Source organism: Pseudomonas sp. HY7a-MNA-CIBAN-0227, from assembly GCF_040310325.1.
Classification (GTDB): Bacteria; Pseudomonadota; Gammaproteobacteria; order Pseudomonadales; family Pseudomonadaceae; genus Aquipseudomonas.
Genome location: NZ_JBEOPT010000012.1, coordinates 1 through 113,426, shown reverse-complemented (window position 1 = coordinate 113,426; position 113,426 = coordinate 1). Strand labels below are relative to the sequence as shown.

The following is a 113,426-nucleotide window of genomic DNA, read 5'->3' as shown; positions in this document are numbered from 1 at the left end:
CGGGGCATATGGCTGACCCACAAACAATAAAAGAGGTGCATATGGCAGGTTTCGATAAACGCGTGGCGTCCTATGAGGAAGCGCTGGCAGGTCTTGAAGACGGCATGACCGTACTCTCCGGCGGTTTCGGCCTGTGCGGCATCCCGGAAAACCTCATCGCCGAGATCAAGCGCAAAGGCACCCGCGACCTGACTGTGGTCTCCAACAACTGTGGCGTCGATGGTTTCGGCCTGGGCGTGCTGCTGGAAGGCAAGCAGATCAGCAAGGTCGTCGCCTCCTACGTCGGTGAAAATGCCCTGTTCGAGAAGCAACTGCTCAGCGGCGAAATCGAAGTAGTGCTCACTCCCCAAGGCACCCTGGCGGAAAAGCTGCGTGCAGGCGGCGCCGGCATCCCGGCCTTCTTCACTGCAACCGGCGTCGGCACCCCGGTTGCCGAAGGCAAGGAAATCCGCAAATTCAATGGTCGCCCTTACCTGATGGAAGAATCCATCACCGGCGACTTCGCCATCGTCAAAGGCTGGAAGGCCGACCACTTCGGTAACGTGATCTACCGCCACACGGCGCAGAACTTCAACCCGCTGGCCGCCACCGCCGGCAAGATCACCGTGGTCGAAGTCGAGGAAATCGTCGAACCGGGCGAGCTGGACCCGGCGCAGATCCACACCCCTGGCATCTACGTCGACAGGATCATTTGCGGCACCTTCGAGAAGCGCATCGAACAGCGCACCGTGCGCAAGTGACCTTTATCCAGCCCAAATAATAAGGAGACAACACATGGCTCTTACCCGCGAACAAATGGCTCAACGCGTCGCCCGCGAAATGCAGGACGGCTTTTACGTGAACCTGGGCATCGGCATCCCGACCCTGGTGGCCAACTACATCCCCGAAGGCATGGAAGTGATGCTGCAGTCGGAAAACGGCCTGCTTGGCATGGGCGCGTTTCCTACTGAAGAAACCATCGATGCCGACATGATCAACGCTGGTAAACAAACCGTCACCGCCCGTATCGGCGCTTCGATTTTTTCCTCGGCCGAGTCCTTCGCGATGATTCGCGGTGGCCATATCGACCTGACGGTATTGGGCGCCTTTGAGGTCGACGTCGAAGGAAACATCGCCTCCTGGATGATCCCCGGCAAGCTGGTCAAGGGCATGGGCGGCGCCATGGACCTGGTGGCCGGTGCAGAAAACATCATCGTCACCATGACCCACGCCTCCAAGGACGGAGAGTCGAAACTGCTGAGCCGTTGCAGCCTGCCGCTGACCGGTGCCAATTGCATCAAGCGCGTGCTGACGGACCTGGCCTACCTGGAAATCGAAAATGGCGCATTTGTCCTCAAGGAACGCGCACCTGGCGTCAGCGTTGAAGAGATTGTCAGCAAGACCGCCGGTAAACTGATCGTCCCGGACCATGTTCCAGAAATGCAGTTCGCTGCGCAGTGAGGAAAGATTCCATGCAAGACGTCGTCATTGTTGCTGCCACACGCACCGCCGTGGGTAGTTTCCAGGGCTCGCTGGCCAACATCCCAGCGCCGGAACTGGGGGCTGCGGTGATCCGCCGCCTGCTGGAGCAGACCGGCCTGGACCCCGCGCTGGTGGATGAAGTGATCCTCGGTCAGGTGCTGACCGCAGGCGGCGGCCAGAACCCGGCACGCCAGGCCTCGATCCTCGCCGGCCTGCCCCACGCCGTACCCGCGCTGACCTTGAACAAGGTCTGCGGCTCGGGCCTCAAGGCCCTGCATCTTGGCGCGCAGGCCATTCGCTGCGGTGACGCCGAGGTGATCATCGCTGGCGGCATGGAAAACATGAGCCTGGCGCCCTACGTCCTGCCAGCCGCCCGCACCGGCCTGCGCATGGGCCACGCCAAGATGATCGACAGCATGATCACCGACGGCCTGTGGGATGCGTTCAACGACTACCACATGGGCGTCACCGCCGAGAACCTGGTGGACAAGTACGGCATCAGCCGTGAAGCCCAGGACGCTTTCGCCGCCGCCTCCCAGCAAAAAGCCACTGCCGCCATCGAAGCTGGGCGATTTGTTGATGAGATCACGCCGATCCTGATTCCCCAGCGCAAGGGCGACCCGGTTGCCTTCGCCGTGGACGAGCAGCCTCGCGCCGGTACCACCGCCGAATCCCTGGGCAAGCTCAAGCCGGCCTTCAAGAAAGACGGCAGCGTTACCGCTGGTAACTCCTCCAGCCTCAACGACGGCGCTGCTGCCGTACTGCTGATGAGTGCCGACAAGGCCAAAGCCCTCGGCTTGCCGGTGCTGGCGCGTATTGCCAGCTACGCCAATGCCGGCGTCGACCCGGCGATCATGGGCATTGGCCCGGTTTCGGCCACCCGTCGCTGCCTGGACAAAGCCGGCTGGCAGTTGAGCGACCTGGACCTGATCGAAGCCAACGAAGCCTTCGCCGCCCAGTCGCTGGCGGTGGGCAAAGAGCTGGAATGGGATACAGCAAAGGTCAACGTCAACGGCGGCGCAATTGCCATCGGCCACCCGATTGGTGCGTCAGGCTGCCGAGTGCTGGTGACCTTGCTACACGAAATGATCAAGCGTGATGCCAAGAAAGGTCTGGCGACCCTGTGCATCGGCGGTGGCCAAGGCGTAGCACTGGCCCTCGAACGCAGCTGATTCAAAGAGCACCATGGAACAGGCCCGGCTCCACGAAAAGCCGGGCCTTTTCTTTGCCTGGATTTACCCGGAACTTGCCACACGTCGCGTGCCCTGCGCTATTCACATAGCTGTCGAGCTTTAGCGAGGCGGTGTCAGGGGCAACTTGGTACCTGCGGCACCGCAAACACCGCACTGGCCCGCACCACCACCTTCTCCCCTACCTGCAAGCTCACTGTGGCAAAGGCCATCTGCCGACCGCGCTTGTGGTGTTCCAGTCGGACCTCGATCCACTCCCCCACCTGTACCGAACCCAGGTAGTCCAGGGTCATGCTGGCAGTGATCAGTGGCAATGGTGGCTCACTGGAAAACGCCATCGCGTAGCCCATGCCGACATCCGCCAGGGTTGCCAATACGCCGCCGTGGACGGTGCCGCGCCCGTTGGCGTGGCGGTTGTCGGCGCGCAGGCCGAGTTCCAGTTGCAGGCCTTCGCCGCGACAGTACACCGGACCCAACAAATCCAGGAGAGGGCTGCTGCGCGATAAGGGGATAAATCCTTCGGGGACACGGGTCATGGCAGGTTCGTCCTAGAGTGAGACTTGAGGTGTAACCCGGCCCATCCGCCGAGACCAGCAAGATCAGCGCGGCAAATCCCGGGCGATGCTTTGCGTTAATCCTGCAGACCCGCTTTAATCGCCCTCGACCTTATCTTGCACACTCAAAGGAACTGCAATGCACCACCTGGAAGGCAGATTCACCGCGCTGATGTTGTTGACGACCCTGGCCCTCACCGGCGGCTCACCCAAGGATCACCCAAGGATCACTCCGAAGCCACGGTGATCAATGGCGAACAAGGCCGCGCAGATGCGCAATTGGCCTATGAACATGAATTGAGCCTGTCCTTGCCCGTCGCCGTGCTGGTACCGCGCATGCAGGCCACCCGCGAAGCCTGCGAATCGGCACGTTTCGGTGCCTGCAATATCCTGCGTATTGAAGAGAACAGCGACGGCGGCACGATTGTGCTGCGTATCGCCCCCACCGGGGTCGAGCCGATGGTGGCCATGGCCGCCGAAGGTGGGCAACGCGGGCAACGGATCACCAGCGCCGAGGACTTGGCCGATGCCGTAGCTAACAACCGCCGCGGCCAGGAACGCTTGCAGGCACAGCAACAGCGCCTTGATGCATTGGCTGCGCGCAAGGACATCACCGTGGGCGACCTGATTGCCTTGACCAAAGAGCAGGCAAACATCGAGAACGCATTGCAGGAACTGGCCCAGGTCGCCGCCGGCCACCAGCGGCGGCTGGACACCAACCGCGTGACCCTGAACTTCCGGCCATCCGATGGCACGCAACAACAGTCGCGCTTGAGCCGGATGTTCAGCAACCTGGGGGACAACCTGGTGGACGGCACCGCCGATGCCCTGGAACGGTCGAGCTACGTACTGCCGTTCGTGATCCTGGCGTTCCCGGTGTTGTGGCTATGGGTCTGGTTGTGGCGCAAGCTCGTGAAGCGTCGTCACTGAGCGTCGTCGTAGCCAGTTGGGCTGGGCCGTGTCAGCGCTTCATGCAGCGCTGGTAGCGATCATCCACCCGCTTGGCAAACCAGGCCGTGGTCAGGTTGCGGGTGATCTTCGGGCTTTTCAGCACGATGCCCGGCAAAATCGCCCGAGGCAGCGGTTTGCCTTCGGCCTTCTCGGCCAGGGCAAACACGCGTTGATACAGGGTGGTGTCTTCGAAATCCAGTCGGTCACCCTGCTCCAACTGGCTGCGAATACTCGGGTTTCGCATGTCCAGGGCCTTGCCCAGGGAGCGCACCGCCAATTCCGTGGTGCCCGGCAGGATCGAGCCATAGCGGATCAAATCCCCATCCAGTGCCAGACTCTTTCCCGAAGCGCGACTGACCGCCGCCTGGAACGCGGCGTTGCGGCTGGCATACCAACCGGCGTTGAAATCGGCGAAGCGGTACAGCGGCTGATCGTAGCTCACCGGGTAGCCCAGCAAATGGGCGATGCCAAAATACATACCGCCGCGACGGGTGAACACTTCCCGGCGAATAGTGCCATCCACCGTGTAGGGATAACCCCGAGCCTGCTTCTCGGCGAAGGCAATGCTCACCTGCATCGGGCCTGCGGTGTGCACCGGATTGAAACTGCCAAACAGCGTGCGCCCCAAGGGTACGACACTGATGAAATCATCAAAGATCGCGCTCAGGTCCTTTTCCGTGCGCGCAGCACTCAAGCGTTCGGCATAGGATTTGCCCGTCGGCGAGCGCAATTGCAGTGCACCACGCACCAGCACAGCGGGCATATGCACCTTGGCCGCACGCCGCAGAATTTCATCCTGGGCAATCTTGCCCATGCCCGGCACTGGCGGGTCGACCTGATAAGTTGACTCCTGTTCGGTCACCGCCAATACCGCGCAGATATTCTCGGTGCTGGGGTAGATTTTCTGGGTATCGAACGCGGTATAGATGTCCTGGGCCCAGCCGGTGCGGTCCGGGACTTTCGCCGGCAGCAACCGCACGATCTGCGCCTTGACCTCGGCTTCGCTCCGCTCAGGCTGTTGCGCGGTACGTTGGCTGGAGCAGCCGGCCAGCACCAGCAATGTGGTCAGGCAGAGGATCAGGCGGTGGGAATGCATGGGGCTTCCTTGGGCAGCGACAGTCCAGTCATGGCAGATATCGACAGGCAAGTTTAACGCGGGTTCTATCGTATGGCTGCGGGATACATCCCTACTCGCCGATGGAAACGAAACGTGAAAGGATTGGATTCCCCTCGTTCCAACAAGGAGTTTGAATGCCATGCTCAGCCTGAACTTCCTCATTACCTGCCTGATTGTCGTGCTGATCCCCGGCACCGGCGTGATTTTCACTATTTCCACAGGCCTGACGGCCGGTAAGCGTGCCAGCATCTTTGCGGCGCTGGGCTGCACCGCTGGAATCGTCCCGCACCTCCTGGCATCGGTATTGGGGCTGTCCGCCCTGCTGCACACCAGTGCATTGGCATTCGAGGCGTTGAAGTTCGCCGGAGCGGCTTATCTGTTGTACCTGGCCTACGCGACGTGGCGCGATCGCTCGGCGTTTGCCATGAACGACACACCAACGGTTTCCAGCGCCCGCAGCCTGATGGTCAGAGGCTGCCTGCTGAATATCCTCAACCCGAAGCTGACCATTTTTTTCCTGGCCTTCCTGCCTCAATTCGTCAGCCCAGGCAGCACCGCACCGGCCGTGCAAATGCTGATGTTGAGCAGTGTGTTCATGGCAATGACGCTTGCGGTGTTTGTGATTTATGGCCTGCTGGCCAATGTTTTCCGCCGTGGCGTGATCGAATCGCCACGGGTGCAGAATTGGCTGCGCCGCAGCTTTGCCGCGACGTTTGCGGGGTTGGGGTTGAATCTGGCGTTTGCGCAGCGGTAAGGCTACTTCCTCTGTACAAGGAGCGAGCTTGCTCCTACAGAGGATTGGGCTTGGATCAAATCCCGGCCAACGCCAGGTCCATCGCAAAGTAGGTAAAGATCAAATCCGCACCGGCCCGTTTGATCGAGCCCAGGGTTTCCCTAACGATCCGCGCTTCATCAATGGCTCCAGCCTGGGCGCCGAACTTGATCATCGCGTATTCGCCGCTGACCTGATACGCCGCCACCGGCAAGCGCGAGGCTTCGCGGATGTCGCGGATGATGTCCAAGTATGCGCCGGCCGGCTTGACCATCAGTGCGTCGGCGCCTTCCTGTTCGTCCAGCAGGGATTCGCGCACGGCTTCGCGGCGGTTCATCGGGTTCATCTGGTAGCTTTTACGATCGCCCTTGAGCGCGCTGCCGCCGGCTTCGCGGAACGGGCCGTAAAGCGCCGAGGCAAATTTGGTGGAATAGGCCATGATCGGGATATGGCTGAAACCAGCCTCATCCAGGGCACGGCGAATGGCCTGGACCTGACCGTCCATGGCCGCCGAGGGCGCGATTACATCGGCACCGGCGCGGGCGGCTGCCACGGCTTGCTTGCCAAGGTTGACCAGGGTGCGGTCGTTGTCCACTTCACTGCCGTGCATCACGCCGCAGTGGCCGTGATCGGTGTATTCACAGAAGCAGGTATCGGACATGACGATCATTTCCGGCACCGCATCCTTGGCGATAGCGGACATGCGCGAGACCAGGCCGCGCTCGTTCCAGGTGTCGCTGCCACTGGCATCCAGGTGATGGGAGACGCCGAAGGTCATCACCGATTTGATCCCGGCACGGGCGTAACGCTCGATTTCGCCCGCCAGTTTCGATTCAGGGATGCGCATCACGCCGGGCATGCTGGTGATGGGCACGAAATCGTCGATTTCTTCTTCGACGAAAATTGGCAGCACCAAGTCGTTAAGGGTGAATTCGGTTTCCTGGAACAGGCTGCGCAACTCAGGGGAACGGCGCAGGCGACGGGGACGGGCTTCGGGGAACTGGCTAGACATTGGTTTTCCTACAATTTTCTACAAAAAGGGCCAACGCATGTGGCGAGGCAGATAGCTTAATAGGGCGAAAGCTTATGCCCGGATTGACCGAAAACACAAACACCGCATCCATAACGGTGCCTTTGCGTTTGCGTGATAATGGCTTTTGCGACTATGCCCGGAACAAACAAAAGGCACGCTGGCGGCGAATAATCGTTAAAGGGTCAACCTCCCCTCAATACACACCGAGACCGCGCCTCCAATCCATATCTCGTCGTCTTGTTGTTCCACGCGGATTCGCCCGGCGCGGCCCATGGCCGTGCCCTGGCTGACCACATAGCGGCTCGGCGCCAGGCCTTCACCCAACAGCCATTGGGCGACGCCGGCGTTGAGGCTGCCGGTTGCCGGGTCTTCCGGGGCGCCGTCGCCAGCAATGAAGGCGCGGACTTCGAACTGCGCTTCGTCGCCGTCCCGATCCAGGTTCCACGGGGCGATCACGCCTACCGCCAGCCCCTGCAGTTGCGAATAGTCCGGACGCAAGCCCAACACCTCCTCACGATCAGCCAACATTACCGCCAGCCAGCCTGCACCGTTGTCGGCCCACTGGGTACGCACGATGGCACCCGGTTCAAGGCTCAAGGCCAGGCGAACACGCTCCACCAACTCGGCCTCGATCGGACCGGATCGCAACAGCGGTGGTGCAATAAACGCCAGTTCGTCACCTTGACGACGGATACGCACCAGGCCGATTTCGCACTCCTGGATGATCTCCTCACCCATAGGCTTGCCACCGGCATGCAGCCAGGCATGACAACTGCCCAGGGTTGGGTGCCCGGCGAAGGGCAATTCCTGCAGCGTGGTGAAAATTCGCACACGATAGTCGGCACGTGGGTCACGGGGTTTGAGCAGGAAGGTGGTTTCGCTGAGGTTGGTCCACTTGGCGAAGTCGGCCATCTGCTGGTCGCTGAGGCTGTCGGCGCCCAGCACCACGGCCAGTGGGTTGCCTTTGAGGGGCTGGGAACTGAAAACGTCCAGTTGCTTGAAATCGAAGGAAGGCATCGGGCTGCACTCAAATGGAGATTAGGCTGTTGGAATATTCAGGCCGCGGATCACCGCCGGCCGCGCGACAAACCCGTCCAGCGCCCGCAGCACGTTAGGAAAGTCGGTAATCCCCACCAGGTCGCCTGACTCATAGAAACCAATCAGGTTGCGTATCCAGGGAAAGGTGGCGATATCGGCGATACTGTAGTCATCACCCATGATCCAGGTGCGGCCCAACAGGCGCTTTTCCAGCACATCCAGCAAGCGCCTGGCTTCGGCGACGTAACGGTCGCGGGGGCGCTTGTCTTCGTAGGCCTTGCCGGCGAATTTGTTGAAAAAACCGACCTGACCGAACATTGGACCAATACCGGCCATCTGAAACATCAGCCATTGAAGCGTCTCGTAACGCGCCGCCGGGTCAGTGGACAGGAACTTGCCGCCCTTCTCTGCCAGGTAGATCAGGATCGCACCGGACTCGAACAGCGCCAGCGGTTTACCACCTGGGCCATTGGGGTCAATGATCGCCGGGATCTTGTTGTTCGGGTTCAAAGAAAGGAACTCGGGCGAGAACTGGTCCTGAGTCTCGAAGCTGACCCGGTGCGGCTCGTACGCCAGGCCTAGCTCTTCCAGCATGATCGACACTTTGACCCCGTTGGGGGTCGGCAACGAGTACAGTTGCAGGCGCTCGGGATGTTGGGCTGGCCATTTGGCAGTGATCGGGAAGGCAGAAAGTGAATTCATCAGAGACCCCAAGGCAAGAAGTGCCAATGATAGTCATCTGGCGGGCAACCTGCACCGGTCTTCAATTCGCAACATCTGCTGACTATTATCCCTTGGAACCGAACGAAAACGCGTGAGTACACTCTTAAGTGCGCTCAACCGACTGAAGGGAGGCGCGCCCCCACACCGACACGAAACACCGCACGACGCTGGATGCGTCGTTGGGGCCTGGCTTGTACGCCTTAATCCGACGCACTGAAGACTCGAACCATAATGAAGATCAAGCCTCTGTGCCTTGCCAAACGCCTTAACCGATATTCATACACCATGTTGCCGCTGCTACTGGTAGGCGGAGCGCTGGTGCTGACCCTGGAAGCCCGGGAAAGCCGTGCCCAGCAAGTGGACGGCGTGCAGACCCTGGTGTTCCTGCGCCACGGCGAAAAACCCGCCGGCGGCCTGGGCCAGCTCAATTGCCAGGGCCTCAACCGCGCCATGAACCTAGCCACCGTGCTACCGGAAAAATTCGGCAAGGCCAACTTTGTGTTCGCCGCCAACCCGACGCGCAATGTCGAGGAAGGCGAACTAGACAACTCCTACAGCTACATTCGCCCGCTGATGACCATCAGCCCCAGCGCCATCAAGCTCGGCCTGCCAGTGAACATCAAGTTCTCGGCCAACGACACCAGCGCCCTGGCCGATGAACTGGTGGAAGACAAGTACCACAACTCGATCATCTACACTGCCTGGTCCCACGGCTATCTGCCGGAGTTGATCAACAAGGTGGCGAGCGAAGCGGTCGGTGAAAAGCACACCATCACCGATGACTGGTCCGGCAGCGATTTCGATACCCTGTATGTGCTGACCCTGACTTGGCACAACGGCAAGGCCACCTTGCTCAGTCGCAACTACAAGCAGGGCCTGGATAATGGCCTGGAAACTTGCCCGGATGCGACGCAGGTCAGCGCCGATACCTGAATGCACTGAATCTGTGGCGAGCGGGCTTGCTTGCTCGCCACAAGAGCCACACGGAGTATGATGCGCCGCTATCGACTCATCTGCGGAATCCCAACATGTCCAACCTCACCTCTACCAGCCTCGCCCGGGGCTGGTCCTTCTGGTGGAAGCCTGCGCTTTTTCTGCTGGTGGCCTGTGTCGGCCTCTACTACGTAAAGTGGTCGCCCTACTACTTCAAGGCGTTTGTGGCTGCGGATAACCACAGCATCGGCGCCTCGATTCTCAACGACGAGCAAAGTGCACCACTGGCGGCAGCGCTGGCCTATGCCAAGGTGTATTTCCTGGCCATCTGGAAAGCTGCTGTCCTGGCCGTGATTCTCGGCTCATTGCTGCAAGTGCTGATCCCCCGGGACTGGCTGTTGCGCCTGTTCGGCCGTGCCGGGCTGGGTTCAACCCTGCGCGGTGGGCTGTTCGCCTTGCCGGGGATGATGTGCAGTTGCTGCGCCGCACCGGTAGCCGCAGGCATGCGTCGACAACAAGTGTCAGTGGGCGCCGCACTGGCGTTCTGGATTGCCAACCCGGTGCTTAACCCGGCGACCCTGGTGTTCATGGGCTTCGTTTTGGGTTGGGGGTTTACTGCCTTGCGACTGGTGGCGGGGATTGTGCTGGTGGTCGGAGTGTCCCTGGTGGCGCAGCGTATCGCCCGTCCTGATCAGGTACCCGAAGCGGCGCTGGACGCCGTGGCCGAAGTCAGCACCACCGACAGCCAACCGTTCCTGACCCGCTGGCTGCGCACCTTGTGGCAGCTGTTCTGGAGCACCATTCCGGTCTATATCCTGGCGGTATTGCTGCTGGGCGCGGCGCGGGTCTGGCTGTTTCCCCACGTCGACGGGACGATGGCTGACAGCCTGTGGTGGCTGGTGCCACTGGCGATTGTCGGCACGCTGTTCGTAATCCCCACGGCGGCGGAAATCCCTATCGTCCAGACCATGATGACCCTTGGGATGGGCACCGGCCCTGCAGTGGCATTGCTGATGACCCTGCCGAGCGTGAGCCTGCCGTCGCTGTTGATGCTGCGCAAGGATTTCGATGCGCGGGTGCTGGTGACGGTGGCAGGGCTGACCATGCTCATGGGCGTGCTGTGTGGCTTGGTCGGGGCCTTCATTCTCTAAACTGACCGAGCAGCCCGCTCGCGCAAATACTCCAATACGGCCACCTGTTCCCCGGAGAACTCGATTCGTACGCCTTTGCTTTCACGTTGGAAGGCGTACATCGGGTCGTAATACTCTCGCAACAAGCCTTCGATCCAGCCCCGATGCAGGTCTATGGCACCGCTGCGCGCCTGTTCCGCCAGGGCGTCCTGCATGATCGCCTGCAATCGTTGAAATCGCTCGCCGCCCAAGCGTTTATGGATGTTACCCAAGCTTTGGGTTAGACGCTCGGCGAATAGCCGGTAACCCGTTTCGCCAAATACCTCGATAAATTCAGCACACAAGTCGATCACATAATCGCGCAGGATTCGTTCGACCCGGCCTTCAACGCTGTCTTCCAGCCACACCAAGGGAAAGGCCTGCATACCTTTATGCAATGGCAATGGCAGGGCACAACTGCCGATCATGCGGCTTTCGTCCTCTACCACGAACTGTTCGATGCCAAGCGCACGTTTTTTCAGCAGGTCGACCGCCAGGCGATTCTCAAAATCGATGTTGGAGGGCTGCGTTGTGGCGCGCTTGCCAAAGCTGGAACCACGGTGATTGGCGTGGCCCTCAAGGTCCAGGGCATTGTTCAATTGACCGAGCACTTCGGTTTTGCCGGTGCCAGTCATGCCACCCAGCAACACGAAATCACACTGGGCGGTGGCCTGCTCGACGGTGTCGAGCAGGAACGTGCGCATAGCCTTGTAGCCACCCCCGATCCGGGGATAATCGACTCCCGCCTCGCTTTTCAACCATTGCTGGACGATCTGCGAGCGCAGTCCGCCGCGAAAGCAGTACAGATAACCGTCAGGGTTGGCGCGTGCGAACTGCGCCCACTGCTCGATACGTTCGACCTTGATCGTCCCGGACACCAACTCATGCCCGAGCACAATCGCCGCCTGCTGGCCCTGCTGTTTGTAACAAGTGCCCACGCGCTGACGTTCATCGTCGTTCATCAGCGGCAGGTTGATTACCCCAGGGAACGCGCCCTTGACGAACTCCACCGGCGCACGGGTATCCATCATTGGCCGGTCGTTGAGAAAGATGTCGCAGTAATCGGTGATGTCGATGGGCATCAAAACACCTCTACCGCGTTGGTCTGTCGCTCAACCAGTTGACCAATCGGCTCCAGGTTCAACCCCAACTCAGCCGCCACTGCCAGGAACTCGGCATCGCCCTCGGGCGTAACCGCTACCAACAGGCCGCCGCTGGTTTGCGGGTCGCACAACACACGCTTGTGCAATTCAGTCATGCGCCCCAGTTTGCTGGCGTAGCTGTCGAAGTTGCGCAAGGTACCGCCGGGCACGCAGCCCTGCTCCAGGTAGTACTCGACCCCTGGCAGGCGTGGGACTTTTTCGTACTCGATGCGCGCGGTCACACCGCTGCCGTCGGCCATTTCCACCAGGTGGCCCAACAGGCCGAAACCGGTGACATCAGTCATTGCTGTGACGCCGGACAACTTGCCAAAACGGCTGCCAGGTTTATTGAGGGTGCACATCCAATCCCGCGCCAGGCCGATGTCGTTTTCCCGCAGTTTGCCCTTTTTTTCCGCCGTGGTGAGGATGCCGATGCCCAAGGGCTTGGTCAGGTACAACTGGCAGCCGGCGGTGGCGGTGTCGTTGCGCTTCATATGGCGTTTTTCCACTAGCCCGGTAACGGCGAGACCGAATATCGGCTCCGGGGAGTCTATGGAGTGACCTCCGGCCAGGGGAATGCCTGCAGCGTCACACACCGAGCGGCCACCGCGAATCACCTCACGGGCAATCTCCGGGGCCAGCACGTTGACCGGCCAGCCGAGAATGGCGATGGCCATCAACGGGTCGCCGCCCATGGCGTAGATATCGCTGATAGCGTTGGTGGCGGCGATGCGGCCGAAGTCGAAGGGATCATCGACAATCGGCATAAAGAAATCAGTGGTGGAGACCACGCCACGTTCGTCGTCGATGGCGTAAACCGCCGCGTCGTCGCGGGAGGCGTTGCCTACCCAGAGCTTGGGATCAAGGTTCTGCGCGCCGCTGCCGGCAAGAATCACTTCCAGTACCTGGGGGGAAATTTTGCAACCACAACCCGCACCATGGCTGTACTGGGTCAGGCGAATCGGCTCGTTCATGGTTTACCTCCGGACATCAAGGTGACGGATTCTAACAGAGCCGTCCGGCAAACCTGTGTTCTTGGTGTCAGACAGCAAAAAGGCCAGCCGCGCTGATCAGAGCGCGGCCGGCCTTTGTTGTTTCAGCCCTTAGTGTTTTTCAGCAAGCCGTCTATGCCGGGTACGTCGTGCAATATTCAGGCACTCGATCACCGCCGAGAACGCCATGGCCGCGTAGACGTAGCCTTTTGGAACATGAGCGCCGAAGCCTTCGGCAATCAGGGTCATGCCGATCATGATGAGGAAGCCCAGGGCCAGCATCACCACCGTCGGGTTGTCGTTGATGAACTTGGCCAAAGGTTCGGCCGCCACCAGCATTACGATTACCGAGACCACCACGGCAATGATCATGATCGGCAAGTGCTCGGTCATGCCCACGGCGGTGACGATGCTGTCGATGGAAAACACCAGGTCCAGCAGCAGGATCTGGCCGATGGCCGAGGCAAAGCCCAGGGACACGCTCGGCGAATTACTTCCAACCTTTTCCGGCTCTGGGTCCATGCTGTGGTGGATTTCGGTAGTCGCCTTCCACAGCAGGAACAGGCCACCGGCGATCAGGATCATGTCTTTCCAGGAGAACGCATTCCCCAGGATTTCAATGACTGGCTCAGTCAGTTGCACGATAAACGCGATGGTGCTCAACAGGCCCAGACGCAAAATCAGCGCCATGCTGATACCGATGCGCCGTGCCTTGGCCCGGTGTTGTACGGGCAATTTGTTGGTGAGAATCGAGATGAAGATCAGGTTGTCGATCCCCAACACGATTTCCATGACGATCAAGGTCGCCAGGGCCACCCAGGCGGTAGGGCTCGCGGCCAGTTGTACAAGGTAGTCCATAGGTCAGTCCTGACTCGGTGTGCTGGGGTTAGGTTTCCTGCGAGGAAGCTTCACGCGTCTCGCTGTCGGATTGCTCTTCGGCGTTTTTCTCTTTGGGGCTGATCAACCCTTGGGTCGCCTCGCTCAACGCCTGCTCGGCCGCCTGATGAGTATCGTCGATGACTTGCTTGGCCGACTCGCTCGCTTTGCCCAGCAGTTGCTGCGCACTTTTCTCGGCCTGATCACAACCACTGATCATCACCAATGAAAGCGCAAGCAACGACGCCGCGCCCAGAGAATTGAGTTTCATGATGCGTTCCTCGTTAGAACCGTTGGACCCAAGCATTGAGCCCGCGATAGCGAGGCATTCTAAGGAAGCAAACAGTTCAGGAAAATTCGTATTTTTTCCGCTTATACTTCGATTTACACGAAGTAACACTCTCCCTTAAGGCGGCCCATGCTCAATTACCGACAATTGCACTACTTCTGGGTGGTCGCCAAGACCGGCAGTATCGTGCGCGCCTGTGAGCAATTGAACCTCACGCCGCAGACTATCAGTGGGCAAATCAGCCTGCTGGAGCAGACTTTCGGCGTGGCGCTGTTTCAGAGGGTGGGGCGCAAGTTGGAGTTGACTGAGGCCGGACGGCAGGCGCTGCCTTATGCCGAACAAATGTTCCAGATGGGTAATGAATTGGAAGCCATGCTGCGGGCCCAGCCCAATGAGCAGCAGATTCTGTTTCGTGTCGGCGTCGCTGATGTGGTGCCCAAGTCGATCGTCTACCGGCTGATCGCGCCCATCATGGAATTGAGCGAGCCGATCCGCATTACCTGCCGCGAAGACAAACTCGAACGCTTACTGGCGGACCTGGCGATCCAGCGGCTGGACCTGGTGATCTCCGACAGCCCGATGCCCTCGCACCTGGATATCAAGGGCTACAGCCAAAAACTGGGGGAATGCGGCATCAGTTTCTTTGCCACCCAGGCATTGGCTGACCGGCATGGCGGCGAGTTTCCACAGTGCCTGCAGGGCGCTCCGCTGCTGATTCCGGGGGTGGAAACGGTGGTACGTAGTCGTTTGTTACGCTGGTTTGCCGAGCAGCAGATCCAGCCACGGATTGTCGGTGAGTTTGACGACAGCGCCCTGATGCAGGCCTTCGGCCAATCCGGCAGCGGCATTTTCATCGCCCCCAGCGTCATCGCCGATGAGGTCAAGCACCAGTACAGCGTGGCCCTGATCGGCCAGACCGACGCGGTGACTGAATCGTTCTACGCTATCTCGGTGGAGCGCAAGATCAAGCACCCCGGCATCGTGGCGATTACCGAAGGTGCCCGGCGAGAACTGTTTACCTCACTGCCCGGCTAGACGCAGACTTCGCGGGCCTTGGCGGTCATCAGCCAAAACGCCAGGAGGATCGACAGCAGGATAAAACCGGCGGCGGCAAAGCCAAGGCTACCCAGCCCGAGGGTATCGATCACCCGCCCACCGACCATCGCCCCCAGGCCAATGCCCAGGTTGGCACCGGCGATGTTCAGCGAAGCGGCAAACGCCGGAGCATGAGGCGCCACTTTCATCAGTCGTACATGGCTGACCAGGAACAGCGCCGCCTGGGTCACGCCCCAGATGCCCATCGCCGCCGCCAGGCCCAGGGTGGAATGGATAGCCGGCACCAGCGCCACCATACCGGTGATCATAAAACCGCAGAACACCATCGAAGCCATCAGCGGATGGCGGTCGACCATGCGTCCGCCCAATGAGTTGCCGATCAGGCCAACGGCGCCAAAGCCCATCAGGCACCAGCCCACCAGTGTGCCGTCGAAGCCGGCCAAGCGCTCCAAAATGTCCGCCAGGTAGGTATAAACGGTGAACATGCCGCTAAAGACCAGAATCGACAGCAGAACGTGGCCTTGCATCAAAGGGCTGCGCAGGATTTTGAACTGCGAACGCAAGGTCACCGCTTCTTTCTTCACCGTGGTGGCAGGCAGGTAGATAAATAGCAACAAGGCCTTGGCAAGCGCCACCACGGCGAGAATGCCGAAGGCTGTGCGCCAGCCGAACATATCGGAGATCAATGTGCCCACCGGAATGCCGAACACCGTGGCACAGACGATGCCGAAGCCGATCTTGGCAATGGCCCGGCCCGCGTACTCCGGCCCGACGATGTCCACGGCGGTTTCACTGGCCAGGGCCCAGAACACGGGTAGCCCAAGCGCCGGAATTAGCCGCGCCACGGACATGACCCAGATATTGGGCGCCAGGGCCGCCAGGGTATTGGCCAGGCTGAACATGATCAGGATCGTGATAAACAGGCGCTTGCGCTCAAAGCGGGCGAAATAGGCGGTAAGGAACGGGCCGAAGGCCGCTACGGTGAAGGCAAACAGGGTCACCAGCAAACCGGCCTGGGACACACTGACATCCAGGTCGCGGGCGATGGAAGGCAGCAGGCCGACGATGACGAACTCCGTGGTCAGCACGGTAAAACCGGCTGCCGAGAGCAGCAGGATGGGCAACAACATGAATAACTCCAGAAACAGCGACGCCAACGACAGCCCGAGGGCCCGCTGACAGGTATGGAATAAAAAGGATATTGAATGTTAGCAGAGTGTGTCGATCTTGGGGACCGGTAAGGTTGAATGGTCTGATCTCTGAGCGACCTAATGCCGCACGCTGGGCGGGACACGTCCTACAGCATGTTAAACTTCGTCGATTGCACCAGGCGCATTCGGCTACCGTGTGCCCTCATCAAAACTTTCCAGCGTTTTACTCTCTGGCAGCCTGCCCGGCTTCTGCTGCCTTGGTTGCACGCACCGCCGCACACACTAAAAAAACTAGAGACGCCCTTATGACTGCTGTCCCGCCCCTCTTTCGTCGACTCATGCGCGTCAGCCTGGTCACGCAAATTATCATCGGCCTAGTGGCCGGTATTCTGCTGGCTCTACTTTTGCCCGGTGTCGCCCAATCCACGGGGTTTATCGGCAAGGTGTTTGTCTCGGCCCTCAAGGCAGTCGCGCCGATCCTGGTATTTGTACTGGTCATGGCCTCAATCGCCAACCACAAGCACGGCCAGGAAACCCATATTCGGCCGATCCTGTTCCTGTACCTGCTGGGCACCTTTGCCGCTGCCGCCGTTGCGGTGATTGCCAGTATGCTATTCCCTTCCCCCCTGGTGCTCGTGACCCACGATGTGGCCGTGAGTGCCCCCGGCGGCATCGGCGAAGTGCTGCAAAGCCTGTTACTCAGCGTGGTGGACAACCCGGTCAGCGCGCTGATGAACGCCAACTTCATCGGTATCCTGGCCTGGGCCATCGGCATGGGCGTCGCTATCCGCCATGCCGGCGAAACCACGCGCACCGTGCTGAATGACCTGTCCAACGGGGTCACGTTGATCGTACGCATGGTGATTCGCTTTGCGCCGCTTGGGATCTTCGGCCTGGTGGCCTCGACACTGGCCACCTCCGGTTTCGGCGCGCTGCTGGGCTACGCACACCTGCTGCTGGTGCTGATCGGTTGCATGCTGTTTGTAGCGTTGGTGGTCAACCCGGCCATCGTCTTCTGGAAACTGCGCCGCAACCCTTACCCGCTGGTGCTGATGTGCCTGCGGGAAAGTGGCATCACGGCGTTTTTCACCCGCAGCTCAGCAGCCAATATTCCGGTCAACCTGGCGTTGAGCAAGCGCATGGGACTGCATGAGGACACCTATTCAGTGTCGATCCCGCTGGGGGCAACCATCAACATGGCCGGCGCCGCCATCACCATTACCGTATTGACCCTTGCCGCCGTGCATACCTTGGGCATTGCCGTCGACTTGCCAACCGCCATACTGCTCAGCGTAGTGGCAGCGGTCTGTGCCTGTGGTGCGTCGGGAGTTGCCGGTGGCTCGCTGCTGCTAATCCCCCTGGCGTGCAGCCTGTTCGGTATTCCCAGTGAAATCGCCATGCAAGTGGTCGCCGTGGGCTTCATCATTGGCGTGCTGCAGGACTCGGCGGAAACCGCACTGAACTCATCTACCGACGTGCTGTTCACTGCCGCTGCATGTCTGGGTCAGGATGCAAAAACTGCGGCATAAACCGTCAGCTACAAAAAAAGCCCGGGCCAACTCACTGCGAGCTGGCCCGGGCTTTTTTATGTCGCTGGGTTTAGAACGCGCCCATGTAATCGCGCTTGCCCACTTCCACTCCGTTATGACGCAGCAAGGCGTAGGCGGTGGTGACGTGGAAGAAGAATTGCGGCAGGCCGTAGGTCAGCAGGTAGGCCTGGCCGCTGAAGCGCTTCTCTTTAGGTGTGCCTGGACGGGTGACGATTTCGATGCCTTCCTTACCGTCGACTTGGGCTGGGGTGATGGTGTCAATAAAGGCCAGGACCTTGGCGATCAGTGCTTGCAGGTCGGCGAAGGTGACTTCGGTGTCTTCATATTTCGGCACTTCGATCTCAGCCAGGCGCGCGGAAACACCCTTGGCGAAGTCGACAGCAATCTGCACCTGACGCACCAGCGGGAACATGTCCGGGGACAGGCGCGCTTGCAGCAAGGCGTTCGGGTCGATGTTCTTGGCGGTGGCGTGGGCTTGGGCCTTGTTCAGCACATCGCTCAGGGCGTTGAGCATTTGCTTGAAGACCGGGAGGGAAGCGGCGTACAGGGAAATAGTCATGACAGTCTCGACAGTTGTGGCAGGGTTCGGATCAGGCACGATTATAGCCATGCAGGCTGCCAGTGCCGCTTGTCTTTTATTTTTTCGAGATTAGGCTAGTGGGCTCACAGCATAGGGAAAGCGCGATGACCAGCGAGCACGACACCACCTCCTCAGAGCCACGCCTCAACAGCACGGAAATCCGCGTTTTGGGTTGCCTGATCGAAAAACAGGCCACCAATCCTGAAACCTACCCGCTGACGCTTAACGCCCTAGTGATCGCCTGCAACCAGAAAACCAGCCGGGAACCGGTGATGAACCTCAGCCAGGGCCAGGTCGGCCAGAGCCTGCGTGCCCTGGAAGGTCGCGGCTTTACCAAGCTGGTGATGGGCAGCCGTGCCGACCGCTGGGAGCACCGTGTGGACAAGGCCCTGGAGCTGGTGCCCGCCCAGGTGATTCTCACCGGCCTGCTGTTCCTGCGCGGCCCGCAGACGGTCAACGAACTGCTGACCCGCAGCGGGCGCATGCACGACTTTGAAGATGCTGAGCAAGTGGTGCATCAGCTGGAACGCCTGATCGCTCGCGACCTGGCATTGCTGGTGCCTCGTCAGGCGGGGCAGCGCGAAGATCGCTATATGCATTCCCTGGGGGACCCGGCGGATATCGAGGTGATCCTTGCCGCCCGCGGCAATCCGCAGGAACGTGGTGCTGGCGGCGGTGTTTCCCTGGAGCGCATTGAAGAACTGGAAGCGCGAATTGCAGCGCTGGAAGAGCGCCTTACCCGCCTGGAATAAAACCCTCTGTGGCGAGCGGGCTTGCCCGCTCGCCACAGGTGTAGTGGTCACAGGTACAGTGTTCACCCTTAACTGCTTGCCACATTACCCCCTAGCAAACGCCACCGCCGCCTGAAACTGCTCATCCGTCGGCCGCACGCCGGTGTACAGCACAAACTGCTCCAGCGCCTGGATCGCGATCACTTCCAGACCGGTAATCACCCGTTTGCCCTGAGCACGACCGCGCAGGATCAATGGGGTTTGCGCGGGAATCGCCACTACATCGAACACAGTGTCAGCAGCATCGATGGCATCGGCGTCAAAGGCCAACTGCTCAGCTTGCGGGCCACCGGTCATGCCGATGGGCGTCACATTGATCAGCATCTGCGGGCGCAGGTCGCCCAGTTGCGCCTGCCACTCATACCCCAGACTTTGCGCCAATGCCCTGCCGGCGGCTTCGTTGCGCGCAACAATCACGCCCTTGGTGTAGCCGCCATCGCGCAATGCGCTGGCCACGGCCTTGGCCATGCCGCCGCTGCCGTGCAGGGCGAAGGTCGAATCCTTGGGCACCGCATGTTTTTTCAGCAATTGTTCAATGGCGATGTAGTCGGTGTTGTAGGCCTTGAGGTGCCCGGCGGTGTTGACGATGGTATTGATCGAAGCGATAGCCCTGGCCGAATCGTCCAACTCGTCCACCAGGGCAATGCAGGCTTCCTTGAACGGCATGGACACACCGCAACCGCGAATGCCCAGAGCGCGGATACCGGCCACGGCGCCGGGCAAATCCTGACTACTGAAGGCCTTGTAGTAAAAATTCAGACCCAATTGTTCATACAGGTGGTTGTGAAAGCGCAGGCCAAAATTCCCGGGGCGCCCCGACAGTGACATGCACAGTTGGGTGTCCTTGTTGGGGTTCATCAGCATGAGTAACTCCTTGAGTAAGCAAATCGGTACAGACCTTACACAACCTTTACCTACCGGCTGTGCTGTTTTTCAGAAATACGCTGTCTTAAAAGTATCCCCGCGACAATCCTTGAGTCTATTGATTGCAGACCACAAGCGCAGGGACCAACCGAGGAATGACCATGATTCGTAAAATCCCCAAGATCGCGTTGCTGATCGGTGCACTTGCTGTGGCAGGCCAAGCCTCTGCCCACGGTGGTGGCTGGGGTGGCCCGGCCGTAATCGGCGCCGTCGTCGGTGCAGCCGTAGTGGGTTCGGTGATCGCCAACCAATCCCGGCCGGTCTATGTAGAGCAACCGGTGTATGTCCAGCCGCAGCCGGTATACGCGGCTCCACCGCCGGTCTACTACCAGCCACAACCGGTCTACGTGCAACAGCCGGTTTATTACCGCCCTGCCCCGGTCTACTACGGGCCACCACGAGGTTATTACGGCCCACCTCGCGGCTACTACGGCCCGCCCCACGGCTATTATGGCCGCGGCTGGTAACTTGTTTGACTGAGACACCTGAACAGGCCTCGCAGCAGCTGCGGGGCCTTTTTTATGGCTCATACGGCCTGAATAAATCTTGCCGAGGTCATTGTGAGGACAATGGCTGCGGTTAAATCCGACATCATTGAGTCAATGTGCACTTGCCCAAACCGGGTTCGTGCTGTCATGTTTTCGTCATGTCACGCTTTCACTATCAAAACTGTCCACCCCTGACAACTCATAACAACAAGGACGCCCCAGCATGCCCACACAGAACCCGCACCGCACTGCCGGCCTCTGCACTTCCAGCAAGGTCTATAGCGCCTTGACCGAACTCAAGCACCTGGAAGGCCATCGCAGCGCCAAGTTCCTCTCGCTGCTAACGGAAAACCTGGTCCGCAAGGGCCTGCTCAGCGAACAGGAAGTGGTGAGCATGCTCGATCAGGTGGTTGACTGATCGCAGCATGCCGCGCTTGTCTCGATGACAGTGATGTCGACTATCGAGCAGGGTGATTTCTCCCCAAGGCGTATGAACCGTAAGGTGAGCGCCATAGAGAAATGGAGGTAGATATGCCCACTATTAAAATCATGTCCGTCATCGGCAGCGCCGTTCCCGCCCCACTCCGGGATCTGGGTTTACTCGCCTGCTGGTACCTGGTACGGGACGGCGAGGCCATCAGCGGCCCGCTCACCTCATTGCCCGACGCCCAGGCCCTGTCACGCAAGATGGCTCACTGTTTCCAAGCCTAAGGCAATCGTACCCGTGGCTTGGTTTCGACGAACAGCGCCCAGCTCGACATGAACAACGCAGCGATCAACGGCCCGATGACAAACCCATTGAGACCGAAGATCGACAGGCCGCCCAAGGTCGAGATCAGAATCAGGTAATCGGGCATCTTGGTGTCCTTGCCTACCAGGATCGGCCGCAGCACGTTGTCCACCAGGCCGATCACAAAAATGCCGAACAGCGCCAGCACCACCCCTTGCCAGATCGAACCGCTGAGCAGGAAGTATGCCGCCACCGGGGCCCAGACAATCCCCGCGCCCACTGCCGGTAGCAGTGACAGAAACGCCATCAATACCGCCCACAGCAATGCACTGGGAATATCCAGAAACCAGAAGATCAAACCGCCCAGCGCGCCCTGGGTCACGGCCACCAGTAAGTTGCCCTTGACGGTAGCGCGCACCACCCGGTTGAACTTCAGTTGCAAGCGACGCTTCTGTGGTTCGGCCAGCGGCACCGCCGTGCGCACCTTGCGTACCAGTTCAGGGCCGTCGCGCAGCAGGAAAAACAGCAAGTACAGCATGATGAAAAAACTGACAAGGAAATCAAAGGTGCCCTGGCCAAAGCTGAACGCCTGGCTGGCGAAGAACTGGCTGCCTTGCATGGCGCCCTTGACGATTTTTTCCCGCAGCCCTTCCAGGTTGCCCATGCCGAAGCGATCCAGAAGGTGCTGGAAATACGGCGGCAGAAGGGTCTTGAATTGCTCGATATAGCCGGCAATGTCCAGTTTGCCGCTTTCAATATTTTTGTACAGCGTCGCGCCTTCCTGCACCAGCAAGGCACTGGTGATGATCACCGGCAAAATCGCGATTACCAGGCAGACCAGCAGGGTAGAGAGTGACGTCAGGTTTCTATTCCAGCCAAACCGCAGCTGCAGGCGCTGCTGCAGGGGCGCAAAGACGATCCCCAGAATAATCGCCCAGAACACTGCGCCGTAGAACGGCAGCAGTATCCAGAGAAACGCACTGGTCACCAGGGCCAGCAGCAACAGCAGGGTTTTGAATTGCAAATTCGTTTGGTTCATGTCCAATCCATGCCAGAAAAACACAGAGCGCCCAGCGCGCCCTGTTGCTTAGTCCGCCGCAAATCCTGCGAGTGCCATCTTTGTCCCTACAGAATAGACGCAGATCAATAAAGCCCAGGCCGGGTTCGATTACCCTGCCACCCTTTTGCGATCGAAGTCCTCATGTTCCCTGCCCTCGCCCCCGAATTGCTAGCTCCCGCCGGCACCCTGAAAAACATGCGCTACGCCTTCGCCTACGGCGCCGATGCGGTGTACGCCGGGCAACCGCGCTACAGTCTGCGGGTGCGCAATAACGAGTTCGACCATGCCAACCTGGCCCTCGGCATCGAGGAGGCCCATGCCCAGGGCAAGCGTTTCTACGTGGTGGTCAACATCGCGCCCCACAACGCCAAGCTAAAAACCTTCCTCAAGGACATGGCGCCTGTGATCGCCATGGGGCCGGACGCGTTGATCATGTCCGATCCGGGCTTGATCATGCTGGTGCGCCGACACTTCCCGCAGATGCCGATTCACCTGTCGGTGCAGGCCAATACGGTGAACTGGGCGAGCGTCGAGTTCTGGCAGCAGCAAGGGATCTGCCGGATCATCCTGTCCAGGGAACTGTCCCTGGAAGAGATCGCTGAAATCCGCCAGCAGGTGCCAGCCATGGAGCTGGAAATCTTTGTCCATGGTGCGCTGTGCATGGCCTACTCCGGACGCTGCCTGCTGTCGGGTTACATGAACAAGCGTGACGCCAACCAGGGCACTTGCACCAATGCCTGCCGCTGGAAGTACCAGGCGACGCCTGCGGTGGAAAACGCCGCCGGCGATATCGTCCAGGAATATCAACCCGAGCCGACCCTGGGCCTTGGCGCCCCCACCGACCAGGTATTCCTGCTCCAGGAAGCCAATCGCCCGGACGAACAGATGCCAGTGTTCGAAGACGAGCACGGCACCTACATCATGAACGCCAAGGATTTGCGGGCGGTGCAGCACGTCGAGCGCCTGACCCGGATGGGCGTGCATTCGCTGAAGATCGAAGGCCGGACCAAATCACATTTCTATTGCGCACGCACCACCCAGGTCTACCGCCAGGCCATTGATGACGCGGTCGCCGGACGGGAGTTTGACCGTGGCCTGATGACCAATCTGGAGTCCCTGGCCCAGCGCGGCTACACCGAAGGCTTCCTGCGTCGGCATGTGCATGACGAGTATCAGAACTATCAGAACGGCAGCTCAGTGTCGGAGCGCCAGCAGTTTGTCGGTGAGTTGACAGGTGAACGGCGTGGGGAGTTGGCCGAGGTCAAGGTGAAGAATCGCTTTGCCGTGGGCAATCATCTGGAGTTGATGACGCCGGCGGGAAATTTTCATTTTGATCTAGGGATGATGCAGAACGGTAAAGGCGAGGCAATCGAGGTAGCACCGGGGGATGGGCATACCGTGTATGTGCCGATACCCATGGAGATGGATCTGCGGTTTGGGCTTTTGATGCGTGATGTTTAAGGGAAATTGAGGGTGCCTGTTCCGGCCTCATCGCAGGCTTGCCCGCGATGAGGCCCGTATAGGCGCCTCATCGCCTGAATCAGATTCTGAACTGCCCCACCAACTTGCCCAGCCGCTGCCCCAGATCAGCAAGGCTACGGGACGTCTGCGCGCCCAGCTGAGTCTCATCCGCCACGCTGTCCACCGCCACGGCAATCTGATGCACGCTGCGGTTGATCTCTTCGGCTACGGCAGTCTGCTCTTCGGCGGCGCTGGCGATCTGCGCGTTCATTGAGTTAATGGTGCCGATCAACTGGGCCATGGCGTCCAGAGACGCACCGGCTTCGTTGGCCTGGGCCGAGGTGCCATCGCCAGCATCGCTGGAGCGGCGCATGGCTTCCACGGCCGCCTCGGTGCCCTTTTGCAGGCGGTCGATCATGCCCTGGATTTCCTGGGTGCTTTGCTGGGTGCGGCTGGCCAAGGCCCGCACCTCATCGGCCACCACCGCAAAACCACGACCGGCTTCACCCGCGCGGGCCGCTTCGATGGCGGCGTTGAGGGCCAGCAGATTGGTCTGATCGGCAATCGAGCGAATCACCCCGAGCACGCTGACAATCGACGAAACGTCCTGCTGCAGGCTGTCCAGGGACACGCCGCTGCTGCGGATGTCATTCACCAGCGCATGGATCTGCGCAATGCTGCCGTCCACCACACGCTTGGCAGCCTGGCCTTCGGCGTCGGTCTGTTGCGCCGCTACTGCCGCACCCTGGGCACTGCGGGCCACCTCATGGGCCGCCGAGGACATTTCATTGATAGCCGTCGCCACTTGGTCAGTCTCGTGACGTTGACGCTCCATCGCCTGTTCCGAGCGATGAGCCTGATCGGAGACCTGGCTGACAAGGCCAGTGAGTTGCGAGGTCATTTCGGTGATCTGGCGCACCAGACCGTGGATCTTGTCGACAAAACAGTTGAACGAACCCGCCAACTCTCCAAGCTCATCCTGGCTGGTGATTTCCAGGCGACGGGTCAAGTCACCTTCGCCGGCGGCGATGTCGTCAAGGTTGACTTTCATCAGGTGTAGCGGCCGCAGGATGGTATTGGCCACCAGCATGCCGACAGCAGCGATCACCAACAGCACCACCACGGCGATGCCGATGATGCTCATCAGTACGCCTTCCATGCGCTCATGAACCTTGACCTCGACCTCGGCGACCTGAGCCTCGATGCCATCCAGATTGACCGCGGTACCGATGACCATGTCCCACTTGGGCAAGTATTCGGTGTAGCCGAGTTTGGGCACCAAGGCCGTTTGCCCAGGCTGCGTCGAACTGTATTGCAGGTAATGCGTGCCATCCTTGCCCACTTTTACCAGGTCACGATTGACGTAGACGCCGTTGGGGTCCCGGTTGTCCTTGAAGCTTTTGCCAACGCCCTCAGGGCTGTTTCCCTTGAACAGGCGAATGGTTTCGGAGTCGTAGCCAAAGAAGTAGCCATCCTTGCCGTAGCGGGTGTTCGACAGCAGCTTGACCACCTGCGCCCGCGCGGCCGTGTCGCCTGGGGCGGCGGCATCGTAGAGCGGTTTGATGGTAGTCATTGCCACCTCGACATAACTCTGCAGGGTGACCTTGGCGTCATTGAGTAAGTTCTGACGGGTTTCTTCGACCTCGTTACGGGCTTGCTCCTGGAGAATCCACACCGTGGTCAGGCTGATGACCACGGCAAACAACAGAACGGGCAGTACTGCGAGGGACAGTACTTTGGCCTTCAGGCTAAGGCGCATGGCTTTTCTCTCTCGTATAGGGGCGACGTAAGAGGGTTAACGGCCTGAGGGGATAAAACTGTAGGCGCGAGCTTGTTGTGGCGAGCGGGCTTGTCGGATCGCCACAAGACAATTCAACGTCACAAGGTCATCGCGGCAAACCAGCCAAACGCCAGCAACGGCAGGTTGTAGTGCAGGAACGTCGGCACCACGGTGTCCCAGATATGGTGATGCTGGCCGTCGATGTTCAAGCCCGAGGTCGGGCCCAGTGTCGAGTCTGAGGCTGGCGAACCGGCATCGCCCAGGGCGCCGGCCGTACCGACGATGCAAACGATCGCCAGCGGGCTGAACCCCAGCTGCACACACAGCGGCACGAAAATCGCAGCAAGGATCGGCACCGTGGAGAACGACGAGCCGATGCCCATGGTCACCAGCAGCCCGACCAGCAACATCAGTAAGGCGCCCACACCACGACTATTGCCGATGAAGGCGGCGGACGCTTGCACCAGGGTCTGCACTTCGCCGGTGGCCTTGAGCACTTCGGCAAAACCCGACGCGGCGATCATGATGAAGCCGATCATCGCCATCATCTTCATGCCTTCGGTGAACAGATCGTCAGTGTCACGCCAGCGCACGATGCCCGACACCGAGAAGATCAGGAACCCGGCCAGGGCGCCGATGATCATCGAATCCAGCCACAACTGGATAATGAACGCAGAGGCAATCGCCAGGCCGGCCACCAATAGAGTCAACGGGTTGTATTGCACGACGACCTGCTCGACCCGCTCGATTTTCTCCAGGTCGTACACGCGTTTCTTGCGGTAGCTGATAAACACCGCCACCAGCAGCCCGAACACCATGCCCAGTGCCGGAATACCCATGGCGTGGGTGACGTTGACCTGACTGATGTCCACCCCGCTCTTGGCAACGTTGGCCAGCAGGATCTGGTTGAGGAAGATATTGCCGAAACCCACGGGCAGGAACATATAGGGGGTGATCAGACCGAAGGTCATGACGCAGGCAATCAGGCGGCGGTCCAGTTGCAGCTTGGTCAGCACATATAGAAGCGGCGGCACCAGCAGCGGGATAAAGGCGATATGAATCGGCAGGATGTTCTGCGAGGCGATGGCCACCGCCCAGAGCAGGCCGATCAGTACCCATTTGACGTGGTTGCCACCGTTGGCTTCCTGGCGATCCACCAGCAGCAGGGCCTTGTCCGCCAAGGCGTGGGCCAGGCCAGACTTGGCAATCGCCACCGCGAAAGCACCGAGCAAGGCGTAGGACAACGCCACCGTGGCGCCGCCGCCCAGGCCGCTGTTGAACGCCTTCAGCGTCGCATCGATACCCAGCCCACCGGTCAAGCCGCCCACCAGGGCGCCGACAATGATCGCGATGACCACATGCACACGGGACAGGCTGAGCACCAGCATGGTGCCGACCGCGGCAATGACTGCATTTATCATGGTTACCTCAAGACAGAAAACATAAAAAACAGCAACAAACGGCACACATCCGCCCTGGCTACCGTCGAGAACGGCTGCCGGAAGGGAAGCAAAAAGGGAGTTTTATTAGAGGGCGCGCACTTTGCAGCAGGTGGAGCAGCATGTCAAAGAGCGACGTCGCTGGCAGCGATTCAATTGGGCGTATGAATAAAGAAAAAACCCGAGCCGCCGATACAGTTAATCATCTCTGCCGTAACGAAGGTTAAGGATCTCCATGTCGCTCAGACAGCTGTCCATTCAATGGAAAATCACCCTCCTGGCCGGCCTTTGCCTGCTGGGGATCGTGACCCTGCTGGTGGGTCTTTCGCTGTATCGCATGGAGCAGAGTTCCCAGCGGGTCAAAGCCTCCAGCATGGAGATGCTCGACGTCGCGGCCCAGGCCCGTATCGAGGCCCAGGGTGAAGTGCAGGCGCTGGGCATTCGCCAGCAATTCATGGACGCCTATCAGTACGGTCACGGGTTTTCCCGTCAGGTACTGTTCCTGCGCGAACAAGCCGAGAAGCGCTTCCTGGATGCCTTCGACCTGCGCGAAGACCTGACCCGCCAGGTCAAGGCGGCGCTGCAAGCCAACCCGGACCTGCTGGGCCTGTCCCTGGTGTTCGAGGCCAATGCGCTGGATGGCAAGGACGAACTGTTTACCGGCCAGAAAGATCTGGGCAGCAACGAAAAAGGTCGATTCGCCCTCTACTGGTCACAGCCAACACCCGGCACATTGACCTCCATGCCGCTTCCCGAAAGCGACATGTCCGACACCAGTGTCGGACCCAGCGGCGAAAAGGCCAACGCCTGGTTCACCTGCCCACGCAACACCCTCAAGCCGTGTGTAATCGAGCCCTACTTCTATGTGATCGATGGGCAAAACGTGCTGATGACCAGCATCGTCTTCCCGTTGATGGTGGACGGCAAAGTCATCGCCTCGCTGTCGGTAGATATCAACCTCAACAGCCTGCAGACAATCAGCCAACGCGCCAGCCAGAAGCTTTATAACGGCCAGACCAACGTCAGCATCATCAGCCCGGTGGGCCTGCTGGCCGGCTACAGCCCGGACGCCAGCAAACTCAGCCAGCGCCTGGACAGCGTTGACACCGCCAGCGGCGCGCAACTGATCAGCGCACTGGCCGCCGGCGCCCAGACACATAGCCTGCGCACCGACCATCAACTCAAGGTGCTGGCGCCCTTCCAACCGATTCCCGACGGCAAGCCCTGGGGCGTGTTGCTGAACGTGCCGGAAAAAGTTCTGATCGGTCCCGCCGAAGCCCTAAAGGCCGAACTGGACGCTGATAACACCAAGGGCACCCTGCTGGAACTGGGCCTGGGCCTCTTGGCAGCGGTGGTCGGCCTGTTGCTGGTGTGGCTGATGGCCCGCAGCGTGACCCGGCCAATCCTTGGCGTGGCGCGCATGCTGGAAGACATTGCCAGCGGCGAAGGCGACCTTACCCGGCGCCTGGCCTACGACAAGCGGGATGAACTCGGTGAGCTGGCCGGCTGGTTCAACCGTTTCCTCGACAAACTTCAACCGATCATCGCCGAGGTCAAGCGTTCGGTGCAGGACGCACGCGGCACCGCCGACCAGTCCGCCGCCATTGCCACCCAGACCAGCGCCGGCATGGAGCAGCAATACCGCCAGGTCGATCAGGTGGCCACCGCCTCCCACGAGATGAGCGCCACCGCCCAGGACGTCGCCCGCAGCGCCGCCCAGGCAGCACAGGCCGCCCGCGATGCCGATAAGGCCACCCGCGAAGGCTTGACCGTGATTGACCGTACCACCACCAGCATCGGGCATCTGGCCGCCGACATGAGCACGGCGATGGCTCAAGTCGAGGGCCTGGCCGCCAACAGCGAGAAGATCGGTTCGGTGCTGGAAGTGATCCGCGCCATCGCCGAACAGACCAACCTGCTGGCGCTCAACGCGGCCATCGAAGCCGCACGTGCCGGTGAGGCAGGTCGTGGTTTTGCGGTGGTTGCCGATGAAGTGCGCAACTTAGCCCGGCGTACCCAGGAGTCGGTGGAGGAAACTCGCCTGGTGATTGAGCAATTGCAGAACGGTACCCAAGAGGTGGTTGGCTCCATGAGCAACAGCCATCGCCAGGCCCAGGGCAGTGTCGAACAGGTAGGCCAGGCGGTCACGGCCTTACGCCAGATCGGCGAGGCGGTGACGGTGATCAGCGATATGAACCTGCAGATTGCCAGCGCCGCCGAGGAGCAAAGTGCCGTGGCCGAGGAGATCAACAGCAACGTGGCGACTATTCGCGATGTGACCGAGTCGTTGTCCGAGCAGGCCAACGAGTCGGCGCGGGTTAGCCAGGCGTTGAACAGCCTGGCCAATCAGCAGCAGGGGTTGATGGATCAGTTCAAGGTTTGAGGCACTGGCGTCATCGCCCGTTCGATGACAATCCAGTGTGGTTTGTCTGCGATAGCTATGGGTAGCTGCACATTGTTGCAGGCCTTCAGACATGACGGCGGGGCAATTCGATCACCACCTTCAACCCGCCCAACGCGCTCTCCTGCAACTGCAATGTCCCATCCCACACCTCGACGATATCCCGCACGATCCCCAGGCCCAGCCCGTGGCCGGCGGTCTGCTCATCCAGTCGCGTGCCACGGCTGAAGACCTGATCACGCTGGGCCTCGGGAATGCCAGGCCCATCATCCTCGACGCTCAGACTAAAGCCTTGCGCAGTTTCAACGATGCTCAAGCGTATCTCGACATCCGCCCATTTGCAGGCGTTGTCCAGCAGGTTGCCAAGCAGCTCCAGCAAGTCCTCGCGGTCCCACGGCAATTGCAGACCAGGACGAACGTGATAGCTCAAGTCCAGATGCTCGCCGTGGATCATATTCAGGGTCGCCAGCAATCCCGGCAATTCTCCATCGCAATCAAACAACGCGCCCGGCAAGGTCTCCCCGGCCAGCCGCGCGCGATTGAGTTCGCGGTTGAGCCGTTGCTGCACCTGCTCCAGCTGCTCACGCAACAGCTTGCTCAACTGTGGATGGTCCTTGAGCTGTTCGCTGGAGGCCACACTCAGCAGTACCGCCAGAGGGGTTTTCAAGGCATGACCTAGATTGCCCAGGGCATTGCGTGAACGTTTGAGGCTGTCTTCGGTGTGGGCCAGCAGATGGTTGATCTGTGCCACCAGCGGCTCCAGTTCCACCGGCACCTGTGTGTCCAGTTGCGAGCGCTGGCCTTGTTGCAGTTGGGCGATCTGTTCGCGGGCGGTTTCCAGTGGGCGCAAGGCCCGGCGCACGGTGACCCGTTGCAGGATCAGGATCAGCAGCAACGCCGCCAATCCCAGCACCAGGCCGACCTGGCGCATTAAGCGAAAGCTTTCCCTGACCGGTGTGTAGTCCTGGGCCACGCTGATGGAAATCGACTGGCCAAAACGCTTGTAGTCCGAACGCAACACCAGCAGTTGCTGACCTTCTGGCCCCAGTTGCAGGTTGCCCTTGAGACCGGCCTGGGGCAGTTGCGGCAACTCCTGATCCCACAGTGAGCGAGAGCGCCAATGAGTGTTACTAAAGTCGATACGGAAATAGTGCCCGGAAAACGGCCGCTGATAGGCCGCAGACAAGCGCTGCTCATCCAGCTGTACGCCGTTGGGTCCGCGGACCAGTGCCACCAACAGGTTCTCACTGTCGTTGCGCAGCCCTGATTCGAGGTAACGCTGCAAACCCACTTCGAACAGCCACAGACTGGTCTGCGCCAGCACCAGGCCTACGATCACCATCACGCTGATCAGTCCCAGGCTCAACCGCCGCTGGATGGATTTCACGTTGGGGCGGCGCCAAAACGGTAGCCCTGGCCGCGCCGGGTTTCGATCACGCTGCGGCCCAGCTTGCGGCGCAGATGGTTGACGTGGACTTCCAGCACGTTGGAATCGCGTTCGGTCTCACCGTCGTACAGATGCTCGGCCAGGTGGCTTTTCGAAAGAATCTGTTCGGGGTGCAACATGAAATAGCGCAATAACCGGAACTCGGCGGCGGTCAGTTGAATCTCTTCACCGTCGCGGATGACGCACTGACGGCCTTCGTCCAGGTGCAAGCCGGCCGCCTGCAAGGTCGGCTGGTTAGGCTGGCCATGGGAGCGGCGCAGCAGGGCCTGGATGCGCAGGTACAACTCTTCAGGGTGGAATGGTTTGCTCAAATAGTCATCGGCGCCGGCCTTGAGCCCTTCGATGCGTTCGGCCCAGGAGTCACGAGCGGTAAGGATCAGCACCGGGGTGGCCAGCGCGGCGGCGCGCCATTGGGCCAACACTTCAAGCCCGGGCAAACCCGGCAGGCCGAGGTCGAGGATGATCAGGTCGTAAGGTTCGCTACGGCCCTGATAGACCGCATCGCGCCCGTCCGCCAGCCAGTCCACCGCATAGCCTTGGCGGTTGAGCCCTGCCATCAGTTCATCGGCCAGCGGGACGTGGTCTTCCACCAGAAGCAGGCGCATCAGTCATCTTCCTTGTCTTTAAGCACTTGACCGGTGTTGGCGTCGAGTTCGATCTCGCGCACCACACCGTCGACGGTCAACAGTTCGATTTCATAGATATAGCGCACCGAGCGATCCTTGTGCTCCTCCAGCTCCGCATCCAGCAGCTTGGCACCCGGATAGCGCGCCATGGCTGGCCCCAACAGGTGCTCAAGGGGTGCGATTTCGCCCTTCTGGCGCAGGTGCAGCGCTTCGTCCTGGCCCAGGTCCCGGGCAGCTACCACCGAGCAAAAAGCCAGGAGCACCAGTGCCACTCGACTGCTGGTGCGTAGATTTACCTTCATTACGTATCCTGATGATCCTTGAGAACAACCCCAGTGACGGCGTCCAATTCCAGATCCCACTCAATGCCCTGGGCATCGCGCAGTTCAACCTGATAAAGGTACTTGCCGTACTCCTCTTCAAGCTCGGTTTCGGTCACCGTCGCTCCGGGATGCTTGGCCAGTGCCGTGGCATTGAGCTTCTCGAAAGACACAATGGTACCAGCGTCGCGCAGTTTCAACGCCTCATCCGGCCCCAGGTCGCGGGCCTGGGCCAGGCTAGCGGTGAGAGCGATGATACTGGTGGCAACTAAAGCTGTGAGTTTTTTCATGGTGCGTCTCCGTTTCAGGATATTTTTCCTACGACGCTCACGGTAACGCCTGCAACTTAACTGAAACTGAATTGCCACCATGGCAATTATCCTAAACACCTTGCCCTCAAGCGTGCGAGATTTTCTATACTGCCCTGCTCGCGTCAAAAGAGAACGGTATGACCGCTATTCACATCAAGTTTCCAGCCCTCACGCTCAAGGCCGGCAAGCGCGCCTTTTCGCGCATTCGTGAACAAGGTTTTAAGCCGATTGATGTCGGCATTCTCCCCGGCGCGGCGGGTGGCCCGAAAGCCCTGGGCATCCAGGGCCTGGACCTGGCGCTGTTCGGTGACTGGCTGGCACGGGAACCCCGGGAGCGCTCACTGATCGGCGCGTCCATCGGCTCCTGGCGCTTTGCCAGCGCCTGCCTGCCTGACCCGGTGCAAGGCCTGCTTGACCTTGGCCGCTTGTACAACGAACAGCGTTTTGCCAAGGGCGTGACCATGGCCGAGGTCAGCCAGAGCTGCCAGCGCATGCTCGATGATCTGCTGGCCGGGCGCGATGCAACGCTGCTGACCAACCCCCTCTATCGCCTGAACATCGTCGTGGTCAAAAGCCATGGCTTGCTGGCCGACGATCACCGTGGCCGCCTGGGCCTCGGGTTGTCATCGGTGATTGCCGACAACCTGCGAGGCCGTGCACGGCTGTCACGACACTTTGAGCGGCTGATCATCCACGACCCCCGCCAGGCGCCGCCGCTGCACCCGCTCAAGGATTTCCCCTCGCGTTTTCTCGACCTGGACACGGGCAACCTGCGCCAGGCGCTGCTGGCGTCCGGCTCGATCCCGATGGTCATGCAAGGGGTGCGCGACCTGCCGGGGGCCGGTGCCGGAACCTACCGCGACGGCGGCCTGCTGGACTACCACCTCGACCTGCCCTACCAGGGCGATGACATCGTGCTGTACCCGCACTTCACCGACCGGGTCATCCCCGGCTGGTTCGACAAGGGCCTGCCTTGGCGACGTGGCAGTCAACAGGGTCTACAGAATGTATTGCTACTGTCGCCGTCGAGGGAATACCTGGCCCGCTTGCCCCACGGCAAACTGCCAGACCGTAGCGACTTCAAGCGTTTCATGGGCGATGACGCGAGCCGCAACAAATACTGGCAAGCGGCAATGAGCGAAAGCCGTCGATTGGGCGATGAGTTTCTGGCGTTGGCCGATAGCGGACAATTGGGTGAACGCCTGACGCCCCTCTGATCAGCCGGTGTGCCCTGCGCCGGATCAAGCTGTTAAACTCGCCGCCTGCCAGACACCTGACCGAGCTGAAAAACACTGTGGAAATTTTTAAAGAATTTACCTTCGAGTCCGCCCACCGCCTGCCTCACGTGCCCGAAGGCCACAAATGCGGGCGCCTGCACGGCCACTCGTTCAAGGTGGCCATCCACCTGAGCGGCGACCTCGACCCGCATACCGGCTGGATCCGCGACTTCTCGGAGATCAAGGCGATTTTCAAGCCTCTCTACGAGCGCCTCGACCACAACTACCTCAACGACATTCCAGGCCTCGAAAACCCAACCAGTGAAGTGCTGGCCAAGTGGATCTGGAATGAGTTGAAACCGTTGCTGCCGGAACTTAGCGCGATTCGGATTCATGAAACATGCACCAGTGGCTGCATCTATCACGGCGAATAAGCCAGCGTTGTGAAAAACCACCTTTATAGGTGGTTTTTTTATGCCTGCTGGCCTTGCTCCACAGGCCAGCAGTGATTAAAACGGGACTTCCCCGCATTCAAGGACCCCACCATGGAAAACACCTGGCTGGCTCAGGCCAAACGCCTGCAAGCATTGGCCTCAACAGGGTTGCACTTTTGCAAGGATGACTTCGAGCGTGAGCGCCTGGAAGAAATCGCTCATATTGCCCACAGCATGCTGGCGCAACTGGGTAACTTGCCGCTAGAGCGCATCACCGGGCTGGTCTCGGACTTCGCCCAGCGCTATTCAACGCCGATGATCGATGTGCGTGGTGCGGTGATCGAGGGCGACCGTATCCTGCTGGTGCGGGAACTGACCGACGGCTGCTGGGCATTGCCCGGTGGCTATGCCGATATCGGTTTGTCGGCCGCTGAAAACGTCATCAAGGAAATCCGTGAAGAGGCTGGCTTGACCGTCACCGTACGGTCGCTGTACAGCGTTACCCATAAAGCCAAAGGCTTGTACCGGCCCGATGTGCGGGACTTCTACAAGCTGTACTTTCTCTGTGAGCGAATCGATCAGGCCGCACCGATGGCCGGTTTCGAGACCACGGATGTCGGCTTCTTCAGTCTGGATGACCTGCCGCCACTGTCACGGGGCAGGACCATTGAAAGTGATCTTGAGGCAGCGTTTGCGTTTCATCGCGGAGAGACGACTCACACCCTCTTCGATTGAGGCAACTAGCGGTGATCCAATTTGTATCACCGACGCACCGCTTTCGCGCCTGAACGGGCAGAAAGAACAACTGTTCCCGCCGATTCCCCCTGCCCGTCTATAAATACTGTGCAACCTGCACATCACCCACCGCGCGCCTCTCACTGCAGCGCAATTGGCACGACCGGTGCAACAGGCCTGCGTCACTCACTCAGGGGAAAGGCACATGACGCAGAAAGAACCGGGCAACGATTACCCTCTCAGCGAAGTGCCCATGCACGCGCGCAAAGGCCTTGCCTCCACGGCCATGGTGCTGCTGGGTTTCACCTTTTTTACCGCGACCATGTTCGCCGGCGGCAAGCTGGGAGTGGCCTTCAGTTTTACCCAGATGCTCGGCGTCGTGGCCCTGGGTAACCTGCTGTTGGGCATCTACGCCGCAGGCTTGGGTTACATCGCCTTCAAGAGCGGTTTGAACTCGGTGCTGATGGGGCGCTTCTGCTTCGGCGAAGTGGGCAGCAAGTTGAGTGACCTGATCCTCGGCTTCACCCAAATCGGCTGGTACGCCTGGGGCACCGCCACCGCCGCCGTGGTGCTGGGAAAATATTTCGAATTGAGCCAGGGCAGCGTACTGGCATTGATGGTGCTATTGGGCATGGTGTTCTGCGCCACCGCCTACGTGGGGTATCGCGGGCTGGAGATTCTGTCGTATATCGCGGTACCGGCCATGTGCATCCTGCTGTTTCTGTCGATGTGGGTCGCCACGGTGAAAGTCGGCGGGCTCGACGGACTACTGGCAGTGGTGCCCACAGGCGAGTTGGGCCTATCCACGGCCATTACCCTGGTGTTCGGCACCTTTGTCAGCGGCGCAACCCAGGCCACCAATTGGACCCGATTTTCCCGCTCGGCCAAGGTCGCGGTGCTGGCCAGCCTGATTGGCTTCTTTGTCGGCAACGGTCTGATGGTGCTGATTGGCGCCTATGGTGCCATCGTCTATCAGCAACCAGACGTGGTGGAAGTGTTGCTGCTGCAAGGTTTTGCCCTGGCGGCAATGGCCATGCTGCTGCTCAATATCTGGAGCACCCAGGACAACACCATCTACAACTTCGCCGTCGCCGGTTGTAACCTGCTGCGCACCCGACGCCGCAAGACCGTGACCCTGATCGGCGCGGTGATCGGTACGCTACTGGCGCTGCTGGGCATGTACGACATGCTGGTGCCTTACCTGATTCTGCTGGGCACGGTGATTCCGCCGATTGGCGGGGTGATCATGGCCGACTTTTTCTACCGTTATCGTGGCCACTATCCGCGCTTGGCCGAGGCCCGCCTGCCGGCGTTCAACTGGCCTGGGCTGACGGCCTACGCGGTTGGTACCGTGCTGGCATTCAACTCACCATGGGTGGCGCCGCTGGTGGGGATTGCCGCCGCGTCCGCAACCTATATCGTGCTGACCGCCCTGCTGCGAGTACGCGCACCGTTGGCTGACGCCCAGGTATGAGTCTGACCCTGGCGGCTGTCGCCTGATTGTTTTTTGCCAAAGAGGAACTTGCCCATGCACATCATCAACGCTCGCCTGCGCAACCGTGAAGGCCTGCATGATCTGCACCTGGAACATGGCCGGATCACCAGCATCACCCCACAAGGTGCCGCACCAACACTGGGGGCGGACGACCTGGATGCCGGCGGCAACCTGGTGGTGCCACCCTTCGTCGAGCCGCATATCCACCTCGATGCCACCCTCACCGCTGGTGAGCCGCGCTGGAACATGAGTGGCACACTGTTTGAAGGCATCGAGTGCTGGGGCGAACGCAAGGCCACCATCACCCAGGAAGACACCAAGACTCGTGCCAAAAAAACTATCCAGACCCTGGCCGCCCATGGCATCCAGCATGTGCGCACTCACATCGACGTCACCGACCCGGACCTGACCGCGCTGAAGGCCATGTTGGAAGTGCGCCAGGAAAGCACGCACTTGATCGACCTGCAGATCGTCGCCTTTCCCCAGGAAGGTATCGAGTCCTACCGCAACGGCCGCGAACTGATGGAAGAAGCCATTCGCCTCGGCGCCGATGTGGTCGGCGGTATCCCGCACTTTGAATACACCCGCGACCAAGGCGTCAACTCGGTGAAATTCCTGATGGACCTGGCCGAGCGCACCGGTTGCCTGGTGGACGTGCATTGCGACGAAACCGACGACCCACATTCGCGCTTTCTTGAAGTACTGGCCGAAGAGGCCCGCAGCCGAGACATGGGCAGCCGGGTTACCGCCAGCCATACGACGGCGATGGGCTCCTACGACAATGCCTACTGCGCCAAGTTGTTTCGCCTGCTAGGGCATTCGGGTATCAGTTTCGTCTCCTGCCCCACCGAAAGCATTCACTTGCAAGGGCGCTTCGACAACTTCCCGAAACGCCGAGGCGTAACCCGAGTCAACGAATTGCTGGAAGCCGGCATGAATGTCTGCTTCGGCCAGGACTCCATAGTCGATCCCTGGTATCCACTGGGTAACGGCAACATCCTGCGGGTGCTCGAAGCCGGGCTGCACATCTGCCATATGCTCGGCTACCGTAACCTGCAAAGCGCCCTGGACCTGGTCACCGACAACAGCGCCCAGGCCATGGCACTGGGGGATCGTTACGGGCTGGAACCGGGGCGTCCGGCCAACCTGCTGATCCTTTCTGCCGACAGCGACTACGAAGTGATTCGCAGCCAGGGATTGCCGTTGTACTCGATTCGCGGGGGCAAGGTGTTGATGAAGCGCCAGCCCGCCCAGGTGGAGTTTTTGTAGCTTTACACGATCGAATCGATATCCAGGGTTTGCGCCCTTCCCAGTCCCCAGTCGTCAGCCGGTTACGGCGGGATACTTGCTACTTGCGACAGCTCACGGTTCTCCTGATGGGTAAACCAGCGTACCGTGGGTGTCCAGGGTTTGTTGCCAGCGACGCAGGGTGGCCCAGGCTGCCGGGATGTAGCTGGCGACCATAAAGTGCTGGCTGGACTGGACGGTTGGCTCGGTCAGGCATGTCTGCGTTGAGTTGCAAGGCGCGTTTGCAGGCTGCCTCCTCGATGGATTCGCAGCCGGGGGTCCACAAGACAGAGGACTGAGTGCCGTCAGGCAAGATGAGCGGCATGATTCAACCGCCCCGCGTACTGATGCCCGGCGCTATCCTGAAGATGGTAAGGCAAACCGCCATATGCCTTGCCATCCCCCATCTCGTCGACTACACAGAAGCTTGCCCAATGCCCTCGCAATGGACAGGCAGGCATCTTGTTGCTGAAAAATGGTTGCTTCCATGCATCCTGTTTCATGAGGCCGCTCCTATTCTTTACACGTCGGATAGGTGGTGCACATGCGCCCATCCGGCATTTTGAAGAGTTTGAAATCTGTAGTATTGCCACGGCAGTACGCATACACAAACTTTCCCCCATGCAACGTTTCTAGCCCCCTGGGACGGCTACCCAATTGTCGTCGACAGCGGGCTGCTCCTGATCAGTCAATCCCAAGGCCATCCTTAACGTTCTTCCTCGCAACGGCTCCCTTTGCACGACGCCACCGGCACGCCCCATACGCAATTGCCCGCTCGCGTCCAACGAGTTGCATTTCATAATCTTCCTGATCGCGTGTAACGGCCCTAACGTCCGAAACAACCACTGACACTGCGCCGCCAGCTCTTGAACACCAGACGCAGGCATTGCGGGCATATCAGACTCCAACCGATCCAGTACATGGATATAGGCATAATCCCCACCAACCGCTGACCAGTGCTCGCCCCACTTGCCATAAATATCGAACGTAATACTGCCCAATACCAACGGGCAGCCATTCACCTGCTCCGTCAACGGCACGTCAAAGCTGACCCGATTAGCTACCGGTTTGCCAGCCGTATCGAAAACCTTGAACTCCGGCCGCTTGCCCCGACGTTTGGGCAACGTGCAGGTCTCGCCTGTCGCGGGACGATAAACCGCGTCGCCTCTGAATCTAAAATTCGCCGGCAGATCGACCTCCAGATTGAAGCTGTCAGCAGGCTTCAATGCACATCCCGATATAGCAAACACAGTACTGACGAGCAGCATCCGTCTTACGATCAACGTGATCCGTTCACCCATGACATTTCTCTCTCTGCGACCGACGCCACTGCTCAACCACCCGCTGAAAATGATCCACGGCCACCTCCCCCGGCATCGACTGCCAGCGAATTACCGCTGTTCCAACTGCCTCAGCCAGACGTTGAACCACCAGAAACTCCAGCTGTTCCGGGCTTTGCCACTGCCAGGCACGTGCCTGTTCCAGCACGTTGTTCAACCAGACTTTCGGGTCTTGGTGTTCTGCCAAACGAGAGAGGTCCTCACTGTGTTCAGCCAACAGGTATCGCAAAATATTGGTCTGCAAAATCGTCATGGCCTGAGGGTTCGGCACGTTGAGCCAAAGCGCTGGATCAGGCACCGGATACTCACCTGGCATCGGGTTGTCGGCACTACACCAATGCTCACCCTGCCAATAACACACGCTGATAAGTGGCCCGAGAAAGGCGGGCCATTGCTGGGTTGGCAGGTGGGCCAAGGCTCGCGCCAAGGTACGATTATCATGAAAACGGTACAGTGCCTGGCTTCCCGCTGGCCCCACCAACAACCGTTCACGCCAATGCCGGATAACGGCGCCCAAGTCATCATCGGCCAGACTGCCCAACCACCCCCAATGGGTTTGCGGGGTTTGCAGCAAGGTGAGCAGCGCCGCTACATCACCCGGCGCCAACGGAGTTGCCGACCGCGTAGCGTCAGGCGTTCCCCCCAAGGTAATGGGTCGGCTGCTAAAAATGCCCCCCGCCTGAATCAGCAAATGCTCACCGCCCGCCTTTAAGCTCAACTGCGCACCGGCATCGATCACCAGGCGGCTGTCGTTGCCGATGACCTGTTCCATATCCCGTTGAGCCCGCAGGTAGACAAGCTCCTCGCCACGGCGATCTTCCAGATGCAATTCATTGGCGCCACCGGGCGGGGAACTGCGAGTGCGCAAGACACTTCGGGTCTTGTGTTGCGGCAACGGATAAGGCGTGGCTTGCCAGGCGTTGGGCAGGCAGCCATTGATCAGCGGCTGGTCCGGGTCGCCCTCCAGAAAGGTCACCAGCACTTGCATCCCCACCCGCGGGATCATCACGGCGCCAAAGCCGTCGCCCGCCCAACCTGAAGCCACCCGAACCCAGCAACTACTCTTGTCGTCATCCTTGCCGGCCCGACCCCAGTGGAAGCGAATCTTCACCCGACCATGCTGGTCGCAATGCACATCCTCACCCGCGGGACCTGTGACGGTGGCAGTCTGGCTCCCGCTGATACGCGGCTTGGGGTGTTTGAGCGGTGGACGCAAAGGCGCACGCCAAGGCGTCGCGGTGAATCGGTTGCGGTAGCCGTGGAAAGCGCCGGTGTCCACGGTCGCCTCCTCCAGCACTTGGGGTTGGTAGCCTTCATGGCGTACGCCGGTCACCAGCCACAGGTCGTTACACGACGCCTGTGGATGATCCTGCAATTGGAGAAAGTGCCCGCTGCGCAACGCCGACTGATCGCTCTTGCCCAATGCCCGATGTCGGTCCCGCTGATGCCGCACCAGCCCGCGTCGAGCCAGTTGCGCACCGCGCTGATGGCCGGTGAAGCCCGCCGGGCAATAAAAGTCCTCAAGAACCTCACTGGATAATGGCCCGGCCTGATCCTGCAGGCGCAGGGACGGGTGCTCGAAATCGTAGTCCCGCCGCACCACCTGGCGACTACGGGTCGAGAGACGCACATCAAACCGCTGGATCACCCGTTGCTCGGCCACCAGCCCGCCCCTGGGCCGATAACGCTGCGCCGCCAGCCGGCGGAACACCGTCTGGTCATCACCGAACACCAGCATATGGCCGTCCGGGCTATGACGCAGGTGGTAATGAATACCCTCCTCTTCACACAACCGATGGATGAAATACAGGTCGGTTTCGCCGTACTGCACACAAAGTATTCGCGGCGGGTAGACCACGGGGCCCAGCTCGAACGTATACGCATCCGCCAGGATGCCGTGCTGCTCCAGCACCGCCGCAATGATTTGCGGCACGCTGCGCTGTTGGAAAATCCGTTGGTCGCGGCGATGGGTGAGATACGCCAGGCGCGGTGCCAGCGTCAGGTGATAACGGGTTAACCGCTCACCCGTTTCATCCCGGCCAATGGCGTAGATCTGCCCGTGAAGGCCTTCACCAGGGTCCCCGAAATCCAGGTAAGCGGGCTGGTGCAGGAAGCTTTCCAGGTCCAGAGAGGGGTTTTCGCTGACCAACTGTACATGGATGGAAAAAGGTTGATTGATGGATTCACTGCCCTTGAAGGCAAGTACCTGAAAGTCATTGGCCAGCCCCGCAACGATCAGTTTGAAACGTGGTGCAACAAACGCGTTAAACATCCATTGTTACCCGCCATTAATTACAAAACCAAAATAACGCCTCCTATACAACCGCGCACAATGCTGTTTAAACATTGAAATTAACGGATGATAAAAAGCGTCTGGACGGCGTTAATCATAGCTATTTCAGGCGAAATTCGGCCTCTGCAAAATAAAACAGAAGTTTCGTACGTCGATGATGGAAGTATCTTTTATTAAACAGAGAAATGCAGTCAAGTAGCCAGCATTAAACAACAGGAAAAGTCTTACGCCGTTATTCACACTGGAAACTTAACTATTAGGAATTAACTGAGCGCACTCATTAAATCGGAAATAACCTATACAACGTCCAGCCCTCAAAAACCCTGGCGCCGCGCCGTTCCAAACAGGCTGACACTGCTCAACTCACCCTCATGCTCCTCAAGCCGAACAGGTGCCGTGCCACCCGGCATGACCACCTCCACCGCTCCTGCCGCAACCCAGCCCACATGCCAAGCCGCACAGGCCACCGCGCTGGCGCTGGTGCCGGAAGACGCTGTGGGCCCTTCACCACGCTCGAATACCCTGGCCATCAGGCGATTGTCAGACTCGCGAGCCACCCATTGCAGGTTGACCCCGGCCGGACAAGGTCGTCCCACGCCAGCGGGAGGTGCGAAGGCGACAGCCAGCAACGGCTCAAATAGCCCCGATTGCAGCATCTGCTGATTGCTCGGCAGCGCCGAAGCATCAGGCACGAAGGTCACGCAATGGGGATTGCCCACCCGTACAAACTGACTGCGATTCCACAGAGGGTTGAGCCTAGAAAGCCCTGGAACATGGCTCGGTCCGCTGCTGTTGAGCGCCAGCGACGGCGCACCCACTGCCAACGGCCCGAACTCAGGCCGCCCCAGCGCCAGCCAGAAACCCTGGACCTCTTCGAGAAGTGCAGGCTCGACCCCTGTCACCACCGGCGACAATGCATCCGCCTTATCGTGATGGACTCGCAACTCACACGCCCCGGACATCAACCCCTCATCAGTCAGCGCCTGGGCAAATATCGTCAAGCCATTGCCACTGCGTTCGGCCAAGGTGCCGTCGGTGTTGACGATCAACAGGTCAAATGGCGGCGCGGCCTGAAACGGCCCCACCAACAGGCCGTCACAACGATGGGCCTTGGCGTCCGGCGGGCGCGGCAACGAGCCCCAGCCGCACTCGGATGCGATGGCCGCCAGCGCCCAGGCCAGTCGAGAGCCGGCGGCCAGGTCGGCGGTGGCCGGCAACTCTATGCCCAGCTCACGCAGCACGGCCGGGCTGACCACCCCATAGATATTGCCGCGCGCATCGTAAAACCGGGTCATTGCGCCGTCCGCATAAAGATCCGTACCACTTCCTCCAGATGCTTGCGCATGGCCTGGCGGGCGCCTTCGGCATCCCGTTGTTCCAGGGCGTCGAGGATGCGGCGGTGCTCGTCTTCGGAGCGATGGGGCATGTCGTCAGATGTGTAGTGGGCCTGCAAACGCTGGAACATGCTGCCGTAGCGATGTCCCAGCAGGTGCGCGATCATCAGTGCATAAGCCGGGTTGCCCGATGCCTGGGCGATGCGGATATGGAACAGGCGATCGCCGGGATGTGTGTGGGAACCGTCACGGTTGTCCTGGGCGTTGCGCTCGAACGCCTCGCGGATGCCCGCCAGTTCTTCGTTGGTAGCCTGCTTGGCCGCCAAGGCGGCGGTTTCCGGCTCGATCAGGCGACGGGCCTGGAGCAGGGAGAACGGCGGGATCTCAGCGTTGAAGTCGACGTGCAGGTTCAGCTCCGGATCAAATTCCTTCCATTGGTCACGGGTGGCCTGGGCCATCACCGGTTCCTGGCTGATTTTCGGTTGCGCCGGTTCACAAACCAACACGCCGTTGCCGACCCGCACGTCCACCAGGCCGATGACCTCCAAAGCAATCATCGCCTCCCGCACCGAGGCGCGACTCACCCCCAGCAATTTGGCCAATTCCCGCTCCGCCGGTAGACGGCTGCCAGGAGGAAATTCGCCGCTGTCGATCAAGGCCCGCAACTGGTCGGCAATCTGACGATAAAGACGTTGGTTATCAATAACTTGAAATGGCATCTAGGCTCAGCTCGGTTCACGCACAGCACGCCGACTGGGTTCAACTTGCAAAAAAGCCGCTTGTTGACCGAGAAGTCCCGTGCTAAAAATTGGACCAATGGCCTGACCATTGGATCGTTTCCAGTGCAGTGATCATAGCAAACCCGCAAGGATTGGCTATGGGCTACGTCGAGGCTAGCTACGCCCTTAATGGCCTGACCATTGAGCCAATAATAACAATCAAGGGAGTCTGTCATGGACCTCACCGGTAAACGCGTGCTGATCACCGCCGCCGCCCAGGGCATTGGCCGCGCTAGCGTCGAAGCCTATCTGGCTGCTGGCGCCGAGGTATTTGCCGCCGACATCAATCAACAGACACTCGCGGACCTGCCTGGCGCACGTACCGTGCTGCTGGATGTAACCGATGCAGCCGCCATCCAACGCATCGCTGAACAGTTGGGCCCGCTGGATGTGCTGTTCAACTGCGCCGGGGTGGTCCACGCCGGCAATATCCTCGAATGCCCGGAAAGTGACTGGGCGTTTGCCATGGACCTCAACGTCACCGCCATGTACCGCATGATCCGCGCCTTCCTGCCCGACATGTTGGCCGCAGGTGGCGGATCGATCATCAATATGTCGTCGGTAGCCTCCAGCATCAAAGGCGTTCCCAACCGATTCGCCTACTGCGCCAGCAAGGCTGCAGTGATCGGCCTGACCCGCTCGGTGGCCGCCGATTTCGTCACCCAACGCATTCGCTGCAACGCCATCTGCCCCGGCACCGTTGAATCGCCGTCACTGCATCAACGCATCGCCGAACAGGCCACTCGCGAAGGGCGGCAACAGGATGAGGTATACGCCGCATTCACCGCCCGCCAGCCAATGGGCCGCCTGGGCACGCCGCAGGAAGTTGCCCAACTGGCGCTGTACCTCGGCTCTGACGCCAGCGCATTTACCACTGGCACCACGCAGATTATCGACGGCGGCTGGAGCAACTGACCGCCCCACCTTTATAAGAGGATTGCCCATGAAGTTGTTGCGCTATGGCGAAAAAGGCCAGGAACGCCCGGCCCTGCTGGATGCGGATGGCCAGTTGCGAGACTTGTCAGCCCATATCAGCGATATCGCAGGTGACACCCTGCTGCCGCACACTCTCGCCCGCCTGCAAGACCTTGACCCCGCCAGCCTGCCGTTGGTGCCCGGCAACCCGCGCCTGGGTGCCTGTGTCGGGCAAGTAGGGAAATTCATCTGCATCGGCCTGAACTACGCAGATCACGCAGCGGAAACCGGCGCGCCAATCCCCGATGAGCCGATCCTTTTCAACAAGTGGACCAGCGCCATCGTCGGCCCCAACGACAATATCGAAATCCCCCGCCACTCACGCAAGACCGACTGGGAAGTGGAACTGGGCGTGGTGATCGGCCAAGGCGGGCGCTACATCGACGAAAGCCAAGCCATGGAACACGTGGCTGGCTACTGCGTGATCAACGATGTGTCCGAACGTGAATTCCAACTGGAACGCGGCGGCACCTGGGACAAGGGCAAGGGCTGCGACACCTTCGGTCCACTCGGGCCGTGGCTGGTGAGCCGCGATGAAATCGCCGACCCCCATCAACTGGCGATCTGGCTGGAAGTCGACGGGCATCGCTATCAGAACGGCAACACCCGCACCATGATTTTCCAGATCCCCAAGTTGATCAGCTACCTGAGCCAGTTCATGAGCCTGCAACCCGGAGACGTGATTTCCACCGGCACGCCACCCGGCGTCGGCCTGGGGATCAAGCCCATGCCGGTGTACCTCAAGGCCGGGCAAAAAATCCGCCTGGGCATCGAAGGCCTCGGCGAACAGAACCAGATCACCGTCGACGCCTGACAAGAGCCAAGGAGCCGTTCATGACCACCCTTACCGCGATTCGCGTCGAAGATATCCGCTTTCCCACGTCCCAGTCCCTGGACGGTTCCGACGCCATGAACCCGGACCCGGACTACTCGGCCGCCTACGTGATACTGCAGACCGATAACCCGGGCCTTGAAGGCCACGGCCTGACCTTCACCATCGGCCGGGGCAACGAGATTTGCTGCGCAGCGATCAAGGCCATGGAAAACCTGCTGGTGGGCCTGACCCTGGAATGGATCACCGCAGACATGGGCCGCTTCTGGCGCCATGTCACCAGTGACAGCCAGTTGCGCTGGATCGGTCCGGACAAGGGTGCGATCCATCTGGCCACCGGCGCAATCGTCAACGCGGCATGGGATTTGTGGGCCAAGGCTGAAGGAAAACCCCTGTGGCGCCTGGTCGCCGACATGGGCCCGGAGCAGTTGGTGCGTTGCATCGATTTTCGCTACATCACTGACTGCATCACACCCGCCGAAGCCCTGGCCTTGCTGCGCCAGCGCGCCGAAGGCAAGGCCGAGCGCATGGCCGACCTGCAAGCCAATGGCTACCCCTGCTACACCACCTCGGCGGGCTGGCTCGGCTATGGCGATGAAAAGCTGCGACGCCTGTGCCAGGAAGCAGTGGACGCCGGTTTCAACCACGTCAAGCTCAAGGTCGGCCACGACTTGCAGGATGATCTGCGCCGCGTGCGCATTGCCCGTGAAGTGCTGGGGCCAGACCGGCAACTGATGATCGACGCCAACCAGGTGTGGGAAATTGACACCGCCATCGACTGGGTGCGGGAATTGGCGTTTGCCAAACCCTGGTTTATCGAAGAGCCCACCAGCCCCGACGATATCGAAGGCCATCGCAAGATTCGCCTGGCCGTCGCACCGGTCAAGGTGGCGACGGGCGAGATGTGCCAGAACCGCATCATTTTCAAGCAACTGATCATGCGTGAAGCCATTGATGTGGTACAGATCGACGCCTGCCGCCTGGGCGGGGTCAACGAGGTGTTGGCGGTGATGCTGATGGCCGCCAAGTATGGCTTACCGGTGTGCCCACATGCCGGTGGCGTCGGGCTTTGCGAATATGTGCAGCACCTGTCGATGATCGATTATCTGTGCATTGCCGGCACCCATGAAGGGCGAGTCATCGAATTTGTCGATCACCTGCACGAACATTTCGAAGAGCCTTGCGTCGTTCGTGGTGCGGCCTATATGCCGCCCCAGGCGCCGGGTTTTTCGATCCAGATGAAAGCCGCGTCCCGGGAGCAATTCCGCCACCGGCCGTGACCTGAACCGCACTTTGAATGGACGGAGCACAATAATAATGTCGTCCCCATCACCGCTCAGGCTCGATGCGCACCAGCATTTCTGGCGCTACCGGGCCGCTGATTATCCGTGGATCGGCGAGCGCGAAGCCGACCTTCGCCGGGACTTTATCCCACTGGATTTAAAGCCCTTGCTCGACGCAGCTGGCCTGGATGGCTGCATCGCCGTGCAAGCCCGTGCCGGTGAGCAGGAAACCAACGCGCTGCTGGAAATGGCGCGACAACACCCGTGGATATTCGGCGTGGTGGGTTGGGTCGACCTGTGCGACCCAGCCCTTGAACAGCACCTGCATCAGTGGCGCGACCAACCCCAACTCAAAGGCTTTCGTCATCAGATCCAGGATGAGCCCAGACCGGCGACGCTCATGGCTCATCCAGCCTTTTCCCGAGGCCTGCAGCAGTTGCAACAGCGGGGCTACGTTTATGAAGTGCTGATCCGCTGCGCCGACCTAAGCGCCGCCACTGCCCTGTGCCAGCGCCACGACCAGCATCATCTGGTGCTCGACCACCTGGGCAAGCCGGACATCGCCAAAGGCCCCGGCGCCTGGGCCGATCACCTGGCACCCTTGGCCGCCCTGCCGCACGTCAGTTGCAAACTGTCGGGCCTGCTGACCGAAGCCGGCCCCGGTCAACGTAATGCCCAGGCGCTGCGGCCGTTTATCGAACTGGCCCTGGAGTTGTTTGGCGCCGAGCGCCTGATGTTCGGCTCCGACTGGCCGGTGTGCCTGCTGGCCGACGAATACGAAGGCACCTGCCAAGTGCTGGAGCAGACCCTCGGCCAGTTGTCCCCCAGTGAACACCAGGCTATCTGGGGCGGCACCGCCCAACGGGTCTATCAACTTGAAGGAAGCTGCCCATGAATCTGCACTTGCAGGACCGCGTTGTGATCGTCACCGGCGGTGGCTCGGGGATTGGCGCGGCTATTTCCCTGGGGCTGATCGCCGAAGGGGCGATCCCGGTGATTTTCGGCCATCAGCCTTTATCCTCCGCGTTTTGCGCACAGCTTGAAGAGCAAGGCCAAAGTCATTTCGTGCGGGTCGAGTTGCGCGATGAAGAGGCTTGCCATGGGGCCGTCAATGAAGTGCTGCAGCGCTTCGGGCGGATCGACGGGCTGGTCAATAACGCCGGAGTGAATGATGGCGTGGGCCTGGAAGCGGGCCGCGCGGCCTTCGTCGAGTCCCTGGAAAAGAACCTGATTCACTACTACTTGATGACCCACCTGTGCCTCGATGCGCTCAAGACCAGTCGCGGAGCCATCGTCAATATCAGCTCCAAGACCGCCCTCACCGGCCAGGGCGGCACCAGCGGTTACACCGCCGCCAAGGGCGCGCAATTGTCCCTGACTCGGGAATGGGCGGCATCGTTGCTGGAGCACGGCATTCGGGTCAATGCGGTGGTACCCGCCGAAGTGCTGACGCCGTTGTATCAGCGTTGGATCGACGGCTTCGACAACCCCGAGGACAAGCTGGCCGCCATCGTCGAAAAAATCCCGTTGGGCAAGCGGATGACCACGCCGGAGGAAATCGCCGACAGCGTGTTGTTCCTGCTCTCACCCCGCGCCTCCCACACCACCGGGCAATGGCTGGTGGTGGACGGCGGCTACACCCATCTGGACCGGGCGCTGACGTGAGCGGCCAACGCTACTGCCGGGCCCTGGACCTAATCGATGACCCGGTCTTGATCGCCGAATACCAACAGTTGCATCAACGCATCTGGCCAGCCGTGGCCGAGCATCTGCGCAGCCAACAGGTACTGGACATGCAGATCTGGCGCCTGGGTACGCGGCTGTTCATGGTCATGGACACCGGGCCCGATTTCAGCTGCGACGGGATGGACAGCGCCGCCCGCCACAACCCCGAGGTGCAAGCCTGGGAAACCCTGATGTGGCGTTTCCAGACGCCCACGCCATGGACCGCTGCCGGCGGAAAATGGCAGCCCTTGGAGCAGATCTTCAGCCTGATGGAACAACCGTAACCCCGCTGCATCGCACGCCTTGATCCAATAAAAACAACAGGAGAAGCGTCATGTTAAGCAAAGAGACACAAGTGGCAGACGGCGCCCGCGCCGTGCCGACCTATCGCTGGGCGCTGATACTGGTAACCAGTCTGTTCTTCCTTTGGGGCTTGTCCTACGGGTTGCTGGATGTGTTGAACAAGCACTTCCAGGAAACCCTGCACGTCAGCAAAGCCCAGTCTGGGCTGTTGCAGAGCGCCTACTTCGGCGCCTATTTCCTGATCGCTCTGCCGGCGGGCCTGTTGATGGACCGCCATGGCTACAAGGCCGGGATTCTTCTGGGCTTATGCCTCTATGCAGCCGGGGCGCTGCTGTCCATGCCGGCAGCGGCGGCGGCCAGTTTTCCGTTTTTCCTGCTGGCGCTGTTCGTCATCGCCTGCGGCCTGGGCTGCCTGGAAACTGCGGCCAATCCTTACGCCACGGTGCTGGGCGAACCCGAGGGTGCCGAGCGGCGGCTGAACCTGGCGCAATCGTTCAACGGCCTCGGCCAGTTCTTCGGGCCGCTGATTGGCGGTGCAATGTTTTTCAGTTCTGGCAGCACACCCGCCTCAGACATGAGTTCGCTGCAAACCACCTACGTGGTGATCGCAATTCTGGTGTTGCTAGTGGCGGTGCTGATTGCCCGCACGCCACTGCCGGACTTGCGCGCCCAGGAGCAGGCGCTGCAACCGGCTGCCGGCAAGGGACTGTGGCAGCATCGGGAGTTTGTTGGCGGCGTTATCACGCAGTTTTTCTACGTCGCGGCCCAGGTCGGTGTCGGTGCGTTTTTCATCAACTATGTCACTGAGCATTGGACGCAAATGAGCAGTCAGCAGGCCGCGTATCTGCTGTCGATTGCCATGCTGGCCTTTATGTTTGGGCGCTTCTTCAGCACTTGGTTGATGGGCCGGGTCAGTGCCCAGCGGTTGCTGCTGATTTATGCGCTGATCAATATCGTCCTGTGCGCATTGGTGGTGATGGGGCTGGACGGTGTGTCAGTGATTGCGCTGATCGCGGTGTTCTTTTTCATGTCGATCATGTTCCCGACGCTGTTTGCCATGGGCGTGAAAAATCTCGGTCCTCATACCAAGCGTGGCAGTTCGTTCATGATCATGGCGATTGTCGGTGGCGCGCTGATGCCTTACCTGATGGGCAAGGTGGCCGATCACAGTTCGGTGGCCATGGCATACCTGTTGCCGCTGGGCTGTTTTGTGATTGTTGCGGTGTATGCCCGCAGCCGGTTGCGTCAGGGATAACGCCGAGGGTTCATCTGGAAGGTGGTAATCCACTGCAAGAAGCCCGGGGTTCACCAGTTCCCACACGGATTACGCACCTTCCAGATAACCTCATACAACAAGCGGGCAAGTGCCATACAGATCAGTGATACATAAGTGGCTGGGAAGCTGAATAGTGTTCCAGCCTTATAAAAATAAAGATCCAGTGCCCCCTGCCCCGGCAAACCAGGGGAACCCTGCTCGCTCGATACGGCCTGATATGCAAGGATGTTGTGCTGCACATCGTCGTTGAACGCAAAGCCAAGGATTTTCATGACTGCCATCAGCACCCCAGCACCCGTGCTCCCCGGGCGGTTGGAACAAATGTCGACCCGCATCGCCTTTTTCATCGCAGGATTCAGCATTGCCACCTGGGCGCCGCTGGTGCCTTACGCCAAGGCCCGCGCCCAGCTCGATGAAGGCACCCTCGGTTTATTACTCCTGTGTCTGGGGGTAGGCTCAATCATCGCCATGCCGGCCGCAGGTGCCCTGGCGTCACGGTTCGGTTGCCGGCGAGTGTTGATTGGCGGGACGATTTTGATCTGCCTGGCCCTGCCACTGCTGGCCACAGTCAGTTCGATCCCACTGCTGATGGCTTCGCTGTTTCTGTTTGGCGCCGGCCTTGGCACCGTGGATTCCACGGTCAACCTGCAAGCTGTGATCGTCGAGCGGGCCAGTGGCAAAACCATGATGTCAGGCTTCCACGGGCTGTTCAGCCTGGGCGGTATTGTCGGTGCAGCGGGTGTGAGCGGATTGCTGGGATTGGGCTTATCACCGCTGCAGGCAATCCTGGTGGTCATCGTGATCATGGTGGTAGCGCTGCTCAAGGCGGCGCCACACTTGTTGCCCTACGGCAGTGAAAGCTCGGGGCCGGCCTTTGCCATTCCCCATGGCGTAGTGCTATTTATCGGTTGCCTGTGTTTTATCGTGTTTCTCGCCGAAGGCGCCGTGCTGGATTGGAGCGCGGTATTCCTCAGCGCCGAACGCGGTCTGGACGAGGCTTATGCGGGGCTCGGTTATGCCGCATTCGCTTTGACCATGACTGCGGGGCGCCTGATGGGAGATGCCATCGTCCGTCGTCTGGGCGCCACCAAGGTCATCATTCTTGGCGGGGCTCTTGCGGCGCTCGGCATGCTTCTTGCCACCTTTTCCTCCGACTGGGCAATGGCATTGCTCGGCTATGCGCTGGTAGGGGCAGGAGCCTCCAATATCGTGCCGGTGTTATACACCGCCATCGGCAAGCAGAATGTCATGCCTGAACATATCGCCGTGCCGGCCATCACCACGCTGGGTTACGCGGGCATTCTCGCCGGGCCGGCATTGATCGGGTTTGTCGCTCATGGCAGTAGCTTGAGCACGGCGTTTCTGATAGTCGCGCTGTTGCTGATGGGTGTGGCAGTCAGCGGAAAAGTCCTGCGGGTATAAGCTCAGCGCTTGAGATGCTTCGAGGCGTCTCAAGCACCGATGAGAGGATGTGTTACATGCCCTTTTCTTTCTTGTCGTTCTTCAGCCAGCGATCAATGCTGTAGTTCTTTAGCCAGCCATCGTCATTGTGGCTGCCAAAAATATTGGTACCGTTGGCTTTGGTGCTGTCCAACGAGGCCAGCAAGCCAGGACGTTCAACCAGGTTCTTTGCCATATAAACCTGTTGTTCGCTGTATTTTTTCTTGGGCAACCCATTCGCTGGATCGAGGACCACATTCGCGCTCTTGTCGACTTCGTCAGGGTCCTTGCTCATCTCGATGAGCTTGTCTTTATTCACGTAACGGTGTTTTTCGAAAAAGAATGACCGGTCTTCTGATTTGTCCCTCAAATCATCAAATACGCCTCTAAATGTCTTGACGAGTTGGGCGTTGCTCATTGAATGAAACGGATCAGCGCTCTGCGTATTAGGGTCGGTGTTGCCCACCAGGCTGTCAGCCGCCTCGGCAAGGCTTTTTTCGGTGATTTTGCCACCATTGCCGATGATCGCTTCGTTCAAGCGCGGACGATTGAGGATCGCCTTGGCCAGCATGATATTGCGGTCCTGCCCTTCACTCTCGCCCATTTTTTCAGCAGCGATTTTCTGCAGGGAGGACTGGGTCAATTTGCCATCTTTTTTAAATTTATCCAGCTCTGAAAAGTTGTTCTTGAATGCGGTCGCCAACAGGCTGTCCGACGAGCTGACGTAGGGATTTCCAGAAGTCTGCATCCCGCCATGGATGTTCTGAAAGTCCACGTGCCGGGTCTGGGGGGCAGGCATGCCTGGAAACTGCAAAGGGGCGGCATAAGCAGTGACCTGACCAGGTGCACCAAGCGCTCGGACATCCATTCCCGGACGAGTGTAACCCGTACCACCGGATGCCACGGGGGCTGCGCGCTGCTCCAAACCAAGTATTGCCTTAATATGCGGCGGTACGAAAGGTTGTGTGCCGCCGGGATTGATACCGTTGATAGTCATGATTCACTCCACATATTTGAATTGTGATGCCTTGGCCCTGACAACCGTAATATCCGAGAACAGGCCGTCTATTAATGCGGAACAAGCAAAACCTGTGTGGTGCTACAGCCGTAATGGTTCCGGGAAAAACCCTTGATAACGTTGCCAGGAGCCAGGAAAGTTTGATTTTTTTTAACTGTCGGCTCTGCCAACCAGGGATCGGGCCAGCCTACTGCGGGCTGGCCGAGCCAAACAGCCTGGCCCATAGGTGACTCATGCAGAAGAACATGGCTGCCCATATTGGCGAAGACGGTTTCACGTCCTGAAGCGTGTGCGATTCGCTGGGCAAGGTGCCTCTATTAAAATCTTCGGCAGTAGGCGCCTGAAAGACGCGTTGACGCGCAACCGACCCGGGCGGCGAGGAAGAGCAGTTGGGACCGTGCTGCGCAGGAGTTCCTGGTAGCACCGCGCCAACACTCATGATGAGAAGCGCAGCGTTGCTGACACCTTGTAAAAGCCCACTCTGGTAACCTGCAGGCATCTGTTCTGAAACAGCGATGGACGGCCGATTACAAGGATCATTGCGAAGGGAACTGTGGGATTCAAGCGACGTTGAATTCATGGTCAAAACCTGGTCCAGTGTGTAAGAGCCCAACCACTCAAGAGCCGGCCGGCATGCCCTGTGTGGCAAACCAGCGAAAATGATTCCTGCACATTGAGCAAAGCTGACAAGACACCTCAAGTTTATCCAGATGCCGTTGTCAGCGGCTCAAGGCAGGTTATTACGACTTCAATATCTATGAATAGTGTGGCCAGAAAACTATCGGACTCTAGCCTGGCAAAGACGACGCTGTTACTCCATCACCGTAATAAGGGTTGCTATTACCCTTGGACTTTTCTACTGCAATCTGTAGATTTTTTCGATCAATAAGCCCGTCATAATTTCCGGTTTCAGAGTGTTTATCTGAAAGCCCGAGAAGATTGGGACGCATCAAGTACTCTTGAGCCAGCAGAGTGTCACGATCCTGCGAGAAGTTACCGGAAGGATATGGACGATCAGCAATCGCCTTGAGTGATTTTTCAGAGATATATCCACGCTCCTTTGGATCTTCGAACGTGCCAAAGCTGTTTTGCAGTGCTTGGGCAAGACTCGCATCAGACTGCCGGGAAAACTCATTCCTGGGAGGTTGCCCGTAGGATGGCGGCGGGCAATACCCCGGATCCGGCAAAGGCTGCGGGAAAATTCCGGGCCCACAGCCATTCCCCGGCTGGCCGGGTATGCCGCCACCCCAACCTGGGCCGCCCCCACCCACAGGAGGTTGACCCATCACTTGCATGAAAAAATTCATCATATTCATATAGAACCGCTGGATCGGGTTCATATAGGAAGCCTGTGCCTGGCCATAAGAGGGCGCCGCGTTATTGCCCGGCGCCTGGAATGAGTTCGAACGTGTAAAGTCCCTCATGTTCGGGGAGCCAAAAACCTGGTTCTGGCGCTGCAATTCAAAAAATTGAAGCCCTTGCGGCGCACCCCCTCCGTTGAATACAAACGGAGCCTGTGTCGATTGAGACCCTGAATACTGTCGCGGGCAACAGGTGCTTTGCATGCCGGACGTCGCCTGTTGAGGATCAGGCTTTTGACCGGCAGAAATAGACACAGTCACTCCGTTACTACTGCGAAACTCAGTTTGTGCGTATGTCATGTGAAACCCTCTGCTCAGTTTGTGAAAGCACACCACCTGCCGACGTCCGGGCGCCAGCAAGTACACGTTATGTGGCAAGCCAGCAGAGTTGGTTCCTCGATATGATTTTTATGCGTTATTGGCTGAGGGAAAAATCCGACATTAACCTGTTAACAGTACTTATTGCGCCGTCAGATAATAATCAGCCAATACTCATTGGCAGGAATAGTCCTACCCACTTGAATCACGTAGTCATCACGCCGACTCAATGTCGAGTATTGAACCGATTGGAAAGGCCCAACGTCCTCTATCAAGCTAAATAGACTCCCACAGACTTGCATTGCGCATTCTGTAAGAGTCTGCTTGAGCGGGTACTTAGAAACCTACGCTGGCCTGCACAAAGAACGTGCGCGGTTCGCCCAGGTAAATCCCGGCATTGTTATCACTGGAACGGGTGTAGTGCTGCTGGTCGAAGACGTTTTTCACACCGACGCCCAGTTTCAGGTTCGACAGTTGCGCACCGAAGTCGTAACCGCTGCGCACGTTGACCGACACGTAGCCTGGGATATCACCGTACTGACCGTCAGCGGTGGGCTGGGTGACGTAGGTGCTGGTAGTACCCGGCGCACGCTGGCCGGACTGGGCGTAGACGTCGAGGTTGTGGGTCCAGTGGTTGACGTCGTAACGCAGCCCCAGGGTCGCCACTTCTCGGGAGTACAGCGGCAGGTCACGGCCCTTGAACGGCACGTCGCCCTCGGAGGTGGCCTTGGTGTAGGTGACGCCGGCATTGGCGGTCAGGCCTTCCAGGCGCGGGTCCAGGTTCGCCAGGTCGTAATGGGCCGAGGCCTCGATACCGGTGTGCTTGGTGGCGCCGAGGTTGGTCCAGCCCACGTCGTTGCTGACGTATTGCAGCTCATCGGAGAAGTCGATGTAGAACAGCGTCACTTCGCCGCCCCAGACGTTGTCGTTGTAGCGCGTACCGATCTCGTAGGTCTTGGCTTTTTCCGGTTGCAGGCCGTTGGCGGTCTGGTCGCCGTTACCGCCCTGGCCGAGCTGAAAGTATTGCAGGCTGCCAAAAGACGTTTCGTAGTTGGCGAACAGTTTCCAGGCATCGGAGAGGTGGTACATCACGCTCAGTGCCGGCAGCGGCTCATTGTTTTTGATCTGGCGACGTTTCTCCTGGACCGTGGTGCCGTTCAACGCCACCACCGGGCGGTCATGCCATTCGGTGCGAATACTTTCGAAGCGAATGCCCGGCGTGATGGTCCACTTGCCCACGTCGATCTTGTCATCGATATAAAATGAGTTGGCCTCGGTGCCACCGGTGCGGTCCTGGTAAACATGGCCGTCATTCTGGCCGACCGGCGTGGGCTGGTTGTTGACCAGCGCCAGGCTGGTGGCCTGCTCGTGCATGCCTTCTTTCAAGTAGCGATAACCGATGCTGGCTTCCTGGGTAGTCGGGCCCAGATCAAAGACATGGGACACCCGTGGCTCGATGCCGAAGGTGTAGTAGGTGCGTGGGTAGGAACTGAGGGCTTTCAGGTCGCGGTTGGCGATGTTGCTGCCACGGAAACTGTCCGAGTAATAGGTCAGCACTTCGGCCTGGGTGCGGTCGTCGATCTGCCGGATGTATTTGAAGGACACATCCTTGCGCCGGCCACTGAAGTTGTCCCAGTCACGCACCGATTGATACGGGTTGGCGTCGAACTGCTTCTGGGTCAGGCCGCCGGGCATGTCGGCACTGGCATCGTAGTAGTGGAAATTCAGCGAGAAGTCGTCTTGATCGGTCGGCGCCCAGTGGGTCTTGAAGATCACATCGTCGATGTCGTTGGCGTTGTTGCTGTTGCGATAACCGTTGCCGTTGACTCCGGAATACAGCAGCGCCGCACCGATGCCGTTGTCGGCCGTGCCACCGATAAAGGCATTTTCCACATGCTTCCAGCCGCCGTGAGCGGAGGTTTGCAGGGTGGTGCCGACTTCACCGGAGAACTTCTCGGGGATCGCGCGGGTCACGAAGTTGATCACGCCGCCGACGTTCTGTGGCCCATAACGTACGGAACCGGCGCCGCGCACCACGTCGATGCTGTCCAGGTTGCCGGCGGAAATCGGCGCCATCGACAGCTGAGGCTGACCATACGGGGCAAAGGCCGCCGGTACGCCGTCGATCAGCACCGTGGAACGTGGCGACAGGCGCGACGTCAGGCCGCGCACTCCGACGTTGAGGGAAATATCGCTGCCACCGGTACCGTTGGACTCCTGCACCTGCACACCCGGCACGCGCCGCAGCACGTCACCGACGTTCATCGCGCCCTGCTCCACCATGGCTTCGCGGCGAATCACCGTTCGCGCGCCGGGGTGGTTTTGCACCACTTCGGCATTGGCATCGCCCAGCCAGTCGCCGACCACCTTGATGTCGGTGGCACCCAGCTCCAGGGGCGAACCGGCTTCACCGGTGCCACTGGACAACGGGCGCAGCGTCACCGACCCAGAATCAATCTGGTAGTCCAGGCCGCTGCCTTGCAGCAATTGGCGCAAGGCTTGTTCTGGCGACAGGTTGCCGTCCACCGCAGGCGCTTGCTTGCCGGCCACCATGTCTGGGCTGAAAAACACTTGCAGGGAAGTTTGCTGCCCCAGCTGGCTCAGCGCCGAACTCAAGGGTTGAGCCTGGATATGAATGGCGTCGTCAGCGTAGGCCGCCGGGATCGCGGCACTGACCGCAAGAGCCAGGGCCAGTGGAACCCAACGGGATAATTTATTGTTTTTCACGGCGAGTTTTTTCACGTCGAACCTAGTCCTGTGATCGCAAGAGAGTGCGCCCGTTAATGAAAACCAGTTGCAGTTGGACAAGAAGACGAAGAACTCGGAAAAAACCTGAATCTAGCGTGAAATTATTTCCTGGCTGCCGTCGGGAAGTGTGCGCAGGGCCACCGGCAATATGTGCGGCAAGGCCTTGAGCAACGCGTCGGTGTCATTGGATTTGAACACGCTGGTCAGGCGCAGAGTGCTCGCCGCCGTGCTGACCCGTAGCGGTTGCTCGCGGTAGCGGGAAACTTCCCGGGCCACTTCACCGAGGGTCGCGTTGTTGAACACCAGCTTGCCGGTGCGCCAGGCTGTGAGTTCTTCTGGATTAACGGCGTAAGCCGTCGCCACCAGCCCCTGGCCATCAATCGCCGTGCCCCGGCCTGCCGTCAGCGTGACGAGATGCTCCGGGGATCGGCCCTGCACCTTGACCGTACCGGCCTCGACCACCACGCGGGTCTGATCCTCATCTCGGCGCACGTCGAAACGGGTACCGGTGACCGTCACCTGCCCTGCTCCGGCCTTGACCACAAACGGCCGACTGCTGTCGTGCTCGACACTGAACATCGCTTCGCCCTGCTTGAGCTCAATGCCGCGCTGGCCCTTTTCGTAATGCACGATCACCACGCTGCGACTGTTCAAGTCCATCAGCGAACCGTCCGGCAACGCGACCTGACGGCGCTCACCCAGGGTTGTACTGAATTGGGCCTCATAAGCCTGCGGATGATTCAAGCCGCTAAACAGCCCAAGGCCAACGGCGAGCGCCAACATACTGGCCGCCACCGCATAACGCAGCAGCGGGGGGCGCTTGGTACGTGCCGGTGGCGTATCGCACAACGCCTGTAACCGATCCTTGGGCAACAAATCAGTGACGCTCCACAGCCCTTGCAACACGTCAAATTCGTACTGATGCTCAGGACTCTCCTCACGCCAGGCGTCGAAACGGCTACGCTCCTCGGTGCTCAACGGGCTGTCCTGCAGACGCACGAACCATTGCGCGGCCTCGTCTCGGGCCGTCGCGCTGCCGCCGGCACACTCACGGGTATCCATCATGGAAGGTCCTGTTTCAAAACGGGCATGGGTCATGGGGCTATCGCGTCCAGGCGCTCGCGCAGATGCCGCAGGGTGCGGATCATATACTTTTCCACCATGTTTTTAGAAAGCCCCAGGCGCTCGGCGATTTCCTGCTGGGTCAGTCCTTCGATCTTTTGCCAGATAAAAATCTTGCGGCAATTGAGCGGCAACTCGGCCAAGGCCCGCTCGATGGAGGCCGCCAACTGGATCGCGTGCATGAAGTGCTCCGGGTCGCCGCTGGGTGGCGAACTCTGATCAAAGGCTTGCAACGCCATCGCCTCCCGCCGGTCTTCGCGACGATAGGCATCGACGGCGATATTGCGCGCGGTCTGATGCAGATAGGCGCGAGGCTGCTCGACCTGGGTCGATTTTGATTCAAGCACCCGCACGAAGGTATCGTGGGCCAGGTCCTCGGCCTGCTGACGGTTTCTCAGGCGACGCGTCCAGGTCCCGATCAACTCTTCGTAGTGCTCGAAAAAACCTGTTCTGCGGGGCGGCTGAGGAGTCATCGGGATGCACTGGGTAGGCGGGACGTGAATAGTAATGCTTCCTATTAAGCGGAGCAATTGCTTCCCATCGCCCAGACCATTCAAACCAACCGTTTAATCTGCTTATGCCGCCAAACCAACCGGTAATACGCCGTCTGCAACGCCAACATCGTCAAGTACGTCACCGGAAATGCCATCCACACCCCTTCCAGCCCAAACCGCGCATTGAGCAGATACGCCACCGGCAACTCCACCCCCAGCACGCAGAAAATCGAAATCGCCACCGGCATCAACACCACCCCACTGGCGCGCATGATCCCGCCCACCACCGCCTGGAAGCCGAACACCAGGATGCTCCAGAGCATGATGTGCAGCAGGTGTTCGGCCTTGATCCGCGCTTCGTTGTCGGTGATGAACAGCCCCAGCAACCAGTGGGACAACATATAGCCCAGCACAATCAACCCGCCCGTCAGGCAAGTGTTGATCAAAAGCCCCGTGCGCAAGATCGGCCCGATGCGTTCCAGGCGTCCCGCACCAATGGCCTGGGCGCCGAGGATCGAGGCGGTGATGGCAATCGACAGCGCCGGAAACTGCACATAGTTGACGATCTGCGTCACCGCGCCATAAGCCGCCGTCGCCTGGGAACCATGGCTGTTGACCAGCGCCAGGATTACCAGCTCCGACAGCGACAGCACTACCATCTGCAAGCCAGTGGGCAAGCCGATGCGCAAGACTTTGCCGAGGATCGCCCGGTCCAGGCGCAAAGCCTTGAGCAGTTCGCGATCTGGTGCCATAACGTGCTTTTTGTGGCGCAGGCGCAGCACCAGAAACAACATGGCCAAGGCGTTGCCTACCAGCCCGGCCCACACCGCGCTCTGAATACCCATGGGCGGCAAGCCGATCCAGCCGCGAATCAGCGCTGGGGTCAGCAGCAGGCCCACCAGTGTCGACACCACCAATGCCAACAACGGCGACACCGTGTCGCTCACCCCCCGCAGCAACTGGGTGTAGAGGATAAACACCAACAGCAGCGGCATGATCAACATCATCATCTGCGCATAACCGACCGCGTCGTCCAGCACATCCACCGGCGTGCCCAGAGCCTGCATCGCCGGGCGGGCGAACAGGCTGCCCAACACCGCAGCGATCACACCGATCAACGCACCCAGCGTCAAGGTGGCACCGGTGATCGACTTCACCAGGCCCGTCTCCTGCGCCCCCCAGGCCTGGCCGATCAGCACCGAGGCGCCCGCCCCCAGGCCAATCACCAGGGCGATAAAAAAGAACACGATGGGAAACATCCCCGATACCGCCGCCAACGCCTGGGTGCCGAGCATTTGCCCGACATAAATGCCGTTGAGGGTGCCGGAAAAACTCTGCAGGAAATTGGACAGCACCATCGGTGCCAGAAAGATCAGGTAGACCTGCCACAGCGGGCGTTGCAAAGGGTTTTGCATGAAATGCGGGGCCTCGGGAGAACAAAGCGACCGAGGGGTTATACCGTAAATGGATCCAATCGCGCTGCGCTTTATCCGCACTCGGGCTCGACGATCAACGCAACATCTCCCGCAGCCGATACCACAACATCCCCAGCGCCAGCAGTGGCGAGCGCAACGCCTTGCCGCCGGGGAAGGTCATGTGTGGCACCCGGCTGAAAATATCCAGGCCCTGGCTGTGCCCGGCGTGAATACCTTCGGCCAACAACCGCGCGCACCAATGAGTAACGTTAAGGCCATGGCCGCTATAGCCCTGGGCGTAGAACACATTGGGGTATTGGTTGAGCCGCCCCACCTGGGGAAACCGATTGGCGGTGATGCCGATCTTGCCGCCCCACTGGAATTCAATGGCGGTGCTGGCCAGTTGCGGGAAGACCTTGAGCATCTTCGGCCGCATGTAAGCGACGATATCTGCCGGGTCACGACCGGAGTAATGGCAGGCACCACCAAACAACAAACGGCGATCTGCCGAAAGCCGGTAGTAATCGAGCCCGACCTTCTGGTCACACAACGCCAGGTTCTGCGGGATCAACTGGCTAGCTACTTCAATCGATAACGGTTCGGTAGCGATGATATAGCTGCCAGCGGGAAGCACCTTGCCACTCAAGCGCGGCTCCAGGTCTTCCAGATGCGCATTGCACGCCAGCACCAGGCTGCCCGCGCGCACGGTGCCAAACTCACAACGCACCTGCACCGTATCGCCATGGATCAATTCCAGCACTGGGGTGTTTTCGAAGATTCGCACACCAAGGGATGCAGCGACGCGGGCCTCCCCCACAACCAGGTTCAGCGGATGCAGGTGTCCTGAGCCCATATCCACCAGGCCACCGGCATACAAACCCGAACCCACCACCTGCTGTATATCCTGCGGTCCCACCCGCCGGGTTTCATGGGCATAACCCAAGGTTGCCAAACTCTCCAGCTCACCCTGAAACGCCGCGAACTGCGCTGGCGTGTTGGCCAGTTCGCAAAAGCCCCAGCGCAAGTCGCAGTCTATGGCGTGTTCGCGGATGCGCTCGCCCACCAGCGCCACCGAATCGATTCCCGCCTGTTGCAGGTAACGCACGCCCTCCTCGCCCACATAGCGGGCAAAACCGGAGACGTCATGGCCGATTCCGCGTATCAACTGCCCGCCGTTGCGCCCGCTGGCGCCCCAGCCAATACGCCGGGCTTCCAGCAGGATCACCGAAAGTCCGCGCTGAGCCAACTCAATGGCGGTGTTGATCCCGGTAAAACCACCGCCGATCACGCAGACATCGGCGCTCAGGTCAGCGTCCAGTGATGGACGCCGGGGCATGGCGTTGGCCGAAGCAAGGTAGTAGGACCGGGCGTGGTCTGAAGACGAGAGATTCATTGATTGGACTTCACTTTGCTCCAGCCGCGGGTCATCACACGCATGATCGCCGGGCTTGGGGTGGTCGATATGTAGAGTTTGTCGAGCACTTCCTGGGGCGGGTACACCTCAGGATTGTTCACCAATTGCGGGTCCATATAGGCCTTGGCTGCCGGGTTCGGGTTGGCATAGCCGACGGAGGCGCTGACCTTCGCAATCACCTGCGGGTCCAGCAGGTAATTGATAAAGGCATGGGCTTCTTTCGGGTTGGCGGCGTCCGCCGGGATGGCCAGCAGGTCGAACCACAGGTTGCTGCCTTCCTTGGGAATCGAATAGGCAATGTTGACGCCGTTATTGGCTTCCTTGGCGCGGTTGGCGGCCTGGAACACGTCACCGGAGTAACCGAAGGCCACGCAGATGTCGCCGTTGGCCAGGTCGGAGATGTACTTGGAGGAGTGGAAATAGGTGATGTACGGCCGCAGGGTCAACAGCTTGGCTTCGGCCTTTTTGTAGTCTTCAGGACTCTCACTGAGCGGGTCCATACCCATGTAGTTGAGGATCGCCGGGAACACTTCATCCGCCGAGTCAAGTACAGCCACGCCGCACTGGTGGAGCTTCTTCAGGTTCTCGGGTTCAAACAACACCGCCCAGGAATCGATATGGTCGATGCCCAGCACCTGCTTGACCTTGTCGACGTTATAGCCAATGCCGTTTGTGCCCCACAGATACGGCACCGAATGCGCGTTGCCCGAGTCGTTTTTCTCCAGCAGCGTGAGCAGTTTTGGGTCCAGATTCTTGTAGTTCGGCAACTGCGAGCGGTCCAGTTTCAGAAACGCCCCTGCTTGTACCTGGCGCGCCAAAAAGTGGTTGGATGGCACCACCACGTCATAGCCGGTGCGGCCCGCCAGCAGTTTTCCCTCCAGGGTTTCATTGGAGTCGAACACGTCGTAGATCACCTTGATCGAGGTCTTGGCCTGGAAGTCGACCAGGGTGGTCTCGCCGATGTAGTCGGTCCAGTTGTAGACGCTGACCGTTGGCGCGGCCTGGCTCGTAGCGCTGAACAACACCGCCAAGGCCAGTGGAAGAAGCTTTTTCACACGACGCATATCGAGACCCCTTTGCATGATTTTATTGTTATGTAATCGCCCACCTACGACGACAAGCTGTCGAGGCGTGTTTAGGGCGTTAGACGCTCAGCAACAAAAACTCGCGCTCCCAGGAACTGATCACCCGCTTGAAATTCTCGTGCTCGGCACGCTTGACCGCGACGTAGCCACGGACAAACTTGTCGCCCAGGTACTGCTTGATGGTTTCGCACTCTTCCATCTTTGTCAGGGCGTCTTCGAGGGTGATCGGCAGGCGCATACTGCGCCGCTCGTAGGCTCGGCCTTGCACTGGGGGGCTCGGCTCGATCTTTTCGATCATCCCCAGGTAGCCGCACAACAGGCTCGCGGCGATGGCCAGGTACGGGTTGGCGTCGGCTCCCGGCAGGCGGTTTTCCACGCGCATGGCGTCGGGGCTGGAAGTGGGGACGCGCAGGCCGACGGTGCGGTTTTCTTCGCCCCACTCGACGTTGACCGGCGCCGACGTCTCCGGCAGGAAGCGGCGGAACGAGTTCACATTCGGCGCAAACATCGGCAGCAGCTTGGGGATGTACGTCTGTAAGCCGCCGATGTAGTGCAAAAACAACTGGCTCATCTTGCCGTCATCGTCGACAAACACCGGCTTGCCGGTGGCGATATCCACCACGCTCTGGTGAAGGTGCATGGCGCTGCCGGGCTCGTCCGCCACCGGCTTGGCCATGAAGGTCGCGGTGACGTTGTGCTTGAGCGCCGCTTCGCGCAGGGTGCGCTTGAACACGGTGATCTGGTCTGCCAGGTCGAGGGCGTCGCCGTGGCGGAAGTTGATTTCCATCTGCGCCGGGCCGTCTTCGTGGATCAGCGTGTCGATGTCCAGGCCTTGGGCTTCGCACCAGTCGTAGACGTCTTCGAACAGCGGATCGAATTCGTTGGCGGCGTCGATGGAAAACGACTGGCGGCCGCTTTCCGCGCGACCTGAGCGGCCTAGCGGGGTTTTCAGCGGCAGGTCCGGGTCTTCGCAGCGCTGGGTCAGGTAGAACTCCATTTCCGGTGCGACAATCGGCTGCCAGCCCCGGTCGGTGTAGAGCTGCAAGACCTTTTTCAGCACGTTGCGCGGCGACAGTTCGATGGGGTTGCCATGCTTGTCGAAGGTGTCGTGAATGACGATGGCAGTGGGCTCAATGGCCCACGGTACGACGTAGGTGGCGTTGGATACCGGGCGGCAGATCATGTCGATACCGGCCGGGTCCAGCAGGTCGTAGTAGATGTCGTCGTCGACAAAGTCCCCGGTGACCGTTTGCAACAAGACACTTTCCGACAGGCGCATGCCTCGCTCATGCAGGAACTTATTGGTGGGTGCAAACTTGCCGCGTGCGATGCCAGTAAGGTCACTGATCACGCATTCGACTTTGGTAATTTTGTGTTCTTTCAACCAGTCGGACAGCTGATCGAAGGGGGTGTGCATAAAGACCTCGGTATAGGTTTGAAAAGCGCCGGCAGTTCGAGCAGGCTCCAATGGCCCACTTCCCCCGCAGCGCGTTGAGGTCTATCTTGAGCCCGCAGCTCGACGGCATCTATCCACTTTTCGCCAACCATAACGCACCAATAGAGTGCGCCCAGGTTACCCATGACACAGGCAACAGCTTTGCGCGTACAGGCCTTCACCACCGGTGATGTGGCCGCTCAATGCAGTGCGACACCCGGCTGGGTGCAGCAGTATCAGCAGATGTCCCCGGGGCATTTTGCCGGGCATATTCGCTATCTGGACCTGCAAGGGGTCCATGTGTACGAAGAGCGGATGAACACGCGGGTGGAGCAAAGTTTCAACGCGCCGCCGGGTTCGTTGGCGTTCTGCTTCGATGGCAGCGACAACGCGCTGTATATGCTCAATGGCGAAAGCCGCAACATCTGGATCACGCCGGAAAACTACCGTGAAGTGGCGGTGGTATTTGGCCCGCAGTTTGTCCAGAGGCATGCCCTGGACGTTGCGAAACTGGAAGGGCTGTTCATGGCCCCGCTTAATTCGCTGCAAAACGCCTTGTTCAGTCGCTGGCTCAGCACAACGCTTACTCGCTTGTCACAAGTAATCGATGCGCCCAGCTGCGACGCCCTGACTCAGCAGTTGCTGGACGATTGCCTGTTCATTCTCGATAACGCTTGCGTATGCCTGGACAAGGGTTCGTTTCAGCGCCGTACCGAAGAGCGAATCATCATGGCGCGGATCGGTGAATGGGCGGCGGATGTTCCTGATGAAACCGTCAACCTGATGGAGCTGGCGCACATTGCCGGGGTGCCGTTGCGCCAGTTGCAAAACGGCTTCAAGTCCTACACCGGAATAAACCCGGCGCAATGGTTGAGACTGCGGCGGCTGAACAGTGCGCGGCGGGAACTATTGAATCCGCCGTCAGTGGAGACGACCGTGACCGAGGTGGCAATGAAATGGTCGTTTTGGCATTTGGGGCGGTTTTCCAATAGTTATCGGGCGTTGTTCCAGGAGTTGCCGAGCGAGACCCTGAAGCGCCACCAGAAACTTCGGTGACATGCTATCCAGTGCGCAGAAGATCGTTCCCACCCTCTGCATGGGAACGATCAATTTCGGAGAAACACCATCATCAACAGATGTACCGAGGTGATGCCATCGCAGCATCAGTGTCTACACAGCTTCGAAAGCAGGAACTCTCGAAAACTTGTAAACCAGCGTCGTTATGCCTAGTTTAAGCGCCCTTCGCTCTGCGCTCTCAGGCCTTCCCCCATGGTTTTGCGTTTTCGTCCTGCCGTTACCTCGCGTTTTGCCCTTGATGTGCTCACCCTTGGCCTGCTGCTCAGCGGCGGCATGAGCAGCAGCCTGGCCGCTGAAATAGAGCTGCCAGCGGTAAAAATCCAGGGGCAGGACACGTCCAGCTACCAGAACGACACCGCCTCGGTGGGCGGTTTCGACGAAGCGCCGTTGCTGGACACGCCCTCCTCGATCGCGGTGTTCAACGAATCCTTGATCAAGGATCAGCAGGCGCGCTTGCTCAGCGAAGTGCTGCGCAACGATGCCTCGGTCGGTGAAAGCTATGCGCCCATCGGCTATTACGAAAATTTCGTGGTGCGCGGTTTTTCCCTGAATGCCGCCAGCAGCTACAAAATCAATGGCCGCACCATCACCGGCGAGCAGAACGTCGCCCTGGAAAACAAGCAGCGAGTGGAATTACTCAAGGGTTTGTCGGGCCTGCAAAGCGGGATTTCCGAGCCCAGCGGCGTGATCAACTACGTAACCAAGCGCCCGGAAGATGTGCGTTCGGTGACGGTGTCCACCGATGATCGTGGCAGCGGCTATATCGCTACCGATGTCGGTGGCTGGTTTGGCAGCGAGCAGCAGTTCGGCCTGCGAGCCAACGTCGCCCATGAAGACCTCAACTCCTATGTCGAACACGCCAATGGTCAGCGGGATTTCCTGTCCCTGGCGTTTGACTGGAACATCAGCCCCGACGCGGTGCTGCAACTGGACGCCGAGTATCAAAACAAGGAGCAGCGTTCGGTGCCGGGGTATCAGTTGCTTGGCGGTACCGAAGTGCCCCACGACACTTCGCCGAAAAAGCTGCTGGGCCATCAGAGCGGCGCCAAGCAGGTGGGCATCGATTCGCTGAACCTCAATGGCAAGTTCGAGTACCGCTTCAGCGATCAGTGGAAAGGCAGTGTCAGCGCGGCCCGCAGCAAGGTGGTGATTGATGATTACAGTTCGTTTGCCTGGGGTTGCTACGGTTCGACCAGCTGCTCGGCGGCCAAGGTACCGAACTACTTCAGCCCCGAAGGCAACTACGACATCTACGACTTCCGCAGCCCCGATGACACCCGGCGCAATGATGAAATCCAGGCGGCAATGACCGGGTTGTTCAACACCGGTGGCCTGGGGCATGAGCTGACGTTTGGGACCAGCGCGTTTCGGCGGGTTGTAGACAAGCGTGAACCGATCAATTTCATGAGAAATATGCTGCCTGACGGCACAGTGCTCGGCACGGGTAATATCGATCATGACCCAGAAAACTTCCCGGCTTACGACGGCCCACTGAACGACAGCCACCGCCGCCTCGACAGCCGCCAGTACGGTCTGTTCGTCACCGACCGCATCAGCTTCAACGAGCAATGGCAGACCGTACTGGGTGGCCGCGAAGTACGCCTCGACGAACAGGCCTACGACAAGGATGGCAACGAGTCCCGCCATACCCAGCAATATGTATTCCTGCCTCAGGCGGCGCTGATCTACAAGCCGATAGAAAACCTGTCACTGTACACCAGCTACAGCAAGGGCCTGTCCCTGGGTGGCGAAGCACCGTGGTTTGCCCTCAACAGTTTCGAAACCCTCGCCCCAACCGTCTCCCGGCAAATCGAAGCCGGCGTCAAATACGACTGGCGCCGCATCAGCTTCGCCGCCGCCGTTTTCCAGACCCGCCAGGCCTACCAATACGCCAAGCCGGATGCAGCCGGCGACTACACCTACGTCCAACAGGGCGAACAGAAAAATACCGGCCTGGAATTGTCCGCCAACGGCTGGGCCACATCGCGCTTGCAGATTGCCGCCAGCGTGGCGGCGATTCGCGCCCGCGTCAGCGGCAGTGGCACGCCGGAGTACGAAGACCATCAGGCGATCAACGTGCCCAAGCTGCGGGCCAGCCTCTACGCCGACTACGCCCTGCCCTGGGTCGATGGCCTGGCCGTGCTCGGTGGCGTGCAATACAGCGCCAGCAAGTACGCCAATCGCACCGGGCAAGTCGAGGTGGGGGATTATGCAGTGGTCAATATCGGCAGCCGCTACAGCACGCGCATCGACGGCTATGAAACGGTGTTCCGCCTGAGCGTCGACAACCTGTTCGACAAGCGCTACTGGCGCGACGCGGGCGAGTACATGGGCGATGACTACCTGTTCCAGGGCGCACCGTTGACGGCGCGCTTGAGTGCGTCGGTTAACTTCTAACTATTTAGGCATCTTGCGAAAGCCCACTGCCAGGCGATTCCAGCTGTTGATGGTGGCAATGGCCACGCTCAGGTCGACTTGCTCTTGCGGGCTGAATTCGGTGCTGAGCAACGCGTAATCTTCATCCGAAGCATGAGTCTGGCTGATCAGGGTCAGGCTTTCGGCCCAGGCTAGGGCCGCACGCTCGCGAGGGGTGAAGAATGGCGTTTCGCGCCAAGCCGAGACGGTGTACAGACGGCGTTCGGTCTCGCCGCCCTTGCGGGCATCGGCGGTGTGCATGTCCAGGCAGAAGGCACAGCCATTGATCTGCGAGACGCGCAGGCGTACCAGTTCCAGTAGCGGCAGTTCCAGAGAGAGTTTGCCGACCGCGGCTTCGAGGGCGAGCATGGCCTTCATCGCGTCGGGGGAAGCGGTGTAGAAATCGGTACGAGCTTGCATGGTGATGCTCCAGGACAGTGGGGATTGGTGACCAGCTTAGTCACCTCACAGGCGTGGACAAATAGCCAATTCGGACGAAGAACAGGTAGCCAATGCAAGCCCAGGCTGCTACGCAAATCAGAGTCAGGTGCGGCTGCGCAACCACTGCATAAAGCCCTTTTTCACCGGCACCACAGGGCTTTCCTGAGTCAGGTTCTGCGCTGCGTGCAAGCGGAAATCCAGCAGGTTTTTCATCGCCTCGCTGATGTCGTGGCGCGCGTCCAGGCACGGCTTGAGGTATTCCTTTTCAATACGGTACAGGGTGCAGTAGGTCTTGGCGGTGAAGTCCGCCTGCATGGCCTGGTCCGACAGTATCCCGCCCTCCCCAATCACTTCGCCCGGCCCCATGCGACCCGCTTCAAACTTGTGCCCGGCCTTGCTCAGGATCACCGAAATCACCCCGGATTCGATGATGAACAGGTGATCGCTGATCTCGCCTTCAGGCAGGATCATGTCGCCGGCGCGGAAGGTTTGCAGGGTCATGTTCTGGCTGAAGGTTTCTTTCTCTTCCTGACGCAGGGTGGAGAAAATATTCGAGCTTTCCAGCAGCGCCCGTGCTCGGGAAGTGGGAGCAGGCGTGGCGCTTTCGGCGGATGACAGCAAGCTCACCCCCGCCGCCTGCAAGTGCCGATAAGCCAGGTCGTAGAGCTGGTTGCGCACCTCGCGCTTGAGGGTCATGGCGGGCACGAAACCGCTGATTTCATACTCCACGCCACCGCTGGCGGAGGTCTTGAAGGCAACGCTGGGCGCAGGTTTGGCCAGCAGCGGCCGGCAGCCTTGCATCGCCCGCTCCAGGGCATCAAGGACGGTTTGTGGTCGCGCATGGGGGCTGACTTGCAGGCTCACCGCCAAACCGAACATGTCCGCTGGGCGCGAGAAATTGATGATCTTGGCCTTGGCCGCCAGCGAGTTGGGAATCACTGCCATGCTGCCCTGGGAGGTTTGCAGGCGCGTGGCGCGCCAGTCGATATCGGTGACGCGGCCTTCGGTGCCGTCGATGGAGATCCAGTCATCAAGCTGATAAGGCTTGGTGGTATTGAGCACAATCCCGGAAAACACGTCGCTCAAGGTACTTTGCAAGGCCAGGCCGACGATGATCGCCACGGCGCCGGAGGTGGCCAGCACACCCTTGACCGGCAGGTCGAGCACGTAGGCCATGGCGGCGATGATGGCGATCAGGAAAATCACCGCGCCCATCAGGTCCTGCAACAACCGCCCGGTGTGGCCGACCCGTTGCATCATCAGCGCACCGAGCAACACCGTGAGAGTGCGCGCGGCAAACAACCACCAGCCGATCTGCAAGGCCGTGGCGGCCAAGTGCAAGGGCGTGTTGTCGGCATAGGGCGCGACCAGCATCGGGTTCATGCCGTCGTTGAACAACACGGCGCTGAATACGGCAAAGATCACCAGCCGTGCCGCCAACTTCCAGTTGCCGGGGTTGACGGAGAAAAGGCGCCAGACGGCGATGTCGATGAGGATCAACGCCACGGCGCAGAGCATCGGGTGATCGGAGATAAATGAGAGCATCCAGGCGACTCCAGGGCGAATGGGGTGAAGATCGCATGAAAAGCGGATGGCGGGTATAGGGCCAGAATGCAAATACCCGCCATCGCGCAAAACAGTGTGGAAGCTGGTTGAGACGGCAGTGTTGTTTTATTTGGCGCCAGTCAAGGCGTTGTAGCTGGTAAACAGGTTGCGATAGTCCGGGATGTGGTTGGCGAACAAAGCCCCCAAACCTTCCACATCGTTGCGCCAGTCGCGATGGAGCTCACAGGCCAGGCCGAACCAGGTCATCAGTTGCGCGCCGTTGGCCGACATGCGCTCCCAGGCCGAATGACGGGTGATTTCGTTGAAGGTGCCGGACGCATCCGTCACCACAAACACCTCAAAACCTTCCGCCAGGGCCGACAGCGCCGGGAATGCCACGCACACTTCCGTCACCACGCCCGCAATGATCAGCTGTTTCTTGCCGGTGGCCTTGATCGCCTTGACGAAGTCTTCGTTGTCCCAGGCATTGATCTGGCCTGGGCGGGCGATGTACGGCGCATCCGGGAACAGCGCCTTGAGTTCCGGCACCAGCGGGCCGTTGGGGCCGGTTTCGAAGCTGGTGGTGAGGATGGTCGGCAAGTTGAAGTACTTGGCCAGGTCGGCCAGGGCCAGCACGTTGTTCTTGAACTTGTCCGGTTCGATGTCACGTACCAGGGACAGCAGGCCAGCCTGATGATCAACCAGCAGAACGGCGGCGTTGTCCTTGTCGAGACGTTTGTAGGCTGTAGTCATGGGGTAGTCCTCGTTTCAGTGGTTATGCCGAGTCGGTTCGGCGTGGGTGAATCGGGTGCCGCCGGGTGCCGCCCACCAAAAGGTCGGCGCACGCAAGATTAAGGAGTAAAGGCCATCTATGGCCCCGGCGAACGCTTATCCGTGCATCTGGCCGAACTGGCCGGACTGGAAGTCGGCGAAGGCCTGGTGGATTTCCTGCTCGGTGTTCATTACGAACGGACCGTGGCCGACGATAGGCTCGTCGATGGGCTCGCCGCTGAGCAGCAGGACCATGGCGTCGTTGTTGGACTCCAGGCTGATCTGATCGCCATCGCGTTCAAACAGCGCCAATTGCCCTTCGCGCACCAGTTCCGAACCGTTGACCTGCACCGTGCCCTTGAGCACTACCAGGGCCGTGTTGCGTCCGGCGTGCAGGTCCAGGGTCACGACCTTGCCGGCGTTGAGTCGCACATCCCACACGTCAATCGGCGTGAAGGTGCGCGCCGGGCCTTGGGCTCCGGCAAATTCGCCGGCAATCAAGCGCAGGCTGCCGGCACCATCGGCCAGAGGCAGCGACGGGATATCGCCGTCGAGGATGGTCTGGTAACCGGCGTCGGCCATTTTGTCCTTGGCCGGCAGGTTGACCCACAACTGGACCATCTCCAGCGCGCCGCCACTGCGGGCGAAGGCCTCGGAATGGAACTCCTCGTGGAGAATCCCCTTGGCGGCCGTCATCCATTGCACATCGCCCGGGCCGATTTTGCCACCGGCGCCGGTGGAGTCCCGGTGCTCGACTTCGCCCTTGTAGACGATGGTCACGGTTTCAAAGCCGCGATGAGGGTGCTGGCCTACGCCACGACGTTGTTCGGTGGGGGTGAAGTCGGCAGGACCGGCGTGGTCCAGCAACAGGAACGGGCTGATGTGCTTGCCCATGGTGTCGTAGGAAAACAGGGTGCGAACCGGAAAGCCGTCGCCCACCCAATGGCCTCGCGGGCTGGTGTAGATACCGATGATATTTTTCATGGTGTGTCTCCAAATGGGTGAAAGCAGTTCATGGACACACCTTAAATCCGTTACCTTTTCAGCACTAGACAGCAAAAATGACCCTTAGCGTTCTATTTGGAGAACGATGGTGGAAGACCTCAACACCCTCTATTACTTCACCCAGGTGGTTGAACACCGTGGTTTTGCAGCGGCAGGCCGGGCGCTGGGCATGCCCAAGTCCAAGCTCAGCCGACGTATTTCGGAGCTGGAAGAGCGCCTGGGTGTGCGCTTGATCAACCGCTCCAGCCGCCATTGTTCCCTCACCGAGATCGGCCAGGCCTATTACCAGCGCTGCTTGGCGATGCGCGTGGAAGCCGAAAGCGCCGCCGAAGTGATCGAGCGCAACCGTTCCGAACCCCAGGGTATCGTGCGTCTGAGCTGCCCCACCGCCCTGCTCAACTCCTGGGTCGGGCCGATGCTGACTCGCTACATGCTCAAGTATCCGCTGGTGGAATTGCATATCGAGAGCACCAACCGGCGGGTCGATGTGATCCACGAAGGCGTTGATGTCGCCCTGCGCATCCGCTTCCCGCCACTGGAAAACACCGATCTGGTGATGAAGGTGCTGGGCAACAGCACCCAGTGCCTTGTGGGCAGCCCGCTGTTTGTGTCACACCTGTCGAACCCACCGCTGCCGGCCGACCTCAATGGCTTGCCGAGCCTGCATTGGGGCTCGGGGCAGCGGGAGTATCAGTGGGAGTTGTTTGGTGAGAACGGCGCCAGTGCGGTAATCCGGCATTTCCCGCGAATGATCACCGATGACCTGCTCGCCCTGCGGCATGCGGCGTGCGCCGGTGTCGGCGTGGCGCACCTGCCCAGCGTGGTGGTGCGCGAAGACATCGCGGCGGGCCGCTTGGTGAGCCTGATTCCCGGCTGGTCGCCGAGAACCGGGATCGTCCATGCAATCTTCCCGTCACGCCGGGGCTTGTTGCCGTCGGTGCGCACCTTGATCGATTTTCTTGGCGAAGCGTTTGTGCAAAGCGATATGGCGTAAACAGGTATCCACCTCTATGACGGTCACCGCTCGCGTAGCTAATGACGAGTCTCAAAAGATGAGTAAGTACTTATTCTTCATATCAGCGCCTGGAAAGCTCCATGATCATCCGGCTCAACAGGTAAATCCGCGGCGCCACGCTCTCCACTTCGGCATATTCCTCTGAAGTGTGGATATTGCCCCCGACAATCCCGAAACCATCCAGCGTCGGCGTGCCCACGCCTGCCGACAGGCTGGCATCCGCCGCACCGCCGCTGCCTTCGATGGTCAGCTTGCGGCCCAACTCGCCATAGATACCTTGGGCGATGGCCACCAACTTGTCCGACTCCGGCGTTTGCGGCATCGGCGGCAAGCCGCGTTGCAGGGTGGTTTTAACTTCGGTTTCCGGAATCAATTTATTGGCCGAAACCCGCGCAAGATCCTTCTCGATGCGATCAAATTCTTCCGGCAACGCCGCTCGCACGTCAGCCTTGGCGATGGCCTGATCGGGGATCACGTTGGTGCGGTCGCCAGCCTTGAGCACGGTGAAGTTGATGGTGGTCTTCTTCTCCTCGTCCCCCAGCTTGCCCAGTTGCAGGATCTGGTGCGCCACTTCCATCGCCGCGTTGCGACCCAGTTCCGGCGCGACACCGGCGTGAGCGGCCTTGCCCTTGACCTCGACCACGGCGGTGGCGCTGCCCTTGCGCCAAACCACCAGCCCATCGGCCGGGCGACCCGGTTCCAGGTTGAGGGTGACGTCGTGGGCCTTGGCGGTTTTTTTGATCAGATCGGTGGCGGCGTCGGAGCCGGTTTCTTCGCTGGCGTCCAGCAGGAAGGTGATCTGCGCGTAGTCCTTGAAGTTCTGGTTTTTCAGCACTTTCAAGGCATAGATCCCGGCAACGATGCCGCCCTTGTCGTCCATCACCCCTGGACCGTAGGCGCGGCCATCCTTGATATGAAACGGCCGCTCGGCCGCCGAACCTTCCTTGAACACGGTGTCCATGTGCGCCATCAGCAGGATTTTCGCTTTGCCGGTGCCCTTGAGGGTGGCGATCACATGGCTGTTGTTGGCGGCAGCATCCGGCACCAGTTCGATGCTGAAACCGAGTTGCTTCAGCTCATCGACGGCGATGTCCCGCACTTGGGTCAGGCCGGGTTCGTAGCCGGAACCCGAATCGATATTCACCAGGCGCTCCAGCAGTTTCAGGGCATCGGCCTTGTACTGTTCGGCATCGGCCTGGATCAGTTTGTGAGGTTCGGCGCTGAAGGCCGGCATTGCCAAGCCAAAAGACAGCACCAGGGTGGCGGCCAGTAAGGTGCGGTGAAAATTGAAGGTCATGAACCGATCCTTGTTTTTGTTGGAAGGTAGCGCCACACCCTACCTGACAAAAGCCGGTTTGTTGATCCTCAAACCGACCTCAGCCAACTCCCCTGCACTGCACTGACCCGATTACGCCCGCTGCTCTTGGCCTCGTACAACGCCTGGTCGGCATCGTTGAGCCAACTGGTGGCATCGTCGTGAGACGGTTGATACGGCGCCAGGCCGATGCTCAGGCTGGCGCGCAAAGTCGGGTCCTGGGCGTAGCCGAGGGAACTGAAGCGGTCGCGCAAGGCCTCCATCACTTCGGTGGCGCGGCCCAGGGGCATGTCCGGCAGAATCACGCAAAACTCATCACCGCCATAACGCCCGGCCAAGTCAGTGGCCCGCAGGTTCTGGCGCAGCACTTTGCTCAACTGGCGCAGCACAATATCGCCGGTGACATGGCCGTAGGTGTCATTGATGACCTTGAAGTGATCGATGTCGATCAAGGCGATGGCGGCGCCCTGCTGCTCTTCGCGGCAGCGTTGGAACTCGATTTCCAGGTGGTCTTTCCAGGCACCGTGATTGAGCAAACCAGACAGGCTGTCAGTGCGACTCAGGGCCAGAAACTCGCGTTTGTGCTGGGCCAGGGTGATGGCCTGGCGGTAACAAATCCAACCCAGGGCCAGGGGATAGATCATCAGGATCGGCAGGCAGGCGTAGAGCTGGGTTTCGCTGGTCAAGGCGATGAATGTCGGGGTGAATATCAACATCGACACGCCTATCCCCAGCGCCTGGGCCAGCCAACCGATGAGCATGAACCGTGGGCCGCCGATGGCGACGTTGTTCATGGTCATCATCGACAAGGTGGTGACACTGGGCAGCGGATTGAACTGCATGGCAGCGACCCAGAAACCACCGCAAAACGAATCGAACAGCAGGTTACGGTGCTCGGTACGCAGGGAGTTTTTGGCGCGGCGCGACCATTGGTAAGCCAGGTGCGGCCAGACAAAGGCGTTGATGATCATCCAGGCCCAGACCCAGTTGGGTGGGGCCAATGGATACATGCCGGCAACCACGCAGATAAACCCGAGGCTCAGCCCAAGGCCGCGGGATTTGTACAGGCGTTTGGCGAGCGCAAGTCCTTTTCCTCCTGTAGCTGGCATGGTCTCGTTGATCCTGGATGAATGCAGGAAGTCTATCAGGGCAACGGCCAATAGCCACTACCGCTCAGAGGGTTAATCACCGCTGAGATAGGCGTGCCGACTTGCTTGCGCCACCCCGAGTGCACACAAAAGCGCAACACCGCCCTGCCTCGTTTGTGATGGCCGATCCCCCAAAGGGTTTATATAGTCCAGACCAATAGCCACCCGCCATGAGCCCAGGCCCATCCCAAGGAAGCGCTCGATGACTGATCTGCACACCCTCACGGCCGCGCAACTGCTGGAGCAATTCGCCAGCCGGCAACTGTCCCCCATCGACTACTACGACCACCTGCTGGCCCATATCGATCGTTGGGAACCAAAAATCCGCGCCCTCTACGCCTTCGACCCGGGCCAGGTCCGCCAGCAGGCCCAAGCCTCCACCGAGCGCTGGAACAAAGGCCAACCCAATGGCGTACTCGACGGCGTTCCCATCACCGTCAAGGAACTGATCGCCACAAAAGGCACCTCGATCCCCCTCGGCAGCGCCGCCACCCGACTCACGCCGGCCCTGAACGATGCCCCACCCGCCGCACGAATGCGCGAAGCCGGCGCCATCATTCTCGCTAAAACCACCGCCCCCGATTTCGGCATGCTCTCCTCCGGTCTGTCGAGTTTCCACGGCATCACCCGCAACCCGTGGAACATCGCCAACAACACCGGTGGTTCTAGCTCCGGCGCCGCCGCTGCCGCCGCTGCCGGTTACGGCCCGCTGCACATCGGCACCGACATCGGCGGCTCGGTGCGACTGCCCGCCGCCTGGTGTGGCCTGGTGGGTTTCAAACCGACGCTGGGACGAATCCCCATCGACCCGTATTACACCGGCCGCACCGCCGGCCCCATGACCCGCACGGTCGACGACTGCGTATTGATGATGCAGCACCTGGCCCGCCCCGATGCCCGCGACGCCACCAGCCTGCCGCCGCTCACCACCGAGTGGAGCAACCAGCCGCTGTCGGTCAAGGGCCTGCGTGTCGGTTTGATGCTCGAACCCGGTGCCGGTCTGCAACCGGAGGGGTTTGTCTGCGAGGCGGTCGAGCAAGCCGCACGGTTGTTTGAGGCCCATGGCGCCAAAGTCACGCTGATCCCACCGATCATGGACCGCGCACAACTCGACGGCCTCGACCACTTCTGGCGCGCCCGGCAATGGGGCGATTTGTCGGCCTTGAGCAGTGAGCAGTTCGACAAAGTCTTGCCCTATATCCGCGACTGGGCCGCACCGGGCGCCGACATCACGGGCGTGCAAGCCGTGCAGGGCTTCAACCAGACGTTCGAAATGCGCCGCCGCGCAGCGCAAGCGTTCAGCGATCTGGACCTGATCCTCTCGCCCACCAACCAGGTCAATGCCTTCCCCGCCGAGTGGCCGTCGCCGAGCAATGACCCGCAACAACCGTTCGAGCACATCGTCTTCACCGTGCCGTGGAATATGGGCGAACAACCCGCACTGTCGATCAACTGCGGTTTCGCCGCCGACGGCATGCCCATCGGTTTGCAAATGGTCGCACCGCGCTTCGCTGATATCTGGCTGCTGCAAATTGCTAAAACCTATGAGAGCTGGCGTGGCGCAATCCACCACTGGCCGAACCCGTCCTGACTTTAATGCTGTAACTGAACTGCCCACCCACACGCCTGTTCCTCGGCCACCCGGCCGGGGTCTGGACGACTTATAACTAAAATCGAGGGGCTGGTATGCACACTGAACAATTGACCCGATCCGATCCGGATCAGACACCCGAAACACCGTCCCCGGACGCTGGCAAAAAGAGCATCTTTGCCGTGGTGCTGGGCAACGCGGTGGAGTTTTTCGACTTTGGTGTGTACGCAACTTTCGCGGTGATGATTGGCCACACGTTTTTCCCCTCCGACAGCGCCTTCGTCAGCTTGATGCTGTCGGTCACAGCCTTCGGCATCGGCTTTATCGTACGGCCGTTGGGCGCCGTACTGATTGGCGCCTACGCCGACCGTGTCGGGCGCAAACCGGCGATGTTGCTGACCCTGGTGATGATGGCTGTGGGCACCGGCAGTATTGCGATCTTGCCCGGCTACGAGACCATTGGCATCGCCGCGCCGATCCTGCTGGTGGTCACCCGCATGATCCAGGGCCTGGCCTGGGGCGGTGAAGCCGGCCCCGCCACCACTTACATCCTGGAAGCCGCACCGCCACACAAGCGCGGCACTTATGCCTGTTGGCAAGTGGTCGCCCAAGGCGTCGCGGCGATGGCTGCAGGCCTGGTGGGTTATACCCTGACCAAAGTCATGTCACCCGAAGACCTCAACAGCTGGGGTTGGCGCGTGCCTTTCGTGTTCGGTCTGCTGGTGTTGCCCATCGGCATCTACATCCGCCGCAACCTGGCAGAAACCTTCCACGGCCACGGCGAGCAGACCAGCACCGGCGAGCTGGTGCGGGAAGTCTGCGGCAAGCATCGGCGGGCGCTGGTGCTGGGCTTGCTGATCCTCTCCGGCAGCACCATCACCCAGTACTTCCTCAACTATATGACCACCTTCGCCCTCACCGAACTGAAGTTGCCCACCAGCATTTCCATGCTCTCCACCCTGGTGGCCGGGGCGGCGATGGCAGTGTGCGCAATCGCCGGCGGTATACTCTGCGACCGCTTCGGCCGCCGCGTGATTCTGATGACGCCACGGGTGGTGTTGCTGCTGATCCTGTTCCCCGCGCTGCAACTGATGACCGAACACCCCAGCCCTTCGACCTTCCTCATCACCCTGGCCGTACTGTCGGGCCTGCATGGCATGAGTGGCGCGGCGTTGATCGTGTTGCTGGTGGAGAGCTTTCCCAAGTCGGTACGTTCCACCGGTTTCTCCATCGTCTACGCCTTCGGCGTGGCGGCGTTTGGCGGCACCGCGCAGATCATCATCACCTGGCTGATCGGCACCACCGGTGACCCGATGTCGCCGGTCTGGTACTTGCTGATCGCCAACGTGGTGTGCCTGACCGCCGCCTGGTTTGCCAAGGAAACCCGGCCATCGCTGCCTGGCCAATCGGCCCGCGAAACCCGGCTCACAGAAGCCCCGGTTCGCTGATACCGCTTCCCACTGTCCCGCGTCTTTTCGCCACTGACCGGTCGAGCCCATGGGTTTGGCCGGGACGGTCGCCTTACGTCTTATTTGTGTGGGGATTCACCATGTATCCACGTCTTTTGCTGGCCGTCACCCTGGCCACAAGCACTCAGGCTTTTGCTCAAGAGAATGCCCAGGCCAGCGCGCCCGGTTTTCTTGAAGGCAGCACCCTGGACCTGAACCTGCGTCACTACTACTCCAACCAGCACACAAAGCGCACCACCCGCCTGAGCATCAAGAAACCCGGCGGCATCGAGCCGACCCGCGTGCGGGAAACCTGGGTGCAGACCAGCATGCTCAAGTACAGCTCCGGCTACACTCAGGGCCTGATTGGTGTCGGTGTGGACGTGGGCGTATTCAGCGCGGTCAACCTGGAACGCGGCCATGGCAAGGTGGCCAATGGCGGCGACCGCGTGCTGGTGGACAGCGACGGCGACGCCATCCCGACCTGGAGCCGGCTGGGGGTGGGCGATGTGCGCTTTCGGCTGTCCAGCACCGAACTCAAGGCCGGCCGCCTGATGACCGACAACCCGATTCTGCGCTACAAGGACAACCGCGCCCTGCCCTCCAGCTTCCAGGGCATGGGGCTGTACAGCAACGAACTGGATTGGCTGTCGATTCAAGGCGGCAGTTTCGACCGGGCGATCCCCCGTACCAGCACCGGTGCCGAACGCCTGACCACCACCTTCGGTAACCGCGCCTACAGCGGTGCGCGCATCAGCTACCTGGGCGCCACGATCAAGCCGGGCTATGGCCTGGAAGCCAGCCTCTACGGCTCGCGCTTCGAAGATATGTGGGACCAATACTATGTCGGCCTGACTCACCGCATCGGCGACAAATCCGACCTGGCCCTGAAGACCGCCTTCAACTACTACCACACCCGCGATTCTGGCAAGCAACGCCTGGGCTACATCGACAACAACGCCGCCAGCCTGGCCGTCACCGCCACCCACCAGGCCCATAGCCTGACCCTGGCCTGGCAGCAGGTATTCGGCAACGAGTACTTCGACTACGTGTGGGAATCCACTGGCAACTACATGGCCAACTCGCTGTACTCGGACTACAACGGCCCCAACGAAAAGTCCTGGCAACTGCGTTACGACATCGACCTGGCGGCCTACGGTGTTCCCGGCCTGACTGCCAGCCTGTGGCACGCCAAGGGCTGGGGCATCGACGGTACTCACTACGACGGCGACCGCAATGGCCACAACACCGGCTACAACGTGCGCGGCCTGGACAATGCCAAGCACAACGAAAACGGCCTGATGCTGGCCTATGTGGTGCAGTCCGGAAAACTGAAAAACGCCGTGCTGCGCACCATCGTCTACAACCACCGCGCCAGTGGTGGACAGATTGATGGCAGTTACGATGAATTCCGGCTTGTCGGCAACTTCCCGATCAACCTGTTCTAAGTCGAGCCCGTCAGCCGTCGACAGGCTGACGGGCATCGAATGGCGCACCAAATTGATGACTCATTCCACCAACGCATAGCGCTGCATGGCACTGGCCAACATCTCCTGGCACTTGAGCACCGCCACCGAGCGGGGGCGATTGCGGTACACACACAGGTCGATGCGAATCCGGCCCAGGTATTCATCGGCAATCGGCACTGCCACCAGACCATCCCCCAGGTCCCGCGCCTCGGCATCTACCTGGGGCAGGATCAACACTGCCGCCCGCTGCCGGGCCAGGCTTTTCTGCACTTCCAGGGAACTGGTGGTGAACACCGCTTCAAGGGTTACTCCACGCTTCCTTGCCGCCACTTCCAGGGCCTGGCGCGCGCCATAGGCGGAGTCGGGAATCGCCAGGGGTTGGCCTTCCAGTTCGCTCAATTCAATGCTGTCGCGCTGGGCGAAGGGATGCTCGGCGCTCACCAGAACCCGGTGCCACAACTCACATTGTGCGGTGACTTCGACGTCGGCCCGCTCCTGCAGGTAGAACGCCAGCCCAAGGTCGGCCTCACCGCTGCACAAGGCATCGAGGGTGGCTGATGCACTGGCGATGACGATATTGAAGGTGACCTTGGGATGAGCGCGATAAAACGCGGCGAGCACTGGCGCCAGCACGGTGGAAACGATACTTTCTGACACATGGATGCTGATATTACCCGCCACCTGGCTTTGTCGGCTAGCGATCACATCACGCACTTGATCGAGGCCGCGCAGTGTGGACGTTACCTGTTCGGCCAGGCATTCGCCCTCCACCGTCAAACGGATACCTCGGGGCCCGCGCTCAATCAGGGCGGCACCAAAGAAGTGCTCCAAGTGCTCGATCTGCCGGCTCACGGCCGTCGGCGTGACGTACAACCGCTCAGCCGCCTTACGCAACGAAGCGCAGCGCGCGACCTCGTGGAAATACCGCAAGGCTCGTAATTGCATGGTCGGGTTGCTCCTGCATAAAGACTGAGCAGTGAAGGGAGGCAATTACTGCGCCAGACCTGTTTGCGACCCTTCTTGACTGAAAACGACCCCTGCCGTTGACGCCCCTCGCCAACCCCTATTAAGTGCTATTTATCCGCATTAATACGATAAATAGAAAACCATGCTCAGCCGCCCCCTGCGACGCAAACGCCAGAAGCTTTCCGATGTGATTGTCGAGTCGGTCAAGCGCTCCATCGTCACCGACGCCCTGAAGCCCGGCGACCGCTTGCCTACCGAGCGTGAGCTGATGGAAAGCTTCCAGTGCTCCAAGGGTTCGGCCCGTGAAGCCCTCAAGGCGCTGGAGGTCGAAGGACTGGTCAGCACCCGCACCGGCCCCAGTGGCGGTGCCTATTTGAATCAGGCCGGCACCGAGCCGGCCAGCCGCGCCTTGCGCAATTACCTGCACTTCCAGCATCTGGATGGCGAGCAGGTCTATCAGTTGCGCAAGGTCATCGAGGTGGAACTGGCCGTGTCGGTGCTCGGTCGCTTGAGCGAAGACGACTATCGCGCCCTCCAAGACAACGTGGATTTTTGCAGCGCACCGGAAGACAGCGAAGCCGGCCAGCGTGAACAGCGCCTGGCGGAACTGGAGTTCCATAATCTGCTGGCCCGTGCCTGCCCCAATCCGCTGCTGAGTTTCATGGCGCAATTTCTCAACGATTTACTGCGCGACCTCGTGGTGCTGAAAAAAGCTTACAAGCCCAAGCGCAAGCAGTTCGACGCTGCCAACCTGGACTATCACAAGCAGTTGCTGATCGCTTTTCGCGCCGAAGATGAAACCACCGTGCGCACCTTGATGCATGAGCACATGTGCGACGCCGAACACCACATGACCGCGCTCGAAGGCCAAGTCAGCCCGCATTTTCTACTGGAGTTCGATCACAACCACTGACCCCGTTTTACCTGTAGGAGCCAGCTTGCTCGCGAGGGTCGTTAACGATAACGCGGGAAATCTGATGCCCATCGGCGCGCTCGGGTTTCTCGCGAGCAAGCTCGCTCCTACATAAGACCCACCCCAATAAAAGGCCTGCCCACAGGCCGTGATGCGCCGTTTTGCCATTGCCACTCCTGCCAATAACTAAACCAGGGAGTCACCCCATGCAGCGTCGTACGTTGTTGAAAGCCAGCCTCACCGCCGCAGCCGCCCTCAGCCTTCCGTTGAGTGTGCGCTCTGCATTTGCCGCCGAGCCGTTTACCTTTTATGGCCTCAAGTCCATGTCTGGCGCCTTTGCCAGTTATGGCAAGTTTGCCGACATGGGTTCACGCCTGGCGGTGGAACAGCATCCCGAACTATTGGGTCGCCCGCTGAACTACAAGGTGATCGACACCGAAGGCAATGCCGGCAAGGCGGTGCGCAAAGTTCAGGAAGCGATTCAGCAGGACGGCGCGCGGTTCTTCCAGGGGTGTACCCTGTCGTCCTCGGCGCTGGCAGTGGCCAAGGAAGTGGGCAAGGCCGGAGGTGTATTCATGACCCCGGTGGGCGCCGATGAAGTCACCGGAAAAGACTGCAACAGTGCAACCTTCCGCTGGTCGGTGCCAACCTACGGTGCGATCCGCGAAACCATCGTGCCGCTGATCAAGTTACTGCCCGATGCCAAGCGCTGGTACACCATCACCCCGCAATATGTGTTCGGTGAAGCGCTTCTGGAAGGGGCCAAGTCGGTACTCGCCGAACATGGCCTGGAGCACTGCGGCAACAGCTATCACTCGTTACAGGAACAGGAATTCTCCGGCTACCTGACCAACGCCATCGCCGCCAAACCCGACGTGCTGGTGCTGCTCAATTTCGGCAGCCAGTCGTCCAATACCCTGCGCCAGGCAGTCAACTTCGGCATCAAGGAACGCATGAAAGTGCTGCTGGTATGGTCCGCCGGACTCGACCAGTTCCAGGAACTGGGCAGCGACCTTCTCGACGGCGTGTACCTTGGCGCGCAGTACTGGCACCAGGTCAACACCCCGCTCAACCGCGAGCTGGTGAAACTGACCCAAGCCAAATACGGCATCAACCCCACCTACCCTCTGGCCGCTGACTACATCAGCACCAAAGTCATGCTCGACACCATCATCGCCACCGGCAGTTTCGACGGGCCGACCGTGGCCAAGGCCATGCAGGGCCTCAGTTACGAAGGGCCGACCGGCAAGGAATCGATCCGTGCCGGCGACCACCAGGTGATCAAGGACTACTACCTGCTGGTGGGCAAGGCCGCTGGCGATATGGCCGACAAGGACGACCTAGCCAAGGTGATCAGTTCCGGCCAATCGTTCCCGCCGGTAGAGGCCACCGGCTGCGTGCTCGGCTGATCCGCTAAACCATTACCGGTAACACACGACAGGGCCGCTCGGGCGGCCTCCTGTTCGAGGATTCCTGCATGCTCAATCTTTACCTGTTCCAGATACTCAACGGCCTCGGGCTGGGGATGATCTACTTCCTGATCGCGGTCGGGCTGACGATCATTTTCGGCCTGCTGAACTTCGTCAACTTCGCCCACGGTGCGTTTTTCCTGCTGGGCGCCTACATCTGCTACACCGCCGTCAGCCTCACCGGCAGCTTCTGGCTGGCCCTGCTGATCGCGCCGCTGGTGGTGGCTGCCCTGGCCTGGGTGATCGAGCGATTATTGATCCAGCGGATTTACCACTTGCCGCACATGTTCCAGATTCTGGTGACCTTAGGGATCGCGCTAATCATCCAGGAAGCCAGCGTGATGATCTGGGGCCCAGTGGGCAAAAGCGTCGCCGTGCCCGAATTGCTGCGAGGCGTGCTGGTGGTGGGTGATTTCGTCTACCCCTACTACCGCCTGTTCCTGATTGTCTTTTCAGGGCTGGTGGGCCTGGGCCTGTGGCTGCTGCTGGAGCGCACGCGCTTCGGTGCCCTGGTGCGTGCCGGCAGTGAAAGCACCGAAACCGTATCGCTGCTGGGCACCAACATCTTTCGCCTGTTCTCCATGACCTTCGCCCTCGGCGTCGCCCTGGCCGGCGTTGCCGGTGTGCTGTTTGCCCCGTTGCGCGGCGCCCAGCCCTTTGTCGGCCCGGAAATCCTCGGCGTCGCCTTCGTCGTAGTGGTGATCGGCGGCATGGGTTCCTTCAGCGGTGCCCTGGTGGGCGGTTTGCTGGTGGGCGTGGTGCAAAGCCTGATGACCACACTCTGGCCCCAGGGTGCGAGCCTGATGATCTACGGCGCAATGGCCGTGGTGATTCTGGTACGCCCTTACGGCCTGTTTGGGAGAGCCTGACATGAGCGAGAAAAACCCCCTGCCGTTCGCCAAGACCCAGTCGCGCTATATGCTGCTGTTAGTGCTTGCGGTGTTGATCGGTCTGCCGTTGGTCCTGCCTTCGGCGACCCTGGCCACCGAGATCCTGATCTTCGCCATGGCCGCCCTGGCCTGCAACCTGCTCCTGGGCTACACCGGGCTGCTGTCGTTCGGCCAAGGCATCTTCTTCGGTGCCGGGGCGTATTGCGCGGCGCTGTTGATGATCCACCTGCAACTGGGCCTGTTCAGCGCGCTTTTAGGCGCAGCGGTGGCCGGCGGTTTCCTGGCTTTTTTGGTCGGTGCCCTGGCGATCCGCCGTACCGGCATCTACTTCGTGATGCTGACCCTGGCGTTCAGTCAGATGGCCTACTTTATCGCCTACACCTTGAGCGACTGGACCGGTGGTGACAACGGCCTGCTCAGCGTGCCGCGCCCGGAGATCCGTATCGGTGAAACCGTGCTGCTTTCACTGACCGATGCCCGCGCGTTCTATGGCTTTGTCGCGGTGCTGTTCCTGCTGATTTTCATCGGCGCACGCCGGGTGATTGCCTCGCCGTTCGGCAGCACCCTGATGGCGATCCGTGAAAACGAAACCCGCGCCTCGGCCATCGGCTACGACACCCGCCACTTCAAGATTCTGGTGTTCGTATTGTCCGGCGCGGTGACCGGGATTGCCGGTGCGCTGTACGCCATGCTCCTGCACTTTGTGCCGCTGTCGAACATCGACCTGGCGATGTCCGAGAACATCCTGATCATGACCATCGTCGGCGGCACCGGTTCGCTATTTGGTTCGCTGTTGGGAGCCGGTTCCATCGTACTGCTGGGGGATTTCCTTTCCGACCTGTGGCCGCGTTGGCTGATGCTGCTGGGGGTGATTCTGATCCTGGTGGTGATCTTTATGCGCGGTGGTTTGTGGGGCGGTTTGTCGTCGCTGTTCGAGCGGCTGCGCGGCCATCGTAAAACCAGCGTCGAAACCAAGGAGAAGCTGTCATGAGCATCCTGTTGGAAACCAAGAATCTGGAACTGGCCTACGGCGCCTTCCACGCGGTAAATGGCGTCAACCTCAAGGTCGAAGCCGGCACCATCCACACCATCATTGGCCCCAACGGCGCTGGCAAGACCAGCCTGTTTCACTGTCTGACCGGCGAGCGACAGGCCACTGCCGGGGCGATTCATTTCGACGGCAAGAACCTGATGCGCAAGCCGGCCCACAGCCGCGTGGGCCTGGGCATGGCCCGTTCGTTCCAGCTCACCAGCCTGTTCCAAAACCTCAGCGTGCGGGAAAACCTGCGCCTGGCCGCACAAGGGCGCGACGGGATGAAAGCGCTAAACTTCTGGCGTCGGGTCGACAGCAAACGCGAACACCTGGAGATGGCCGATCAGGTATTGGAACGCCTGCAACTCACCGCCCGCGCCGAGACCCTGGCCGGCGAGTTGTCCCACGGCCAGCAACGGGTGCTGGAAGTGGGCATGTCGATCTGCTCGAAACCGAAACTGCTGATGCTTGATGAACCCACTTCGGGGATGGGCATCGACGACATTCCGATCATGACCCAACTGATCAGCGACCTCGGTCGTGACCATACGGTGCTGTTGATCGAGCACAACATGAGCATCGTCATGTCCATCAGCCAAACCATCACGGTGATGAGCCACGGCCAAATCCTGGTGGAAGGCCCACCGCAATTGGTCCGTGCCGATGAGCGCGTGCGCAGCGCCTACCTGGGAGAAGCCGCCTGATGCTGACCGTCGACAATATCCACTCCTACTACGACAAGAGCCACGTCCTCGAAGGCGTGTCCCTGACCGTCAACCCCGGCGAACTGGTGACCCTGCTAGGGCGCAACGGTGCCGGCAAGACCACCACCCTGCGCAGCATCCTGGGGATTATCTGCCCGCGCCAGGGCCAAATTCACTTCAATGGCCAGCCGCTGGTGGGGCAGAAAATCTTTGAAATTGCCCGCCAGGGCCTGGCGTTGGTGCCAGAAAATCGAGGGATTTTCCGCCTGCTCACCGTCGAGGAAAACCTGCGCATTGCAGTGCGCAAGACCAGTCGCTGGCAGATGGAAGATGTCTACGCCATGTTCCCGCGCCTCAAGGAACGCCGCAAAAACGCCGGCCATGCACTGTCTGGCGGCGAGCAACAGATGCTCGCCATCGCCCGCGCCCTGCTCAACGATCCCAAGCTACTGATTCTCGATGAACCCACCGAAGGCCTGGCCCCGGTGATCGTCGACGAACTGGTGAAGATCCTGCGCAAGGTCAAGGACGACGGCCTGCCGGTGCTGCTGGTGGAACAGAACCTGATGGTCTGCGACAAGCTCGCCGACCGCCATTACGTCCTCGAACAAGGCCGCGTGGTCTACGAAGGCAGCGCCGAAGCCTTCCGCGCGGACCCGACGATCAAGAACCGTTATTTGGCCCTGAGTGCCTGACCGGAGATTCCTTATGAACAGCTCTGTGGATTTGTCCAACCCACTCGATAGCAATGCGCCGTTGATCAATGGCGAGCGCTTGTGGCAGTCGCTGATGGACCTGGCGCGCCTGGGCGCCACACCAAAAGGCGGCGTGTGTCGCCTGGCCCTTACCGACCTCGATCGCCAGGCCCGCGACCTGTTTGTGCAGTGGTGCAAGGCGGCTGGTTGCACTGTCAGCGTCGATGCCATCGGCAATATTTTCGCCCGCCGCGACGGGAGTGATCCGAACCTTGCGCCAGTGATGACCGGCAGCCATATCGACACCCAGCCTACCGGCGGCAAGTTCGACGGCTGCTATGGGGTGATGGCTGGCCTGGAAGTGATCCGCACCTTGAATGACTTGAATGTGCAGACCCAGGCGCCGATCGAGGTGGTGGTGTGGACCAACGAGGAAGGCTCGCGTTTCCCACCGTGCATGATGGGTTCCGGGGTGTTTGCCGGGAAGTTTGACTTGCAGGACACCCTCGACAAACAAGACGAGCAAGGCCTGTCGGTGGGCGCCGAATTGCAGCGTATCGGCTACGCCGGTTCCCGCGCTGTGCTGGGTCACCCGGTTGGCGCCTACTTTGAGGCGCATATCGAGCAAGGCCCGGTGCTGGAAGATCAGGCCATCACCGTCGGTGTGGTCATGGGTTGTCTGGGCCAGAAGTGGTTCGACCTGACGCTGAACGGCGTCGAGGCCCACGCCGGACCGACACCAATGCACCTGCGCAAGGACGCCCTGGTGGGCGCTGCGCAAGTGGTCAGCGCGGTAAACCGCATCGCCCATGAACAACAACCCCACGCCTGCGGCACCGTCGGCTGCCTGAGTTTGCATCCGGGTTCGCGCAACGTAATTCCCGGCCAGGTGCACATGACCATCGACCTGCGCCACCTGCACGCCGACAAGCTGCAAGCCATGGTCGATGAAGTGCGCCAAGTGATCGAGGCCACTGCCCGGCAACACGGCCTGACCTTTGAGCTGACGCCTACCGCCGACTTCCCACCGTTGGACTTCAATCCAGCCTGCGTCAACGCCGTGCGCGATGCTGCCACCGCCCTGGGCTTGAGCCATATGGACATCGTCAGCGGCGCCGGGCATGACGCGATTTTCGTCGCCGAACTGGGCCCGGCGGGGATGATTTTTGTACCGTGCGAAGGCGGCATCAGCCACAACGAAATCGAAAACGCCGCGCCGGATGATCTGGCGGCGGGCTGCGCGGTGTTGCTGCGGGCCATGGTTAATGCGGCGCAGGGAGGTAAAGCACCATGACTGATATTGCCAACCTGACGGCCGTCGAATTGCTGGCCCGCTACCGGGATAAAACCCTGTCGCCGGTAGAGGCGACCGAAGATGCGCTGTTGCGTATCGAGCGCTACAACCCGGCGGTCAACGCTTACTGCCATGTCGACCCCGAGGGCGCACTGCACGCCGCACGGGCTTCGGAACAACGCTGGTTCAAGGGCCAACCCTGCGGCGCCCTCGACGGTGTACCGTCGTCCATCAAAGACCTGACATTGACCGTCGGCATGCCCACTCGCAAGGGCTCACGCACCTCAAATGCCGATGGGCCGTGGGACGTCGACGCGCCCTTCTCGGCGTTTATGCGCAAGGCCGGAGCGGTGCTGCTGGGCAAGACCACCACCCCGGAATTCGGCTGGAAAGGCGTCACTGATAACCCGCTGTACGGCGTCACCCGCAACCCGTGGGACACGCGGATGACGGCTGGCGGTTCGTCCGGCGGTGCGGGTGCTGCTGCGGCACTGAACCTGGGCGTGCTGCACCAGGGCAGTGATGCCGGTGGCTCGATCCGCATTCCCTGCGCCTTTACCGGCACCTTTGGCATCAAGCCGACCTTTGGTTATGTGCCGCAGTGGCCAGCCAGTTCCATGACCATCCTGTCCCACCTGGGGCCGATGACCCGCACCGTGGAAGACGCGGTGTTGATACTGCAAACCGTCGCGCAACCCGATGCACGGGATGGCTTGATCGGCGCACCCCGCACCACCCCGTGGTTGCAGGACGGCACGGACTTGAAGGGCTTACGCATCGCCTACAGCCCGAACTTCGGTTATGTGCAGGTCGATCCGCAAGTGGCCAAGGTGGTCGCCCAGGCGGTCGAAGGCCTGGTGCAACTGGGCGCCCATGTCGAACAGATCGACCCCGGCTTCAGCGATCCATTGGAGGTGTTCAATACCCTGTGGTTCGCTGGCGCGGCGCGCTTGACCGGGCAACTGACCAGCGCCCAATGCGAGCTGATCGACCCAGGCCTGCTGCGCATCGCGCAATTGGGCGAGCGGATCAGCCTGAGCGACTACAGCGCCGCCCTGGAAGCACGGGCCGCTTTGGTGGCGCGTATGGCTGCCTTTCATGAGCATTACGATGTCCTGGTGTCACCGATGATGCCCATCACCGCCTTCGAAGCCGGCCACAACGTGCCGCCGGGTTCCGGGCTGGACGAATGGATGGAATGGACGCCGTTCACCTACCCCTTCAACCTGACCCAGCAGCCGGCGGCATCAGTGCCCTGCGGCTTGGCGGCCAATGGTTTGCCGGTGGGGTTGCATGTAGTGGGCGCGCGGTTTGCCGATGAGCAGGTGCTGCGAGTGTGCCGGGCGTATGCGAGGGCGTTTCCTGCCAAGCACTTGCAGGCCCCGCGTTTTTTGGGCTGAAATATGATCAACGGGTGGGAGGGGTTATTGAGTACATATCCGTTGCTGCGGTAACGGATATGTACTCAATCAAATCCAGCATCTCCCGGCCGGCTACCAGGCCGCCATCGAAGGCAAGCCAGCCCCCACATTTGATCTGCTCTACAATGCTCGTCCTACTCACCCTCGGGACCGACATGGACATCGAACTGGCACGCACCTTCCTGGAAATAACCCGCTGCGGCAGCCTGGCCGCCGCGGCCGAGAAACTCCATGTCACCCAGACCGCCATCACCGCCCGCGTGCAAAAGCTGGAAAGCCAACTCGACAGCACGCTGTTCGTGCGCAACCGTGCCGGCGCCCGGCTGACCGCAGACGGTGAGGCCTTCGTGGTGTATGCCAATCAGTTGGTACAGACCTGGGAAGCGGCGCGCCGCGACCTGCCGCTGCCGGACGGTTACCGCAACGTGCTGCACATCGGTGGCGAAGTCAGCCTGTGCAACCCGCTGATGCTCAGTTGGGCCCAGGCCCTGCGCGAACACATCCCCGGCCATGCCCTGCGCACGGAAATCCGCGACGGTGAATACCTGTTGCGCCAATTGGAACTGGGAGTACTGGATGCTGCGCTGGTGTTCCAGCCGCAGTACTGGCCGGGGTTACAGGTGGAACAAGTGCTGGAAGAGAAGTTGATCCAGGTGCGGCTGGTGGCTCGGCCCGATCCCTATGTGTATATCGACTGGGGCCCGGGTTTCCGTAAGCAGCACGACGCGGCCTTGCCGGACAAGGCGCGGGCGGCGGTGAGTTTCAATCTTGGGCCGTTGGCGTTGCAGTACATTCTGGAGAACGGCGGCGCCGGGTATTTTCGCACGCGGGTGGTACAGAGTTATCTCGACAGTGGGGTGATGGAGCGGGTGCCCAAGGCGCCGGAGTTTGGTTTCCCCACCTACCTGGTGTATTCGCGAGAGCGCGATTGTGCGGTGTTGCAACAGGCGCTGGTGTTGCTTCGAGGCGTGGTCAAGGCGGAAAGTGATTGGTCACAGCGCTGGGACCCGGTGATTTGAGCCACGGGTTGCCAGCGCACATGCTAGCCTGCTGGTGCTTTCCAACTGCCGCACTTTTCCGGACCACCCAAGCATGCCCTGCCGATGAACAAGAAAAAATCCGTCACCATCAGCGACATCGCCAAACGGGTCAATATGACCACCATCACGGTTTCCCGGGCGCTAAACAAACCTGATCAGGTCAAGCCCGCCACCCTGGCGCGGATTCTTGAGGTGGCGCGGGAACTGGACTATGTGCCCAATGCCTTCGCCCGCGGACTCAAACGTAGCGAGAGCCTGATCATCGGCGTCATCACTGCATCGGTGGACAACCCCTTTTATAGCGAGATGATCAAGGCCATCTCCCGTGAAGCGAAAAAGTACGGCTACACCATCATGCTGGTGGACACCGACGAGCTGGAAGAACTGGAAAGCAAGGCCGTCGACACGCTGCTGGGATACCGGGTGGCGGGGATCATTTTGTCACCCGTCTCCGACGAACCCAGCTATCAGCCGGATTACCTGGAGCGCCTGAGCAATGGCAAGACCCCGGTGGTGCTGCTTGATCGCACAATCCATGACAGCCCGTTCAGCCGCGTGGTGCTGGACAACTACCACAGTGGCATCGAGGCCGCGCAATACCTGCTGCGCCAGAACCCGGCGCTCAAGCGCTTGCTGGTGTTGACCGGGCCACAACACTCACGGATCACCGAGGAGCGGCTCAAAGGCTTGCGTGTGGTACTGGCCGAGCATCCCCAGGTGCAGGTCGAGGTGTTTGCCGGTGACTACACCCTGGAACCGTCCTATCAAAGCACCCTGGCCTACCTGGCCGAACACTCGGCACCAGACGCAATCATGGGCTTCAACCAGTTGATCACCCTCGGCGCCTTGAAGGCCTTGCGGGTACACGGCATCCCCCACGAAAGCCTGACCATCTGCGGCATCGACCGCCTGCCCTTCGCCGATATCTTTGGCGTGCCGATTGCCTGTGTCGCCCATGATGCCTCGCTGGCGGGCAGCAGTGCGGTACGGCTGTTGCTTGATCGCCTCGAAGACCCGCACAAGCCCCGGGACAAGGTGGTCATTGCCGGCAAGCTGGAGAACGGCTAGCGGCTGGTGTAGCCACCGTCGATGGGCAGGCTGACGCCGCTGATCATGCTGGCGGCATCGCTCAGCAGAAACAGCACCGGCAATGCCACTTCGACCGTCTCGGCAAAACGCCCCAGGGGAATCGCCGCCAAGGCCGGATCGCGCTTGGCCGGATCGGACCAGGCTTGTTGCGCCATGGGCGTCAGGGTCACGGTGGGGTTGACGCTGTTAACCCGAATCCCGAAACGCCCCCATTCGGCACATTGCACGCGGGTGATTGCATCCAGCGCGGCCTTGGAGGCGCAATAGCCGAGGTGATCGTCCAGCGCCACCAGCGAGGCCTGGCTGGACACGTTGACGATACTGCCGGCGATCTTCGACTTGATCATCAACGCCGCCACCCGACTGGCAACTTGCGCCGCCGCACGGGCATTGACGTTCATCACCAGGTCAAATGCCTCGCTGCTGATGGCCGCTGCCGGCTCCAGGCGCGATATACCCGCACAGTTGACCAGCCCGTGCATCGGCGGCAGGCCTTGCAGGGCCTGGTCCAGGGCCGCGCTGTCGGCGATATCCAGGCACAGGGTTTCACAGCCCAGTTGAGACAAGGCGCTGGCGTCACGGCCAAGGGCAAACACCTGGGCGCCGCTGGCGATCAGTTGCAGGGCAATCTCCCGACCGATGCCGCTGCTGGCGCCGGTGACGAGGATGCGCTGGAGGGTGAAGTCAAAAATTGCGTTCATGGTTCACGGCCCTAAAACGATGGAGATCCAGTGTGGGATGGGTGTTCGCTTAACCCTTTTGCAAGCTGTGCATCACGGGTTTCAACGCCGGGTACAGCTTCAAATAGTCAGCAAATACCCGGTCATACGCCTGAACATTTTCCGCATCAGGCTCAGCCCTCAATTCCAACTGCACCCATCCCCGCTCCATCTGCCCCTCATCCACCAAACCGACCGAATGCGCGGCCAACAACGCCGCGCCCAAGGCCGCTTCCACCTCCTGGACGATGGTGTACACCGGGTAATGAGTGATGTCGGCAATGATCTGCATCCACAGATCCGAATGGCTCGCCCCGCCCACCACAATCAGCCGCGGGTCGAGGGAATACGCCCCACGAGTACCCGCTTCGATATTGTGGCGCAGGGCAAAACTCACCCCTTCCAGCACCGCTCGATACAGGTGGATGCGGCTGTGATAGAGGTTCAGGCCGACAAAACTGCCACTGGCCCGGTCATCCCACACCGGGCTGCGCTCACCCATCAGGTAAGGCAGGAACAACAGCCCTTCACTGCCCGCCGGGATCTTCGCTGCGCTCTGTTCCAGCAGCCACAGGCTGTCCTGGCCGGTCTGCTGCGCCTGTTGCTCCTCGGCCTGGCAGAACTGCTCGCGAAACCAGTTGACCGACGCCCCGGCGGTGATTGCGCCGCCAAAGATGTATAGGTCCTGATGGCCGTTATAGACGTGAGGCATGCTCACCAAACCATGGCGGGCATCCACCTGCTGATTGAGATAACCCCAGCACATGCTCGTGCCAATCATCGCCACATGATTACCCGGCCGAGTCACCCCGGCGGCCAGTGTGGCCATGGCGGCATCAACGCCCCCGGCAAGAATCGGCGTACCCGCCCGCAAGCCCAGGCGCTGCGCCCACTCTTGCAGCAAACCGCCCACTACTTCACCGGAATACAGCAACCGCTCCGGCATCATCGCCAACGGAATTTCCAGCGCCGCCAACATCTCGGCGGACCAGCCGCGCCGCGCCACATCGTAGACGCCGCCGATATTGCCGGCACTGCTGTGGTCCACCGCCAACTCACCGCTCAGGCAGTAATTGATATAGCTGTTGGGCGGCAGCAGGTATCGCGTGCTGGCCCAGGCTTCGGGCCGGTGCTGCTTGAGCCAGAGCATCTTGGTGAAGCCGTAGTAGCTGTCCACCGAGTTGCCGGTGATCGCGAACAAGCGCTCAAGGTCGACATGCTCACGCACCCATTCCACCTGCTCACCGGCACGACGGTCCATCCAGATCAGGCACGGGTGCAGCGGCTCGATTTGCGCGTCCACGGCAATCCCCGAACCGCCGTAAAGACTGCTGATGCACAGCGCCTTGACCGCCTCCTTCGCCACGCCGGCCTTGCCCATGCACTGGGCAACACAGGTTTCGACCGCATCCAGCCAGACCTGCGGCCATTGCTCGGCCCAGCGCACCTTCGGGGTATCCACGCGATAAGCCTGGCTATGCTGGGCGATGATCCGGCCCTGGCCATCGACCAATAGTGCCTTGGTGCTCTGGGTGCCGATATCCACACCGATGACGTAGTCCATGCTTTTACTCATGGGGAGGCTGCGCCGGCTTCAACAGGACTTTGATCGACTTCACCGAGTTGGCCAGGTCAAACGCTTCGGCCCAACTGTCCAGCGGGAAGTCATGGGTCACGATGCCCTTGGAGGTCACCAGGCCACGCTCGAACAGGTCGATGGCCACCGGGTAGCAATAAGGTCCCAGGTGCGCGCCGCGCACGTCCAGCTCCTTGCGGTCGCCAATGATCGACCAGTCGGCGCTGGTCTCGGCGCCAAACACACTGAACTCGACAAAACGCCCCAGTTTGCGGATCAACTCCAGGCCCTGGGTAACGCCCACTGGCACGCCGGTGGTTTCGATGTACACGTCGCAGCCATAGTTGTCGGTGAGGCCATTGATGATCTCCCGAGCGTTGTCCCGGGACGGGTTGATCACCACATCGGCGCCAAATTTTTTCGCCAGTTCCAGGCGTTCGTCCACCATGTCGATCACCACCAGTTTTTTCGGGGTTTTCAGCGCAGCCACCTGGACCATGCACAGCCCAAGGGTGCCGGCACCGGCAATCACCAGTACGTCGTCGAGCTGGATTTCACCTCGGTTGACGGTGTGAATTGCGCAGGACATCGGCTCGATCAGCGCCGAATCCTCCAGGGACACCGACTCCGGGATCTTGTGCACAATGGCGGTCTTGGGGATACGCATGTACTGGGCCATGCCGCCTTCCGCCACTTCCCGCTGGAAACCGAAGATGTTGTGTACTTCGCACATCCAGTACTTGCCGGACTTGCAGAAACGACACTTGTCGCAGGGCACGATCTGCTCGGCGATTACCTTGTCGCCGACCTTGACCTCGAAGTGTTCCTCGGCGCCCTCGCCCACCTGTACCACGTAACCGAAAAACTCATGCCCTGGCACCACCGGCGCCTTGACCCACGGGTTGTCGCCGCCCCAGAACATTGCCGCACCGGAATGGCATTTGCAGTCACTGGCGCAAATCCCGCAGGCGGCAATGCGGATCACCAGTTCATTGGGACGTGCCTGGGGTTTGCCGATGAGTTCCAGGCGGTAGTCTTTCGGGCCGTGGCAGACGACGGCTTGCATTTGGCTGTGCTTATCCATGGTGTTCTGACCTTTTTTGAGCATGAAGGAGTCCGTCGCGGCCAGCGGGCCGCGCCGAGAAAACGTAGTGGGTTTACTTGTGGCGCTGACGGCTGATAAAGATCGCCAGCAAAATGATCCCGCCCTTGATCACACTCTGAACGTAGGGCGAAACCCCGAGCATGTTCAAACCGTTGTTCAGCACCCCCAGCAGCATGGCGCCGAGCAAGGTGCCGACAATCACTCCGCGCCCACCGGCAATCGAGGCACCACCGAGGACCACGGCGGCAATGGCATCCAGTTCAAACGAAACCCCGGCGTTGGGCTGGCCACTCATCAGCCGTGAGGTCAGCACCAGCCCGGCAATCGCCGCCGTCAGGCCGCTGATGCCATACACCAACAACTTGAACCGCGCCGCCCGTACCCCAGACAAACGCACCGCTTCTTCGTTGCCGCCAATGGCGTAGATGTAGCGGCCAATACGGGTGTGTTGCAGCAGCACATAGGCCAGCAGGTAGGTCACCAGCATGATCAGGATTGGCACCTGTATGCCGAACAGGCTTTCGCGGCCGAAGAAACCGAACCAGTCCGGCAAGCCGGAAATCGGGTAGCCATCGGTGTACATCAAGCCGAACCCACGGGCGATGCCCATGGTCGCCAAGGTGACGATGATTGGCGGCATGTGCAGGTAGGCGACAAACAAACCATTGCCAATGCCAAACGCCACGCCGACCAACATCCCGGCGCCAATCGCCAGCCCTGGCGGCAAGCCCGCGACCATCAAGCCGGCGGTCAAGGTGCCAGACAAGGCCATCACCGGCCCGACCGACAAATCGATACCGCCGGTGAGAATCACGCAGGTCATGCCCACCGCGATAATCGCGTTGATCGACACTTGGCGAGCGATATTCGAAAGATTGTTGACGGTGAGAAAATTGTCGCTGGCAACGATCATCACCAACGTAACCACCAGCAGCCCGACAAACGGATAAAATGCCGGAGAACGGATCAGCCGCGCCAGGTTCAGGCGCAGCCGGGCGGTCCCGACCGTATCAATGGACGTATTCACTTGAGCCCCCTGTTGCATGGCGCATGACCTCTTGAGGATTGACGGCGGACGCTTCCAGTACCTTGACGATGGCGCCCTTGTGGAACACGGCGACGCGGTCGCACATGCCGATGACTTCCGGCAACTCCGAGGAAATCATGATGATTGCGTAGCCTTGTTCGGTGAGGCTGCGCATCAGTGCATAGATCTGTGCCTTGGCGCCGACGTCGATGCCACGGGTGGGTTCGTCGAACACCAGCACATCGCAGTGGTGGTTGATCCAGCGGGCAATCACCACTTTCTGCTGGTTGCCACCGCTGAGGTTGAACACCCGGCTTTCACCGCTGGGCGCCTTGATCGACAACTGGCGCATCAACGTTTCGACGCTGGCGCATTCCTTGTCCTTATCGATCAGGCCGCTGTGGCCCTGGTACTTGCGCAAGTTGTTGAGGGAGATGTTTTCGCGAATGCTGAAATCGGTGATCAGCCCTTCGCTCTTGCGGCTTTCCGGCAGCAGGCCGATGCCGTGAGCCAAGGCCTGGGCCGGGTCATCGAGGGTGACTTTTTCACCCCGCAGCCACACGTCTTTGCTCACCGACGGCAGCGCACCCATCATGCCCAGCGCCAATTCGGTGCGGCCGGAGCCCACCAGGCCGGCAAAGCCGAGGATCTCGCCCTTATGCAACTGGAACTGGTTATGCGGCCCGTTGCGCACCAACTGGATGTCCTTGACCTCCAGCAGCAACGGCCCGCGCTCGCTGGCGGCCTTGGGCGGGAAGCTGCACTCCAGGCGCCGGCCCACCATCATCTCCACCAGACGGTCGATATCGCTGTCAGCCACGTCGGTGACGCCGACATTGCCGCCGTCGCGCAACACGCTGATGCGATCGCAGACCTGGAAAATCTCCTCCAGGTGATGGGAAATAAAAATCACCGCCACGCCCTGGCGCTTGAGTTCACGCATGATGTCGAACAACAGCTCGGCTTCATTCGGTGTAAGCGTCGCGGTGGGCTCATCGAGCACCAGCAACCGCGCATCCAGGGCCAGGGCCTTGGCAATCTCGACGAACTGCTGCTCGGCCACACTCAGGTGCCTGACCGCGCATTGCAGGTCAATGGACACCCCCAGGCGTTGGAATAGAGCGGCCGAGGCGTCATGCATCTCACGTTTGCGCAACAGGCCGAAGCGGTTGCTCAGCTCATGCCCGAGGAAGATATTTTCCACCGCGGTCAGGTAGGGAATCAGGCTGAATTCCTGGAACACGATACCGATCCCGGCGGCAATCGCATCGCGGTAGGTCGCAAATTGCTGCACTTGACCGTCAATCAGAATCCGCCCTTCATCCTGATGCTCGACACCGCCGAGGATCTTCATCAGGGTTGATTTGCCGGCGCCATTCTCCCCCAGCAACGCATGAATCTCACCCCGCTCCACCTGCAGGCCGATGCCCTTGAGAGCTTGCACGCCCGGGTAGCGCTTACAGATGTTTTCCAGCTTCAGCAGACTGCTCATACCGCCGACCTCTTATGCAGAAGGATGACCTTGGCCCCCCTGGTGATAGGGGGCCAAGGGGGATTACCAACTGAAGTCTTTGGCCTTGGCCTGGTCGATCAGGGCAATGTCCACCGGAATGCTGGCAGGCACCTGCGACCCCCACTTCTTGGCCAGGGCAATGCCCAGGGCCAGGCGGATCTGATCACGGGGGTATTGCGCCGAGGTGGCGATGAACTTGCTGCCGGGCTTGAGGATAGCCTTGATCGCTTCCGGCGCACCGTCGACGCTCACCAGCTTGACGTCCAGGCCGCTGGCTTCGATGGCCGACAGAGCACCGAGGGAGCCGTTGTCGTTGACGCTGAAGATACCCTTGAGGTTGGGTTGGGCCTGGAGCATGTTCTCGGTGACCGTCAACGCCTGGTCACGCTCCTGCTTGCCGTTCTGGATACTGACAATCTTGATGTCCGGATGCTTGCCCACGGCCTCCTTGCAACCCCGCACCCGCTCCAGGATCGGCACCACCGCGATGCCGTCGAGGATCGCAATATTGCCTTGGTTACCGATGTGCTTGGCCAGGTACTCACACGCCTGGAACCCGGCGTCGAAGTTCTTCGAACCAACAAAGGAATCCAGCGGACCTTCGGCCTGGGCGTCCACCGCCACCACCACGACACCCGCGGCGTGGGCGGACTTGACGGCAGACTGCACGCCCACTGAGTCGGTGGGGTTGATCAGGAGGATGTCGATGCCTTTTTGCAGCATGTCTTCGACGTCGCTGACCTGCTTGGACACATCGTGGCGGGCGTCGGTGATGATCAACTGCGCACCGATCGTCGCCCCGGCTTCCTGCAGGGCGTCTTTCATGGTGACGAAGTAAGGGTTGTTGATTTCCTGGAAGGACGCACCGATGCGGATGGGTGCGGATTTGGTGTCGGCCTGCGCCAGGGTGGCGGTGCCAATATTGATACTTAAAGCCAGCAAACACAGGGTTTTCGGAAGCGTTTTCATGGCGAGGATCTCTGTTTTGTTTTTATTTTTAGAGCAAATGTTATCGTTAACATTTTGCGAGAAGCTAGCAAAGAAATGGGGGGGTCGCAAGTCTTCTGTTCTTCTTGATGGGGGTAGCTGACCGGGGGGTGTTTGACTGGGTGCATATCCGGTACCGCAGCAACAGATATGTACTCCGCCCCGATCGGCTATCAGCCCGCGCATAATCCCCACAACCAACTAACCTCACCCCCAATAAAAAAACAACAACGAGCCCCGCCCATGAACCACCCCACCGAGGCCTTCCGCACCCGCTATCGCGCCAGCGTCCACCCCCGCTACAACCCCTGGCTGCATGCCAGTTTCGTACTGGGTTACGGCCTGCTATGCATCACCCTATCCTGGCGCAGCACCCACCAGATCCAGCCTTGGGAATGGCTGACCATCCCCCTGGCCCTGGTGTTCTTCAACCTGTGCATCTACCTCATCCACCGCTACCTGGGCCACCACAAACACGGCTTTGCCAAGCTGTTCTACGCCCGCCACACCGGCGACCACCACAGCTTTTTCACCCCCGGCCACATGACCTACGACAGCCCGAAAGACTGGCGAGTGATCCTGTTCCCCACCTGGCTGATCGTCCTTCACAGCCTGGCCATTACCCTGCCTGCCTGGTGGCTGCTCAAACAGCTGAACCCCAACGTCGCCGGGTTGTTCGCCGGGTGCATGATCCTCGGCTACCTGCTCTATGAAATTTTCCATGCCTGCGAACACCTGCACGAGAACCATCCCCTGGCCCGCCTGCCATGGATCAAGCAGATGCGCCAGTTGCACGCGCTGCATCACCGCCGCGAACTGATGCAAAGTCGCAACTTCAATATCGTGCTGCCGCTGATGGATTACCTGTTCGGCACCCTGCACTGGGAGCCGGCCGCCCCTCAACCCCAAGACTCACGGAAATTGTCATGAGTACCCGTTCAAGAAAAGTTCGCCATTTACTCCTGCTGATCCTGATTGTGGTCGTTGCCTTCCTGCTGTTGATGCCCACCAAGGTCCAGCCCGTCAACTGGTCGCCCCCCAAGGCGCCGTCGATGAAGGATGGGCCCTTCGCCGAAAACCAGCGCCTCAAGGACGTGCAACGCATCGGCGCCCAGGAGATCGCCGGGCCCGAAGCGTTGCTGGTGGATGCCCAGGGGTTTCTCATTACCGGCCTGCATGACGGCCGCATCATCCGCACCTCGCCCGAAAGCAAAACCCTGGAAGTGCTGGCCAATACCGGTGGCCGTCCCTTGGGCCTGGCACTGCACCCGGACGGTCGCCTGATCATTGCCGACGGTGTCAAAGGCCTACTGGCCCTGGATACCCAGCACAAGCTCACCACCCTGAGCACCAGTGCCAACGGCCTGCCGTTCGGTTTTACCGATGACGTTACCGTGGACGCTGCCGGGCGTTATGCCTACTTCAGCGATGCGTCGAGCCGCTGGGGTTATGGCGAGGACGGTGAAGCAGTGATCGAACACGGCGGCGATGGTCGACTGTTGCGCTACGACTTCAGCAACAACCAGACCGAGGTGCTGCTCGATCAGTTGCAGTTCGCCAATGGCGTGGCGTTGGGCCCTGACGAGAACTATGTACTGGTCAACGAAACCGGTGCCTATCGCATCAGCCGCTATTGGCTCAAGGGCGGCAAGGCTGGCACCCATGACCTGTTTATCGACAACCTGCCGGGGCTGCCGGACAACCTCAGTTTCAACGGCCAGGACCGTTTCTGGGTGGCCCTGTATTCGCCGCGCAACCCGCTGCTCGATGGCTTTGCTGGTTATCCGCTGATGCGCAAAGTGATGGTGCGAGCGCTGATGGTGGTGCCCAAGCCGATAGAGCGCAAAGCCTTTGTCCTGGGGCTTGACGTCAATGGCCAGGTAATCGCCAACCTGCAGGATGGCAGCGCCGGCAACTATTCACCCATCACCACCGCCCGTGAATATGGCGACTGGCTCTACCTGGGCTCGCTGAAGAACACCAGCATGGCACGCTTGCCGATGAAGCTGGCGCTGGCGCACTAACGAAAAAAAGGTAGTTGTCGAACTTTAGCGAGGCTACGTTGGCCGCAACACTGCCATCAAGCCAGGCAAAAGAAACGCGGCGCGCCTGACGCAGCCTCGCCAAAGCTTGACCATGAACAGAGTTACGGCCCGCAGACCTAGTACCCGGTCATCTCCAGATACCCCACCCCACCCTGGAACTTCACCGGCCCTTCCCAGTAAGGAATGCTTAGGTTCATCCACGCCTTGGGATTAACTGCTTCGGTGGTGATATCGAGATTTTTGCCAGGGACTTTCAGCGACCAACGCGTGGGTACGCTGCGCCCGTCGATCTCGGTACTGGTTAACGGCGTGAGCTGGATATCCTGATTGTGCAGGGTCTGGGTGCGGCCCTGATGGTCGATCCAGGTGCCAGTCAGGTAGGCCGCGCCTTCTTTTTGCCGCACACGAAACAGCATCAACTGCTCGCCGCTGTCCAGATGCAGGGAGAACCAGTCCCAGCCGGTCTGGTTGGCGGTCAGGGGTTGGCTGCTCCACTCGCGGTCGAGCCAGGCGGGGCCGCCGACCTGATAGCGTTTACCGTCGATAGTGACCGTGCCATGGGCCCGGAAAAACGGCTGGCTGTAGTAATACGATGCCTGGCCCCGGTCGGATTTGCGGCTATAGCCTTGGTCGCCCTGGAGTACCAAGGGGCGGCTGGAAGTCAGTTGCAGGTCGTAGTTGAAGTGCTCGCCGCTGGCCTTGAGTCGCATGTCGGCCAAGGGGCTTGCAGCATCGGGGTGGGTGACGAAGTTCCAGTCGTCGATCCAGGCATTGAAGGGCACCGCGTTGGCCCCCGCCTGGCCGACGCCGCCTCGGGCGTAGCGCTCGGCGGAGTAGTGGCTTGTGGCCGAGGTGACGGCGGCGTGGCCCAGCCAGACGGTAGAGTCGCGCCAGCCCGGCTGCACGGGGCCAGCCTTGAGGGCATTGCGAAACAGTGTCCATTGCACGCCGAACAGGTTGCCTTCAGCGTCCTTCAGGTTGGCGGTGACGTACCACCACTCGATGCGAAAGCCATCATGTGGCCCGTGATCCTCGGGAAAACTGAAGACCTTGCCGGGCACTACTTGGGCAAAGTCCGAGGCGTCGCTGCCAAGGCCGGCGAAGCTTTCCTCGGGCGGCGCCTGCTGGTCGCAAGCAGCAAGCGACAACAGCAAGGCAGCCCACAGCAGGCACTTAATCTTCATTGGCAAAGGTCCTCAATAAATCCGCTGGCCGGCTGCGGTACAACTGCCACAGCGGCCAGGCCGAAGCCAGCAGCGTCGCTACCATCGCCAGCCCCAGCAACTGCGCCAACTGCCAGGGAAAAACCTGCAACGGCAAGCGCCAGCCAAAAGCCTGGACGTTGATCACCGCATCCAGACACCAGGCCAGCAGCAGGCCCAGGGGCAACGCCAGCACCAGGGTCAGCATCGCCAGCAGCCAGGTTTGCCCCAGGTTGAGCAGCATCAATTGGCGCCGCGTCACCCCCAACGCCCACAATGGCGCCAGTTGGCCGAGGCGGCTTTGACTCTGGGTCAACAGGCTGATAAACAGCGCAACGCCGGCTACGCCCAGGGTCAGGCTATTGAGCGCAGCGGTGGCGGCGAAGGTGCGCTCGAAGACCTGGCTCGACCAGCCCTTGAGTTGCTGTTGATCGACGATGCGGCTGTCTTCCAGCGCGAACTGCTTTTGCACTTCACCGACCAGAGCCGGCACATTGGCCGGCAATACCCGCAGATTGAATCGCGCCGGCGACAAGGCCGGCCAGTGCTGCAACAGGTGCCGGGCATTGACCAGCAGATGGCCCTTGGGGTTGCCGTAGTCGGCATAAATTCCCACGACTTTAGGCGACCACGGCCCCTGGGACGTGGGAATCGTCACCACATCGTTCAACTGCACCTTCAGCCGACGCGCCAGTTGTTCGCTGAGCATCAGCGTGTCGCTTTGCAGCAACTGATCCCAGGGATCGCCGGCCACCGCTTCCAACAGCGGCCAGTGCTGGCGATAGGTCGGGTCATCGACCACGCCAAAGACCTCCGCCGGCCAGCCCTGCAATTGCACCGCGACTTGCCAGGTGGGCAATACGGCCTGGACCAGCGGTTGCTGTGCCAGCCAGCTGTGCAGGTGTTCGGCCTGAGCCGGGTTTTGCGGGTTGAGGTACAGCTCGGCAGTCAGGCGTTGCTCCAGCCAGTTGTTGAAGGTATGACGAAACCCCGAGGTCATGGAGCCGGCGCCAATATTTGCCGCCAGCGCCAACAGCAACGCCATCAGGGCCAGGCTCAGGGCCGGTAACTGCTGACGGCAATCGGCGAGAAACCATTGCCCCAGCACCGAACGGCTGCGCCCCAATACCGCCTTGAGCAGGCCGTTGAGCACTACTGGCAAACCCAGGGCCGCCCCCAGCAACAAGGCGGCCATCAACACAAAACCGCTGGCCAGGCTGTCGCCCAGCAGCAGCGCCAACAGGGCGATCAGCAGTGCCGTGCCGGCCACCCAACCCTGACGCCGCAACCAGCGCCCGTGGGCCTGGTGCCAGGCTTGTGCGTTGGCCAGGGCCAGCAACGGCAAACGCGCCGCCCGCCACAAACTGCTGGCGCCGGCGAGCAAGGCGCCCAGCACACTCAAGCCCAGGCCACTGGCCCACCACAGCGGGGTCAGGCTCAGTTGGCCCTGCACCTCGGCGCCATACAAACCCCGCAAGCTGGCCGCGACATCCGCCAGCAACAGGCTGGCCAGCAGGTAGCCGCTGGCGACACCCGCAAGACCGCCCAACAAGGCCAGGCCACCCAACTCGACGCTCAGGCTGACAATCAGCATCCGCGCGCTGACCCCACAGGCGCGCAAGGTGCGCAGCAGGCCGCGTCGTTGCTCTAGGGCCAGGCCGATGGCGGCGTGGGCGATAAACAGCCCTACCACGAACGACAAGAATCCCAGGGCATCGAGGTTCAGGTGAAAACTTTCAGTCAGGCGCGACAGGTTGTTTTCTTCGCCGTGCTTGAGTTGCAGTTGCCCACTTAACTGCGCCGGCAATGCCGGATCGCTCGCGGCAAAGTCCTTGTCCAGCAACAGCCGCGACAGGCGCTCGGGCATGCCCAGCAGCGGTTGGGCGAAGCCGATGTCTGTCAGCAGCAAACCGGGGGCCATGTCCGGCTGTGCATGCAGCGGTGGCAAGGCTTGCCCGCTGGCGCTCAGCGGCTGGTCGCCCTCGTGCAACCCCAACGCCTGGAGGGTCTGGGGCGCAATCCAGGTGCGTCCCGGCGGATTGAAGAAGGCGATCATCTGCGCCCGATCCAACGTCTGCCCGGCGACCGTTCCACCACCAGGCAGCGAGACGGGGTCGATACCCATCAGTTGCAAACGTTGCTCTTCATGGCCCTTGAGGATCAACCGCCCCTGCACCACTGGCGACACCGGCCAGCCCGCGCGGCGCAGGGTAACGAATATCGCTTGAGGGAAACTGGCGCCGTCCGGCGTGCCGAGGCTGGCCTGGGGCTCGCCGCCAATCAACTGGCTGGCCCGTGCGTAGCTGTCCCGCGCCTGGCTGTTGAGGGCTTGCACGCCGGTCAACAACGCAGTGGCCAGCCACAGGCCAGTGAGCACGCTGAAGAACTGCACGGGGTGGCGGCGCCAATGGCTGAGTAACGCGCGCAAGGTCCAGTAGAAGACACGCACCTCAGTGAGTAGCCGCAGTCAATACGTGGCCGCGCTGCAACACCACCTGCCGGTCCAACTGCGCCGCGATGCGTGGGCTATGAGTGACCATCAACAGGCAGGTCGGGCTATCGCGCAGCAGGTCCAGGAGTAATTTCAGCACTTCGTCGCTGGTAGCTTCGTCCAGATTACCGGTGGGCTCATCGGCCAACAGCAGGCCGGGACGGGACGCCAGGGCGCGGCCCACGGCCACCCGTTGCTGCTGGCCGCCGGAGAGTTGTTCGGGATAGCGCTTGAGCAAATCCCCCAGGCCCAGGCGCTCCACCAATTGCGCCTGCCACAGCGGATCAAAACGCCCGGCCAACCGCGCCTGGAAGGCTAGGTTGTCCTCCACCCGCAAACTGCCGATCAGGTTGAACTGCTGGAACACCAGGCCGATGTCGGTGCGCCGCCAGTGAGCCAACTGCGCCTCGCTCATCTGGTCCAGGCGCTGTTCGCCCACCTGGATGCTGCCGCGATCAACACGGTCCAGCCCCGCCACCAGATGCAGCAAGGTGCTTTTACCGCTACCGGATTCGCCCATCAGCGCCAGGCTGCTGCGCTCGGCCAGGTGCAGGTCGACACCCGCCAGCACCGCCAACGGCCCCTGAGGCGTGTCGTAGCTTTTGAAGACACCTTGCACCTGAAGCATAGAAAGACTCGCTTGCCGATGGACTGCGGTCGAGGATAACGGCTGACTGTCCAACCCATGCAATTTTTTCACATTGATTTCACCGAGTTGCCACCTGCCGCACTTTAAATTACTCACCAAGCGCAGGTAACTACATTGCTACCTGAAACTTGTTAGTTTCCTCACGCGCACAATTTTAATACCCACATGTTCAGCAAAAAGACAGCGGTCCTATGACAGGATTTTGCTCCACCACAGGCAGTTGTCTGTTAGCTGCGCCTGTTCAATTCAATGCCGCCAACAGTGCCCCATGGTGAAAAGTGTGGTTGATCTGACCCTGACCAAGACCCGCTCCCGCCGGGCCCCTGTAAAACGCCTGAAAAATCTCTGTCTGGGCCTGGCCTTTATCGGCCTGCTGGTGGCTGGCGTGATGTTCTGGCCCTCTTCGCCCCTGGACCTGGGCGTCGGCAATCGCTTGCTGACCTCGGGGGTATTGGCCAGTTGGCACAATGGCGACCTGATCGTACTGGTGCGCCATGAAGAACGCTGCGACCGCTCCACTAATCCCTGTCTGGGCCCGGAAGATGGCCTGACCCTGCCTGGCAGCCAGTCCGCAAGCGCCCTGGGCAAGGCTTTCCAGACCCTGGGCATGGACAGCAGCGATGTACTGAGCAGCCCCGCCACCCGCACGGCGCAGACTTTATTGTTCATGTTTGGCAAGACCCAACTGTCCCCCGGCCCACTGGCCATCTGCGGCGACGCCATGGGCGAGGAAATCCTCGGCCACAAGATCCCTGGGCGCAACCTCCTGCTGATCACCCACAGCGCCTGTATCAGCGACTTTGAACGGGCCCTGGGCTTTGAGCATGCCGACGCCGCTGAATACGGCAGCTCACTGTTTGTCGAGGTGAGCGCCGACGGCAAGCTCAAGGCCCTGGGCATCATGAACAGCCAGGATTGGGCCACCGCGCTTAAACAACTCTAGGCACTTTATTACCTGTAATAACACCGGGAATGTTCAGCAAAGCGACAGCCACGACGTGGCATCGTTAGTTGCTGTAACTCAGACGTATGTCGAGCCCTTCAATAGTTCACTAACGGTTATTACCTGAAGTCTTATTTCAATTACCGAGTGGACACTCTGTGATTCCTTTACCTATTAGCGCACACGCCCGCCTTAAACCATTGCTGCTACTGGTCTTGGCATTTGCCCTGTTTTTCCTGCTGCCTCTGGGCAGCCACGGCCTGTGGATTCCCGACGAAACCCGCTACGCCCAGGTCAGCCAGGAAATGCTCATGAGCGGCAACTGGGTAGCGCCGCACTTTATGGGTGTGCGCTATTTCGAAAAACCCGCCGCTGGCTATTGGCTGATTGCCATAGGCCAGGCAATGTTTGGCGACAACCTGTTCGGCGTGCGTATCGCCTCGGTCCTGACCACAGGCCTGAGTGTGCTACTGACCTGGCTGATCGCCCGCCGCTTGTGGAACGAGCCGCGTAAAAGCTTCGCCTGCGCACTGTTCTACCTGAGTTTTGGCCTGGTAGCCGGCCAAGCGGGCTATGCCAACCTCGACCCGCAGTTCAGTTTCTGGGTCAACCTGAGCCTGGTGGCGCTGTGGTTTGCCCTGGACAGCAGCACCCGTTGGGCGCGACTCGCGGCCTGGGCCTTGCTCGGCCTGGCCTGCGGCATGGGTTTTATGACCAAGGGCTTTCTGGCCTGGCTGTTGCCGGTGCTGATCGCCGTGCCCTACATGCTCTGGCAGCGGCGGCTGGGTGAACTGCTGCGCTATGGCCCGCTGGCGATGGGCGTGGCCGCGTTGGTCTGTCTGCCCTGGGCCCTGGCAATCCATCTGCAGGAAGCCGATTACTGGCGCTTCTTTTTCTGGCATGAACACATTCGCAGGTTCGCCGCCGACAACGCGCAACACACTCGGCCCTGGTGGTTTTACCTGCCGCTGATGGTAGTGTCCGCTCTGCCTTGGGCCGGGTTGCTGCCGATGACCCTGCTCAAGACCTGGCGCGAAAAAACCGACCCGCCAATTCTGTTCCTGGCACTGTGGCTGTTGCTGCCCCTGGGCTTTTTCAGCCTGAGCAACGGCAAGCTGGCGACCTACATCATGCCGTGCCTGCTGCCCCTGGCCCTGTTGATGGGCCATACCCTGATGGACCTGCTGGCACGAAGCAAACGCCGCGCCATTTGCCTCAACGGCCTGCTCAACTTTGCTATCGGCATGACGGCGATGGTCGGTCTGCTGTACCTGCAAATCACCGATCCGCTGTACAGCAATAGCCACCGGGAAATGTTCAGCCTGTCCCTGGCCTTTATCGTGCTGATGGGCTGGATGCTCGCCAACCTGCTACAAGCCTTTCGCCCACTGACCTTATGGGCCATGCCGGCACTGGGCATCTGGTTGCTGGTGGCACTGTTGCCGGCGGGGATGCCGGCCATGGTAGCGGATAACCAAATGCCCGATCAGTTCATCCTCGAACACCTGGATGAGCTTCAACAAACCCGCTCACTGCTGAGCAATGAACTGGGCTCTGCGTCGGCCCTGGCCTGGCGTCTGCGCCAGCCCGACGTGGCGTTCTACGACACCGTCGGCGAGTTGAGTTACGGCCTGCAATACCCCGACGCCAGCCATCGCAAGGTGGACCTGGACAGCGTGCAGGCGTGGATGAGCGACGCACGCCAGCGAGGGTCGGTGGGGGTGCTGATGCGGGTCAAGAGCACCAGCGAAATGCGCGAGGCCGGGCAATTACCGCCAGGAGGCAAGCGCTATCGCAAGGGCAATCTGGTGATCACGATTTACCCGCAATTGCCGTAACACAGCATCGCTATTTTGATTCGGCTTGCACCTCCAAACCTCACCCGGACATCACCCATGACCTTCTGGAAAACTGAACGAGGCGCCCTGTTCGTGCTCCTCAGCGTGTCCGCCGTGATCCTGTTGCTGGGCCTGGGCAGCCGCGATGTGTGGGGGCCGGAAACCCGCTGGGCGAACATCACCCTGCAGATGCTGCAAAGCGGCGACTACTTCGACCCTTACCTCAAGGGCACGCCGTACTATGACAAACCCCTGCCCTCATACTGGTTGATCACCGGGTTCGCCAAGCTGATGGGCGGCCTCGGGCCATGGTCGTTGCGCCTGCCCTCGGTGATTGCTGCCTGGCTGAGCATCTGGTTGGTGTACCTGATCGGCGAACGCCTGTACCGCAAGGGCACCGGGCTGATGGCCGGGTGGATGCTGGCGACCACCTTCTACTTCATGTTCTGGGCCCGAGTGGCCACGGCCGATGTGCTGACCGTGTGCGGAGTGCTGGCGGCGGTCTGGTGGTACTGGCGCGGCCCGGACGACACGCGACTGGGCCGCTACACGGTATTTTTCCTGCTGCTGGCCGCGACCTCACTGTTCAAGGGGCTGATTGGCTTCGTGCTGCCGGGGCTGGTGTTGCTGCCGCATCTGCTCAGCGAGGGACGCTACAAACGCCATCTCAACCTGCGCCTGCTACTGGCGCTGGTGATCGCTGGGGCGTTCTATGCCATTCCCTTTATGCTGTCCCATCTCTACGGCGCGCCCACCTATGGTGAAAGCGGCCTGCAATTGGTCTTCAGGGAAAACGTGGTGCGCTTTTTCGACCCCTTCGACCATATGGGACCGATCTACACCTACCTGATCTACCTGCCGGCCTACACCTTGCCATGGGCGCCATGCTGGATACTCGGTTTGTGGCTGGCGCTGCGGCACTGGCGCCACACCGTACCCAACGTGCGCTGGCTGGTCTGGGGCCTGGGTTTACTATTCCTGTTCTTCACCGCCAGCGGCAGTCGGCGCAGCTACTACGTGTTGCCACTGGTGCCCTTTGCGCAGTTGCTGGCCGCGTGGTGGGTCAGTGAGCGCGTTGCCCGCAAACACAGTGCAGCCGTTTGGAACCGTGGCTTCGCTGTCGCCGCCGTCGTATTGATGCTGGTCCTCGGGGTGATCTATCCATGGACCAACGGCAACGGCGGGGTCACCCGCTTCGCCGCCGACGTGCAAGCACAGGCAGTTAAACGCGCACCCTGGGACCAATGGCGGATAGTGATGGTGGAAGTGGATAACAAAGTGCCGATGTACCTGCAAAACCACGGCGCGCCGTTCTACTACGTGGCGCAAACCCAGGACTTTCCGCGCGAGGGCGACAGCGCGGCGTTCATGGCCTGGCTGGACAAGGCCAGCGGCCAACACTTCGATACGCAACGCACGATCATCGTCGCGCAGTCTGCAAAAGATGACCCGGCGCCACTGGCTTATCTGGGCAGCGATCATCAGGTGATCCGCACCCAGCCGGACAATGGCGAGCGACTGTTTCAGCGGCGTGACGGCGGGAGCGTAGCGTTTGTGCCAAACCCGCACTAACGCTGGATAACGTTTGTTAACTCGATATTCCCCCAGGGTTAACCCGGCAACGGAATCACCCGCAACGGCCGCACCGACTTATAGGAGAAACTCGAATAGATTTCCTTCACACACGGCAGCGTCTGTAACACCTCCCGCGCAAACTCGCCGAAAGACTCCAAATCCTTGGCCACCACTTCCAGCAGAAAGTCATAACGCCCGGACACGTTATGGCAGGCCACGATCTCGGGGATCTCCAGCAAGCGCTGTTCAAACGCCCTGGCGATTTCCCGCGAGTGGGTGTCCATCATGATGCTGACAAACGCCGTCACCCCATACCCCAGCGCCTTGGGCGAAAGGATCGCCTGATAGCCGCTGATCACCCCGCTGTCTTCCAGGTTTTTCACGCGGCGCCAGCACGGCGATGTGGTCAGGGAAACCCGTTCGGCCAACTCGGCGACGGTGAGGCGGGCATTACCCTGCAACGCGTTTAACAGGGCTTTATCGGTACGGTCCAGGCTCGCAGGCATATCTTGCCTCAAAAAGTCATTTTTATTGATTTTCATCCCAGACTGGAGGGCTTTCCCGGCAAAGTATGGAATGTTCAGCTGCGGTTATGAGCATAGCATTGTAGGAAATAAGGAGCCTGAGACCATGAAAAATAAACATAATACGTTCGGCTTTTCTACACGTGCCATCCACCACGGCTACGACCCGCAAGACCATCACGGCGCGCTGGTACCGCCGATTTATCTGTCGGCGACCTTCGCCTTCCCCACGGTCGAATATGGCGCCGGTTGCTTTGCCGGCGAGGAAAGTGGGCACTTCTACACCCGCATCTCCAACCCCACGCTGGCCCTGCTGGAATCGCGCATGGCGACGCTGGAAGGCGGCGACGCGGCAGTGGCGTTCAGTTCCGGCATGGGCGCCATTGCGGCGACGTTCTGGACCCTGCTGCGACCGGAGAATGAGGTGATCGTCAGCCAGACGTTATACGGCTGCACCTTCGCCCTGCTGCACCACGGCATCGGCGAATTCGGCATCAAGGTGCGCCACGTCGACCTGACGGACCTGGCCGCCCTGCGCGATGCGCTGTCCCCCGCGACCCGCATGATCTACTGCGAAACCCCGGCCAACCCCAACCTGCAGCTGGTGGATATTGCCGCCGTGGCCGAGATCGCCCACCGACAACCCGGCATCACTGTGGTGATCGACAACACCTATTGCACGCCCTACCTACAGCGTCCCCTGGAACTGGGCGCCGACGTAGTCGTGCACTCCGCCACCAAATACCTCAGCGGCCACGGTGATATCACCGCTGGCATCGCCGTCACCAGCCACGCCCTGGCCCAGCGGATTCGCCTGCAAGGCTTGAAGGATTTGACCGGCGCAGTGATGTCGCCCCAAGACGCCTTCCTGCTGATGCGCGGCCTCAAGACTCTGGCTCTGCGCATGGATCGCCATTGCAGCAACGCCCAGGCCGTGGCCGAAGCCTTGCAGGCGCACCCGGCAGTGGAATGGGTCACCTACCCCGGCCTGCCGTCCTTCCCACAATACGAACTGGCCGCACGGCAGATGAAATTGCCCGGCGGCATGATCGCTTTTGAACTCAAGGGCGGCATCGAAACCGGTCGGCGCTTCATGAACGCACTCAAGCTGTTCACCCGCGCGGTCAGCCTGGGGGATGCCGAATCGTTGGCGCAGCACCCGGCGAGCATGACCCACTCCACCTACACGCCGGAGCAGCGCGCCCACCATGGGATCAGTGAAGGTTTGGTGCGGCTGTCGGTGGGGCTTGAGGATGTCGCGGACCTGTTGGCGGATGTGCAGCAAGCCCTGGCCAGGAGCACGAAAATCACCGCGCCCCGCCAAGCCTTGATGGCGTCGCATGCATCGAAGTGACGGGCCTGGCGCAGCACGGCGGTGAGGCTACTTGATCAGCCGAATTTCTTTCGACGGCCTGTAGCCAAAATACGCGCTATAGCATTTGCTGAAATGGCTGGGGGAAACAAAACCGCAGGCCACCAGCACATCGACCTGAGACAGTTCGGTGTGCTGGAGCAGCCGCCGCGCCTCAGTGATACGCAGCTCCAGATAATAACGTTGCGGCGTTGTCCCGAGCTGCTCTCGGAACAGCCGTTCCAACTGGCGACGTGAACGGCCCGCGTAGCCCGCCAATTGCTCCAACGCCAAAGGCTCTTCGAGGTTGGCGTCCATCAGCCTCACCACCTCACGCAAAGGCGCGCTCACACAGATATTTTCAGCAGGCTTTATGCGCCGATAACGAGACTCCTCAAACGCCAGGATGTCCTCGATACCCTCCACCAACGCCTTACCGTGCAACCCCTTGATCCAGTCCAGCGCCATATGGAAAGCACCCGAGGGACTGGACGCGGTGAGCCGGGCGCGATCAATCACATAGGGTTCACTGCTGACATGGCTGACCTTGGCGATCTCTGTGAGTGCGGGCCGATGTTCGGGGTGGATGGCGCAACGATAACCGTCAAGCACGCCGGCCTTGCCCAGGAACCATGCGCCATTCCACAACCCGGCCAGACTGACACCCTGCTGCGCCGCGGCTTGCAGCAAGTGAATGAACGCATCATCAGCCTTCAGCTCAGTCCGGTAGCCGCCGCAAATGACCAGCAGGTCGAGGTCTTGAGTCACCGAACAATCGATACGAGCATCCGGGCGAATGACCAGGCCCAAATCGCTGATGACCTCTGCTTCGGTCAATCCGAACGTGCGCGAAGCAAACAAGCCGGGGCGCAGAAGGTTCGCGGTGATGATCGTATCCAGGGCCTGGGTAAACGCGGGCAACGAAAAGTGTTCAAGCAGCAGAAAGCCTGCTCGAACCATTCGCGGCACCTGGCCTGGATTTTCATTCAGATAGCGCAGGTTCTTGCCCTTCATGCCTGTGCTGAATTGCCGTCTTTGCGTCACTGTTCGAGCTGCTCCGTAGCGTTAACCAAGCTGTTGGTTCAGGGCTTGATGCCCTTTAGCTCATTGAGCAACGCCAACAACTGCTCCAACTTCTCCTCGCCAAACTGTTCCTGAATCTTCAGGTAGTTACTTTCCATCCCCGCGCTCATCTCGACAAAGCACTGTTGCCCTTGCTCGGTCAGGGCGACGAACATCCGGCGCTGGTCTTCGCTGGATTTGCGCCGCCGCACGATGCCATCGCGCTCTAGCCGTGTCAGCACGCCGGTCATGCTCGGTTTGAGGATGCAGGCCTGATGAGCCAGTTGATGACTTTCCAGTTCGCTTTGTTGGCGCAGGATGCGGATCACCCGCCATTGCTGCTCCGTCAAACCATGTTGGTTGAGGGAAGGACGAAAGAAACTCATGGCCGCTTCACGGGCCTGCAACAGGGCCAAGGTCAGAGATCGCCGGGGTTTGAGCATAGGGTCAGGGTCACGATTTATTTAGATAATAATTTAACGAAACTCTAACACCCCGCTCCCCTGGGCGCGCTATAGCTTCTTGGTTGCCATTGGGTTCTGGCGGTCTCGGCACCCAGGATCAAGATATCCACCCCGCCAGGGCCCCTAATGGCAGGCATCCGCTTTGGCGCCTTCCTTCACTTCCCAGGCTGCGCCATGATCACTATCGAAACGCCCACCTATTACACAGCCACCAAGAAATACAACCTCAGTTCCCAGACCCTGGAACAGGATGTTGAAGCTGACGTCGTGGTGATTGGCGGCGGCTTTTCCGGCATCAACACGGCCCTGGAACTGGCCGAAAAAGGCATCACCAACATCGTCGTGCTGGAGGCGCGCTACCTGGGTTTTGGTGGCACCGGGCGTAACGGCGGGCAGATCATGGCGGGCATCGGCCACGATCTGGAGAAGATCAAGAAGGACGTTGGCGCGGCCTGCGCCCGCTTGTACGCCGCCGAAGGCACCAACCTGGTGCTCATCGGCCGCCGTCGCGAACTGCTGGAACAGGTGGTCGGGAAGACTGGTGGCCTGGCGCTGGTGGGCGAGGTTTGAAACCACGCTGTTTTTTTAACGAAACGTCCTACCACGCGGCCAGATAACCTCTACTCCCCGGCCTTGTAAACCTCTGCAAAGTCTCTCGCCTGATCACTCAGCGCGAGGGAACGCCGATGCTTTTTCCAATTGACGCCCTACCCAATGGGCCTGCCTCTTGAATCCCGCCATTGGCTTTATGGTCCTGGCGGCGATGGACTCGAAGACGCGCGACGTCGATTCGGTCCTCAGCGACTTCAGGCAATGCCTTAACACCTATGACGAGTGGGCCGAGAGCTTCTGGAGCTTTTCGGCGCTGGATGTCGACCAGGTATTCAAGGTGGGGGATGAGGTCGCGCTGGTGACGCCCGTTACCCGCTCTCTCCTTCCCAGCAGCACCGTCGCCATGTGCAAGGCCAGTGGTTCATTGACGCTGGTGCACATGTTCCAAAGTGCTCGCTTTGTGCCGATTGGTAATACGCCGGTGATGCTGCAAATGGTCTCCAGGGACGGTGGACCGCTCGGCGACCCCATCCATAAAACCATCGGCCCCAGCGGCATTCTTGAAGTCACTGAGTGCACCCGCGACCAGCAGTATCGGGTCAGCTTTTATCCCAACGTTTCCAGGGATCACGTCAAGGCGCTGTATGCGTCCTATCAGACTCAGATCAGCTCGCTGGAAGGCAGCTTGCGCGGTGAGTGGACGGACACGTTCAAGCCGATATGGGAGAGCTACTCCAAGGCCGGTGTTGTCGAGCGTTACACCTCACTGCAACTGGCGTATGCGCAGGGGTTTGGAAACGTGCTTTACGGTCTCTGGGACGGTATTGCGCAATTGTACAAATGGTTGGCAGACGTCAAGCCCAACAGCGAAAAGCTGCTGCAGTACCTGTCGCAAACCGAGCTTGAGGCACTGCTGCAACTGAGCAACGAGGCAATTGCCAACGGCCTGCTGATCCTGAGCGATGAGCCGCTGCTGTTCATCTACCTGTCGGCGATGGTCAGTTGGATGCGCATGCTGCCGCCGCATTACATGATTGAGTTGCTGAGCGAAATTACCGCCGAGGTACTGCTCAATCTGCTTTTGCTGCGGGCCATCGGCGGTATGGGCGTAGCGGTACGCATGGGCACGCAGGTGCTGGGCAAGGTCAAATCCGGCCGTGCGCGGAAGTGGCTGGAACAGATGGCCAGGTTGGGCGGCACGGCCCGGATGGATGGGCATGCCGAGGTGCTTAAGCCGGTAGCGCTTAAGAGTCATGCGGTACCGGTCAAGGCCGCGAGTGTGCCGCTAAAGGTAGGCGCGGATGAGGTTTCGAATCCGGCACCGATGGTGCGAGAGCCGAAGACGGCGCGTACATCGCTGGTGAAGCAGGAGCCTGTCGACGATGTGCCCTCTTCTGCGAAAAACCCTAACGGCGATGCAGCAACCAGTGCCGATAAAACCGCCACCAACGGTTGCCCAGTGTCGATGGTTACCGGTGAGGAACTGCTGACCCTCACGGACGGTGAGCTGGACGGGCTTCTGCCGTTTGCCTGGAC

The 113,426-nt window shown here is 60.3% G+C and carries 105 protein-coding genes and 3 pseudogenes; 53 read left to right on the top strand and 55 right to left on the bottom strand.

Going from position 1 to position 113,426, the window contains the following annotated elements; genetic code table 11:
• The first annotated feature begins 41 nt into the window (after positions 1 to 41).
• From AAEZ06_RS19835 to AAEZ06_RS19825, 3 genes are read left to right on the top strand one after another with little or no spacing between them, the layout of a single operon-like run.
• The gene (locus AAEZ06_RS19835; protein WP_149413099.1) at positions 42 to 740 is read left to right on the top strand and encodes a CoA transferase subunit A; all 699 of its coding nucleotides are present in this window, start codon (positions 42 to 44) and stop codon (positions 738 to 740) included.
• Positions 741 to 774: 34 nt separating this feature from the next.
• Complete coding sequence (locus tag AAEZ06_RS19830) at positions 775 to 1,440, top strand: CoA transferase subunit B (RefSeq protein WP_133100412.1); 666 nt, start codon at positions 775 to 777, stop codon at positions 1,438 to 1,440.
• Positions 1,441 to 1,451: 11 nt separating this feature from the next.
• Complete coding sequence (locus AAEZ06_RS19825) at positions 1,452 to 2,633, top strand: acetyl-CoA C-acetyltransferase (RefSeq protein ID WP_149413100.1); 1,182 nt, start codon at positions 1,452 to 1,454, stop codon at positions 2,631 to 2,633.
• Between the two features lie 134 nt (positions 2,634 to 2,767).
• Here the strand turns inward: AAEZ06_RS19825 and AAEZ06_RS19820 are convergent, their stop codons facing one another.
• Positions 2,768 to 3,187, bottom strand: a complete 420-nt coding sequence (locus AAEZ06_RS19820; protein ID WP_149413101.1) for a PaaI family thioesterase — start codon at positions 3,185 to 3,187, stop codon at positions 2,768 to 2,770.
• A gap of 177 nt (positions 3,188 to 3,364) precedes the next feature.
• Here AAEZ06_RS19820 and AAEZ06_RS19815 point away from each other — a divergent pair, with 177 nt between their 5' ends.
• On the top strand, positions 3,365 to 4,135 hold the full coding sequence (locus tag AAEZ06_RS19815; RefSeq protein ID WP_149413185.1) for a DUF4349 domain-containing protein: 771 nt from the start codon (positions 3,365 to 3,367) through the stop codon (positions 4,133 to 4,135).
• Positions 4,136 to 4,166: 31 nt separating this feature from the next.
• Here AAEZ06_RS19815 and AAEZ06_RS19810 read toward each other — a convergent pair whose 3' ends face one another.
• Complete coding sequence (locus tag AAEZ06_RS19810; protein WP_350615798.1) at positions 4,167 to 5,252, bottom strand: DUF1615 domain-containing protein; 1,086 nt, start codon at positions 5,250 to 5,252, stop codon at positions 4,167 to 4,169.
• A gap of 160 nt (positions 5,253 to 5,412) precedes the next feature.
• Between AAEZ06_RS19810 and AAEZ06_RS19805 the strand changes: the two genes are divergently transcribed.
• On the top strand, positions 5,413 to 6,027 hold the full coding sequence (locus AAEZ06_RS19805) for a LysE family translocator (protein WP_350615796.1): 615 nt from the start codon (positions 5,413 to 5,415) through the stop codon (positions 6,025 to 6,027).
• A 55-nt stretch (positions 6,028 to 6,082) separates the two neighbouring features.
• Here the strand turns inward: AAEZ06_RS19805 and hemB are convergent, their stop codons facing one another.
• From hemB to AAEZ06_RS19790, 3 genes are all read right to left on the bottom strand, one after another.
• Entirely contained in the window at positions 6,083 to 7,057 is a 975-nt protein-coding gene (gene hemB, locus AAEZ06_RS19800; RefSeq protein ID WP_149413104.1) for a porphobilinogen synthase, read from the bottom strand.
• A gap of 195 nt (positions 7,058 to 7,252) precedes the next feature.
• Positions 7,253 to 8,095 carry a PhzF family phenazine biosynthesis protein gene (locus AAEZ06_RS19795; protein WP_149413105.1) on the bottom strand — a complete coding sequence of 281 codons (843 nt, stop codon included), beginning with the start codon at positions 8,093 to 8,095 and terminating at the stop codon, positions 7,253 to 7,255.
• 21 nt (positions 8,096 to 8,116) lie between these two features.
• The gene (locus tag AAEZ06_RS19790) at positions 8,117 to 8,818 is read right to left on the bottom strand and encodes a glutathione S-transferase N-terminal domain-containing protein (protein WP_149413106.1); all 702 of its coding nucleotides are present in this window, start codon (positions 8,816 to 8,818) and stop codon (positions 8,117 to 8,119) included.
• A gap of 252 nt (positions 8,819 to 9,070) precedes the next feature.
• Here AAEZ06_RS19790 and AAEZ06_RS19785 point away from each other — a divergent pair, with 252 nt between their 5' ends.
• A complete protein-coding gene (locus tag AAEZ06_RS19785; RefSeq protein ID WP_350615793.1) occupies positions 9,071 to 9,772 on the top strand; it encodes a histidine phosphatase family protein in 702 nt (233 codons plus the stop codon).
• Positions 9,773 to 9,867: 95 nt separating this feature from the next.
• A complete protein-coding gene (locus AAEZ06_RS19780) occupies positions 9,868 to 10,923 on the top strand; it encodes a permease (RefSeq protein WP_350615791.1) in 1,056 nt (351 codons plus the stop codon).
• On the opposite strand, the gene mnmH is transcribed toward AAEZ06_RS19780, so the two are convergent.
• The 4 genes from mnmH to AAEZ06_RS19760 form a co-directional block, all read right to left on the bottom strand.
• On the bottom strand, positions 10,920 to 12,023 hold the full coding sequence (gene mnmH, locus AAEZ06_RS19775; protein WP_149413109.1) for a tRNA 2-selenouridine(34) synthase MnmH: 1,104 nt from the start codon (positions 12,021 to 12,023) through the stop codon (positions 10,920 to 10,922). The genes AAEZ06_RS19780 and mnmH overlap by 4 nt on opposite strands.
• The gene (gene selD, locus AAEZ06_RS19770; protein ID WP_350615789.1) at positions 12,023 to 13,057 is read right to left on the bottom strand and encodes a selenide, water dikinase SelD; all 1,035 of its coding nucleotides are present in this window, start codon (positions 13,055 to 13,057) and stop codon (positions 12,023 to 12,025) included. Before selD ends, mnmH begins: the two co-directional genes overlap by 1 nt.
• A 129-nt stretch (positions 13,058 to 13,186) precedes the next feature.
• Positions 13,187 to 13,933: a TerC family protein gene (locus tag AAEZ06_RS19765; protein WP_149413111.1), complete on the bottom strand. Its 747-nt coding sequence runs from the start codon at positions 13,931 to 13,933 to the stop codon at positions 13,187 to 13,189.
• A 28-nt stretch (positions 13,934 to 13,961) separates the two neighbouring features.
• Positions 13,962 to 14,222 carry a hypothetical protein gene (locus tag AAEZ06_RS19760; protein ID WP_149413112.1) on the bottom strand — a complete coding sequence of 87 codons (261 nt, stop codon included), beginning with the start codon at positions 14,220 to 14,222 and terminating at the stop codon, positions 13,962 to 13,964.
• 147 nt (positions 14,223 to 14,369) lie between these two features.
• Here AAEZ06_RS19760 and nhaR point away from each other — a divergent pair, with 147 nt between their 5' ends.
• Entirely contained in the window at positions 14,370 to 15,275 is a 906-nt protein-coding gene (gene nhaR / locus AAEZ06_RS19755; RefSeq protein WP_149413113.1) for a transcriptional activator NhaR, read from the top strand.
• On the opposite strand, the gene AAEZ06_RS19750 is transcribed toward nhaR, so the two are convergent.
• On the bottom strand, positions 15,272 to 16,426 hold the full coding sequence (locus AAEZ06_RS19750; RefSeq protein WP_149413114.1) for an MFS transporter: 1,155 nt from the start codon (positions 16,424 to 16,426) through the stop codon (positions 15,272 to 15,274). The two genes, nhaR and AAEZ06_RS19750, sit on opposite strands and share 4 nt — an antisense overlap.
• Positions 16,427 to 16,752: 326 nt before the next feature.
• Between AAEZ06_RS19750 and sstT the strand changes: the two genes are divergently transcribed.
• On the top strand, positions 16,753 to 17,976 hold the full coding sequence (gene sstT / locus AAEZ06_RS19745; RefSeq protein ID WP_149413115.1) for a serine/threonine transporter SstT: 1,224 nt from the start codon (positions 16,753 to 16,755) through the stop codon (positions 17,974 to 17,976).
• Positions 17,977 to 18,046: 70 nt separating this feature from the next.
• Here the strand turns inward: sstT and AAEZ06_RS19740 are convergent, their stop codons facing one another.
• Complete coding sequence (locus AAEZ06_RS19740) at positions 18,047 to 18,556, bottom strand: DUF1993 domain-containing protein (RefSeq protein WP_149413116.1); 510 nt, start codon at positions 18,554 to 18,556, stop codon at positions 18,047 to 18,049.
• Positions 18,557 to 18,681: 125 nt separating this feature from the next.
• Here AAEZ06_RS19740 and AAEZ06_RS19735 point away from each other — a divergent pair, with 125 nt between their 5' ends.
• Positions 18,682 to 19,329 (top strand): YceH family protein, encoded by a 648-nt coding sequence (locus tag AAEZ06_RS19735; protein ID WP_149413117.1) that lies wholly within the window; start codon positions 18,682 to 18,684, stop codon positions 19,327 to 19,329.
• 84 nt (positions 19,330 to 19,413) lie between these two features.
• Here the strand turns inward: AAEZ06_RS19735 and AAEZ06_RS19730 are convergent, their stop codons facing one another.
• A complete protein-coding gene (locus AAEZ06_RS19730; RefSeq protein WP_350615786.1) occupies positions 19,414 to 20,232 on the bottom strand; it encodes a shikimate 5-dehydrogenase in 819 nt (272 codons plus the stop codon).
• Between the two features lie 155 nt (positions 20,233 to 20,387).
• Here AAEZ06_RS19730 and AAEZ06_RS19725 point away from each other — a divergent pair, with 155 nt between their 5' ends.
• From AAEZ06_RS19725 to AAEZ06_RS19715, 3 genes are all read left to right on the top strand, one after another.
• Complete coding sequence (locus AAEZ06_RS19725; RefSeq protein ID WP_178114473.1) at positions 20,388 to 20,759, top strand: hypothetical protein; 372 nt, start codon at positions 20,388 to 20,390, stop codon at positions 20,757 to 20,759.
• Positions 20,760 to 21,003: 244 nt separating this feature from the next.
• On the top strand, positions 21,004 to 21,198 hold the full coding sequence (locus tag AAEZ06_RS19720; protein WP_133100434.1) for a hypothetical protein: 195 nt from the start codon (positions 21,004 to 21,006) through the stop codon (positions 21,196 to 21,198).
• A 113-nt stretch (positions 21,199 to 21,311) separates the two neighbouring features.
• Positions 21,312 to 21,491 (top strand): hypothetical protein, encoded by a 180-nt coding sequence (locus tag AAEZ06_RS19715; protein ID WP_149413120.1) that lies wholly within the window; start codon positions 21,312 to 21,314, stop codon positions 21,489 to 21,491.
• Here AAEZ06_RS19715 and AAEZ06_RS19710 read toward each other — a convergent pair.
• A complete protein-coding gene (locus AAEZ06_RS19710; RefSeq protein WP_149413121.1) occupies positions 21,488 to 22,549 on the bottom strand; it encodes an AI-2E family transporter in 1,062 nt (353 codons plus the stop codon). The genes AAEZ06_RS19715 and AAEZ06_RS19710 overlap by 4 nt on opposite strands.
• 162 nt (positions 22,550 to 22,711) lie before the next feature.
• Here AAEZ06_RS19710 and trhP point away from each other — a divergent pair, with 162 nt between their 5' ends.
• Positions 22,712 to 24,031: a prephenate-dependent tRNA uridine(34) hydroxylase TrhP gene (trhP, locus tag AAEZ06_RS19705; RefSeq protein ID WP_350615784.1), complete on the top strand. Its 1,320-nt coding sequence runs from the start codon at positions 22,712 to 22,714 to the stop codon at positions 24,029 to 24,031.
• 79 nt (positions 24,032 to 24,110) lie between these two features.
• Here the strand turns inward: trhP and ctpM are convergent, their stop codons facing one another.
• Together ctpM and AAEZ06_RS19695 are read right to left on the bottom strand one after the other, a co-directional pair.
• Positions 24,111 to 25,790, bottom strand: coding sequence for a methyl-accepting chemotaxis protein CtpM (gene ctpM, locus AAEZ06_RS19700; RefSeq protein ID WP_350615782.1), 1,680 nt, complete (start codon positions 25,788 to 25,790; stop codon positions 24,111 to 24,113).
• 119 nt (positions 25,791 to 25,909) lie between these two features.
• Positions 25,910 to 27,229, bottom strand: coding sequence for a Na+/H+ antiporter family protein (locus AAEZ06_RS19695; protein WP_350615860.1), 1,320 nt, complete (start codon positions 27,227 to 27,229; stop codon positions 25,910 to 25,912).
• A 256-nt stretch (positions 27,230 to 27,485) separates the two neighbouring features.
• Between AAEZ06_RS19695 and AAEZ06_RS28630 the strand changes: the two are divergent.
• Positions 27,486 to 28,775 (top strand): annotated as a pseudogene (locus AAEZ06_RS28630) (cache domain-containing protein); the annotation flags it as partial.
• 102 nt (positions 28,776 to 28,877) lie between these two features.
• Complete coding sequence (locus AAEZ06_RS28625; protein WP_371923891.1) at positions 28,878 to 29,633, top strand: methyl-accepting chemotaxis protein; 756 nt, start codon at positions 28,878 to 28,880, stop codon at positions 29,631 to 29,633.
• Between the two features lie 85 nt (positions 29,634 to 29,718).
• Here AAEZ06_RS28625 and AAEZ06_RS19685 read toward each other — a convergent pair whose 3' ends face one another.
• From AAEZ06_RS19685 to AAEZ06_RS19670, 4 genes are read right to left on the bottom strand one after another with little or no spacing between them, the layout of a single operon-like run.
• Positions 29,719 to 31,038: a sensor histidine kinase gene (locus AAEZ06_RS19685; protein ID WP_350615778.1), complete on the bottom strand. Its 1,320-nt coding sequence runs from the start codon at positions 31,036 to 31,038 to the stop codon at positions 29,719 to 29,721.
• Complete coding sequence (locus AAEZ06_RS19680) at positions 31,035 to 31,703, bottom strand: response regulator transcription factor (protein WP_149413127.1); 669 nt, start codon at positions 31,701 to 31,703, stop codon at positions 31,035 to 31,037. The genes AAEZ06_RS19685 and AAEZ06_RS19680 overlap by 4 nt, the downstream gene beginning before the upstream one ends.
• Positions 31,703 to 32,026 carry a PepSY domain-containing protein gene (locus tag AAEZ06_RS19675; protein ID WP_133100443.1) on the bottom strand — a complete coding sequence of 108 codons (324 nt, stop codon included), beginning with the start codon at positions 32,024 to 32,026 and terminating at the stop codon, positions 31,703 to 31,705. Before AAEZ06_RS19675 ends, AAEZ06_RS19680 begins: the two co-directional genes overlap by 1 nt.
• A complete protein-coding gene (locus AAEZ06_RS19670) occupies positions 32,026 to 32,334 on the bottom strand; it encodes a PepSY domain-containing protein (RefSeq protein ID WP_133100444.1) in 309 nt (102 codons plus the stop codon). The genes AAEZ06_RS19675 and AAEZ06_RS19670 overlap by 1 nt, the downstream gene beginning before the upstream one ends.
• A 158-nt stretch (positions 32,335 to 32,492) precedes the next feature.
• Between AAEZ06_RS19670 and AAEZ06_RS19665 the strand changes: the two genes are divergently transcribed.
• The 5 genes from AAEZ06_RS19665 to codA all read left to right on the top strand — a co-directional run bounded on the left by AAEZ06_RS19665 (position 32,493) and on the right by codA (position 37,505).
• The gene (locus AAEZ06_RS19665; RefSeq protein ID WP_350615775.1) at positions 32,493 to 33,572 is read left to right on the top strand and encodes a patatin-like phospholipase domain-containing protein; all 1,080 of its coding nucleotides are present in this window, start codon (positions 32,493 to 32,495) and stop codon (positions 33,570 to 33,572) included.
• 77 nt (positions 33,573 to 33,649) lie between these two features.
• Positions 33,650 to 34,006 carry a 6-carboxytetrahydropterin synthase QueD gene (gene queD, locus AAEZ06_RS19660; protein WP_019692825.1) on the top strand — a complete coding sequence of 119 codons (357 nt, stop codon included), beginning with the start codon at positions 33,650 to 33,652 and terminating at the stop codon, positions 34,004 to 34,006.
• A 111-nt stretch (positions 34,007 to 34,117) separates the two neighbouring features.
• Entirely contained in the window at positions 34,118 to 34,741 is a 624-nt protein-coding gene (locus AAEZ06_RS19655) for an NUDIX hydrolase (RefSeq protein ID WP_149494035.1), read from the top strand.
• A gap of 205 nt (positions 34,742 to 34,946) precedes the next feature.
• Entirely contained in the window at positions 34,947 to 36,215 is a 1,269-nt protein-coding gene (gene codB, locus AAEZ06_RS19650; protein ID WP_350615772.1) for a cytosine permease, read from the top strand.
• Between the two features lie 54 nt (positions 36,216 to 36,269).
• The gene (codA, locus tag AAEZ06_RS19645; protein ID WP_149413131.1) at positions 36,270 to 37,505 is read left to right on the top strand and encodes a cytosine deaminase; all 1,236 of its coding nucleotides are present in this window, start codon (positions 36,270 to 36,272) and stop codon (positions 37,503 to 37,505) included.
• Positions 37,506 to 37,619: 114 nt separating this feature from the next.
• Here the strand turns inward: codA and AAEZ06_RS19640 are convergent.
• The 7 genes and pseudogenes from AAEZ06_RS19640 to AAEZ06_RS19610 all read right to left on the bottom strand — a co-directional run.
• Positions 37,620 to 37,848, bottom strand: a pseudogene (locus tag AAEZ06_RS19640) (lipase family protein); the annotation flags it as partial.
• Positions 37,829 to 38,026: a hypothetical protein gene (locus AAEZ06_RS19635; protein ID WP_149413132.1), complete on the bottom strand. Its 198-nt coding sequence runs from the start codon at positions 38,024 to 38,026 to the stop codon at positions 37,829 to 37,831. The gene AAEZ06_RS19635 and the pseudogene AAEZ06_RS19640, both read right to left, overlap by 20 nt.
• Positions 38,027 to 38,155: 129 nt before the next feature.
• Complete coding sequence (locus tag AAEZ06_RS19630; RefSeq protein WP_371923890.1) at positions 38,156 to 38,824, bottom strand: hypothetical protein; 669 nt, start codon at positions 38,822 to 38,824, stop codon at positions 38,156 to 38,158.
• Positions 38,817 to 39,437, bottom strand: a complete 621-nt coding sequence (locus AAEZ06_RS19625; RefSeq protein WP_256667226.1) for a DUF4123 domain-containing protein — start codon at positions 39,435 to 39,437, stop codon at positions 38,817 to 38,819. Before AAEZ06_RS19625 ends, AAEZ06_RS19630 begins: the two co-directional genes overlap by 8 nt.
• A gap of 33 nt (positions 39,438 to 39,470) precedes the next feature.
• Positions 39,471 to 41,135, bottom strand: a pseudogene (gene tssI, locus AAEZ06_RS19620) (type VI secretion system tip protein TssI/VgrG); the annotation flags it as partial.
• A gap of 335 nt (positions 41,136 to 41,470) precedes the next feature.
• The gene (locus tag AAEZ06_RS19615) at positions 41,471 to 42,451 is read right to left on the bottom strand and encodes a diaminopimelate epimerase (RefSeq protein WP_350615769.1); all 981 of its coding nucleotides are present in this window, start codon (positions 42,449 to 42,451) and stop codon (positions 41,471 to 41,473) included.
• Entirely contained in the window at positions 42,448 to 43,209 is a 762-nt protein-coding gene (locus AAEZ06_RS19610; protein ID WP_149413135.1) for a FadR/GntR family transcriptional regulator, read from the bottom strand. The genes AAEZ06_RS19615 and AAEZ06_RS19610 overlap by 4 nt, the downstream gene beginning before the upstream one ends.
• Positions 43,210 to 43,443: 234 nt before the next feature.
• Between AAEZ06_RS19610 and AAEZ06_RS19605 the strand changes: the two genes are divergently transcribed.
• The 7 genes from AAEZ06_RS19605 to fucP are packed head-to-tail and all read left to right on the top strand — an operon-like array spanning position 43,444 to position 49,642.
• Entirely contained in the window at positions 43,444 to 44,184 is a 741-nt protein-coding gene (locus AAEZ06_RS19605; RefSeq protein WP_350615767.1) for an SDR family oxidoreductase, read from the top strand.
• A 28-nt stretch (positions 44,185 to 44,212) separates the two neighbouring features.
• The gene (locus AAEZ06_RS19600; protein WP_149494034.1) at positions 44,213 to 45,058 is read left to right on the top strand and encodes an ureidoglycolate lyase; all 846 of its coding nucleotides are present in this window, start codon (positions 44,213 to 44,215) and stop codon (positions 45,056 to 45,058) included.
• Positions 45,059 to 45,078: 20 nt separating this feature from the next.
• On the top strand, positions 45,079 to 46,356 hold the full coding sequence (locus AAEZ06_RS19595; RefSeq protein WP_149413138.1) for an L-fuconate dehydratase: 1,278 nt from the start codon (positions 45,079 to 45,081) through the stop codon (positions 46,354 to 46,356).
• Between the two features lie 37 nt (positions 46,357 to 46,393).
• On the top strand, positions 46,394 to 47,254 hold the full coding sequence (locus AAEZ06_RS19590; RefSeq protein ID WP_350615764.1) for an amidohydrolase family protein: 861 nt from the start codon (positions 46,394 to 46,396) through the stop codon (positions 47,252 to 47,254).
• Entirely contained in the window at positions 47,251 to 48,024 is a 774-nt protein-coding gene (locus AAEZ06_RS19585; protein WP_350615762.1) for an L-fucose dehydrogenase, read from the top strand. The genes AAEZ06_RS19590 and AAEZ06_RS19585 overlap by 4 nt, the downstream gene beginning before the upstream one ends.
• On the top strand, positions 48,021 to 48,368 hold the full coding sequence (locus AAEZ06_RS19580) for an L-rhamnose mutarotase (protein WP_178114472.1): 348 nt from the start codon (positions 48,021 to 48,023) through the stop codon (positions 48,366 to 48,368). Before AAEZ06_RS19585 ends, AAEZ06_RS19580 begins: the two co-directional genes overlap by 4 nt.
• Before the next feature lie 50 nt (positions 48,369 to 48,418).
• Entirely contained in the window at positions 48,419 to 49,642 is a 1,224-nt protein-coding gene (fucP, locus tag AAEZ06_RS19575; RefSeq protein ID WP_350615760.1) for an L-fucose:H+ symporter permease, read from the top strand.
• Positions 49,643 to 49,692: 50 nt separating this feature from the next.
• On the opposite strand, the gene AAEZ06_RS19570 is transcribed toward fucP, so the two are convergent.
• Positions 49,693 to 49,944, bottom strand: coding sequence for a hypothetical protein (locus tag AAEZ06_RS19570; protein WP_149413143.1), 252 nt, complete (start codon positions 49,942 to 49,944; stop codon positions 49,693 to 49,695).
• Here AAEZ06_RS19570 and AAEZ06_RS19565 point away from each other — a divergent pair.
• Positions 49,934 to 51,085: an MFS transporter gene (locus AAEZ06_RS19565; RefSeq protein WP_350615757.1), complete on the top strand. Its 1,152-nt coding sequence runs from the start codon at positions 49,934 to 49,936 to the stop codon at positions 51,083 to 51,085. The two genes, AAEZ06_RS19570 and AAEZ06_RS19565, sit on opposite strands and share 11 nt — an antisense overlap.
• A 52-nt stretch (positions 51,086 to 51,137) precedes the next feature.
• Here AAEZ06_RS19565 and AAEZ06_RS19560 read toward each other — a convergent pair whose 3' ends face one another.
• From AAEZ06_RS19560 to AAEZ06_RS19520, 9 genes are all read right to left on the bottom strand, one after another.
• Complete coding sequence (locus AAEZ06_RS19560) at positions 51,138 to 52,100, bottom strand: hypothetical protein (RefSeq protein WP_350615755.1); 963 nt, start codon at positions 52,098 to 52,100, stop codon at positions 51,138 to 51,140.
• A gap of 809 nt (positions 52,101 to 52,909) precedes the next feature.
• Complete coding sequence (locus AAEZ06_RS19555) at positions 52,910 to 53,737, bottom strand: hypothetical protein (protein WP_350615753.1); 828 nt, start codon at positions 53,735 to 53,737, stop codon at positions 52,910 to 52,912.
• 399 nt (positions 53,738 to 54,136) lie between these two features.
• The gene (locus AAEZ06_RS19550) at positions 54,137 to 56,542 is read right to left on the bottom strand and encodes a TonB-dependent siderophore receptor (protein ID WP_149413146.1); all 2,406 of its coding nucleotides are present in this window, start codon (positions 56,540 to 56,542) and stop codon (positions 54,137 to 54,139) included.
• A gap of 96 nt (positions 56,543 to 56,638) precedes the next feature.
• Positions 56,639 to 57,610 (bottom strand): FecR family protein, encoded by a 972-nt coding sequence (locus AAEZ06_RS19545; protein ID WP_350615857.1) that lies wholly within the window; start codon positions 57,608 to 57,610, stop codon positions 56,639 to 56,641.
• Between the two features lie 32 nt (positions 57,611 to 57,642).
• Positions 57,643 to 58,143 (bottom strand): sigma-70 family RNA polymerase sigma factor, encoded by a 501-nt coding sequence (locus AAEZ06_RS19540; protein ID WP_149413147.1) that lies wholly within the window; start codon positions 58,141 to 58,143, stop codon positions 57,643 to 57,645.
• A gap of 80 nt (positions 58,144 to 58,223) precedes the next feature.
• Positions 58,224 to 59,579 carry an MATE family efflux transporter gene (locus AAEZ06_RS19535; RefSeq protein WP_149413148.1) on the bottom strand — a complete coding sequence of 452 codons (1,356 nt, stop codon included), beginning with the start codon at positions 59,577 to 59,579 and terminating at the stop codon, positions 58,224 to 58,226.
• Positions 59,580 to 59,673: 94 nt separating this feature from the next.
• The gene (locus tag AAEZ06_RS19530; protein ID WP_350615750.1) at positions 59,674 to 60,972 is read right to left on the bottom strand and encodes an NAD(P)/FAD-dependent oxidoreductase; all 1,299 of its coding nucleotides are present in this window, start codon (positions 60,970 to 60,972) and stop codon (positions 59,674 to 59,676) included.
• Positions 60,969 to 62,057 (bottom strand): polyamine ABC transporter substrate-binding protein, encoded by a 1,089-nt coding sequence (locus tag AAEZ06_RS19525; protein WP_350615748.1) that lies wholly within the window; start codon positions 62,055 to 62,057, stop codon positions 60,969 to 60,971. Before AAEZ06_RS19525 ends, AAEZ06_RS19530 begins: the two co-directional genes overlap by 4 nt.
• A gap of 79 nt (positions 62,058 to 62,136) precedes the next feature.
• The gene (locus AAEZ06_RS19520) at positions 62,137 to 63,495 is read right to left on the bottom strand and encodes a glutamine synthetase family protein (RefSeq protein ID WP_350615746.1); all 1,359 of its coding nucleotides are present in this window, start codon (positions 63,493 to 63,495) and stop codon (positions 62,137 to 62,139) included.
• Positions 63,496 to 63,657: 162 nt separating this feature from the next.
• Here AAEZ06_RS19520 and AAEZ06_RS19515 point away from each other — a divergent pair, with 162 nt between their 5' ends.
• The gene (locus AAEZ06_RS19515) at positions 63,658 to 64,569 is read left to right on the top strand and encodes a helix-turn-helix domain-containing protein (RefSeq protein WP_350615744.1); all 912 of its coding nucleotides are present in this window, start codon (positions 63,658 to 63,660) and stop codon (positions 64,567 to 64,569) included.
• Positions 64,570 to 64,782: 213 nt separating this feature from the next.
• Entirely contained in the window at positions 64,783 to 66,987 is a 2,205-nt protein-coding gene (locus AAEZ06_RS19510; RefSeq protein ID WP_350615742.1) for a TonB-dependent siderophore receptor, read from the top strand.
• Here the strand turns inward: AAEZ06_RS19510 and AAEZ06_RS19505 are convergent, their stop codons facing one another.
• The 4 genes from AAEZ06_RS19505 to AAEZ06_RS19490 all read right to left on the bottom strand — a co-directional run bounded on the left by AAEZ06_RS19505 (position 66,988) and on the right by AAEZ06_RS19490 (position 70,746).
• Positions 66,988 to 67,425 carry a carboxymuconolactone decarboxylase family protein gene (locus AAEZ06_RS19505; protein WP_149413153.1) on the bottom strand — a complete coding sequence of 146 codons (438 nt, stop codon included), beginning with the start codon at positions 67,423 to 67,425 and terminating at the stop codon, positions 66,988 to 66,990.
• Between the two features lie 123 nt (positions 67,426 to 67,548).
• Positions 67,549 to 68,991, bottom strand: a complete 1,443-nt coding sequence (locus tag AAEZ06_RS19500) for a mechanosensitive ion channel domain-containing protein (protein ID WP_350615740.1) — start codon at positions 68,989 to 68,991, stop codon at positions 67,549 to 67,551.
• Positions 68,992 to 69,117: 126 nt separating this feature from the next.
• Positions 69,118 to 69,744 carry an isochorismate family cysteine hydrolase YcaC gene (gene ycaC / locus AAEZ06_RS19495; protein ID WP_350615738.1) on the bottom strand — a complete coding sequence of 209 codons (627 nt, stop codon included), beginning with the start codon at positions 69,742 to 69,744 and terminating at the stop codon, positions 69,118 to 69,120.
• A gap of 135 nt (positions 69,745 to 69,879) precedes the next feature.
• The gene (locus AAEZ06_RS19490) at positions 69,880 to 70,746 is read right to left on the bottom strand and encodes a pirin family protein (protein ID WP_149413155.1); all 867 of its coding nucleotides are present in this window, start codon (positions 70,744 to 70,746) and stop codon (positions 69,880 to 69,882) included.
• Between the two features lie 106 nt (positions 70,747 to 70,852).
• On the opposite strand from AAEZ06_RS19490, the gene AAEZ06_RS19485 reads away from it, so the two are divergent.
• A complete protein-coding gene (locus AAEZ06_RS19485) occupies positions 70,853 to 71,761 on the top strand; it encodes a LysR substrate-binding domain-containing protein (RefSeq protein WP_149413156.1) in 909 nt (302 codons plus the stop codon).
• Positions 71,762 to 71,843: 82 nt separating this feature from the next.
• On the opposite strand, the gene AAEZ06_RS19480 is transcribed toward AAEZ06_RS19485, so the two are convergent.
• Both AAEZ06_RS19480 and AAEZ06_RS19475 read right to left on the bottom strand, forming a co-directional pair.
• The gene (locus AAEZ06_RS19480; protein ID WP_149413157.1) at positions 71,844 to 73,079 is read right to left on the bottom strand and encodes a M20/M25/M40 family metallo-hydrolase; all 1,236 of its coding nucleotides are present in this window, start codon (positions 73,077 to 73,079) and stop codon (positions 71,844 to 71,846) included.
• Positions 73,080 to 73,147: 68 nt separating this feature from the next.
• Positions 73,148 to 74,206, bottom strand: a complete 1,059-nt coding sequence (locus tag AAEZ06_RS19475) for a diguanylate cyclase (RefSeq protein WP_350615734.1) — start codon at positions 74,204 to 74,206, stop codon at positions 73,148 to 73,150.
• Between the two features lie 241 nt (positions 74,207 to 74,447).
• Between AAEZ06_RS19475 and AAEZ06_RS19470 the strand changes: the two genes are divergently transcribed.
• The 3 genes from AAEZ06_RS19470 (at position 74,448) to AAEZ06_RS19460 (ending at position 78,732) form a co-directional block, all read left to right on the top strand.
• Positions 74,448 to 75,836 (top strand): amidase, encoded by a 1,389-nt coding sequence (locus tag AAEZ06_RS19470; RefSeq protein WP_350615732.1) that lies wholly within the window; start codon positions 74,448 to 74,450, stop codon positions 75,834 to 75,836.
• 95 nt (positions 75,837 to 75,931) lie between these two features.
• A complete protein-coding gene (locus tag AAEZ06_RS19465; protein ID WP_256666205.1) occupies positions 75,932 to 77,284 on the top strand; it encodes a citrate-proton symporter in 1,353 nt (450 codons plus the stop codon).
• Between the two features lie 101 nt (positions 77,285 to 77,385).
• On the top strand, positions 77,386 to 78,732 hold the full coding sequence (locus AAEZ06_RS19460; RefSeq protein WP_350615729.1) for an OprD family outer membrane porin: 1,347 nt from the start codon (positions 77,386 to 77,388) through the stop codon (positions 78,730 to 78,732).
• A gap of 60 nt (positions 78,733 to 78,792) precedes the next feature.
• Here the strand turns inward: AAEZ06_RS19460 and AAEZ06_RS19455 are convergent, their stop codons facing one another.
• On the bottom strand, positions 78,793 to 79,698 hold the full coding sequence (locus AAEZ06_RS19455; RefSeq protein ID WP_350615727.1) for a LysR family transcriptional regulator: 906 nt from the start codon (positions 79,696 to 79,698) through the stop codon (positions 78,793 to 78,795).
• A 163-nt stretch (positions 79,699 to 79,861) separates the two neighbouring features.
• Between AAEZ06_RS19455 and AAEZ06_RS19450 the strand changes: the two genes are divergently transcribed.
• From AAEZ06_RS19450 to AAEZ06_RS19400, 10 genes are all read left to right on the top strand, one after another.
• Positions 79,862 to 80,632, top strand: a complete 771-nt coding sequence (locus tag AAEZ06_RS19450; RefSeq protein ID WP_149413160.1) for a FadR/GntR family transcriptional regulator — start codon at positions 79,862 to 79,864, stop codon at positions 80,630 to 80,632.
• 206 nt (positions 80,633 to 80,838) lie between these two features.
• The gene (locus AAEZ06_RS19440) at positions 80,839 to 82,041 is read left to right on the top strand and encodes an ABC transporter substrate-binding protein (RefSeq protein WP_350615725.1); all 1,203 of its coding nucleotides are present in this window, start codon (positions 80,839 to 80,841) and stop codon (positions 82,039 to 82,041) included.
• A gap of 68 nt (positions 82,042 to 82,109) precedes the next feature.
• Positions 82,110 to 82,970: a branched-chain amino acid ABC transporter permease gene (locus AAEZ06_RS19435; RefSeq protein ID WP_003215751.1), complete on the top strand. Its 861-nt coding sequence runs from the start codon at positions 82,110 to 82,112 to the stop codon at positions 82,968 to 82,970.
• Between the two features lies 1 nt (position 82,971).
• Positions 82,972 to 83,982 (top strand): branched-chain amino acid ABC transporter permease, encoded by a 1,011-nt coding sequence (locus tag AAEZ06_RS19430; RefSeq protein ID WP_350615722.1) that lies wholly within the window; start codon positions 82,972 to 82,974, stop codon positions 83,980 to 83,982.
• Positions 83,979 to 84,728, top strand: coding sequence for an ABC transporter ATP-binding protein (locus tag AAEZ06_RS19425; RefSeq protein WP_149413163.1), 750 nt, complete (start codon positions 83,979 to 83,981; stop codon positions 84,726 to 84,728). Before AAEZ06_RS19430 ends, AAEZ06_RS19425 begins: the two co-directional genes overlap by 4 nt.
• Positions 84,728 to 85,423: an ABC transporter ATP-binding protein gene (locus AAEZ06_RS19420; RefSeq protein ID WP_149413164.1), complete on the top strand. Its 696-nt coding sequence runs from the start codon at positions 84,728 to 84,730 to the stop codon at positions 85,421 to 85,423. Before AAEZ06_RS19425 ends, AAEZ06_RS19420 begins: the two co-directional genes overlap by 1 nt.
• A gap of 13 nt (positions 85,424 to 85,436) precedes the next feature.
• A complete protein-coding gene (locus tag AAEZ06_RS19415) occupies positions 85,437 to 86,717 on the top strand; it encodes a Zn-dependent hydrolase (protein WP_149413165.1) in 1,281 nt (426 codons plus the stop codon).
• A complete protein-coding gene (locus AAEZ06_RS19410) occupies positions 86,714 to 88,117 on the top strand; it encodes an amidase (RefSeq protein WP_149413166.1) in 1,404 nt (467 codons plus the stop codon). Before AAEZ06_RS19415 ends, AAEZ06_RS19410 begins: the two co-directional genes overlap by 4 nt.
• Before the next feature lie 176 nt (positions 88,118 to 88,293).
• Positions 88,294 to 89,157, top strand: coding sequence for a LysR family transcriptional regulator (locus AAEZ06_RS19405; RefSeq protein WP_350615855.1), 864 nt, complete (start codon positions 88,294 to 88,296; stop codon positions 89,155 to 89,157).
• Positions 89,158 to 89,241: 84 nt separating this feature from the next.
• The gene (locus AAEZ06_RS19400; RefSeq protein WP_149413167.1) at positions 89,242 to 90,246 is read left to right on the top strand and encodes a LacI family DNA-binding transcriptional regulator; all 1,005 of its coding nucleotides are present in this window, start codon (positions 89,242 to 89,244) and stop codon (positions 90,244 to 90,246) included.
• Here AAEZ06_RS19400 and AAEZ06_RS19395 read toward each other — a convergent pair.
• The 6 genes from AAEZ06_RS19395 to AAEZ06_RS19370 all read right to left on the bottom strand — a co-directional run bounded on the left by AAEZ06_RS19395 (position 90,243) and on the right by AAEZ06_RS19370 (position 97,176).
• Positions 90,243 to 90,968: an SDR family oxidoreductase gene (locus AAEZ06_RS19395; protein WP_350615718.1), complete on the bottom strand. Its 726-nt coding sequence runs from the start codon at positions 90,966 to 90,968 to the stop codon at positions 90,243 to 90,245. The genes AAEZ06_RS19400 and AAEZ06_RS19395 overlap by 4 nt on opposite strands.
• A 49-nt stretch (positions 90,969 to 91,017) precedes the next feature.
• Complete coding sequence (locus AAEZ06_RS19390; protein ID WP_350615716.1) at positions 91,018 to 92,550, bottom strand: FGGY-family carbohydrate kinase; 1,533 nt, start codon at positions 92,548 to 92,550, stop codon at positions 91,018 to 91,020.
• Between the two features lie 4 nt (positions 92,551 to 92,554).
• On the bottom strand, positions 92,555 to 93,646 hold the full coding sequence (locus AAEZ06_RS19385) for an alcohol dehydrogenase catalytic domain-containing protein (protein WP_350615853.1): 1,092 nt from the start codon (positions 93,644 to 93,646) through the stop codon (positions 92,555 to 92,557).
• A 73-nt stretch (positions 93,647 to 93,719) separates the two neighbouring features.
• Positions 93,720 to 94,712: an ABC transporter permease gene (locus AAEZ06_RS19380; protein WP_149413170.1), complete on the bottom strand. Its 993-nt coding sequence runs from the start codon at positions 94,710 to 94,712 to the stop codon at positions 93,720 to 93,722.
• Positions 94,678 to 96,186, bottom strand: coding sequence for a sugar ABC transporter ATP-binding protein (locus AAEZ06_RS19375; protein ID WP_350615713.1), 1,509 nt, complete (start codon positions 96,184 to 96,186; stop codon positions 94,678 to 94,680). The genes AAEZ06_RS19380 and AAEZ06_RS19375 overlap by 35 nt, the downstream gene beginning before the upstream one ends.
• Positions 96,187 to 96,249: 63 nt before the next feature.
• Positions 96,250 to 97,176 carry a substrate-binding domain-containing protein gene (locus AAEZ06_RS19370; RefSeq protein WP_149413172.1) on the bottom strand — a complete coding sequence of 309 codons (927 nt, stop codon included), beginning with the start codon at positions 97,174 to 97,176 and terminating at the stop codon, positions 96,250 to 96,252.
• Positions 97,177 to 97,437: 261 nt separating this feature from the next.
• Between AAEZ06_RS19370 and AAEZ06_RS19365 the strand changes: the two genes are divergently transcribed.
• Complete coding sequence (locus AAEZ06_RS19365; protein WP_350615710.1) at positions 97,438 to 98,124, top strand: sterol desaturase family protein; 687 nt, start codon at positions 97,438 to 97,440, stop codon at positions 98,122 to 98,124.
• The gene (locus tag AAEZ06_RS19360; protein ID WP_149413174.1) at positions 98,121 to 99,218 is read left to right on the top strand and encodes an SMP-30/gluconolactonase/LRE family protein; all 1,098 of its coding nucleotides are present in this window, start codon (positions 98,121 to 98,123) and stop codon (positions 99,216 to 99,218) included. The genes AAEZ06_RS19365 and AAEZ06_RS19360 overlap by 4 nt, the downstream gene beginning before the upstream one ends.
• 137 nt (positions 99,219 to 99,355) lie before the next feature.
• Here AAEZ06_RS19360 and AAEZ06_RS19355 read toward each other — a convergent pair whose 3' ends face one another.
• The 3 genes from AAEZ06_RS19355 to AAEZ06_RS19345 are packed head-to-tail and all read right to left on the bottom strand — an operon-like array spanning position 99,356 to position 103,560.
• Positions 99,356 to 100,423, bottom strand: coding sequence for a lipocalin-like domain-containing protein (locus tag AAEZ06_RS19355; protein ID WP_149413175.1), 1,068 nt, complete (start codon positions 100,421 to 100,423; stop codon positions 99,356 to 99,358).
• Entirely contained in the window at positions 100,413 to 102,890 is a 2,478-nt protein-coding gene (locus AAEZ06_RS19350; RefSeq protein ID WP_350615705.1) for an ABC transporter permease, read from the bottom strand. Before AAEZ06_RS19350 ends, AAEZ06_RS19355 begins: the two co-directional genes overlap by 11 nt.
• A gap of 1 nt (position 102,891) precedes the next feature.
• Positions 102,892 to 103,560, bottom strand: coding sequence for an ABC transporter ATP-binding protein (locus AAEZ06_RS19345; RefSeq protein WP_350615703.1), 669 nt, complete (start codon positions 103,558 to 103,560; stop codon positions 102,892 to 102,894).
• Between the two features lie 289 nt (positions 103,561 to 103,849).
• Between AAEZ06_RS19345 and pmrG the strand changes: the two genes are divergently transcribed.
• The 3 genes from pmrG (at position 103,850) to AAEZ06_RS19330 (ending at position 107,934) form a co-directional block, all read left to right on the top strand.
• Positions 103,850 to 104,524: a lipopolysaccharide core heptose(II)-phosphate phosphatase PmrG gene (gene pmrG / locus AAEZ06_RS19340; protein WP_350615701.1), complete on the top strand. Its 675-nt coding sequence runs from the start codon at positions 103,850 to 103,852 to the stop codon at positions 104,522 to 104,524.
• Positions 104,525 to 104,682: 158 nt separating this feature from the next.
• On the top strand, positions 104,683 to 106,362 hold the full coding sequence (gene arnT / locus AAEZ06_RS19335; RefSeq protein ID WP_350615699.1) for a lipid IV(A) 4-amino-4-deoxy-L-arabinosyltransferase: 1,680 nt from the start codon (positions 104,683 to 104,685) through the stop codon (positions 106,360 to 106,362).
• Between the two features lie 57 nt (positions 106,363 to 106,419).
• The gene (locus AAEZ06_RS19330; protein ID WP_149413179.1) at positions 106,420 to 107,934 is read left to right on the top strand and encodes an ArnT family glycosyltransferase; all 1,515 of its coding nucleotides are present in this window, start codon (positions 106,420 to 106,422) and stop codon (positions 107,932 to 107,934) included.
• 38 nt (positions 107,935 to 107,972) lie between these two features.
• On the opposite strand, the gene AAEZ06_RS19325 is transcribed toward AAEZ06_RS19330, so the two are convergent.
• Positions 107,973 to 108,443 (bottom strand): Lrp/AsnC family transcriptional regulator, encoded by a 471-nt coding sequence (locus AAEZ06_RS19325; protein WP_133100505.1) that lies wholly within the window; start codon positions 108,441 to 108,443, stop codon positions 107,973 to 107,975.
• A 124-nt stretch (positions 108,444 to 108,567) separates the two neighbouring features.
• On the opposite strand from AAEZ06_RS19325, the gene AAEZ06_RS19320 reads away from it, so the two are divergent.
• Positions 108,568 to 109,815 (top strand): methionine gamma-lyase, encoded by a 1,248-nt coding sequence (locus AAEZ06_RS19320; protein ID WP_350615696.1) that lies wholly within the window; start codon positions 108,568 to 108,570, stop codon positions 109,813 to 109,815.
• A 27-nt stretch (positions 109,816 to 109,842) separates the two neighbouring features.
• On the opposite strand, the gene souR is transcribed toward AAEZ06_RS19320, so the two are convergent.
• Both souR and hpaR read right to left on the bottom strand, forming a co-directional pair.
• Positions 109,843 to 110,826, bottom strand: a complete 984-nt coding sequence (gene souR, locus AAEZ06_RS19315) for a transcriptional regulator SouR (protein WP_350615694.1) — start codon at positions 110,824 to 110,826, stop codon at positions 109,843 to 109,845.
• A gap of 68 nt (positions 110,827 to 110,894) precedes the next feature.
• Positions 110,895 to 111,317: a homoprotocatechuate degradation operon regulator HpaR gene (hpaR, locus tag AAEZ06_RS19310; protein ID WP_350615692.1), complete on the bottom strand. Its 423-nt coding sequence runs from the start codon at positions 111,315 to 111,317 to the stop codon at positions 110,895 to 110,897.
• Between the two features lie 195 nt (positions 111,318 to 111,512).
• Here hpaR and AAEZ06_RS19305 point away from each other — a divergent pair, with 195 nt between their 5' ends.
• Positions 111,513 to 111,908: an FAD-dependent oxidoreductase gene (locus AAEZ06_RS19305; RefSeq protein ID WP_350615690.1), complete on the top strand. Its 396-nt coding sequence runs from the start codon at positions 111,513 to 111,515 to the stop codon at positions 111,906 to 111,908.
• A 193-nt stretch (positions 111,909 to 112,101) separates the two neighbouring features.
• Positions 112,102 to 113,426, top strand: a 1,325-nt coding sequence (locus tag AAEZ06_RS19300; RefSeq protein ID WP_350615851.1) for a DUF6531 domain-containing protein, incomplete at its 3' end; no start/stop codon positions are given.

Coding starts and splice junctions, on each gene's coding strand:
- AAEZ06_RS19400 (WP_149413167.1), top strand. CDS start 89,242: ATGAACAAGAAAAAATCCGTCACCATCAGCGACATCGCCAAACGGGTC.
- codA (WP_149413131.1), top strand. CDS start 36,270: ATGCACATCATCAACGCTCGCCTGCGCAACCGTGAAGGCCTGCATGAT.
- AAEZ06_RS19570 (WP_149413143.1), bottom strand. CDS start 49,944: ATGGCAGTCATGAAAATCCTTGGCTTTGCGTTCAACGACGATGTGCAG.
- AAEZ06_RS19325 (WP_133100505.1), bottom strand. CDS start 108,443: ATGCCTGCGAGCCTGGACCGTACCGATAAAGCCCTGTTAAACGCGTTG.
- AAEZ06_RS19655 (WP_149494035.1), top strand. CDS start 34,118: ATGGAAAACACCTGGCTGGCTCAGGCCAAACGCCTGCAAGCATTGGCC.
- AAEZ06_RS19585 (WP_350615762.1), top strand. CDS start 47,251: ATGAATCTGCACTTGCAGGACCGCGTTGTGATCGTCACCGGCGGTGGC.
- AAEZ06_RS19765 (WP_149413111.1), bottom strand. CDS start 13,933: ATGGACTACCTTGTACAACTGGCCGCGAGCCCTACCGCCTGGGTGGCC.
- fucP (WP_350615760.1), top strand. CDS start 48,419: ATGTTAAGCAAAGAGACACAAGTGGCAGACGGCGCCCGCGCCGTGCCG.
- AAEZ06_RS28625 (WP_371923891.1), top strand. CDS start 28,878: ATGGAGCAGCAATACCGCCAGGTCGATCAGGTGGCCACCGCCTCCCAC.
- AAEZ06_RS19305 (WP_350615690.1), top strand. CDS start 111,513: ATGATCACTATCGAAACGCCCACCTATTACACAGCCACCAAGAAATAC.
- AAEZ06_RS19390 (WP_350615716.1), bottom strand. CDS start 92,550: ATGGACTACGTCATCGGTGTGGATATCGGCACCCAGAGCACCAAGGCA.
- AAEZ06_RS19730 (WP_350615786.1), bottom strand. CDS start 20,232: ATGCTGATGAACCCCAACAAGGACACCCAACTGTGCATGTCACTGTCG.
- AAEZ06_RS19630 (WP_371923890.1), bottom strand. CDS start 38,824: ATGGGTGAACGGATCACGTTGATCGTAAGACGGATGCTGCTCGTCAGT.
- mnmH (WP_149413109.1), bottom strand. CDS start 12,023: ATGCCCATCGACATCACCGATTACTGCGACATCTTTCTCAACGACCGG.
- trhP (WP_350615784.1), top strand. CDS start 22,712: ATGTTCCCTGCCCTCGCCCCCGAATTGCTAGCTCCCGCCGGCACCCTG.
- AAEZ06_RS19465 (WP_256666205.1), top strand. CDS start 75,932: ATGCACACTGAACAATTGACCCGATCCGATCCGGATCAGACACCCGAA.
- AAEZ06_RS19405 (WP_350615855.1), top strand. CDS start 88,294: ATGGACATCGAACTGGCACGCACCTTCCTGGAAATAACCCGCTGCGGC.
- AAEZ06_RS19365 (WP_350615710.1), top strand. CDS start 97,438: ATGAACCACCCCACCGAGGCCTTCCGCACCCGCTATCGCGCCAGCGTC.
- AAEZ06_RS19460 (WP_350615729.1), top strand. CDS start 77,386: ATGTATCCACGTCTTTTGCTGGCCGTCACCCTGGCCACAAGCACTCAG.
- AAEZ06_RS19430 (WP_350615722.1), top strand. CDS start 82,972: ATGAGCGAGAAAAACCCCCTGCCGTTCGCCAAGACCCAGTCGCGCTAT.
- AAEZ06_RS19380 (WP_149413170.1), bottom strand. CDS start 94,712: ATGCAACAGGGGGCTCAAGTGAATACGTCCATTGATACGGTCGGGACC.
- AAEZ06_RS19595 (WP_149413138.1), top strand. CDS start 45,079: ATGACCACCCTTACCGCGATTCGCGTCGAAGATATCCGCTTTCCCACG.
- AAEZ06_RS19530 (WP_350615750.1), bottom strand. CDS start 60,972: ATGAATCTCTCGTCTTCAGACCACGCCCGGTCCTACTACCTTGCTTCG.
- AAEZ06_RS19500 (WP_350615740.1), bottom strand. CDS start 68,991: ATGCTCTCATTTATCTCCGATCACCCGATGCTCTGCGCCGTGGCGTTG.
- AAEZ06_RS19320 (WP_350615696.1), top strand. CDS start 108,568: ATGAAAAATAAACATAATACGTTCGGCTTTTCTACACGTGCCATCCAC.
- AAEZ06_RS19610 (WP_149413135.1), bottom strand. CDS start 43,209: ATGCCATTTCAAGTTATTGATAACCAACGTCTTTATCGTCAGATTGCC.
- AAEZ06_RS19485 (WP_149413156.1), top strand. CDS start 70,853: ATGGTGGAAGACCTCAACACCCTCTATTACTTCACCCAGGTGGTTGAA.
- AAEZ06_RS19750 (WP_149413114.1), bottom strand. CDS start 16,426: ATGTTGTTGCCCATCCTGCTGCTCTCGGCAGCCGGTTTTACCGTGCTG.
- AAEZ06_RS19760 (WP_149413112.1), bottom strand. CDS start 14,222: ATGAAACTCAATTCTCTGGGCGCGGCGTCGTTGCTTGCGCTTTCATTG.
- AAEZ06_RS19605 (WP_350615767.1), top strand. CDS start 43,444: ATGGACCTCACCGGTAAACGCGTGCTGATCACCGCCGCCGCCCAGGGC.
- AAEZ06_RS19345 (WP_350615703.1), bottom strand. CDS start 103,560: ATGCTTCAGGTGCAAGGTGTCTTCAAAAGCTACGACACGCCTCAGGGG.
- AAEZ06_RS19545 (WP_350615857.1), bottom strand. CDS start 57,610: ATGGATACCCGTGAGTGTGCCGGCGGCAGCGCGACGGCCCGAGACGAG.
- AAEZ06_RS19415 (WP_149413165.1), top strand. CDS start 85,437: ATGAACAGCTCTGTGGATTTGTCCAACCCACTCGATAGCAATGCGCCG.
- AAEZ06_RS19475 (WP_350615734.1), bottom strand. CDS start 74,206: ATGCCAGCTACAGGAGGAAAAGGACTTGCGCTCGCCAAACGCCTGTAC.
- AAEZ06_RS19355 (WP_149413175.1), bottom strand. CDS start 100,423: ATGAAGATTAAGTGCCTGCTGTGGGCTGCCTTGCTGTTGTCGCTTGCT.
- AAEZ06_RS19665 (WP_350615775.1), top strand. CDS start 32,493: ATGACCGCTATTCACATCAAGTTTCCAGCCCTCACGCTCAAGGCCGGC.
- codB (WP_350615772.1), top strand. CDS start 34,947: ATGACGCAGAAAGAACCGGGCAACGATTACCCTCTCAGCGAAGTGCCC.
- AAEZ06_RS19790 (WP_149413106.1), bottom strand. CDS start 8,818: ATGAATTCACTTTCTGCCTTCCCGATCACTGCCAAATGGCCAGCCCAA.
- AAEZ06_RS19735 (WP_149413117.1), top strand. CDS start 18,682: ATGACCAGCGAGCACGACACCACCTCCTCAGAGCCACGCCTCAACAGC.
- pmrG (WP_350615701.1), top strand. CDS start 103,850: ATGGTGAAAAGTGTGGTTGATCTGACCCTGACCAAGACCCGCTCCCGC.
- AAEZ06_RS19440 (WP_350615725.1), top strand. CDS start 80,839: ATGCAGCGTCGTACGTTGTTGAAAGCCAGCCTCACCGCCGCAGCCGCC.
- AAEZ06_RS19535 (WP_149413148.1), bottom strand. CDS start 59,579: ATGCAAAACCCTTTGCAACGCCCGCTGTGGCAGGTCTACCTGATCTTT.
- AAEZ06_RS19410 (WP_149413166.1), top strand. CDS start 86,714: ATGACTGATATTGCCAACCTGACGGCCGTCGAATTGCTGGCCCGCTAC.
- souR (WP_350615694.1), bottom strand. CDS start 110,826: ATGAAGGGCAAGAACCTGCGCTATCTGAATGAAAATCCAGGCCAGGTG.
- AAEZ06_RS19830 (WP_133100412.1), top strand. CDS start 775: ATGGCTCTTACCCGCGAACAAATGGCTCAACGCGTCGCCCGCGAAATG.
- AAEZ06_RS19375 (WP_350615713.1), bottom strand. CDS start 96,186: ATGAGCAGTCTGCTGAAGCTGGAAAACATCTGTAAGCGCTACCCGGGC.
- ctpM (WP_350615782.1), bottom strand. CDS start 25,790: ATGCGCCTTAGCCTGAAGGCCAAAGTACTGTCCCTCGCAGTACTGCCC.
- AAEZ06_RS19560 (WP_350615755.1), bottom strand. CDS start 52,100: ATGACTATCAACGGTATCAATCCCGGCGGCACACAACCTTTCGTACCG.
- AAEZ06_RS19715 (WP_149413120.1), top strand. CDS start 21,312: ATGCCCACTATTAAAATCATGTCCGTCATCGGCAGCGCCGTTCCCGCC.
- AAEZ06_RS19540 (WP_149413147.1), bottom strand. CDS start 58,143: ATGACTCCTCAGCCGCCCCGCAGAACAGGTTTTTTCGAGCACTACGAA.
- AAEZ06_RS19470 (WP_350615732.1), top strand. CDS start 74,448: ATGACTGATCTGCACACCCTCACGGCCGCGCAACTGCTGGAGCAATTC.
- AAEZ06_RS19480 (WP_149413157.1), bottom strand. CDS start 73,079: ATGACCTTCAATTTTCACCGCACCTTACTGGCCGCCACCCTGGTGCTG.
- AAEZ06_RS19520 (WP_350615746.1), bottom strand. CDS start 63,495: ATGCACACCCCCTTCGATCAGCTGTCCGACTGGTTGAAAGAACACAAA.
- AAEZ06_RS19360 (WP_149413174.1), top strand. CDS start 98,121: ATGAGTACCCGTTCAAGAAAAGTTCGCCATTTACTCCTGCTGATCCTG.
- hemB (WP_149413104.1), bottom strand. CDS start 7,057: ATGTCTAGCCAGTTCCCCGAAGCCCGTCCCCGTCGCCTGCGCCGTTCC.
- ycaC (WP_350615738.1), bottom strand. CDS start 69,744: ATGACTACAGCCTACAAACGTCTCGACAAGGACAACGCCGCCGTTCTG.
- AAEZ06_RS19490 (WP_149413155.1), bottom strand. CDS start 70,746: ATGAAAAATATCATCGGTATCTACACCAGCCCGCGAGGCCATTGGGTG.
- AAEZ06_RS19810 (WP_350615798.1), bottom strand. CDS start 5,252: ATGCATTCCCACCGCCTGATCCTCTGCCTGACCACATTGCTGGTGCTG.
- AAEZ06_RS19450 (WP_149413160.1), top strand. CDS start 79,862: ATGCTCAGCCGCCCCCTGCGACGCAAACGCCAGAAGCTTTCCGATGTG.
- AAEZ06_RS19680 (WP_149413127.1), bottom strand. CDS start 31,703: ATGCGCCTGCTTCTGGTGGAAGACCACGTCCCGCTGGCCGATGAACTG.
- AAEZ06_RS19710 (WP_149413121.1), bottom strand. CDS start 22,549: ATGAACCAAACGAATTTGCAATTCAAAACCCTGCTGTTGCTGCTGGCC.
- AAEZ06_RS19835 (WP_149413099.1), top strand. CDS start 42: ATGGCAGGTTTCGATAAACGCGTGGCGTCCTATGAGGAAGCGCTGGCA.
- AAEZ06_RS19515 (WP_350615744.1), top strand. CDS start 63,658: ATGACACAGGCAACAGCTTTGCGCGTACAGGCCTTCACCACCGGTGAT.
- AAEZ06_RS19675 (WP_133100443.1), bottom strand. CDS start 32,026: ATGAAGGTAAATCTACGCACCAGCAGTCGAGTGGCACTGGTGCTCCTG.
- AAEZ06_RS19600 (WP_149494034.1), top strand. CDS start 44,213: ATGAAGTTGTTGCGCTATGGCGAAAAAGGCCAGGAACGCCCGGCCCTG.
- AAEZ06_RS19820 (WP_149413101.1), bottom strand. CDS start 3,187: ATGACCCGTGTCCCCGAAGGATTTATCCCCTTATCGCGCAGCAGCCCT.
- hpaR (WP_350615692.1), bottom strand. CDS start 111,317: ATGCTCAAACCCCGGCGATCTCTGACCTTGGCCCTGTTGCAGGCCCGT.
- AAEZ06_RS19395 (WP_350615718.1), bottom strand. CDS start 90,968: ATGAACGCAATTTTTGACTTCACCCTCCAGCGCATCCTCGTCACCGGC.
- AAEZ06_RS19635 (WP_149413132.1), bottom strand. CDS start 38,026: ATGAAACAGGATGCATGGAAGCAACCATTTTTCAGCAACAAGATGCCT.
- AAEZ06_RS19510 (WP_350615742.1), top strand. CDS start 64,783: ATGGTTTTGCGTTTTCGTCCTGCCGTTACCTCGCGTTTTGCCCTTGAT.
- selD (WP_350615789.1), bottom strand. CDS start 13,057: ATGAACGAGCCGATTCGCCTGACCCAGTACAGCCATGGTGCGGGTTGT.
- AAEZ06_RS19425 (WP_149413163.1), top strand. CDS start 83,979: ATGAGCATCCTGTTGGAAACCAAGAATCTGGAACTGGCCTACGGCGCC.
- AAEZ06_RS19455 (WP_350615727.1), bottom strand. CDS start 79,698: ATGCAATTACGAGCCTTGCGGTATTTCCACGAGGTCGCGCGCTGCGCT.
- AAEZ06_RS19725 (WP_178114473.1), top strand. CDS start 20,388: ATGACCATGATTCGTAAAATCCCCAAGATCGCGTTGCTGATCGGTGCA.
- AAEZ06_RS19370 (WP_149413172.1), bottom strand. CDS start 97,176: ATGAAAACGCTTCCGAAAACCCTGTGTTTGCTGGCTTTAAGTATCAAT.
- AAEZ06_RS19505 (WP_149413153.1), bottom strand. CDS start 67,425: ATGCAAGCTCGTACCGATTTCTACACCGCTTCCCCCGACGCGATGAAG.
- AAEZ06_RS19590 (WP_350615764.1), top strand. CDS start 46,394: ATGTCGTCCCCATCACCGCTCAGGCTCGATGCGCACCAGCATTTCTGG.
- AAEZ06_RS19670 (WP_133100444.1), bottom strand. CDS start 32,334: ATGAAAAAACTCACAGCTTTAGTTGCCACCAGTATCATCGCTCTCACC.
- AAEZ06_RS19330 (WP_149413179.1), top strand. CDS start 106,420: ATGACCTTCTGGAAAACTGAACGAGGCGCCCTGTTCGTGCTCCTCAGC.
- AAEZ06_RS19615 (WP_350615769.1), bottom strand. CDS start 42,451: ATGACCCGGTTTTACGATGCGCGCGGCAATATCTATGGGGTGGTCAGC.
- AAEZ06_RS19825 (WP_149413100.1), top strand. CDS start 1,452: ATGCAAGACGTCGTCATTGTTGCTGCCACACGCACCGCCGTGGGTAGT.
- AAEZ06_RS19795 (WP_149413105.1), bottom strand. CDS start 8,095: ATGCCTTCCTTCGATTTCAAGCAACTGGACGTTTTCAGTTCCCAGCCC.
- AAEZ06_RS19385 (WP_350615853.1), bottom strand. CDS start 93,646: ATGGATAAGCACAGCCAAATGCAAGCCGTCGTCTGCCACGGCCCGAAA.
- AAEZ06_RS19435 (WP_003215751.1), top strand. CDS start 82,110: ATGCTCAATCTTTACCTGTTCCAGATACTCAACGGCCTCGGGCTGGGG.
- AAEZ06_RS19420 (WP_149413164.1), top strand. CDS start 84,728: ATGCTGACCGTCGACAATATCCACTCCTACTACGACAAGAGCCACGTC.
- AAEZ06_RS19525 (WP_350615748.1), bottom strand. CDS start 62,057: ATGCGTCGTGTGAAAAAGCTTCTTCCACTGGCCTTGGCGGTGTTGTTC.
- nhaR (WP_149413113.1), top strand. CDS start 14,370: ATGCTCAATTACCGACAATTGCACTACTTCTGGGTGGTCGCCAAGACC.
- AAEZ06_RS19780 (WP_350615791.1), top strand. CDS start 9,868: ATGTCCAACCTCACCTCTACCAGCCTCGCCCGGGGCTGGTCCTTCTGG.
- AAEZ06_RS19720 (WP_133100434.1), top strand. CDS start 21,004: ATGCCCACACAGAACCCGCACCGCACTGCCGGCCTCTGCACTTCCAGC.
- AAEZ06_RS19740 (WP_149413116.1), bottom strand. CDS start 18,556: ATGACTATTTCCCTGTACGCCGCTTCCCTCCCGGTCTTCAAGCAAATG.
- AAEZ06_RS19565 (WP_350615757.1), top strand. CDS start 49,934: ATGACTGCCATCAGCACCCCAGCACCCGTGCTCCCCGGGCGGTTGGAA.
- AAEZ06_RS19785 (WP_350615793.1), top strand. CDS start 9,071: ATGAAGATCAAGCCTCTGTGCCTTGCCAAACGCCTTAACCGATATTCA.
- AAEZ06_RS19805 (WP_350615796.1), top strand. CDS start 5,413: ATGCTCAGCCTGAACTTCCTCATTACCTGCCTGATTGTCGTGCTGATC.
- sstT (WP_149413115.1), top strand. CDS start 16,753: ATGACTGCTGTCCCGCCCCTCTTTCGTCGACTCATGCGCGTCAGCCTG.